We start from the raw sequence: 115,343 nt of genomic DNA, 5'->3' as shown, positions 1-115,343 counted from the left end.
TTTTTAATATAAAAATCAACGATATAGAAATTCCGTTTGAACGCACTGTAGTTTACAAATACAACGATGGCGTAAAAGGTGAAATGTACAATTTTGTTGATATTGTTCCTGATGTTACAACTTCGATTCTAGAAAGAGTTTTGATTTTTAGAGATACAAAAAGTAAAATGATTCCGGTAAAAGTTCGCGCAGGAAAAGATAATGTAAAAGGAAATGTACATTTAGAATTACCAAAAAGCTGGACAGTTTCTCCCAAAGAAATTCCGTTTGATTTGGATAAAAAAGGCAATGAACAAATCTTTTATTTTGAAGTAACACCGCCAGTGAATCCTGAAGAAGTGATAGCGAAAAGTATTGCAACTGTTGATGGTAAACGTTTTGATAAAGATCAAACTATTATCGATTTTAATCATATAACTAAACAAATGGTTTTAAAATCGGCTGAATCAAAATGTATTAGAATTGACTTAAAAACTTCTGGAGATGCCATCGCATATATTATGGGTGCTGGAGATGAAGTCCCAGAAAGTTTAGCACAAATGGGATACAAGGTTTCTATTTTAAAACCAGAAGAAATTACACCAGAAAAGTTAGATTCTTTTAGTACCGTTATTACCGGAATTCGCGCGTACAATACCGTAAATGCTTTAGCTAACAAACAAAATATTTTATTCAATTTTGTAAAAGGCGGAAAAAATATGATTGTGCAATACAATACTAACGGAAAACTGGTAACAGATAAAATTGCTCCATATCCGCTAAAATTATCAAACGATCGTGTTACAGAAGAAAATGCAAAAATCACTTTTTTAGCACCAAATCACCCCGTTTTGAATACTCCGAACAAAATTTCTGAAAAAGATTTTCAAGGATGGACACAAGAACAAGGATTGTATTATCCAAATGAATATGATGCTGCCTTCACTCCTATTATATCTTCTCATGATAAAGGAGAATCTGCAAAAGATGGTGCATTATTAGTAGCTCCATATGGAAAAGGATATTACATTTACACTGGATTAAGTTTCTTTAGAGAATTACCAGAAGGTGTTTCTGGCGCTTATCGATTACTATCGAATATTATTTCTTTGAAACAGCCAATTGAAGCTCCTAAACAAGATTTAAAGCAATAAAATATGGAAACGAAAAAAACAAAAAAATGGAAAAAAAGTTATACTTACGTTTTAGTATTTAATGCAATTTACATTGCTATTTTCGTTTTAATCATGCAATTATACTCATAACCTATGCAGCTATTTGACTGGATCGTACTTATTGTAACATTATTATTTATCGTTGGTTATGGCTCGTGGAAAACCCGAGGCAGTAAAAACGTTGAAGATTTCATTTTAGGAAACAACGAAACGCCTTGGTATACTGTCGGTCTTTCTGTAATGGCGACACAAGCCAGCGCTATTACGTTTTTATCTACTCCAGGTCAAGCTTATCATGACGGAATGGGATTTGTACAATTTTATTTTGGATTGCCAATTGCCATGATTGTAATTTGTGTGACTTTTATTCCGCTTTATCATAAAAGTAAAGTTTTTACGGCTTACGAATTTTTAGAAAGGAGATTTGATGTAAAAACGCGTTCTCTAGCGGCAATTTTATTTTTGGTGCAGCGAGGTTTAGGAACCGGTTTAACTATTTATGCACCAGCTATTATTCTATCTGCGCTTTTAGGATGGAACTTAACTGTTATGAATATTATTATCGGAGTTTTAGTAATTATTTATACTTTTTCTGGAGGAACAAAAGCGGTAAACGTAACTCAGAAACAGCAGATGTTTGTAATTATGTCTGGAATGTTTATCACTTTTTTCTTGATTCTACACTATCTTCCAAACGATATGACTTTTAATAGCGCGCTTCACATTGCAGGTGCAAATGATAAAATGGATATTGTAAATTTTTCTTTTGATCCAGAAGAGAAATATACGATTTGGAGCGGTATTACTGGAGGTTTTTTCTTAGCTCTTGCGTATTTCGGAACAGATCAATCGCAAGTTGGGCGTTATTTATCTGGAAAATCAGTTCGCGAAAGTCAAATGGGATTGATAATGAATGGGCTTTTAAAAGTTCCGATGCAGTTTTTTATTCTTTTGACGGGAGTTATGGTTTTTGTGTTTTTTCAATTCAATCCTGTTCCTTTAAATTTCAATCCAAACAATAAAATTGCAATTGAAAAATCGGTTTATAAAGAAGAATATCACGCTTTAGAGCAAAAATTAGTAAAACTATCCGAAGATAAAAAAGTAATTAACTTGCTATATATTGATCAGTTAAATCAAGATTATGACAATCCTATTTTGCGTAAAGAATTGGTAGCTTTATCGAATAAAGAAAAAGATTTACGAGACAAAGCCAAAGAAATAATTTTAAAAGCAGACAGTAATACAGAAACCAACGACAAAGATTATGTATTCTTTCACTTTATCCTGCATTATTTACCAAAAGGTTTAATAGGATTATTGTTGGCCGTTATTCTTTCGGCAGCCATGTCTTCAACCGCTTCAGGATTAACCGCTTTGGCTTCTACAACAGCAATTGATATTTATAAACGAAATCAGAAAACACCAAAATCAGAAAAACATTTTTTAAATGTAACGAAGTTTTTTACTCTTTTCTGGGGAATTGTAGCGATACTTTTCGCTTGCGTTGGAACGTTGTTTGAAAATTTAATTCAGTTGGTAAATATTATTGGATCTATTTTCTACGGAACCGTTTTAGGGATTTTTCTTGTTGGTTTTTATTTGAAACGCGTTCAGGCAAAGCCAATGTTTATCAGTGCGATTATTAGCCAGTTAACGATTTTCGTTATTTATTATTTCATGATTTATACACAGGAAAAACTAGGCTATTTATGGCTTAATTTTATTGGTGCAATTTTGACAATTGTATTGGCGCTACTGATTCAGTTTTTATTCTTCAGAGGAAAATCTGATGAAAATGAATTAATTTTGGAATAAGCTGATGTCAAAAAAAATCTTCATCATCATATTTTTTTTAGTATTCTTTCAGGCTGAAAGTCAAAATACTGATGAATCAATGGTTGTAGACAATTCCATTTCCGCTCAATTATACACAAAGTGTTTTGATAATTTGAATGAAGGAAATGAATTATTCGAAAAATATCCGACATTCCAAAAAACGACATTTTGTTCGTTGTTAAGTTGTTCTTATCTATTGGCTTATAAAGAAACTGACATACAAAAGTTCGCAGAACAAATGTTAATCGGAATTACAACTCAACTATTTAAAGAAGGAAATCCCGTATATTTAATAAATGGTTTAGAAAGTTCAACTGAAGCTGTAAGGAGAAATGAAAATTTGAACGATGATAATCATATTGTTTATATCAGTTATGCAGAATGCACAAGCCCAATATATTTAAGAAATGCAGCAGAAATTGTAAACAAACAAACTCGATTTTTAATTAATCAATCTTCAACTAAATAAATCCTGATGCCCTAACCGTGATGGAAGCGGCATCCTTTTTGTTTTTTCTTTAAAAACAAAAAGATACAGCGGACAGCAGGAATAAGCTCCTAATAAAACATCATTATAAAAACTAAATTTCTGCAAATAGATTCTCTCTTAAAATTGTAAGTAAAAAACACTATTTTAGTAATCGTAAAACTGATCAAAAAAGTTTTACATCCAAAAACTAAACTAATTTTTAACTGGAGAAATTATAAATGAAAATTTCGGACGATTTAGAAAAACTACTTCCATTTGGCTACCTTTTCCTAATTTTAATGGGAATATTGAAAGACAGCATTTTTTATTACCAATTAGGTATTAATATTTTAAAATATTCTACAATAACAGATGTTTTAATGAGCCCTATTTCTGAATTTACTTCAAATCCGGTAATATTGGCGACAATTATTTCACTGTTTATAATTCATATTAATTTACCAACCTTTCTGGCAAAACATTATAAAAAACGTTACGTTCAGAAAATGTTTGAGTTGAAACCTACAACAGATTTAACAACAAAGGAAACCCAAAGTTATTACAATCTAATTGCAATAAAATCTCTTGCTGTAATTTTATTATCGTTTTTTCTTGGTTACGGAATGGCGGGAGGATATTTTATAAAAAAGGATATTGCGAAAAATGCTATAAAATATGATTCAAAACTTTATTTTAATGAAGATAAACCCGAACAGGTATTTTTAATCAACTCTAATAGTTTATATTACTTTTATTTAAAACAAGGAAGTGATGCAATTCAAATTGCACCTTTAGGAAGTGTCAAGAATATTGAAATACCTCAATCAAAAGGATTTTTTCACAGGTAGTTTTCTTTTAATTTTTAAAAATCATCATTATGAAAGATCTTAAAAAGTACAGCAATAAAACCAAAGCCGCTTTTATTCTTTTGATCGTGATGCTTCTTATTTTATTGGGGAATTTTAATACGCTTTTGAATTCAAAAAATGTAAATGATAATATTAATGCAATTTACAAAGATCGTTTAGTTGTTGCGCATTACATTTTTCAGTATTCTAAACAGCTTCATTTTATAAAAGCTGAAGCAGAAAAACTTGATCTGAGTGATAATATCAAGAAAAACGAAATCATTCATACTCTAGATATTGTCCATAATATTGATGATTTGTACGCCAAAACTGTTTTAACGAATAAAGAAAAACAATATTTTGATGCTTTTTTAAGCTCGTGCAAAGAAATCAATAAACAGGTTGAAAATAAAGATTGGAATAAAATTGCTGTTTCAAGCGGGCAAGCTCTTAAAACTTTAGAATCTTTATCGCAAATTCAAATTGAAGAAGGAAAAGCAAAATTGGCTCTTGCCAATGCGATGTACAATAAAAATAATAGCATCGGGCAATTGCAGATTGCTTTACTTATTATTTTGGGCGGAATTACATTCTATCTCTTAATTAAAAAAATAAAGAAAACGGTTAAAATTCCTGAACCTCCAAGTATGAATTGATTTTAACCACAAACACGCAAGGAATTACGCAATCCCGATAGCTATCGGGAGCAAAGTTTTTTACACAAAGCTTTGCGAACTCTGCGTTTTCAAAAAATACTTTAATAAAAAACCTAGCGTGCTTTGCGGTTAAAAAACAGCAAAAAAAATTCCAAAACCCGAAAGCTTTGGAATTTGGAATTTTATAATTGAAAAATTAAAAACTTATCTGCTCCACTCAGCGATACTGTCTTTATTTAATTTTACGTAATCAGCATTGTTTGCTACTTCTGCAGCTGCTAAAGAAGCTTTTGCTGTTTCTACTGCACCTTTTTTATCTCCTTGTTTTGCTTGAATCAAAGATTTTAATCTTGTTACATAATAAGGTTTATCAGTACTCATATCCAATGCTTTATCAACATAAGTTCTAGATAATTCGATATTTCCGTTCGATTGAAATAAATATTGAGACGCTGCGTAATAATCATTCCATGATGGACCAGCTAACGTTTTATCAATACTTGCTATTGCAGTTTTTGCAGTTGGCACTTCAAATTTTAAAGCTACATGAGAATTTTCCCAAGCCATTTCTAAATAACCAAAATTCGGATCTAAACCGTTAATTCCGATTGTAAATGTTTCTACCGGAGTTGGCAGAGCATCTTCTTTTACAGTAGTTTTTAAAGCTACATAAGCTTCGCTCCAATTTTCTGGCAATCCCCAGTTATCTGTAGAAAGATAAAAAATAACATCCCAGCTTTCAATTCTTGGAACAGTATAAATTGCATATTTTCCTTTTTTCAATGTTTTACCGTCAATAATAACGTCATCACTGAAATTAATAATTGTATTTTCGTTTGCTCCAGTTCTCCACAATTTACCAAACGGAACCAAATTTCCGAAAACAGCTCTCCCTCTTGCTCCTGGTCTTGAGTAAGTAACTTCAACATCTGTTAAACCAACGGTTTGTTTTATATATCCTTTTGGACTTGCTTGCGGTGTTTTTACCTGTGCTTCTGATGCCAATGGTGCTAAAATTAAGGCAAATGCAATAAGTAGTTTTTTCATTTTCAGTGTTTTTTATTTTATTCAAATTTACAAATTCAAATAGCGAACAAATGTTAAATTTTATATAATTCAGGGCTTAAGTTGTGCTATTTTTTGAGCATTTAATTCGTTAAAATGATCTATAACTAAATCTGCCTCAGATAAATCTTGCAGGTTAGAATGTTCACTTTTATATCCTACACAATAGATTCCTGCTCCTTTTGCCGCTTTTATTCCGTTTGTACTATCTTCTATAATAATACATTCTTCTTTTGGAGCAATTGACAAAGAAGCAGCGTGAATAAATATAGCTGGATTTGGTTTTGATTGCGGAAAATCTTCACCGCTCACAATATGCGTAAAATATTGATGAAGATTAAATCTAGTGAAAACTCGATCTATAGTAACTTTTGAAGCTGAAGAAGCCAAAATCAACTGTATACCGTTGTGATACAAATCTTTAATTAAATCTTCAACTCCGTCTAAAAGATACAGATCTTCTTTGGTATCAAAAGCATCATTAAAAATCGTTCTTTTTCTTTGAATCAAATCTTCAACTTCTTGTTCTACAGATGGAAAATAATTCTTTAACGTCTGAAAAGTATTTCTAGTAGAAAAACCAGTAAATGAAGTATACATTTCTTCTGGCACTTCAATATTTAATTCTGAAAATTGTAAATAATAAGCGTAACGATGAACTGGCTCCGTGTCTACGATTACGCCGTCCATGTCAAAAATTACTGTTTTAATCATTTTTTTAAGGTTCTAAGGTTCTGAGGAACTGAGGTTCTAAGTATTTTATGTTTTGAGGTTTATTTTTCACAAAGATTCTAAGTACTCAAAGATAAACCTAAGTAACTTAGAATCTTAGAACCTTATTTTTCGTTCGAAATCAAATAACGAATTACAGTTTCTGCTGCATGAAGACCAAATAATCCTGGCATGTAACTATTTGTTCCATAGAAAGATTTTTTGTAATTTTTTCCATCAGTTAATTTTAGGCTTTTTTCATTTTGAATTTCTGATGAAAAAACTACTTTCAACTTATTGATTTTTACCGCTTTCAAACGCTTGCGAATTGTTTTAGAAAAATAACAATTAATTGTTTTAGAAATATCAGCAACTTTTACTTTTGATGCCAACATTTTTCCGCCAGCGCCCATACTGCTGATGATTTTTACTCTTTTGCGTTTTGCGGCAATAATCAAATTTAATTTTGGCGTAATACTATCAATACAGTCTAAAACATAGTCGAATTCAGGAGAAACTATTTCGAAAGCTCTTTCTGGAGAAAGAAATTCTTTAACTCGAGTAAGTTTTAATTCCGGATTAATATCCATTAAACGATCGCCAACAATCGTAATTTTTGGTTCTCCAACTGTTGAATGCAATGCCGGCAATTGACGGTTTATATTGGTAATATCCACAACATCTCCATCGACAATTGTCATATTTCCTACTCCTGCTCTCGCCAAAAATTCGGCTGCAAAAGATCCAACTCCTCCTAATCCTACAACTAAAACATTTGCTTTTTGTAAATTTTCTAATCCTTCTTTAGTAAACAAAAGCTCAGCTCTTTCTGTCCATTCTGCCATATTCTATATTTTGTTATTTTGTTCTTATTTTTTTTGTTTCAAGTTTCAGGTTTCAAGTTTCAAGTGTCAGGCTGAGCGAAGTCGAAGCCCGTTACTAATTGGAGCGCCCTTCGACTTCGATCAGGGTAACAAACTTTTAAATTAAATTTCTTTATTCAAACACACTTTTATAATTACTTGAAATAATACCTTTTAATTCTTTTATATCTAATTCTTTATATTCAGAAGCTAATTCATAAACTTGCTCAATTGTTTCTTCAATTGTGTCGGTTTCTAAGAAAAAACGATCATTTGGAATTACTTGAAAAACGGTTTTTAAATCTGGATTTTTCAATAAATATTTCCCAAATGAAAGATAAAAGCCGTCTTTAATTAATTGTTCTGCCAATTGTTTATTCTTCGAAAAACCATGAATAATCATCGGAACAGAAATTTTCATTTTTTTCTTAATAGCCGTAACTTCCTGAAAAGCGGCTACACAATGAATAACAACTGGTTTTTTGAATTTTTGTGCCAATTCTAATTGTCTTTCAAAAACAGAAATCTGCAATTCTAACGGAACTTCAATTCGTTTATCTAAACCACATTCGCCAATTGCCAAACAATTTTCAGTTTGTAATTTTTCTTCAATAATTTTCAAATCTTCATCAACTCGATTTTCATCAATATACCACGGATGAATTCCGATAGAATAAAACGAAATAGATCCATCAAAATCTTTTGGATATTGATTTACCAACTCTAAAACATCTGGCTGATTGGTAAAATGATGAGTATGAAAATTGAAAAATTCCATTAATGAAAATCTTTTACTCCTGCTTTAATTTCAATTTTCAAATCATTTTCTAGCGGTACAAGCGGACAAGAATATTCGTAATTATAAGCACAATACGGATTATACGCCTGATTAAAATCAATCGCAATTGTATTTCCTTTCGGAATTTGCAAATCTATATAACGACCTCCGATGTAACTTTGTTTTCCGCTTGTTAAATCGGAAAAAGGCAAAAACAGATAATTTTTATATTTTTCTTGTACTATAAGTTCTAAATTTTGATAAACGGCAAGCTTAAACGCTTTTCCATTAATTTTAAAATTTAAAGTACCGTATTTAACGTATTTTGAAGTATACTTTCCGCTCTCTTTCATTTCAAAAACTTTCCCGCCTTTTGCTTTTACTAAAGTTGCATTGACAAAATAAGTCTCAGAAATAGGATAAAATTCTAAGCTTTTAAAAGTTTTTAAATCTTTTGCCATTAACGGACTTGTCTTAGAATCAGCAAATTCTGAATTTATTTTCTTCTGAAATTTTAACACTTCATTTTTGCTAAACTTTTTTTGACCAAAGCCAAAACTAAAAACAAACAATAAAACTAGGGCGTAGATAGTTTTCATCTTAGAAATTTTATGCAAAAATAGTTCAAAAGTAACAAAACGACAACCACTTAAGCTGACAAAGTTTGCTAACTTTGTTGCGATAATCTATCACACAAAATGCTCAAAAACGCTTTTACCCACTACATTAATAATTTCAGAGGTTTTTCTAGAGAAATTTGGATTCTTGCCATTGTAACTTTTATCAATCGTGCCGGAACAATGGTATTGCCATTTTTATCCAAATATTTAAAAGAAGATCTTCATTTTTCATACAATCAAGTTGGATGGATTATGGTTGCCTTTGGTTTCGGTTCTATGTTGGGTTCATGGCTTGGCGGAAAACTTTCTGATAAAATCGGATTCTATAAAATAATGGTTTTCAGCTTATTCACTAGCGGCGTGTCACTTTTCTTTGTACAATATATAACACATTTCTGGTCGCTTTGTATTGCCATGTTTCTCTTAATGACTATTGCAGATATGTTCAGACCAGCCATGTTCGTGTCTTTGGGCGCTTATGCAAAACCCGAAAATAGAACTCGTGCTTTAACACTTGTTCGTTTGGCAGTAAATCTAGGTTTTGCAGCGGGTCCAGCTCTCGGCGGATTAATTATTATGGGAATGGGATATTCTGGTCTTTTCTGGGTTGATGGTTCTTCTTGTATTATTTCGATATTAATTTTCGCCTTTTTGGTAAAAGAAAAGAAAAAAGTAGTTTATGAAGATAAAGCAGAAAGTGCCGGAGATGTAAAATCAGTTTTTCATGACAAGATTTTCTGGGTTTTCTTATTTGTGAGTTTTATTACGGCTATGATTTTCTTTCAGCTTTTTACCACTTTACCTTTATATCATAATGAAAAATTTGGTTTAAGTGAATTCCAAACGGGATTATTAATGACGTTAAACGGACTTTTGATTTTTGCTTTAGAAATGCCAACAGTTGGCTTTTTAGAAAGAAAAGGTTTTGCTAAAATCAGAATTATTATTGTAGGCTCTTTTGTAATGGCTTCTAGTTTCTTTTTGCTTCTCATTAATTTTTGGGCAGGAATATTGGTTGTCAGCATGATTTGCATTTCTGTCGGCGAAGTTCTAACCTTTCCTTTTTCTAATGCTTTTGCCTTGAGCCGTGCACCACGCGGACAAGAAGGTCGCTACATGGCGCTTTATACCATGAGTTTTAGTTTAGCTCATATAATAAGTTCAAAAGTTGGTTTTGAAATTATTACCCGCTTGGGTTATCAGATCAACTGGTTATTTATGGCTTGCATTGGCGTAATTGCTACAGGATGTTGCATATGGATTAAAAATGCTTTAGTCACCGAAAAACCTCAATAGAAAAACTTTAACTTCTTAAAACGTTATAATTCAATTTATTACATTTAAATTTGAATGGCTTTTCTGTGACTTAAAATCAAATCAAACTTAATTTTTAGTTAAATAACTATTTTTATAGTTGTGTAACTAAAAAAATAGTTGTAGGTTTGAATTAAAATTAGAGAAGATGCAGAAGTTAACAAACAAAGAAGAAGAAATTATGATGATTTTATGGAAGCTTAAAAAAGCTTTTGTGAAAGAAATTCAAGCAGAAATTACTGAAGACCAACCACATTACAACACATTATCAACTATTGTTCGCAATTTGGAAGAAAAAGGATATGTTGGGCACAATGCTTTTGGAAACACACATCAATATTTTCCAATTGTTGCAATAGAAGATTACAGAAAAGGATTTATGAAAACTGCAATTGATAATTATTTCAACAGTTCTTATAAAAGCATGGTTTCTTTTTTTGCTAAAGAAGAGAAAATTTCAGCAGACGAATTGAGAGAAATTTTATCAATGATAGAAAATAAAAACGAAGAAAAATAATTTTGATTATGGAGGCAATTTTCATTTATATCGCTAAGTCGGGTTTCTTAATGCTTATGTTTTATTGCGCCTATTATTTTTTATTGCGTAAAGAAACTTTTTTCAATAGTAACAGATGGTTTTTATTATCTGGTTTAGTTGTATCTGCCGTATTACCTTTACTAACTTACACCAAAGTTGTATGGATTGAGTCGGCTCCAATTTTAAATAGCATTCAATCGAATGTAAATATTATAGAAAAAGAATCGCCCGAATTCAATTGGAATCAAATCATTTTGGGAATTTACGGAATCGGTTTTATTATTTTCATTATCAAATTGGCAATAGATTTTTATAGTCTAAATGCAATTATAAAAGGAAAAAAAATACAACAGCAAGCCGATTTTAAATTCATCGATATTAACGAAAACATTGCGCCTTTCTCCTATTTCGAATATATTGTTTACAATTCATCACTGTATACGGCTTCAGAATTAGAAAATATTATTGAACATGAAAAAGTTCATAGCGACCAGAATCATACCGTTGACGTTTTAGTTTCGAGATTTTTCAGTATTATTTTCTGGTTCAATCCTATTGTTTGGCTTTATAAAAAAGCAATCACACAAAATCTTGAATTTATTGCAGACAGCGAAGCTGCCAAAAAACTTTTAGATAAAAAAGCATATCAATACACGCTTCTAAAAATAACAACACACGAAAATTGTGTTGCAATCACCAATCATTTTTATCAATCATTAATCAAAAAACGAATCGTTATGTTAAACACAAATCAATCAAAAAAGAGAAATTCTTGGAAGTATTATGTTGTAATTCCAGCTCTTGCCGCTTTTGTTTTATTATTTCAAGTGGAAGTAGTTGCAAAAGAAAAATCGAAAATTGTAACTGACAAAGAGTCGAATATTGCATCTGTAGATGTTTTTAAAATCCGTAAAAATTCTACTGATTCAGAATTGAACGAAATAAAAAACAATTTGCAAAAAAATCATAACATTAAATTTGAAGTTTCTAATGTAAAAAGAAATTCTTCAAACCAGCTAACATCAATTTCAGTTGATGTAAAAAGAGGAAGCCAACAAGCAACATCTGTGCAATCTACTGACGGAGAAGCAATAAATGAATTTGGAGTTCTAGTAATCACGTATAAAAACGGAGATAAAAAAATCGGAATCCAAACAGAAGACAACTCTAAAAATAAAGAGCCTAAAAAAACAATTAGCAATAAACTGAAAACTAAAATAGAAAAAAATGCTAACACTAATTCTACTACTAGTACAAAAACTAACAGTGTTACTACTACAACTGTTAACACTGTTGTGATGACAAATACAGATGATAAGACATCTCCAAATGTAATTATTAGTTCTAAACCAACAATTGTCGTTTCTAATTCAGCTAAAGCGAAAATGAATCTGCAATTAATAGTTGTTGACGGAGTAGAAATGCCTTCTAATTTTGATGTTAATAGTATTAATCCAAAAAGTATTGAATCTATGAGTGTTTACAATGGAACTAATGCGACAGCAAAATATGGAGAAAAAGGTTCTCAAGGAGTAATTGAAATTGAGACTAAAGAATAATTCATTCATCAATCATTAATCAAAAAACGAATCATTATGTCAAACGCAAATCAATCAAAAAAGAAAAATTCTTGGGAGTATTATGCTGTAATTTCACTAATCGCAGCTTTTGTATTATTCTTATTTCAAATGGAAGTAATTGCAAAAGAAAGACCGCAATTTATAGCTGAAAACGACTCGAATATTGAATCTGTTGATGTTTTTAAAATCTGTAAAACTTCTACTGATGCGCAATTGAACGAAATCAAAAACAATTTACAGAAAAAACATAAAGTAAAATTTGAAGTTTCTGATGTAAAAAGAAATGCATCAAATGAGTTAACCTCAATTGTCGTTGATATTAAAAAAGGAAAACAGAACGCGAAATCTATTCAAAATTCTGAAAATCAAACTATAAACGAATTCGGTGTCGTTGTTATAACTTATAAAAATGGAGATTCAAAAATTGGAATTCAAACAATTGATGAATCTAAAGATAAAAACTCCACAAAAAACAAACTTGGAAATCAATTAATTGTTGTTGATGGAGAAGAAATGCCAAGCAATTTTAACTATGAAAGCATAGATGTAAAAATTATTGAGTCTGTCAATGTTTTAAAAGGAATTGAGGCAATTGGAAAATATGGAGATAAGGGTACAAATGGCGTAATTGAAATCGAAACTCGTAAATAAACGATTTAAATAAATAAAAAAATGCAAAAACTAACCAATAAAGAAGAAGAAATCATGCACATTTTATGGAAGCTAAAAAAGGCTTTTGTAAAAGAAATTCAAGCAGAGATTTTAGAAGATCAGCCACATTACAACACCTTGTCAACTATAGTGCGTAATTTGGAAGACAAAGGTTATGTTGCACACAATGCTTTTGGAAACACACATCAATATTATCCGGCTGTAAGTATCGAAGATTACCGAAAAGGTTTTATGAACACTGCAATTGATAATTATTTCAATAGTTCTTACAAAAGCATGGTTTCTTTTTTTGCTAAGGAAGAAAAAATTTCGGCTGACGAATTACGAGAAATCTTAGACATGATCGAAAATCCAAAAGAAAGTAAATAAGAATAGTATGGAAGCACTTTTTATTTTTATCTTAAAATCAAGCGGACTTTTAGCAACATTTTATTTTGCTTACATTTTTTTACTTCGTAAAGAGACATTTTTTAATAGCAGCCGTTGGTTTTTATTAGCGGGACTAATCACTTCTTTGGTTTTACCTTTTGTGGTTTACACTAAAGTAATTTTGGTTGAAGCACCGCCAGAACCAATTGCAATTCCAACAATTGAAAGAACTGAAGTAAAAAATATTCCAATCTCTAATCAAGATTTTGCAGTTTACACACCAAAGTATACTCAAAATGTGTCTACGGTTGAAAAAGAAAGTCTTGAAATAAATTGGAATTTAGTTCTGCTTGCTGTTTACGGAATTGGTTTCATCGCTTTTATGATAAAATTCGCTCTTGATTTTTATAGTTTGAATGCTGTTCTGAAAGGAAAAAAAATAGAACAGCAAGAAGATTTTAAAATTATCGACGTAAATGAAAACATCGCTCCTTTTTCCTATTTCGATTATATTGTGTACAATTCATCACTATATACGGCTGCCGAATTAGAAAATATTTTGGAGCATGAAAAAGTGCACAGCGACCAAAACCATACTATTGATGTTTTGATTTCGAGAATCTTTTGTATTCTGTTTTGGTTTAATCCAATTGTCTGGCTTTATAAAAAAGCCATTTTACAAAATCTTGAATTTATTGCAGATTATGAAGCTTCTAAAAAAATTACCGACAAAAAAGCATATCAATACACACTTTTAAAAATTACAACGCACGATACATGCGTTGCTATCACCAATCATTTTTATCAATCATTAATCAAAAAACGAATTGTCATGTTAAACAAGAATCAATCAAACAAAAGGAATTATTGGAAATATTATGCTGTAATTCCGGCATTGGGCGCATTTGTTCTTTTATTTCAAATTAAAACTATTGCACAAGAGAAAAAAGAGAATTTAGCAGTTGTTCAAAAAGACACTATTAAAGAAGAACAAGAAATTATTAAAATTACAAAAAACACTACGGATCAAGAATTGAAGGATCTTACTTCAAAATTAAAAACTAATCATAATCTTGATGTTGAAGTTTCTGATGTAAAAAGAAATTCTGATAAAGAATTGACAGCTATCCAAATTCAAACAAAATCTGAATCTGGAAAAAAACAAACCATTAAAATTGATGGAAACAAAGCAATAAAAGATTGCGAGATTGCAATTGGCACTGATGAAAACGGAACTAAAGCTATTGTAATTAATGCTGATAAAAATATGAAAGCGCCAATTATAATTAGAAATGAAAGGGTTGTTGTGCGTAACTATGGAGATTCAGACCTAACGCCTCCTACTCCACCAACGCCTCCAGCTTTTCCTTCTGGGCCAATGCCTACAGCTCCAGCTGTAGATATGTCAAAAATGCCGAAACCACCTGTTCCTCCAAAAAATCCAAAAGACAAAGTTGCTATGAGCAAATTTGAAAAAGAAATGGAAGAGTTTGAGAAAAAAATGGAAGCTTTTGAACCTGACATGTCTGCTTATGAAAAACAAGTTGAAGCTATTATGTCTCAAAGAGAAGCTATCTATGAGAAGGAAATGGCTAAATATGAGCTAGCAATGGAAAAGTTCAATGAAAAAATGGAGAAGTTCAATTACAATTATAATTACAAATTTAATTTTGGAGGTGATTCTGGCGAATACGAGAACAACATGAAGCAATACGAGCAAGACATGAAACAATATGAACTTGATATGAAGCAACATGCAAAAGATATGAAACAACATGCTAAAGACATGAAGCAGCATGAGAAAGATATGAAACAGCATGAAAAAGATATGAAGGAAATGGAAAGACAAAACAAAAAAGCTTAATTATACTTTATTCTATATTTTAAAAACCAGTGTTATGCGCTGGTTTTTTTCAGTTTTAAACTTTACTTGATTTTTAAAATTGCTCAAAAATGAAAACAAATCTTTCAATACTGCTTCTCTTTTTTACGCTTTCAATTCTGGCACAACAAAGCGCAATCGAAAAAAATATTCTTATATCGATGGACAAAACAGCGTCGATATTAATGCAAAATTCAAAAGCAAATTCAATTTCGATTGGTGTTGTCAAAAACGGAAAAACATATACAAGACATTATGGCGAAATTGATAAAGGAAAAGAAAACATTGCCAATAATAATACGGTATTTGAAGTAGCTTCGATAACTAAATTATTTACGGGATTACTGGCAGCTCAAGCGGTTTTAGAAGGAAAACTAAATCCTGATGAAGACATCAGAAAATATCTAAATGGCAATTATCCAAATTTAGAATATAATGGAACTCCAATTACGATTAAAGATTTAGTATCTTTTAGAACTGGTTTTGATAAAGATCTCCCTGATACAAGCGAATTAAGAAAAAATCGTAACGACAGCAGTTATCTTGCCTTTAAGAAAATCGACGAATCTTATACTCAAGAAAATTTCTTCGAAGATCTCAAAACAATTAAGTTAGATACTTTGCCTGGCACAAAATTTAAGTATAGCAATGGAAGTCTAAATTTGACTGCTCATATTCTAGAAAATGTCTATCAGAAAAGTTACGAAACGCTATTAAAAGAAAATATTTTTTCTAAACTTGGCATGACTTCGACAGGAATAAATTTAAGTTCAAATGTTGTAGTTGCAAATGGTTATAATTTAAAAGGAATTTTAATGCCAAGCATTTCTGATAATCTTTGGGGCGCAGCTGGTCGTTTAAAATCTACTTTAAGTGATCTTACCAAATTTATTGCTTATGAATTAAATACAAAGAACAAAATAGTTCAAGAATCACAGCGAAATCTCTTAAACAGTTCGACAACTTGGAACGGTTATTTCTGGGATTATATTCAAGTTGATGAAAATGGCAAAAATTGTTGGAAACACGGTGGTGCATTTGGCACTCAAAATATGCTGGTTATTTATCCCGAATGTCAATTAGGACTTTCTATAATTGTAAATATTAGTGACGAAAACACAGCAAATGCTTTAGGTGAAGCAATTGTAAAACTTTCTAATGATTTATTGAGCGAAAACAAAAAGCAATCTGGAATTTACGGTTATAAAATAATTGGCGATAAAGTAGTTTTTACTTACGAACATGATAAAACTTTAAGTTCAGATTTGATAAAAAGTGTTTCCATTGCGGGCTCATTTGACAATTGGAATCCAAATGATAAAGATTATCAAATGATTAGAAAAAACAAAAACACTTTCGAATTGTCAATTCCAAAATCACAATTTGAAAAAGACAAAACCCATCTTTTTAAATTCGTGATTAATAAAACCGGATGGATGGAAGCTCCGAAAAACGCCATCAACAGACAAACAGACGGAGATGAAAATTTGATTCTTAAATTTTAAAAGACCTTAATTGCACATAAAGACTTTGATTAAAACACAAGGTCTTTTTTTTATATCTTTGAATAAACAAATCTGCTATGTATAAATTTCTTGCTAAATTAAATAAATTACTATTGCCAAGTTTTACCAAACAAGGATTGGATATTTCGAAAGCTAAAAAATGGCAAATGGCTATTATTGGATATAGAGCTTATGTAACCAAAAGAGCATTAGACAATTAAAATGATTTTAATTAAAAACTTAACTAAAAATATGCAGTATTTTTTAACTGTCGTATTTTTCTTGATTTGCTCTAATTCTTTTTCTCAAAAAATTGAAGACCAAATAAAAGCTATTAATACTATTGAAGAAGCCACAAGTTTTATTGAAAGCAATGAAAATGTTATGGCTGAAGTTTGGACAATAGTTCCAAAAATAGATAAAGCGAACCTTATAGAATATTTCAGAATAAAATAAAAGGTGATATTTTTTCTGATGAAAATAATATTTATAAAGTTATTGATTTAAAAAATATAACCGCATTACGAGTGAGTTATATCTTTTTAGATGGAAATAAGATGTCTCTAAAATCAATAAACGAGCTTCGCAAAAAAATTTTAGGACAGTATAAAAAAGGCGCTTCATTTGCAGATTTAGCAAATAAATACAGCATGGATTCAAGTAAAGATGGAGATTTAAATTGGTTTACTGAAGGTACAATGGTAAAAAAATTTGAAACTGAAATCAAAAATCATAATCTAAATGATGTTTTTACAATTGACTTAGACAATGAAAAGTGGTACTATGTTACGCTGAAAACTTTTCAAGATCAAAAAGTTGAAGAATTAACCATCTTAAAAATAAAAATCTAGGTTTTTAATGAAAAACAAAGAAATTAACCTTCCTCCTGTTCCGGCAGTATTATTAGCAATTATTAGTGTACAATGTGGCGCAGCGATCGCCAAAACATTATTTCCTACAATTGGAGCAGCTGGAACGGCATCATTACGAATTGGTATTTCGGCATTAATTTTACTTTTAGCTTATAGACCAAATTTAAAAGAAGTAACTAAAGAACAATGGAAAATTGTAATTCCGTATGGATTGTCTTTAGGAGCGATGAATTTAATTTTTTATTTCGCTATAGAAAGAATTCCTATTGGTTTAGCCGTTACTTTAGAATTTGTTGGTCCGCTGTTATTAGCAATTGCAGGTTCAAAACGATTAGTAGATTATTGCTGGGTTTTGCTAGCAGCAATAGGAATTTTGCTTATTGCACCTTGGACAAACGGTCGATTAGATCCGATTGGTATATTATGTGCACTTTTAGCAGGAGCGTTTTGGACCGCTTATATTGTTTTAGGTGGGAAAATTTCAAAAATAATGAACGATGGCCAAGCCGTAACAATCGGAATGTTATTTGCTGCTAGTTTAGTTTTACCTTTCGGTCTTCTAGAAACAGGATTGTCACATCTAACTCCAAAGCTTTTCGGAATGGGTGTCGCCCTTGCGCTTTTATCTAGTGCAATTCCTTTTACTTTAGAAATGAAAGCTTTAGGACAACTTCCTCCTCGTACTTTTAGTATTTTAATGAGTTTAGAACCAGCTGCCGCTTCTATTTGTGCTTTTATATTTCTACAAGAAAATTTAAGCATTTATGAAATTTTAGCTGTTGTATGTGTTGTTGTGGCTTCTGCTGGCAGTACTTTAACAGCTAAAAAGTAAAAAGTCCTGCAATAATTGCAGAACTTTTTTCAATCGTAGGTTATGTTTTGGAGATAATTATTTCTTTGGTAACAATACCGCGTTCACAACATGAATAACACCATTTGATTGGTTAACATCTGCAATAGTTACTTTAGATTTATTACCATTTTCGTCAGTAATATATAAATCTTTTCCTTGCATCCAAGCTGTTAGAGTACCACCATTTACTGCTTTAATTGCTGCTTTACCTTTTCCGTCTTTTATTGCTTTTGCAATATCAGCAGAGCTCCACTTTCCAGAAACAACATGATAAGTCAAAATGTTTTGAAGCATTTTTTTGTTTTCAGGTTTAAGTAATGTTTCCACTGTTCCCTTTGGCAATTTGTCAAAAGCCGCATTAGTTGGAGCAAAAACAGTAAACGGTCCTTTTCCTTTTAAAGTTTCTACTAAATCTGCCGCTTTTACTGCTGCAACCAAAGTTGTGTGATCTTTTGAGTTAACAGCATTTTCAATAATATTTTTATTTGGATACATTGCAGCTCCGCCAACCATTACAGTTTTTTGAGCGAATGATGTAAATCCGAATGCTAAGACTAAAGTTACTGAGGCTAAAAATTTTCTAGTTTTCATAATTAATATTTTAAGTTATAAAGTCATTTACGCTGATATATTTGTTTTGGTTTTAATAAAAATGAAAATAATTATAAAGAATATTCAAAAATTCTCAATTTGTATTGAAGAACAAGACTTTAATGACAAAAAATATTTTTGATTATTTTTAATAGTGTGATGATTTTCGCTTTCTTTTTATTATTAAATTTAAATTCCAAAACCTATTTACTATGAAAAATCTACCTCAAAAAGTCAGAAGTAAAAAATTAAAATCAAGAGTTGATTTAACCGTAATGGTCAGTATTTCTTTTTTGCTGATTATATTTTTTATGGTTGTTGGTGAATTATCCAAGCCAAAAATTATGGATTTGAATTTGCCAGATTTAAACAGAGGATGTGGCGAACCTATAACAGGTTGTTATAAAACTGATCGTTTTTACACTGTATTATTGGGAGAAAACGACAAAATCATAACATATAGTGGTATTTTAAATTTTTCTGCAGAAAAAATAACAAAAACGAATTATAGTAAAAATGGGTTTCGAAAGGAGTTATCTGCTATCAACAAAAAAATCCTTGAATATTCGGCCGCTATCGGAAAGCCAAATCGAGGAGTAATTGTATTTATAAAACCATCCCGTAAAAGCAATTATGGAAATTTAGTAGCTATTTTAGAAGAATTGAGATTAGCAAATATTCAAACATATAACATTGATGATTATTTCATTCCCGAAGAAGAAAAACTGTTAGCTTTAAATTAAAACTATAAAATTTGAATGTATGAAAAATCTACCTCAAAAAGTCAGAAGTAAAAAACTCAGTTCACGAGTTGATTTAACAGCAATGGTTAGTGTTTCTTTTTTATTGATAATATTTTTTATGGTTGTTGGAGAATTATCAAAATCAAAGGTCATGGAGTTTGGAAGACCAGATTGTATTGATGAAGATCTATATCGAGGATGCTACTTGACAGATGAGAATCGAAACATGACAATAATTTTAGATGGCAATAACAGAATCATTACTTATACAGGATTATTATTTGTTCCCATTGATTCACCAAAAGAAGTAGGATATGGTCAAAACGGAATTAGAAAAAAAATATTCGAAAGAAATAAAAAAGTATTACAATATTCTGCTCAGTTAGGCAAACCAAAAAATGGACTTATAGTTGTTATCAAACCAAGTAAAAAATCTAACTACGGGAATTTAGTTGAAATTTTAGACGAAATGAAGATTGCTGGAATTAACTCTTATTCTGTTGTTGACGATTTTACTCCAGAAGAAACTAAATTATTAGCTTCTAAATAAATAGAAATCATTTCCAAAAAGGTCTGATTCTGCTCGAACTGACAAAAATAAGCAACTTGAAACTTTAAACCTGAAACAAAAACAAATAGAAACAAAAAAGTCCCACATTTCTGTGGGACTTTCTATTTATAAAAAGCTAAGAATTATTTTTTCTCAGTTTTTTCCATTTTAGCTTTTAAAGCAGCTAATACATCATTGTTATCACCTAAAGTCGCAGCTGGTGCGTTTGTAGATGCAGATGCAGTAGTTTCAGCGGCAGCTTTCACGTTTTTCTCTTCTTCTTCACGGAAGATAGCAGTGTGAGAAGCAACTACTCTTTTGAATTCTTTGTTGAATTCAATTACTTTGAAATCAGCTGTATCACCTTTTTTCAATTTCTTTCCGTCTTCTTTTTCAAGGTGACGAGTAGGAATGAAAGCAACGATATCATCTCCGAATTCTACAGTAGCTCCTTTGTCAACGATTTCAGAAATCTCACCGTTGTGGATAGTTCCTACAGCGAAAGAATCTTCGTACTGATCCCAAGGATTAGCAGTAGTTTGTTTGTGACCTAAAGATAATTTACGTCCTTCAACATCTAATTCTAATACAACAACATCAAGTTTTTCACCAACGTTTACAAACTCAGATGGGTGTTTAATTTTCTTAGTCCAAGATAAGTCAGAAATGTAGATTAATCCATCAATTCCTTCTTCTAATTCTACGAAAATACCAAAGTTTGTAAAGTTTCTAACGATACCTGTATGTTTAGAACCTACTGGGTATTTAGAAGTAATGTCAGTCCATGGATCTTGAGTTAATTGTTTGATACCTAATGACATCTTACGATCATCTCTGTCAAGAGTTAAGATAACTGCTTCAACAACATCTCCAACTTTCACGAAGTCCTGAGCAGAACGTAAGTGAGTTGACCATGACATTTCAGAAACGTGGATTAAACCTTCAACACCTTCTGCAACTTCGATAAATGCACCGTAATCAGCGATTACAACTACTTTACCTTTAACTTTGTCACCAACAGTTAAGTTAGCATCTAAAGCATCCCATGGGTGAGCGTTTAATTGTTTCAATCCTAATTGAATTCTTGTTTTCTCATCATCGAAATCAAGGATTACAACGTTTAATTTTTGGTCTAATTCAAGAACTTCACTTGGGTGGTTGATTCTACTCCAAGAAAGGTCAGTAATGTGAATTAATCCGTCAACACCACCTAAGTCAATGAACACACCATAAGAAGTAATGTTTTTAACAACACCTTCTAATACTTGTCCTTTTTGTAATTGACCGATGATTTCTTTTTTCTGTACTTCAATATCAGCCTCGATAAGCGCTTTATGAGATACAACAACGTTTTTGAATTCGTGGTTGATTTTTACCACTTTGAATTCCATCATTTTGTTTACATATACATCGTAGTCTCTAATTGGCTTAACGTCAATTTGAGATCCTGGTAAGAACGCTTCGATACCGAATACATCAACGATCATACCTCCTTTAGTTCTACATTTAACAAAACCGTTAACGATTTCTCCAGTTTCATTAGCTGCAATAACTCTATCCCAAGATTTGATAGTACGTGCTTTTCTGTGAGATAATACTAATTGACCTGTTTTGTCCTCACGGATGTCGATTAATACTTCTACTTTGTCACCTACTTTTAAGTTTGGGTTGTAACGGAATTCATTTAAAGAAATAACACCTTCAGATTTAGCATTGATATCAACGATAACGTCTCTATCTGTAATTCTAACAACAACTCCTTCAACTACTTCTTCTTGATCTGTAGCGATGAAAGTTTTAGATACTAGTTCTTCAAACTCTTGTAAGTTTTTTTCATCTACTGCATCGATTCCTTCTTGGAAGTTATGCCAGTTAAAATTTGCTAAAAACTCTTCTTGTGATTTTAATTGTTCAGACATGCTGATAAAAAAATTTGTATTCTGTTTTTCTCGAGTTTCTCAATGCGATAGAAAATACAGAAGTTGTTTTACATAAATGGTTGATACCTAAAGGAAACTCTTCTCTGCCAAAAGGTCTGCAAAATTACTACAAATATTTGGATTTACAAAATATTTCCAAATTGATTATCAGTTGATTATTAAGAAGCAGAAGATTTTAGGTTTTTCAAGACGTTTAGTCCCGCTATCCGCTGCAATCTTTTATGTCTCGTTAAAGAAATGAGACATAAAAGGATTTCCACTTCTATCGGGGCTAGATTAGAACTTTTTATTTCCATAAGATCTTAACAAATGAAAAACTGTAGGGTTTACAATGTATAGCTATCTTCGCCAAAGTTTTACGAAACCTGCAAATTCTGGTTTTCAATCTTTACGTTAAAACTAATTTCTGCTTTTAACGCTTTAAACGCCTTTATTATAGTATCAATTGTTGCACTATTTGTACTGCTTTCTAATTTTGAAATTTGGGCTTTTTTTACTCCAATCAGATTTCCTAATTGTTCCTGTGTAAGATTTCTTTCTTTTCTAGCAGTTTTAATCATTCTTCCTAATAACTCCATATTAAGTTCATATTCATATTTATCTCTTTCAGGAGTTCCAATTTTCCCAATAACTTCATCTTTCATTTCAGAAAGCGAATACATCTTTATTTCTTTCTTTGCCATAACTAATCTATTTTATTTTCAAAATATTTCATTCTAATTCTATTAGCTTTTTCAATTTCACTTCCAGCCACTTTATCAACCTTTTTTATAAAACCATGAGTTGCAATAACCAAAGTTTTCTTGTTATTGGTTTTATCCCAAAATGCTAAAAGTCGAATTTGAATTCTCGCATACCTAATTCTAAATTCCCAAATGTTATCATTAAGCTTCTTAAACAACCTAGGATCTTGCTTCTTTTCAGCTAAATCAATATTATATAAAATTTTCTCGCTAATCTTTATATCCAATTTTAATATAAATTCTCTTGCCTCTTCTAAAAATTTAGTTTCAAAATATTTCATTCAATTTATACATAACAAAAATACCACAAAGTTTCCATAAATAGAAACTTTGTGGTATTTTAAATTTTAGTTTATTTTACTTGTTCAACCTCCTAACGTCGAAAAAGATCAAATATTATTTTAATGACTCAAACTCTCAATTTCCTTCGGATCATGTTTATGTTTAAACAAGACAGCAAAAGCAATAGCAATTACCAAAGCATAAGCAGCAAAAGACAGCCAGATCGTATGCCAGTCTTTCATTAATATCGGATTAGTAAAAATTCCATCTGTAGAAACTGAATTTCCTTGACTTTTTACAAATTCTAACATTTTAGAATTTGTTGTGTCTGTTTGTAAAAATCCGGCTAACTCAGTTGTATTTGCAAAAGATTTTGTAAAGAAACGATCGATTGCCCATCCAGAAGTCAAACTTCCTAAAACCGCTCCTACTCCATTGGTCATCATCATAAATAAACCTTGCGCAGAAGAACGAATTTTAGAATCTGTATTGCTTTCTACGAATAAAGAACCGGAAATATTAAAGAAATCAAATGCCATTCCGTAAACAATACAAGACAAGATAATCATCCATAAACCATTTACTGGATCTCCAAAAGCAAATAATCCGAAACGAAGAACCCAAGCCAACATACTGATAAGCATAACTTGTTTGATTCCAAAACGTCTTAAGAAAAATGGAATTGCTAAAATAAATAAGGTTTCCGAAACCTGAGAAATCGACATAATAATTGTCGAATATTTTATTACAAACGAATCTGCATATTTTGGAAAATGTTTAAATTCATCTAAAAATACATCTCCATAAGCATTTGTCAATTGAAGTGCTCCTCCTAAAAACATAGAAAAAACAAAGAACAATGCCATTTTATAATTAGCAAATAATTTAAACGACTCTAAACCAAAAGTTTCAATCCAAGTTGCGTTTTCTTTAATTAAACGTTGTGGTTCACATTTTGGCAATGTAAATGCATAAATTCCAAGAATTAAAGCACCGATTCCAGCAATATAAAACTGATATTCAGTTGCTTTACTTCCGCTTAGATTGGTAATCCACATCGCCACAATAAAACCGATTGTTCCCCACACACGAATTGGCGGAAAATCTTTTACAATATTTTTATTGTTTAATTTAAGCGAAGTATAAGATATAGAATTACTTAAAGCAATTGTTGGCATATAACAGCACATCGCTAAAAGCATTACAATAATAAAAGTATCTGGCGTTGTAACTTGCGCAATTCCAAATAAAACTACTGCATATAAAATATGAAGAATTCCGTAAAGCTTTTCAGCATTTACCCATCTATCGGCAATAATACCAGTAAGTGTAGGCATAAAAAGAGAAGCGATTCCCATGGTTCCAAAAACAAGACCAAATTGAGTTCCTTCCCAATTTTTCGTCCCAAACCAATAATTTCCAATTGTTATAAGCCATGCTCCCCAAACAAAAAATTGAAGAAAGCTCATTAAAATCAATCTGTTTTTAATCCCCATAAGATAAAATTGTCTTTTTAGTAAAAATGAAGCGGTAAAACTAGCATTAAAAATAATATCTACAAAGAATTAATCCAATTTAACAATATCATTTACTAATTCTAAAACAGCGGCAAATTGCTCTTCTTTATTTAAGTAAGAATTATCTATTTCAATTGCATCATCGGCAATAACCAAAGGAGAATCTTCACGGTGTGTATCCATATGGTCACGATCCACTACATTTTTCAAAACTTCTTCATAGGTCACGTTATCACCCTTTTGTTGTAACTCATCAAAACGTCTTTGAGCGCGAGTTTCGGCACTTGCTGTCATAAAAATTTTAAGTTCAGCATTTGGAAAAACTACAGTTCCAATATCTCTTCCATCCATCACAATTGCTTTATTAGTTCCCATTTCCTGCTGTTGTTCTACTAATTTTGTTCGAACTTCAGAAACTGCTGCGACTTTGCTGACAAAATTAGAAACTTCGATAGTTCTTATTTGCTTCTCTACATTTTCACCATTTAAATACATTTCTGCAAAACCTAAAGCAGCATTATATCTAAACTCAAGTTTAATATCAACTAACGCCTCAATCAAAGCTTCTTTCTTAAAAAAGTCAGCACTTATCAAATTATGTTGCATAGCAAAATACGCTACTGCACGATACATAGCGCCTGTATCTACATAAACATACTCAAGTTCTTTTGCTAATTGTTTAGCCAATGTGCTTTTTCCTGTAGATGAAAATCCGTCGATGGCAATGGTAATTTTTCTCAATTTTTTTGTTTTTATTTTTATTCTCTTAAAACCGATTTAATCTCAATAATAGATATTCATTAAAATATCCGATTCAGAACTATCAATTATTTTTGCCATTCTCTGGAAATACTTTTTATTTACCATAGGACAACCATAACTATTGCAAATGTAACCATCTTTCTCTTTATATGGAACATCATAATAGTAATGAAAAACTATATCTCTTTTAAAAGCATTGCTGTTACTTTTATCTAAACCATACAATTTATAAGCTTTTCCAAATTTTCCGTTATAGTGGTTTCCGATGTAATATTTTCCAAGTGAAGTACTTAATGAATTGGGAACATTACTAAATTTTAGCCTCCCTTTTATTCCTGTTTCTGAACCAGAACCGTGAGCAACTAGCCCTTTGTCTATAATTTTATTTTCTTTTAAATCATAAACAAAAAATCTATTCTTTCCAGAAGGTATTTTCATATCGATAAAAAATACAACTCTATCATTGTACTTTGAATTGCTTTTCAAGAATTTTCTAACTTCAGAAACTTGATATTCAATTCTTTTGTCTGTTTCTGGTTCAGAAGCAGACGAAAAATCTTTTTTGTCAGATATAAAAAGATAAGCAGTAAATACCGCCGCAAGCAAAAAAACTATAAAAAGTATTTTCTTCATTTATAATTTTACTCAGAAAAGTTTTTGTTTAATTATTGAAAATTTAAAATCAAACCAAAAAGACTTGTATTTGCTGCCAAGGTATATCTAGAGTAGGAATAATTGAATTTCAGCTTATTTATTTTCAATCCAAAACCAAGCGAAACTCCAGAAAAGTTACGTTGTTCTTCAACTCTCAATTCTTCTCCTCTTCTAAAATTGTAACCAACGCGGAAATTAAAGGCTCTTTGAGGAAAAATCTCAACACCAAAAGCCACATGTCGCAATGCATTATTAAAAAAAGAAACTTTTTCAGGATTTGTTGATCCGTCGATATTCGTTTCTCCACGAACAGGATTCGAGAAAGAAATATTCCATTGTTGAAGATTTTCTAAAGAAAGATGCCAACGAATTGGAACATGCTCTAATTCTTGCGAAATTCCAGCAACAATCTCAAATGGTAAATTTTCTTTAATTCCTGAATAAGTCGTAAACTGTGTACCAATATTACGAACTACAAAACCTAAATTTAATTTACTTTCTTCGATTAAATACAAAAGGCCTAAATCAACGGCGCCACCTATAGAATTATAATTTTCTAAAGACGAAGTAATTAACTTTGCATTGGCACCAATATAAAGATCTGTATAAGGAACGTTGTACGCATATCCTACGGTTAGCGCTCCTTCACTTCCTGTAAAACTAGAAGTCGATTGCCCGTTTTCATCATAACCTTCAAACGAGCCATAGTTTACATAGCTAATGCCTGCATAAAAAGTCTGCACGTGTCTATCATAAGTATAAGCGTATGAAGCAGTTCCGTAAGAAGCTTCGCCATAGTAACTACCATAATTTAATGCTAAATGATTATCCATGTCAGGATTTATTAGCGCCGGATTAGACATAGCTTGATTAACATCTTCGTCGTATATCGTAATAATATCTCCTCCTAATGCCGCTTGTCTTGGTGAAGTAGTTAAATTTAGAAACTGGTATGTGTAGCGCCCTCCCACTTGTCCGAAGCAAACCGAACAAAGTAAAATCATAAAAAATAAAACGACTGGTTTTGGCATTTTTGGCTTTGGCGTTCCTATATGGGAATAACGCAACTACAAATATAAAATTATATAACTTAAAAATTAAATTTTATAGCTAAATGCAAACCGATAATAAAAATTTCAGAACAAAAAAATCCAAATTCCGATTAAATTGGAATTTGGATTTTCAAATAATTTATAAATTAAAAAGTTTATTTAAGTTCTTTGGCATTTTTTACATTTTGGTCTGTTAAAGCCAAAGCTAAGACTTCGCTCATTTCTTTCACATAGTGAAAAGTTAAACCTTCTAAATATTCTGCTTTTATTTCATCAATATCACTTTTATTTTCGTGACATAAAATAATTTCTTTAATGTTAGCTCTTTTTGCTGCTAAGATTTTTTCTTTAATTCCACCAACTGGCAATACTTTTCCACGAAGTGTAATCTCTCCTGTCATAGCAATACTTTTCTTAACTTTCTTCTGAGTTAAAAGAGAAACCAAAGAAGTCAACATTGCAATACCAGCACTTGGTCCATCTTTTGGAGTTGCTCCTTCTGGAACGTGCAAGTGAATATTATATTTTTGGAAAATCTCAGTTTTCAAACCTAATTTCTTAGCATTTGCTTTAATGTATTCTAAAGCAATTGTCGCCGACTCTTTCATTACAGTTCCAAGATTTCCTGTAATTGTCAAAGCGCCTTTTCCTTCAGAAATTAAAGATTCGATAAACAAGATATCTCCGCCAACGCTCGTCCAAGCTAAACCTGTAACAACACCTGCAACATCGTTGTTTTCATACTTATCACGCTCTAATCTTGGAACTCCTAAAATAGTTACGATATCATCATCGGTAACTTTTTTATTGTATTCTTCTTCCATTGCAACAGATTTTGCTGCATTTCTAATTACCTGAGCAATTTTAGTTTCTAAGTTACGAACTCCAGATTCTCTTGTATAACCTTCAACGATTTTTTCTAATTGTTTTTTACCAATTGTTAAATCTTTTGCTGTTAAACCGTGTGCTTCTAACTGTTTTGGAAACAAATGTCTTTTGGCAATTTCTACTTTTTCTTCAATTGTATAACCAGACATTTTAATCACTTCCATTCTATCGCGTAATGCTGGCTGAATTGCTGCCATATTGTTAGAAGTCGCAATAAACATTACTTTAGATAAGTCATATCCCATTTCAAGGAAATTATCATAAAAAGCATTGTTTTGTTCCGGATCTAAAACTTCCAATAAAGCAGAAGAAGGATCACCACTGTTTCCGCTTGATAATTTATCAATTTCGTCTAAAATGAAAACTGGATTTGAAGTTCCAGCTTTTTTCAAACTTTGAATAATTCTTCCTGGCATAGCTCCGATATATGTCTTTCTATGTCCGCGAATTTCTGCTTCGTCACGTAAACCACCAAGTGAAATACGTACATATTCACGTCCTAAAGCTTCTGCAACAGAGCGACCAATTGAAGTTTTTCCAACTCCTGGAGGTCCTGTTAAACATATAATTGGCGATTTCATGTCATTTCGCAATTTCAAAACTGCCAAATGCTCAATCATTCTTTTCTTAACTTCATCAAGACCAAAGTGATCTTTATCTAAAACTTTTTGTGCAAATTTTAAATCGAATTTATCTTTAGAATATTCGCCCCAAGGCAATTCTAAAAATAGCTCTAAATAGTTACGCTGAATTCCAAAATCGGGAGATTGCGGATTCATACGGCGCATTTTAGATAATTCTTTCTCGAAATGTTTCTGCGTTTTTTCGTCCCATTTTTTGGTTTTCGCTTTCAATCCCATTTCGTCCATTTCTTCTTCCTGCGAAACGCCACCCAATTCTTCTTGAATGGTTTTCATTTGCTGTTGAAGGAAATATTCTCTTTGCTGCTGATCTAAATCAAAACGTACTTTTGACTGAATATCATTCTTCAATTCTAACTTTTGAAGTTCAACATTCATGTAACGTAAAGTTTCTAAAGCGCGCTCTTTCAAACCATTTATCGATAAAAGACCTTGTTTTTCTTTTACAGATAAATTCATGTTTGAAGAAACAAAATTGATTAAAAACGATTGGCTTTCAATATTTTTAATTGCAAATGTAGCTTCAGAAGGAATATTTGGACTTTCTTTAATAATTTGAATTGCCAATTCTTTTACAGAATCTAATATCGCTGTAAATTCAGAATCATTTTCATCTGGACGTTCTTCTGCAACTTCTTTAATTGTTGCTGTCATGTATGGTTCTTCGGCAACAACTTCGTCAATTTCGAAACGTTTTTTTCCTTGAAGAATAACCGTAACATTTCCGTCAGGCATTTTCAAAACACGTAAAATACGTGCAACCGTCCCTATTTTATGTATGTCATCTTTTGACGGATCTTCGTCTTCTTCATTAATTTGAGAAACTACACCAATAATTTTCCCGCCAGCATTAGCATCATTAATCAATTTAATAGATTTATCTCTTCCCGCTGAAATCGGAATAACAACTCCTGGGAATAAAACTGTATTTCGTAAAGGTAAAATTGGAAGCGAAACAGGAAGTTCTTCATTGTTCATTTCCTCTTCGTCTTCTGGCGTTAATAATGGAATTAATTCTGCTTCTGAATCAAATTCTTGAAGTGACAGATTGTCAATAGTAAGTATTTTATGGTTTGACATAATAATATATAAGTCGTTTTGTCATTAAAAATTTTATGCTATCTGTAAAAACGATATTGCTTTCTGAAGTTTTGCTCGAAAATACATTCTACTGCTCCATTACAAGATAGGCCATAAAAATAGACAATCATTATGCCAAATGCAAAATAAGTCAGTTCGAATGTTAGATTTTCCGTCATTCATTTCATCATTTGAAAAAAAATAAAATTAATTTTATAAAAAGTGTAACAAACAAAAAAAAGCAAAGTCCTTTATAAAAACCAAAAGCCACTACTTGAATATAAATGACCAAAATATCGAAGAACTAATTACGCTTTGTAAAAATAAAAACCAAAAAGCGCAATTTGAAATTTACAATCGCTATTGCAAGGCGATGTATAATGTTGCTTATCGCATTGTAAAAGATGAACACTTTGCACAAGACGTCATGCAAGAAGGTTTCTTGAGGGCTTTTACAAAAATCGATGACTATAAACGAGAAGTGGCTTTTGGAGCATGGTTAAAAAAAATAATCATCAATTATAGCATCGATTTTTATAAGAAAAACAATTCTTTTCAGGTAGAAGATCTGAGCAAACAACTTTATAAAATTGAAGGAAATGATGGGATTATCTCTGAAAATATTGACTTAAACAATCTAAAAGTAAAACAGGTTTTAGATACTATTCTACAACTTAAAGATAATTACAGAATGGTGTTGACATTGTTTTACATTGAAGGTTACGATCAGGAAGAAATTTGCGAGATTTTAAATATTACTTATGCAAACTGCAGAACAACCTTGAGCAGAGCCAAAGATAGTTTACGAAAAAAATTAGAGGAAATATAAAATGAACAGGAATATGAAAAATGAAAAAGACAATTTAGACGAATTATTCAGCAAATTTGAAAATCAATGGGATGTTCAGAAATTAAATTCTGATCACCAAATGGATTTTCTACAGAAATTAAATAATAAACAGCCAAAGAAAAAATATTGGTTCATAACCGCTATTGCCGCTTCGATTGTTTTAATGCTTGGAGTTTCTATCTTTTATAAAAACGAAAAGCCAAAAGAATTCAAATTTGCTTCTAAAGAAACTAAACGGACTGACTCTATTTTCAACATTCTAATTGACAATGAACTGGTTAAATTGAAAGAAAAAAGTTCTCCAGAAAACGAGCAGATTATTAATGACGCATTAAAACAAATGAAAACTTTTGATGCCGATTACCAAAAAATCATAAATGAACTGCAAAAAAATGGAGAAAACAAACAGATTATTTACGCTATGATAAGCAATCTGCAAACGAGAATTTCTTTTTTACAAACGGTTTTACAAAGAATTGAAGAAAACGAAAAATTTAAAAAAACAACTGATGAAAAAACACTATAACCTACTAATTTTATTGCTTTTGATTCCTTTTTTAGGATTCTCTAACGATGACACTTACATCACCAAACAAAAAACAATTAAAAAAACTTATATCGTAAACTCGAATGCCGGAATTGATGTTAATAACAAATACGGAAATATTACAGTAACCACTTGGGATGAAGATAAAATTGATCTGGATATTACAATTAAAGTAAATGGGCCAAACGAAAACTGGGTAAACGAACGTCTTAATAGTATTGATGTTGATATTACCGCTTTGAAAGGAATGGTTTCTGCAGTCACTAATTTAGGAAGTTCAACTCTTAAAAGTAAAGGCAGCAACAATAGTTTTGAAATTAATTATGTAATTAAAATACCTAAAAACGGTTCTATAAAATTAATTAATAAATATGGCAACATTTCGGTTCCAAATGCAGCATCTTCGACAGATATAAATTGCAAATACGGAAAGGTTAATTTAGGAAGATTAAACGGTGCAAATAATCAAATTGAAATGGCTTATTGCCAAAGTTCAAGCATTGATTATATTAAAACTGGAAATATTAACGCTAGATATTCTGGCTTGAAAATAACCGATTCTGGAAATCTAAATCTTGATGCCAATTACACAGATGTAAATTTGAAAGAAGGACAAAATATTAAATACAGCTGCAATTATGGAACTTTTAAATTTCAAAAAATCAATTCTCTAAATGGTTCAGGAAATTATTTGACTGTAATTGTCGGCGAAGTTTCAAGCAATTTTACATTCGATACCAATTACAGTAAAATCAATATTGGCACAATGACTGATAAGGCAGGAAATGTTTCTATTTCTTCTGGATATACTGATATTTCTCTGGGTTACGCCACAAACTACGCCTTTGATTTTGATATTTCAGCAAGATATTCGAACATCAAACATGATAATTCTTTAGATATTTCTGTTTCTGAAGTTAAAAGCAACAGCAAGAGAATAAGCGGTTTCTACAAGAAAAAAGGACAAAATAAGGTCAATATCACCTCGAATTACGGAAATATTTCATTAATAAAAAATTAATCATTTTTAAAAATTAAAAGATAATGAAAAAAATTAATCAATTAGCAATTTTATTAGCGCTTCTAATTGGCTTTACTGTTACTGCACAACAAAAAATTAATGGAAATGGAAAGGTCGTATCTGAAACAAGAACAACATCTGCTTACGATGCAATAAAAATTTCTGGCTTTTTTGATGTGGATTTAGTTGCTGGAAAAGAAGGAAAAATTACAATTTCGGGCGAACAAAATATTATTTCAGCAATTGTAGTTGAAGTTGTAGAAAATACTTTGAAAATTTATGCAAAGAAAGGCATGAATTTACGACCTAGTACTGGAAATAAAGTAGAAATTGTTGTTCCATTTGAAAAAATATCAGAGCTTAGTCTTTCTGGTTCAGGGGATATCACTGCGGAGAGCCCTATTAAAAATGATAAGTTTACAGCAAAATTATCAGGTTCTGGCGATATTGACTTAAATGTGATTTCAAATTCTTTCGATCTTAGTTTAAGCGGTTCGGGAGATATTAAACTAAAAGGCAATTCAGATAACATTTCCATCAAACTTTCTGGCTCGGGTGATATTGAAGCATATAATTTGAAATCAAAAATTGCCAACATAAACGTTTCTGGTTCTGGAGATGTAGCTGTAAACTGTAGCGAAAGTTTGACTGCTAGAGTTTCTGGCTCAGGAGATGTAAAATACACTGGAAATCCTCAAAAACGCGATGCAAAGGTCACAGGTTCTGGATCTATCTCTAAAAGTTAATTATCTAAAATAAAAATATCACGAATTACAAAACTATCATCAATCAATAATTACTGCAATTCGTGATATTTGGTTGTTACTAAAGACGTTTCGATTAGTTTGAAACGTCTTTTTTATGTACTCTTCTTAATAGAAAGATTGCCGTAACGAAAAAGATTCCTAAAATTACAATCGCTGCGCGCGGACTTCCTGTAATCTGATCGATAATTCCGTAGACACACATTCCGATTACGATTCCGATTTTTTCGGCAACATCATAAAAACTAAAAAATGATGCGGTATCTTCTGTCTCAGGCAATAATTTTGAATAAGTTGATCTTGATAAAGCTTGAATTCCTCCCATCACAAAACCAGCAACAGTTGCCATAACATAAAAATGCATTGGTAATGTTATGAAAAATGCCAATGCACAGAATACTGCCCAAATAACATTGATAAAAATTAAAGTTGGAACGTTACCGAATTTTTCCGAAGCTCTAGAGGTTAAAACAGCGCCAATAACGGCAACCAATTGAATGATTAAAATACAAATGATTAAACCAATTGTGCTTTCTTCTTTTGATGACCACTGAATTTCCTGCGCTCCAAAATAAGTTGCCACTAACATAACAGTTTGCACTGCCATACTTGAAACAAAAAAACCTCCTAAATAGCGTTTTAATGGAATGTTTTCTTTCAATAAAGCCCAAACTTTCTTTAATTCTTTAAAACCATTAAAGACAACAGATTTCGTTAGTTTTTGACCTGTTTCTTTACTTCCTTTTGGTAAATAATAGTAAGTATATTGGCTAAAAAGAATCCACCAAACTCCTACCATTATAAAAGAATAACGCATGGCTTTCATTGCTGCTTCTCCATCTGTTCCAGAAATTCCGAACAATTTTGGCTTCATAATCATCGCTAAATTGATGATTAACAAAATAACGCTTCCAATATATCCTAATGAATATCCTTTTGCGCTAATTCTATCTTGTTGTTCTTCAAAAGCAATATCTGGGAGATATGAATTGTAGAAGACTAAACTTCCCCAATAACCCAATAATCCAAGGAAATAAAAAGCCAAGCCAACATAAATATTTTCAAGATCGAACCAATATAAACCCATGCATGATAAAGCTCCCAAATAACAGAAAAACTTCATGAAAGATTTCTTATTTCCAACATAATCAGCAATTCCTGACAATAAAGGAGAAATAAAAGAAACGACCATAAAAGCAAATGCCGTTATAAAACTAATTAACGCGGAGTTTTTAAGATGCATTCCGAAAACATCAATATAATGATCGCGATCACTAAATAATGCTTCGTAAAAAATTGGAAATACTGCTGATGCAATTGTAAGCGTATAAACTGAATTTGCCCAATCATAGAATGCCCAGGCATTTAATAATTTCTTATCTCCCTTTTGTAGGTTTTTCATCGATATTGGTTTTATTAATGAGGTACGAATGTATTTATTTTTTATGATAATTAAAGAAAAATTATTCAATTCGGACATTATTAAATTATAAAGTATTGTGAGCAAAAAAAATGTGCTATCTCAAAAACAGAGAAAGCACATTTTTAAATTTTATATTTTTTGTTCTGTAGGAACATCTCGTCGGTAGAAAAAATAGTATTACAATTGTTATTACGTTCCGTAGGAACGTTTGATTTTTAAACATTTTTTTAATCAATCTATCATGTCAAACGTTCCTACGGAACGTAAATATTGCTTATGATTATTTTTCTACCGACGAAACATTCCTATGGAATGATAAAAGCTTGATTAAAAAGAAAATCTTGTCTTTTTGTCACGGTTTTTTATATCTATTAATTACTTTATTGTTCCAACTTTTAACGCAATTGCTTTTGCCTCAGGAATTAAAGCTTTAATATTCGCAATTCTTGTTGCGTCAGAAGGGTGTGTGCTCATAAATTCTGGTGTTCCAGATCCGCCAGATTTAGCAGACATTCTGCTCCAAAAAGCAACGGCATCTTCTGGATTGTAACCTGCAATTGCCATTAGAGTTAAACCAATTTTATCAGCTTCGCTTTCGTTGCTTCTGCTAAATGGAAGCATTACACCAACTTCTGTTCCCATACCGTAAGCTTGGGAAAATATTTCTCTAGTTTGAGCAGATTTATTTGTCGTTGCAGCATCTAAAACTGCTCCTCCAATTTGCTGCAATTGTGCTGCACTCATTCTCTGAGCACCATGATTAGCTAACGCGTGAGAAACTTCGTGTCCCATAACGGTTGCTAAACCCGACTCATTTTGAGTTACAGGCAGAATTCCTGAGTAAACAACAATTTTCCCTCCTGGCAAACACCAAGCGTTAACTTCTTTATTATCAACCAATTTATACTCCCAACGGTAATCTTTAAGATATTGAGATTGTCCTAAATATGCCAAATATTTTTCGGCAGCCATCTTAATTTTATATCCAACATTCTCTACAAGTTTTGCATCTGATGTTCCTGTGATAACTTTATTTTCAGATAAAAACGTACTGTATTGCTGAAATGAAGTTGGAAAAAGTTCACTATTTGAAACAAAATTCAAATTCTGTTTTCCAGTAATTGGATTAGTAGCGCATGCAACTGCAAGCGCTCCAAAAATTCCTAAAAAGAAATATTTTTTCATATTTAAAGCTATTTTCTAACAAAAATACAATTATTGCAAAATATTATTTTATACAATAAGGCAAAAAAATATCACAATTTTAACTATTCTCCAACAATATGAAGTTCACTGAACTCTTTATCAACGATTAAGAATTTATTCTCTTCAAAATTTATTTTATCAAATTCAATTTTTTCATTATCGATTTCAATTTCTGTCACTTTAAACGGCAATCCGATTAAATTGATTTTATACTTAGTATATGGCGTTTCGTATTTACCTTCTTTATGAAGCTGAATAATTAATTCTTTTTCTTTTCCGATACTTCTTAACGATAAGAAACTATAACGTCCTTTTTTATAATCGTAACCATCTTGGGCATCTTCGTAAACAGCAGAATTTTCTTTTCCGTTTTTATAATAAATGTCAAGCGTTAATTCGTCAAATTCTAGTTCTCCAACATATTGCTGAACAGGATATTTCGGAATAATGGCGCCCGCTTTTACAAAAACCGGAATTTCATCAAATTTAGTATCAATCCAGATTTCTCTTCCACCAATAAAAAGTTCGTTTGTCCAGTAGTTATACCATTCTCCTCTAGGAATATACATACGTCTACCTACAGCATTAGGTTCAAGTATCGGACAAACTAATATTTGATTTCCAAAAATAAATTCATCGTTGCGATAATGCGTTTGTGTGTCGTCTTGATCGTAGTAAACCAAAGGTTTCAGCATCGGAACTCCTTCTTCAATATACTGCCAAAACATGGTATACAAATAAGGCAATAATTGATAACGAAGACTAACAAATTTTCTAGTTATATTAATTACTTCTTCATCAAAAGCCCAAGGTTCTTGATTTCCATGATCTCCAGATGAATGCGTTCTGCAAAACGGATGAAAAACACCTAATTGAATCCAGCGTGCGTATAATTCGCCCGTTGGCTGTTCGGCAAAACCTCCAATATCAGAACCTGTAAATCCCATTCCTGAAATTGACAATCTTTGCACTTGAATATTCGCCAACCACAAATGTTCCCAAGTAGCAACGTTATCTCCAGTCCAAGAAGACGTATATCGCTGTGCACCAGAATACGCTGATCTTGTAATTACAAAGGGACGTTTCGGGTAAACAAAACGTTTTACACCATGATAAGTCGCTCGCGCCATTTGCGTTCCATAAATATTATGCGCTTTTCTGTGACTGCAAGGATTTCCATCGTAAACGTGGCGAACATCCATCGGGAAAGTTTTATTTGGAACCTCCATAACTGCAGGTTCGTTCATGTCGTTCCAAACACCTTTCACTCCAATATCTGAAATTAATTCTTTAAATAATCCAGCCCACCACTCTCTAACTACAGGATTCGTATAATCTGGAAAATTACATTCTCCTGGCCAAACTTTCCCTTTCATGTAAGGTCCATCGGCTCTTTTACAGAAATAATCTTTTTCTAAACCTTCTTTATAAACCCAATAATCTTTATCAATTTTAATTCCTGGATCTATAATTACAATGGTTTTAAAACCATCTTCGGCTAATTCAGCAACCATCTTTTTCGGATCTGGAAAATAGTTTTTATTCCAAGTAAAACATCGAAATCCGTCCATATAATCAATATCCAAATAAATGGCGTCGCATGGAATTTGTAATTCTCTAAATTTTGAAGTGATTTCTTTGACTTTACTTTCAGGATAATAACTCCATTTACATTGGTGATATCCTAAAACCCAAAGTGGCGGTAATTCTGGTTTTCCAGTTAAATCTGTGTACGTGGTTACAACATCTTGCATTTGTGGTCCGTAAACGAAATAATAATTCATCTCGCCTCCTTCTGCCCAAAAGCTTGTAATATTTCTTCTTTCTTGACAAAAATCAAAAAAAGTTCTAAAAGTATTATCAAAGAAAATACCGTATGCTTGTTTATTATGCAAACCAATATAAAATGGAACAACTTTATATAGAGGCTCTTGATCTTTTTGATAAGCATATTGATCTGTAGCAAAATTCTCGACTCTTTTTCCTTTCAAGTTCATCTGAGTCGCTTTATCCCCAAGACCGTAATAACATTCACCGTCTTTAGAATATTTGCTCATTTTTACAATATTTCCGCCGTATTCATAACTTTCCTCCCAGTGAAAACCTAGTTCATCTTCAAGAATTAAAAAGTCATTTAAATCATATATTGAAAGTCTAAGATCTGCTTTCTGAATTTTACAGATTACTTTGCTTGTTCTAATTTGAAAATAAGTTTCTTCTTCTGTTACTTCTAAAAAATTATAACCGTGAAGCTGCGTTTTATCTATGGCATAGGAAAAATCATTACTGAAATAACCTTTTGTTGTAAAACGAAATCGGATTAAACTATCGCGAAGAATGGTAACTTTTAAGATTACTTTGTTGTCTGTGTTGAAAAAAACAGAATCTCCTTCATGTTCGTAAGAAACAATTTTTGATGGATATAAATCTCCTTTGTATTCTAATGATGTATTTGTAATCATATCTTCACTGAATTAATTTATAGCTTTTTGTCTTTCTTTCAAACATACAAAAAAAGAAGATAAAGCCCTATGAATAAAAGGTTTATTCACGAAAACGTTTTTTCTGAATGCCTTTCAATTTAGAAAACAAAAAATCAACAATTTGATAATTTTTAAAGGAAAAAATAACAAATTGTTAGCTTAAAATTGATTGTAAGATTTTTATTAAGTCAAAGAATAAACGGTAACACTTAAAGGAGGCAGAATTAATTCGACTGAAAAATCTCTTCCGTCATAAGATACAGACTCTACTTTTAAAGATTTAGTATTTGAAACTCCACTTCCACCGTAAGTTTCAGCATCACTATTAAAAATCTCTTTTAATTTTCCTTTTTTCGGAATACCAATTCTATAATTTTCTCTCACAACTTGAGTAAAGTTGCAAACCACAATTATATTTTCGTCAGGATTATTTCCTTTTCTAATATAAGACAAAACCGCATTTTGATGATCAGAATAATTAATCCATTCAAAACCTTCTCCTGAAAATTGTTTTTCGTATAATGCTGGCTGAGATTTATATAATTGATTCAAATCTGTAATTAATCTTTTTATTCCTGAATGAAAATCGTATTGCAGTAAATGCCAATCTAAACTTTGCTCAAAATTCCATTCTCCGGTTTGACCAAATTCAGCTCCTTGAAATAATAATTTTGTTCCTGGATGTGTGAACATATAACCATATAACAATCTCAAGTTTGCAAAACGTTGCCATTCGTCGCCTGGCATTTTATAAATAAGCGATTGCTTTCCGTAAACAACTTCATCATGAGAAAACGGAAGCATGAAGTTTTCGGTAAAAGCGTAAGTCATTGAAAAAGTCAAATCGTTTTGATGGTATTTTCTATAAACTGTATCTTTTTGAAAGTACTTCAAAGTATCGTGCATCCATCCCATCATCCATTTCATTCCGAAACCTAAACCGCCAAAAGAAGTTGGTCTTGAAACCATCGGAAAAGAAGTGCTTTCTTCTGCAATGGTTTGAACTCCATCAAAGTTAGCGTAGATTACTTCATTAAATTCTTTAAGAAAACTTATAGAATCTAGATTTTCTTTTCCACCATAAATATTAGCTTCCCATTCGCCATCTTTTCTAGAATAATCAAGATAAAGCATCGAAGCAACGGCATCAACTCTTAATCCGTCAACATGATAATTCTGAAGCCAAAATACAGCGTTGCTAATTAAAAAGGCGCGAACCTCATTTCTTCCGTAATTAAACACAAGACTTTTCCAATCTGGATGATATCCTTTTCTACGGTCCGGATGTTCATATAAATGTGAGCCGTCAAAATAACCTAAACCGTGTGCATCATCAGGAAAATGGGACGGAACCCAATCTAGAATTACACCAATTCCTTCTTGATGCAATTTATCTACAAGAAGCATAAAATCTTGTGGTTTTCCGAAACGGGAAGTTGGCGCAAAATAACCAGTTAATTGATAACCCCACGAAGGATCATAAGGATATTCCATCACTGGCATAAATTCTACATGAGTAAAACCCGTTTCTTTAACGTATTTTACTAAGTCATCTGCCAATTCTAAATAGCTTAAAAAACGATTATGTTCTGCTCGTTTCCAAGATCCTAAATGTACTTCGTAAACAGAGTAAGGTTTATCTAAACCGTTTTTATCTTTACGGTTTTGCATCCAGTTTTCGTCTTTCCATTTATAATCTAAATCCCAGACAACAGAAGCCGTATGCGGTGGTTTTTCGCAATATAAGGCAAAAGGATCTGCTTTTTCAGTTGTCACACCATAAATGCTAGATTCAATTTTATATTTATAAAGAGCACCTTTTGAAATTTCTGGAATAAATCCTTCCCAAATTCCAGATGAATCCCAACGAACATTCAAAACATGCTCTCCACCATTCCAATAATTAAAATCGCCAACAACAGAAACAGAATGTGCAGTTGGAGCCCAAACTGCAAAATAAACGCCTTTTACACCATTAACTTCAGTTAAATGCGCACCTAATTTTTCGTATAATTTAAAATGTTTCCCAGCTTTAAATAAATCTATATCAAAGTCGGTAAATAGAGAATGCGCGATTACTTTAGTCATATTGTTTTTTTAAGGCAATGAAATTTGAATTTGGAATTTTGTTTTTTAAAATTTTCTAAAATTTATTCAATTCTAAAATTATCAGATAATGTAACGCCTTTTTTGATAACAACAATTCCGTCTTTAATACTGTACAATTCGTTAGTAAAATTATCTAAATGTTTTCCTCCAGAAATATGTACATTATTTCCAATTCGTACATTTTTATCAATTAAGGCATTATTGATATAGCAATTTTCACCAATTCCAACATGAATTTTACTGATACTGCTTTCTTGATTTAATTCGTCTAAATCTTGATAAAAGTCGTTACCCATTACGTAACAATTTTCTAAAACAGTCCCTTCTCCAATTCTAGAACGAATTCCAATTACAGAACTTTTAATTTCTTTAGCATTAATAATACAACCTTCAGAAATTAAAGATTGATTGATAATCGAATTTCTGAATTTTGACGGAGGAAGTAATCTTGGTCTTGTAAAAATTTTATTTTCGTTATCAAATAAATTAAATTCTGGAATATCAGCTGTTAAACCAATATTTGCTTCAAAAAACGATTCAATATTTCCGATATCTGTCCAATATCCTTCGTACTGATAACTTAAAATTTTATGTTTTCCAACGGCTTGTGGAATGATTTCTTTACCAAAATCTTTCGTTTCCTGATTGCCCATTAATTCTTCCAATAATGGCTTATTGAAAATATAAATTCCCATTGAAGCAAGATACTTTTTCCCTTTTTCTTGCATATGTTCACTCACTTCAGATTCCCATTCAGGCAACAATGAAGCATCTGGTTTTTCGATAAAAGCATGAATATTATTCTCATGATCCGTTTTAAGAATACCAAATTCTGGAGCGTCTTTTGCATTTACAGGCAAAGTTGCTATAGAAATTTCAGCATCTGCAGCAATATGAGCTTCTAACATTTCATTAAAATCCATTTGATACAATTGATCACCAGAAAGAATTAAGGCATGATCAAAATCGTGTTTCAAGAAGTGTGACATACACTGTCTAACAGCATCTGCCGTTCCCTGAAACCAAGTCGGATTATCTGGAGTTTGTTCTGCCGCTAAAATATCAACAAAAGATTGGCTAAAAATGCTAAAATTGAACGTATTCTTTATATGTGCATTTAAAGAAGCCGAATTAAACTGCGTTAAAACAAATATTTTAAAAATATCAGAATTAATACAGTTCGAAATTGGAATATCAACCAAACGGTATTTTCCTCCAATCGGAACAGCAGGTTTTGATCTAGTTTCTGTTAATGGGAACAAACGCGATCCTTGTCCTCCTCCTAAAATAATGGCAACTACATTTTTCTTTTTAAATTTCATTTTGGCTGAATTATTAAGTTGTATATTTCGATATATTCTTGGCACACTCTTTCCCAGGAATGATCTGCTGACATTCCTCTTTTTAAAACTTTATTGAAATTTTCTTTATCATCGTACAACTTTACTGCACGATTTATAGAATAAGTAATATCTGCAACTGAAGCTTGATCGTGACAAATTCCGTTTCCATCGTCTCCATAATCTACAACTGTATCTCTCAAACCTCCAGTTCTTCGCACAATAGGAATAGTCCCGTAACGCATAGCGTACATTTGGTTTAAGCCACAAGGTTCTACTCTTGAAGGCATTAAAATATAATCTGAACCTGCGTAAATCAAATGAGCTAAATCTTCATTATAGCCTATAAAAACGTTATAATTTCCTTTATAATCATTTCTTAGTTGTGTTAATTGCGATTCAATCTCTGAATTTCCAGAACCTAAAATCAGAATATTAATTTCTTCAAAATTTTCAGACAAAGCTAAAGCTGAAGCATGTGGCAATAAATCTCCACCTTTTTCTTCAAACAATCGTCCAATAAAACTAAACAAGGGTTTTGAAGGATCTAAATCAAATTGCTCGCACAGTTTTTCTTTATTCTTCGCTTTTCCTACTTCAAAATTTTCTATAGAATAATTTTCAGCAATCATTTTATCTTTCAACGGATTCCATACTTCAATATCAATTCCATTTAAAATTCCTTTTGATTTATTTCGAACAGAATTAAACAAAGATTCCAAGCCATTAGCATACAGATTAATTTCATTCAGATAGCTTGGTGAAACCGTCGTTACAGCATTGGCACATTTTACCCCAACTGCCAGCGAATTAATTGAATTATTCCATTCTAAAAACCCAACATGTTTTAAATCAAATTCTGGCAAGTAATAAAGTTTATCAAAACCAAACCAACCTTGATATAGCCCATTATGAATTGTAATAACAGTTTTTACATCTTTCAGACTTTCATATTTAAAAGCAAATTGTAATAAAAACGGAACTAAACCTGTATGATGATCATGACAATTTATAACATCAGGAACTTTATTTCTGGCAATAATCCAATCTAAAGCAGCAATTTGAAAAGACAGAAATCGTTCAATATCATCTTCATATCCATAAACATTCGGTCTATCAAATAATTCATTAATTTCTATCAGATATAATTCATAACCTAATTTGTCGGTAGTTTCTTTTAAAACACTGAACGGAAAATCAAAATTCCCAAGTTTAATTGTACCCCAATGAACACATTCAAAATCATTTTCCTTTCGAAATTTTGTATCATAACAAGGAACAACTACTCTTACATCGTGACTAGCATTGCTTTGGTATTTAGGTAAAGCACCAACAACATCTGCAAGTCCGCCAACCTTTGCCATTGGATAACATTCTGCACTAATATGAAATATCTCCATTCAAAATTAATTTAGGATACTTTTTAAGAAGCGATTATTAAAATACTACTTTTATGTTTTTTAAATTTAGCAAAAAAACAAGCAGAGTTTAGCTTCAAAATCAGTTTTATCGAAATGGCAAAAAAGACAATCAATCCTACTAAATCATTAAAAATTCCCACGATAATTATACTATCTGCGAAATTATGCGCATTAATATCCAAAAAATTAGTTACTAAATTTGCTGCAAAAATCTTTACAACCCCTATAAAACATAAAGTTCCAAAGCGTGAATTTGAAATGGATTCTAAAAGCGTAAAGAAGACAATTTATGTTCCAAGCATTGATAAAAGTGTTATTACTTACTTATACGGTCAAAGTGATCGCAAAATATTATTAGTTCATGGATGGTCTGGAAGAGGAACTCAGTTATTTAAAATAGCAGATGAACTTTTACAAAAAGGATATTCAACAGTTAGTTTCGACGCTCCAGCTCATGGAAAATCTCAAGGAAAAACTACTATTATGTCTGAATTTATTGCTTCAATCTTAGAAATTGAAAGAGAATTTGGACCTTTTGAAATCGCAATCGGACATTCATTGGGAGGAATGTCTGTTCTAAACGCCATAAAAGACGGACTTAATTTAGATAAAGCTGTAATTATAGGAAGCGGAGATATTGTACAAGATATTTTGGATGAATTTGTTTTTAAATTAGGTTTAAAAAAAGAAATAAGTCAAAATCTGCGAGATTTCTTCGAAAATAAATATCAGGTTAAAATGGACGATTTTTCAGCATATCGTGCTGCAAAAAAAATAGAAATCCCTGTTTTAGTAATACATGATAATGATGATCCAGAAGTTCCAGTGAAAGCCGGAATTCATATAAATGAAAATCTTGAAAATGGAAGTCTATTTTTAACCAATGGACTGGGACATAGAAAAATTCTAGGAAATCATAATGTTATTAAAAGAATTCTTGATTTTATCAAAAATCACTAACTTTATATACGTAAAAAATTGATTTCCATAAATTTATAAGTAAATAAAAAATGGACTTATTTGGAGAAACGTTAGATTGGGAAACTAAATTAAAACCCATTTTAAAAAAATATAGAGGAAAGAAACATCCTCTGGAATACCATAGCACTTATCAATTGTTGGTTATGGTAATTTTATCTGCACAAGATTCTGATGCAAATATTAATAAAATTGCTCCAATACTATTTGAAAAATATCCTAGCTTAAATGCACTTTCAAAAGCTGACTTTGACAGTTTCGTTCCATTCATAAGCAATGTTCGCAATCACGCTACAAAAGCAAAATGGATTATAGAAATTGCTCAAACAATTAAACAAGACAAAGATATTCCTCTAACTATGAATGGATTAACAGCACTAAAAGGTATTGGAAGAAAATCTGCAAATGTTATTTTAAGAGAAACTAATAAACCTGCAGAAGGAATTATTGCCGATTTACATGTAATTCGTGTCGCGCCAAGAATAGGAATTATTAAAGAGAGCAAAGATGGAAATAAAGTAGAAAAAGATTTAATGCAGGTGCTTACTAAAAACATATGGTCAGAAATTGGAATGGCAATTTCTTTTTTAGGAAGAGAAACTTGTAGACCAAAACCAAAATGCTCAGAATGTCCTTTAACAGATATATGTTTATATTATGCAACCGAAGTAGCGTAATAATCTATTTTCTTCTAGTATCTATTAAATAAATTACTTTCCAAGTTTCCTTTTCTTTAAACAATGTAAAAGCATTAACTCCAGAATGACTTAGTTTATCGTTAATATAAAACTCATATGGTGTCCATACATGTGCCATTGAGCCATCAATTTGAATTGAATAACTCAATATTTTCTCTTGAAATTTTATACTTAGAGGAATAGAAGCTATTGATTTATAAAACTCTTTTTCTGATTCATCAGATAATTTATTCCCTTTAATGTTATTCTCACTAATCGATTGCAAAATCATCTTATCCGAACAAACTGATTTTATTATTGTTGAATCCTTTTTATGAAATCCCTCAAAAAATAGTTCAATAGTTTTTTGAACTTCTTTCTTTTGAGCATTAGAACTCAATCCTAAAAAAATAAAAAAGATTAATATATAAAATTTCATAGAAATATTTTTAAACATTAAACTGAGAAAGATGATGATCCAAATGTTTAGCAAACATATTATTCCATTCTTTTGAATTTAACTTTCCAAATGAAAGAGATTCTTTTCCTTCGAATTCTTTTTCTCCAAGTTGTTGTGTTCTATTTATATAACTAATAAGCCTATCTTTTTCAATTTCAAAATCACGATTGTTACTAATAATAAATTGAGGCGCAGTTCTAATATTTCTAGGGTATGGATTTTCACTCACTACCTTGTTCTTTATAAATGATTTCAAAATGAACCGTAAAAAGCTATTAGGTTTTGGATGAATACTATCATAAACCATCTCGTACATAATATTACAGTGAGCAAGCATTTGATTTACAGACATTTTACCCCAAACTGGCTGAGAATCATTCTTCAATTGATTAATACGATCAACAAACTCTTCAGAATCTTTTCTAGAAAAAATGTTTTGCATAGTTAAAAAATAACCGATTTATAAAAAGTAAAATTATAAAATTTAATGAGTTTGGTAGATTTTAGAGCAAAAAAAAAACTTCAATTAGCAAAAAGCCAATTGAAGTTTTAGTACTCAGAGCGGGACTTGAACCCGCACGAACATTGCTGTTCACTGGATTTTAAGTCCAGCGTGTCTACCAATTTCACCATCCGAGCATTATGTGGTACCTCCAGGGATCGAACCAGGGACACATGGATTTTCAGTCCATTGCTCTACCATCTGAGCTAAGGTACCTTATTACTTATATTACTATAAGTAAAATTTAGAATAAAAAACCCCGTTTTATAAACAGGGTTTTTGAAAAGAAAGGCGACGACATACTCTCCCACATAACTGCAGTACCATCTGCGCAGGCGGGCTTAACTTCTCTGTTCGGGATGGGAAGAGGTGAGCCCCGCCGCAATAACCACCTTAAGGTTTTTAGTTGTTGGTTTGCGGTTGTCGGTTGTTGGATTTTCCATCAACTATCAACTATTAACCATCAACTGCTCTGCGTCGAGCAAATATTTTAACATACTGAGATAAAGAAAAGAAGAATAGTTTAGAAAGTTTCCTCCCGATCCGCCTGGGCGGATCGGGAAAAGGGCGTACATAAGCTTACGGATTATTAGTACTACTCGACTGTGACATTACTGCCTTTACATCTGTAGCCTATCAACGTGGTCATCTTCCACGATCCTTAAAAGAAATCTCATCTTGTGGTGGGTTTCGCGCTTATATGCTTTCAGCGCTTATCCCTTCCAAACGTAGCTACTCTGCGGTGCCCCTGGCGGGACAACAGATACACTAGAGGTTTGTCCAATTCGGTCCTCTCGTACTAGAATCAGATCCACTCAAATTTCTAACGCCCGCAGTAGATAGAGACCGAACTGTCTCACGACGTTCTGAACCCAGCTCGCGTGCCACTTTAATGGGCGAACAGCCCAACCCTTGGGACCTTCTCCAGCCCCAGGATGTGACGAGCCGACATCGAGGTGCCAAACCCCCCCGTCGATATGAGCTCTTGGGGGAGATCAGCCTGTTATCCCCGGCGTACCTTTTATCCTTTGAGCGATGGCCCTTCCATGCGGAACCACCGGATCACTATGCTCTACTTTCGTACCTGATCGACCTGTATGTCTCTCAGTCAAGCTCCCTTATGCCATTGCACTCTACGCACGGTTACCAAGCGTACTGAGGGAACCTTTAGAAGCCTCCGTTACTCTTTTGGAGGCGACCACCCCAGTCAAACTACCCACCAAGCACTGTCCCCCACATCGCGGGGTTAGGCCTCAGATAAACAAAGGGTTGTATTTCAACAATGACTCCACAACGCCTGGCGACGCCGCTTCATAGTCTCCAACCTATCCTACACATCATTTATCCAAGGTCAATACTAAGCTATAGTAAAGGTGCACAGGGTCTTTTCGTCCCACTGCGGGTAAACGGCATCTTCACCGTTACTACAATTTCACCGAGCTCATGGCTGAGACAGTGTCCAGATCGTTACACCATTCGTGCAGGTCGGAACTTACCCGACAAGGAATTTCGCTACCTTAGGACCGTTATAGTTACGGCCGCCGTTTACTGGGGCTTCAATTCAATGCTTCTCCGAAGATAACATCTCCTCTTAACCTTCCAGCACCGGGCAGGTGTCAGGCCCTATACTTCATCTTACGATTTTGCAGAGCCCTGTGTTTTTGATAAACAGTCGCCTGGACCTCTTCACTGCGGCCCCGATTGCTCGGGGCGACCTTTCTCCCGAAGTTACAGGTCTATTTTGCCTAATTCCTTAGCCATGAATCTCTCGAGCACCTTAGGATTCTCTCCTCAACTACCTGTGTCGGTTTACGGTACTGGTTCTTATTGCCTGAAGTTTAGAGGTTTTTCTTGGAAGCCCTTAGGCGCACTATCTCTTTGTCCGAAGACTCCGAGTACTATCGCATTTCACCAAGATCTCCGGATTTGCCTAGAGACCCTATAGCTAGGTGCTTTAACGAACTATTCCGTCAGTTCGCGGCGCTTTCATCACTCCGTCACCCCATCACAGCAATAAGAAGTACGGGAATATTAACCCGTTGGCCATCGACTGTCCCTTTCGGGTTCGCCTTAGGACCAGACTAACCCACAGCTGATTAGCATAGCTGTGGAAACCTTAGTTTTTCGGTGTGCGGGTTTCTCGCCCGCATTATCGTTACTTATGCCTACATTTTCTTTTCTGACCGGTCCAGCATACCTTACGATACACCTTCTGCCCTGTCAGAATGCTCCCCTACCACTTGCAGCAAGCTGCAAATCCATAGCTTCGGTAATATGTTTATGCCCGATTATTATCCATGCTCGTCCGCTCGACTAGTGAGCTGTTACGCACTCTTTAAATGAATGGCTGCTTCCAAGCCAACATCCTAGCTGTCTGGGCAGACAAACCTCGTTCTTTCAACTTAACATATATTTGGGGACCTTAGCTGATGGTCTGGGTTCTTTCCCTCTCGGACTTGGACCTTAGCACCCAAGCCCTCACTGTTATCAACCATTATATAGCATTCGGAGTTTGTCAGGAATTGGTAGGCGGTGAAGCCCCCGCATCCAATCAGTAGCTCTACCTCTATATAACTAAAATAACGCTGCACCTAAATGCATTTCGGGGAGTACGAGCTATTTCCGAGTTTGATTGGCCTTTCACCCCTACCCACAGGTCATCCGAAGACTTTTCAACGTCAACCGGTTCGGTCCTCCACTGTGTGTTACCACAGCTTCAACCTGCCCATGGGTAGATCACACGGTTTCGCGTCTAACACTGCCGACTAAAGCGCCCTATTCAGACTCGCTTTCGCTGCGGATCCATGGCTTAACCACTTATCCTTGCCGGCAACGTTAACTCGTAGGCTCATTATGCAAAAGGCACGCCGTCACCCCACGAAAGGGCTCCGACCGCTTGTAAGCGCATGGTTTCAGGATCTATTTCACTCCGTTATTCACGGTTCTTTTCACCTTTCCCTCACGGTACTGGTTCACTATCGGTCTCTCAGGAGTATTTAGCCTTAGCGGATGGTCCCGCCAAATTCAGACAGGGTTTCACGTGCCCCGCCCTACTCAGGATACCGCTATCCATTACATTTGTTGCCCATACGGGGCTGTCACCCTCTATGGCGCTCCTTTCCAGAAGCTTCCGGTTCCTCATGCATGAAATATCGCGGTCCTACAACCCCGGCAATGCCGTAACAATGCCGGTTTGGGCTAATCCGCGTTCGCTCGCCACTACTTACGGAATCACTTTTGTTTTCTTCTCCTCCGCCTACTTAGATGTTTCAGTTCAGCGGGTTTGCCCACCTATCGGTGTGCTATGCCTTCAGCATAGCGGGTTGCCCCATTCGGATATCTGCGGATCGATCTGTGTGTGCCAGTCCCCGCAGCTTTTCGCAGCTTATCACGTCCTTCTTCGCCTCTGAGAGCCTAGGCATTCCCCATGCGCCCTTATTTTGCTTATTGTACTAGACAAGGCATGCCTTGTCTCTGCCGTCTTGCAATAAATCGCAAAACGTGTTCTTTCTACTTTCTTATTATTTTCTTATCTCAATATGTCAATGAACTTTTTTCCTTTCGGAACTGTGGAGAATAACGGAGTCGAACCGTTGACCTCCTGCGTGCAAGGCAGGCGCTCTAGCCAGCTGAGCTAATCCCCCATTTTTAAATCTTAGATTTTAGAATTCAGATTTTAGATTTCCCATTCTTCTCTAATTTCCTTTGGTGAATCACAGCTTCCAGAATTTCCTTCAAATCAAGTCAAATAGTAGTCCCGGGCAGACTCGAACTGCCGACCCCTACATTATCAGTGTAGTACTCTAACCAGCTGAGCTACGAGACTCTGTTTTACTTAATTTTTATCATTTTTTTAAATTAACAGCAAGAGTAATGCAATCACGATTCCAAACCAATGGTCCGGCATCTTATTTCCCAATCGTGCCTTGCGGCTAACTGATCGGGCTCTAGAAAGGAGGTGTTCCAGCCGCACCTTCCGGTACGGCTACCTTGTTACGACTTAGCCCTAGTTACCAGTTTTACCCTAGGCAGCTCCTTGCGGTCACCGACTTCAGGCACCCCCAGCTTCCATGGCTTGACGGGCGGTGTGTACAAGGCCCGGGAACGTATTCACCGGATCATGGCTGATATCCGATTACTAGCGATTCCAGCTTCACGGAGTCGAGTTGCAGACTCCGATCCGAACTGTGACCGGCTTTATAGATTCGCTCCTGGTCACCCAGTGGCTGCTCTCTGTACCGGCCATTGTAGCACGTGTGTAGCCCAAGGCGTAAGGGCCGTGATGATTTGACGTCATCCCCACCTTCCTCACAGTTTGCACTGGCAGTCTTGTTAGAGTTCCCGACACTACTCGCTGGCAACTAACAACAGGGGTTGCGCTCGTTATAGGACTTAACCTGACACCTCACGGCACGAGCTGACGACAACCATGCAGCACCTTGTAAACTGTCTTGCGAAAGATCTGTTTCCAAATCGGTCAGTCTGCATTTAAGCCTTGGTAAGGTTCCTCGCGTATCATCGAATTAAACCACATGCTCCACCGCTTGTGCGGGCCCCCGTCAATTCCTTTGAGTTTCAAACTTGCGTTCGTACTCCCCAGGTGGGATACTTATCACTTTCGCTTAGCCACTGAAGTTGCCCCCAACAGCTAGTATCCATCGTTTACGGCGTGGACTACCAGGGTATCTAATCCTGTTCGCTACCCACGCTTTCGTCCATCAGCGTCAATCAATTGGTAGTAACCTGCCTTCGCAATTGGTATTCCATGTAATCTCTAAGCATTTCACCGCTACACTACATATTCTAGTTACTTCCCAATAATTCAAGTCCTGCAGTATCAATGGCCGTTCCACCGTTGAGCGATGGGCTTTCACCACTGACTTACAAGACCGCCTACGGACCCTTTAAACCCAATGATTCCGGATAACGCTTGGATCCTCCGTATTACCGCGGCTGCTGGCACGGAGTTAGCCGATCCTTATTCTTACGGTACCGTCAAGCTCCTTCACGAAGGAGTGTTTCTTCCCGTACAAAAGCAGTTTACAATCCATAGGACCGTCATCCTGCACGCGGCATGGCTGGTTCAGGCTTGCGCCCATTGACCAATATTCCTCACTGCTGCCTCCCGTAGGAGTCTGGTCCGTGTCTCAGTACCAGTGTGGGGGATCTCCCTCTCAGGACCCCTACCCATCGTTGCCTTGGTAAGCCGTTACCTTACCAACTAGCTAATGGGACGCATGCTCATCTTTCACCGTTGTGACTTTAATAATGTGCTGATGCCAACTCATTATGCTATGAGGTATTAATCCAAATTTCTCTGGGCTATCCCTCTGTGAAAGGCAGATTGCATACGCGTTACGCACCCGTGCGCCGGTCTCAGATTCCGAAGAATCCTACCCCTCGACTTGCATGTGTTAAGCCTGCCGCTAGCGTTCATCCTGAGCCAGGATCAAACTCTTCATCGTATATTTTAATATTATTATGCGATGCTTTTCCAGTCGGTCTTATTCGAATCTTACGATTCCATTACTCTTATTTTTTCTGTTCCGATTTGCATCGGAACGGCTGTCAATTCAATATGTCTACGAACGTAATTTTTTTGTCTTTCGCTTATCTCTCAAAGCGGGTGCAAAACTAAAACTTCTTTTTGTTTCTCGCAAGAAAAAATTGAAAAATTTTGAAACTTTTTTTTCGTCTCCTTTTCCCGATTTCCCTTCCGATATTTCAATGAACTTTCCCTGTTTTGCGGGGTGCAAATGTAAAAACCTTTTTCTTTTCCTGCAAGCTTTTCCGAATCTTTTTTTCAGAAAATTTCTTCCCTTCCGATTCCTATTCTTCTGCAGTATTTCGATGAGCGTCTTGCTGATTGCGGGTGCAAAAGTAGAACCTTTATTCAGTTATGCAAGCTTTTTTGATGTGTTTTTTTCATCTTTTTTCGGATTATTTCTTAACTCCCTGATAACGGATTCTTTACAATTCATTTTTTTTTTGCCCGCCTGTAGCCTTTTTCTGAATTCAAATGCGTTTTTGATTGTTTTGCGGGTTTTACGAACAGAGATTCTGGGGATTTTCCAACCTTTAGGGCACTTTTATTGGGAAAATCTAAATCCTGAAATGCGCTTCTGCTCCCCTATCTGCTCCCGAAATGGATCTTCAAGCCTCTTTTTCCGCTGATGTTTCTCCAGAATACGGGATTTCCAGCCCCGACAGTCCCGAAGATTCGGGAGGAAATCCTTTTTATGGAGGGGTTAGCCCCAAAAAGATTGGAGCGGATAGCGGGAAAAAGCTCATGAAAATAATTAAAGCTGGCAGCTCTCCTATATTATAGCGTCCATGAATCTGTTTCCCTTTAAATATCCATTGGCATAAGACGCACTGCAGTGCGCCTCTACAGTAAATCGGAATCTATACTATATTATATATGTATGCTTATAAAAAAGAAACCCGACAGGTTTTCAAAATCTGTCGGGTTATATACTACTATATATAATGTAGAAACTTATTTTTATTTAATTGCTTTTATTCCTTCGTGAGTTGGAATTACTTGTATTATTGTTCCATCTGGATTGAACTCTAATTTGTCGATACAAACTTCGCGGTGAAAACCTCCCGCATTTCCCATCTTGATTCCTGTTGGGTAAGAAAAACGATGATATGTTAGATACCATTCGTCTTTGTTTGGAATTTGCAATACTGAATTATGTCCTGTTGCATAGATTCCTTCTTCTGGTCTTCCTTGAATTACTATATTATTTTCTGGAATTTCTAAAGGCCCTGTCGGAGAATTCGAAATTGCGTATCTAACTTTATATTTTGGACTTCTGGTATCGTCTTCACTCCAAAAGAAATAATATTTTCCGTTTCTGTAAATAACATAAGTTCCTTCACGGAAAGAATTATTAACGGCTATAATTTTTTGAGTATTTGGTTTTAAAGAAATCATATCTGAATTTAATTCGGCAACTGCCATATACATATTTCCCCAATACAAATAACTTTTTCCTGTTTTTGGATCGGTAAAAACATCTGGATCAATTTCTTGTCCGTCGTGTATTTCCTGAGGTCTTTCGGATATAAGTGCTTTTCCACTGTCTTTAAAAGGTCCGGTTGGATTATCTGAAACGACTACTCCTATTTTTTGTGCTGCCGTAAAGTAATAGAAATATTTGTATTTTCCTTTTATCTTCTTTTCTACAATACAAGGTGCCCAAGCATTTCTATTTCCCCAAGGAACATCTTTTTTAAGATCTAAAATGATTCCTTCATCTTTCCAATCTACTAAATTATCAGATGAAAATGTTTTAAAATAATATCCTGACCAATCATTAAATCCGTCACTAGTTGGATAGATGTAATATTTTTTGGTTTTGTTTGAATATAAAATTTCAGGATCGGCATAATAACCTTCGAGAACTGGATTATTCTTAATTTTTGGAAGTTGGCTTGGTAATCCCCATTTCTGAGTGATTCTTTTTAATTCAGAACGTGTTATTGGCAAAATAGTTCCATGACGTGGTTTGAAGTCCATTGAAATGTCCTCATCAATGACTGTGAAGTTTTCTAGGTCTTTTGTTTTGGTGAATTGATATTTTCCTTTCGAATACATATCATACATTAAAATGTAATCATCAGAATTATTAAGTTTGAAAATACTCGATCCTTCTACATTTTCTTTAGTTTGCTGTAGATAATTATCGTTTTCTTTCCAGTTTCCAGAAGTTAAATCGGTTGTAGTTGCAGTTTTGATACCAGCAGTTGCAGATTCTGTTTTATAAAAAAGATGATAAACTCCGTCTTTAAGAATTATATCTCCATCTATACAAGCTCCTTTAGATTTAGGAACAAACAATAACTTTGGAGCACTTTCTAAAGCTGTGAAATCTTCATTCGCGTAAGCGTAATAAATTTTATCAGGCTCAGAACCATGCTGCATGCTAAAATAAATCATGTATTTGCCTGCTTTTGCATCATAAATTGTTTGCGGCGCCCAAACTCTTTTCAAATTTTCATTTCCTGGAAATGCTGTCTGAATGTTTACAACCTTACTTTTCCAATTTACTAAATCTGTACTTTTAAGCAAGACCATTGCACGATTACTGTCCCAACCTTTTGAGGAAGTCATATCAGTTAAAACCATATAAAAGGTTTTGCCATCTTCGCCACGAAGAATATGAGGATCGCGAACTCCTCCTGTAGAACTAATTTCTTTACTTTCTAAAACAGGTTTGTTATTATTTAATGCATAATAATGGTATCCATCTGTGCTTACAGCAAAATTAACAGCTTCTTCTTCGATTTGATTTCCTATAAAGTACACGAACAAATATGCTGTTAAATCTTTCTCTGCAACTGCGGGCGGAACTCCTTTTGCTGAATTTTGCGCTTGTAAAAAAGTTGAAATTACTAACAACACTACAAGACTAAATTTTATTTTTTTCATTTTATAAAGTTTAATACCATTCTATTTTCTAAAATAATAGAACAGCTTATTTTTTGGTTTTAATACGAATCACGCTAAAAGAATAAGGCGGTAACTCTTTTGAAAAAGCTTCTTTTACTGAAATTATTTGGTTCACTGGTCTTGCTTCTGCTTTTTCTGGGTTTCCAGTTAATAAAGTATAACTAGCATTTTCAGCAATCATTAAATTAGATATTTCGATTGACGGCATAACTGCGACTGGAAGAACATTAACTAATTTTATAATCAAATCTCCCGAAGAACTTTCTTTTAAGGCAGATACTCCAATACGTTTATTTGCTTCGTTATTGTCTGAAACTTTTATACTTCTCTCGATATAAATATCTCCAGCATTCTGACCGTAAAGTTTCTGCACGAAATAATTGACAGTCGGTTTAACTTCAGTTCCGTTAAAATAAATTAGATCTGGATTCCATTGCGTATGTTTTTCTCTTGCTAATAAAGGCGCATAAGAAGCCATAGAAACTACATCTCCATTTCGTTCAACTCCTGTTAGGTACAATGCCTCAGCTAAAGCATTGTAAAATTTATTACCCCACGAAGCATATTCTCCAAGATATACTTTAGATTTTGAACGGTTATAACTATCATAAAAATCCTGATTATTGATAAACCATCCTGGAGATTGATAATAGTGTTCGTCTACAAGTGGCAGTTTCAAATCATCGGCTATTTTCCAGCCTTCTCTATAATCTGTTCCTTCAAAAAATGGTCCGACTGTACCAATAATCTTAATTTCTGGATATTTTTGTTGTACTGCTTTTACAATCATTCGATAGCGTTCTTCGAAAACATCGCTGATTAAATCCTCATTTCCAATTCCAACATATTTTAGATTGAAAGGTTTTGGATGCCCTGCTTCAGCGCGTTTTTTGCCCCAAACGGTATTAGCATTTCCATTCGCATACTCTATTAAATCTAAAACATCCTGAACGTAATCGTCCATTTCTTCCATCGGAATTCCGAATTGCTGTCCAGAACCTCCGTCAGAGGAATTTTGACAAGGAACGCCAGCAGCTAATACAGGAACAGCTTCGGCGCCTAAATCTTCGCAAAATTGAAAATATTCAAAATATCCCAATCCCATAGATTGGTGGTAACCCCAAATATTTCGCATCGAAACTCTACTTTCTAACGGACCAATTGTATTTTTCCATTTGTAAATATTATGCAATCCGTCTCCATGTGCCACACAACCGCCAGGAAAACGAACAAATTTTGGATGCATGTCTGCAATCATTTCTGCTAAATCTGCACGAAGTCCGTTTTTATGGTTTTTAAAAGTTTTCTGCGGAAAAAGCGAAACCATATCAACTGACGTTTCGCCATTTGTGCTGATTTCCAAATGAGCATCATTTGCAGTTTTAGAAGGTTTTAAAACGAGATTAAATTTCTTCCAAGAATTAGTTGGCGTAAATGTCGCTTCTGCTAAAGTTTCTCCGCTTGACGTTTTTAGACGAACAATTGCTTTTGTTCCTTTTGCAAAAACACTAAAATCATATTTTTCATTGATTTTAAGTGCGATTCCATCAAAACCTGAATTTGTAATATTTCCGTTTTTGATTACGGCATAATTTGGATTGTTAGAATGAATTGAATTTTCTTTTTCAATTGTAAAATTGCCATTCCAAGCCATTGAAGAATTCCATTTTTCATCGCTTCCTTTTTTATCGTGAAGTGAATATTCGAAATCACGATTCTGAATCAATTCTCCATATAAACCACCATCTGCCGCGTAATTAATATCTTCAAAAAAAACACCTGTAAGCATATTGCTGATTTTTTTTGATTCATGACCATTAATTCGAATTTCCGCTTTAACGGGTTTCAATCCTAAAAACATCAAACTATCGCTTTTTGGAGAAGTATTATTTTGTTTATCCCTAAACTTAACCGATTCCATGTTTTTGATCATAGTTTCGACCAAACTCCAATCTACTTGATGTATTGTTCCCTGAAAAACTTCTCCTTGAAGCTGAATTTCACTTCTTAAATTTTCTCCAGAAATATCCTTGTCAATTATTGTAGCAGAATAATTCTTGAAGTCTTTTGTTGCTGAAGAATAATTTTTACCGCTTTCGCTAAAGTGAACCAGATATTTTCCATCTTTCTGACTAACTTGAACATTTTGAATTACCGATTTATCTTGCCCTTTTCCAACAAAATTCTTCATTCCCTGAATATAATTTTGTCTTCCCCAATTTACTAAGTCTTTACTTTCTGAGTGCGCAAATACATTATCTCTTACACTCCAAAAGCAATGAAAAATTCCTGAATTATCTTTAATCAAAAAGGCCTCAGACATGCTTTTTCCCGTTGGGCCCCAGCTTCCAAAATCTGATTTTAGAAAACTAAATTCAGGTCCAATTGCAAACCAGTTTCTCTGATCTGTGCTCCATGCAAAATGAAGTCCGTTTTTTCCATTATTTTTTAAAGTAGAATAAGCAAATAAGTACACTTTATCTGGATTTTTTTCATTTGTTTTAATACTAAATCCAGATATACCAAAAGTAATCGCAAAAAGCAGCATCAGTTTTAAAGTGCTGCGAAGCAATAACCTTTTCATTATTTTTTGCCTTTTAATTGATACAGAACTGAACTATGCGGTTTTAAATCTGTTCCTATTTCTTTTGAAGTTGTTTTTGATTTTTCGCCTGTCCACATATTCAAAACTTCAGCCGAACCAGAAATTCCAAGTTCTGAAAGATTTACTGTTACTTTCTGAGTGTCCTTATCTGAAATATTAAACAAAGCAAGATATACACTTCCGTCTTTAGCATTTTTTGAAGTCACAGCAATTTTACCATCTTTCTGAAAAAGCTGTTTTACGTCTTTGCTTTCATTATGCATTTTTACAACATCTTTATTTGTTAGCAATGAAAGAGTAAAAGCATCATTACTTGGTAAATCTCCACCAAAGAATAATGGTGATTTGAAGATGTTGAAAAATGTAATTAAAGTATATTGTTCGTCTTTTGTTAAACGAGTCATACGGTCATTTCCACGTTCGCCTCTTATTGAAATACGTCCTAACGGAATCATATCGCAATCTGGCCATGTTCCTGGAGCAATATAAGGATACCATTTCTGAGCAACATCCATTAAATGAGTAATATGCGGCCAAGTATCCCAGACGTCATCCACCATACGCCACATATTTGCGTGTGTTGTTACATGAAAAGCAGCCGAAATCGGAGTTTCTCCAGGAGAAGTGCTTAAAACAATTTTACGTCCGCATTTGTCAATTGCGTTTCTGATTAAATTGATTTCACCTTCGTGATATGGTCTTGATAAATCGTCAATTTTTATAAAATCTACTCCCCATTGCGCGTACAATTCGAAAATAGAATTATAATATTCTTGTGCTCCTGGCTTGTCTGCCAAAATTGTATAATTATCTCTCAACCATTCGCATTGCAAAGCTGTTGTATAAATCTGATCTGCTGTAATTCCTTTAGTTCCTTTAATCGGCATTTTGTCTTCAACTGCTTTTTTAGGAATACCTCGCATAATATGAATTCCAAATTTTAATCCTTTTCCATGAATATAATCTGCTAATGGCTTAAAACCTTTGCCATCTTTTGCTGATGGAAATCTATTTACAGCAGGCAAATATCTACCGTATTGATCGATAACATAACGCGGATCTGTTTGGTTGTAACCTCCTGCTTTATCATTTTCAACAAACCAGCGAATATCAACTACAATATATTCCCAACCAAATTTCTTCAGCTCTTTTGCCATATAATCTGCATTGGCTTTTACTTCATGTTCTTCCACAGTTGGACCGTAACAATCCCAACTGTTCCAGCCCATTGGTGGTGTTTGCGCCCATTGTTTAAATTCTTCTTTTTGAAATGGTTTGGTTTGTGCGCTAGATAAGACAGATATAAAAAATGTGCCTATCGCGATAGTAAGTAAGTTTGTTTTTTTCATTGTGGTTAATTTTATGTGTAAAATTTACATTTAAAAATAATAAAAAAAATTACCCCCTTCTACATTTTTGTTTATTAATAATATTGAAGGGGGAATTTATCTAATTTCGTTTTTTTGCTTTAATCATTCTTGCATATTAATTTTCACAAAATGCATTCAGCTTTAAACTATGTTTTTTAGTCATTATAAGCTTCGATAATATAAGAAGTTCCTTTTTTGGTTTCAAATTCTGCAACATAACCAATTGACGATTTTTTACTTTGAATATTCAACTTTTGAATTCTAAATGGTTTTGCTGATCTTATATGGCAAATTCCTCCTGCATTAGATACAATTTTACTTTGACTCATTTTTCCGTTTTCCCACTTTATATCGACTGTAAAATTACCTTTTGCTGTAATGCCTTTAATTTCACCATCTGACCAAGCATCTGGAAGAGCAGGAAGCAAATGGATTTCTTTGTTCTGACTCTGCATCAGCATTTCGATGACTCCGGCAGTTCCCGCAAAATTTCCGTCAATTTGAAAAGGCGGATGCGCATCAAAAAGATTCGGATAACAACCTCCATGTCTACTATATTTAGGATCGTTATCTTTTGTTAATCTTAATTGATTTTTGAATAATTGATAAGCATGATTTCCGTCTAAAAGTCTCGCCCACATATTTACTTTCCAAGCCAAACTCCAGCCAGTTCCATCGTCGCCTCTTAATTCTAAAGTTCTTTTTGCTGCGTTAGCTAATTCTGGTGTTTTTAGTGGCGAAATTAAATTGGCTGGATGCAACGCATAAAGATGCGAAGTATGTCTATGATGCGGATCTTCTTCTTCAAAATCTTTATACCATTCTAATAATTGTCCTTTTTTACCAATTTGAAAAGGAAGTAATTCATTTGCAGCTTTGTCTACTTTTTGTCTGAATTCTGAATCAATATTTAAAACTTTTGAAGCTTCGACTGTATTTTCAAACAAATCTTTAATAATTCCGATATCCATTGTAGAAGCAGTCGTTACCGTGCCTTTCTTTTTGCCATCATAATAAAACATATTTTCTGGCGAAGTCGAAGGCATCGTTACCAAATGACCATTCTGATCTTTCTGAAGCCAGTCTAAACTAAACTCTGCCGCACCTTTGATAATTGGATATACTTTTTTCAAATACGCCACATCTCCCGTATATTGATAGTGTTCCCATAAATGTCTGCTTATCCAGTTGGCTCCCATATACCAGTTTGCCCACATTGGATCTCCTTTTCCGAAATCGCCAACAGGATTTGTCATAGCCCAGATGTCTGAATTATGGTGCAAAACCCATCCATTTGCGTGATAATAACTTTTGGCAGTTTCTGTTCCCGTTACAGAAGCATTTTTAATGTATTCATCAAGCGGAAAAAACAATTCAGACAAACTTGCCGATTCTACGGGCCAATAATTCATCTGTAAATTGATATTTGTCGTATAGTTACTGCTCCAAGGTGCGCGAAGTTTGTTATTCCAAATTCCTTGTAAATTGGCTGGAGCATTGTGTGTACGCGAAGAAGAAATCAACAAATAACGCCCGAACTGAAAAAATAAAGCTTCCAATCCAGCATCTTTTTCGCCTTTTGCATATTGTTCCAATCTTACATCTGTTGGCAGATTAGATTTATTAGTTTCTTTTTCATTTAATTTTAATGAAACTCTATTAAAGAATTTTTGAAAATCTGTAATATGTTCTTTTAATAAATTATCATATTTCTTCGTAACAGCTTTTTTAATTGGGGTTTCTGCGAATTTATGTTCGTCTTTTCCTTGACTATCCGGACATTTATCAAATCCGTTGAAACTTGTTGCTGCAGAAACGAAAATTAAAATTTCAGATGCATTTTTTATTACTAAATTATTTCCTTCAACGCTTATTTCGCCATCTTTTACTATTGGTTTAATAATCAATTCGAAACGCATTCCTCTACAGCCCGATGCATCTTCATAAACAATTGGTTCTTTATTGTAATCAATATAATTTGGATCTGAATGTGAAGGTGCTTTTCCTTTCAAAACCAAAGATTTATCTTTTATTGATTTTTGATTTTTTAAAAGACTAGAAGCGTCAATTGTAAAAGAAAGTTTTTTCAATTGATCTGCCGAAAGTTTAATTACAATACATTGTGCAGGTGCCGAAGCAAAGATTTCTCTTTTATAATTAACTCCGCCAATCTTAAAATTGGTTACTGCTAATCCAGTTTCAATATCAAGACTTCTATTATAAGATTCTGTTTTTTGTCCGCCAAAATCTTGTTTTAAAATAAGATCTCCCAAGGGCATGTAACTTTCGCTGTAAGGTCCCTGCATATTTTTAGTCAAATTATAGGCTTTTTCAAAATCTTCATTCTTCAAAGCTTCTCTAATTAAAGCAAGATTTTGAAAAGCATCAGGATTAACGTTTTTCTGCACAGGTCCGCCACTCCATAAAGTAGCCTCATTTAGCTGAATTAATTCTGAATCTACTCTTCCAAAAACCATTGCTCCAAGTGTACCATTTCCTATTGGCAGCGCTTCTGTCCATTCGACAGCAGGTTGCTTATATTGCAGTTTTAAATCTTGTTGTGCAAAAACAGAAAATCCTGTTAATGTTAACAATAATAAAAGCCTTTTTTTAAGAGAATGATATGGCATATATTTTATTTTTATAAGAATAAATGATTAGATTGTTTTCAGTTTTAAAACCGTAACAGAATAAGCAGGAAGACTCAATTGCTGTTTTCCTTTTGTCACTTTATATTCACTTTGTTTTGGAGTAATTTTTTTAGGTTCTGCAAAAGTATTTTCATCTTGTAAATTTGCACTTGCCAGTCTAATCATACTTCCTTTTGATCCTAATTTTGCTCCTTTTAAATCAATACTCACTTCTGAAGCTGTTGCTGCTGTATTTACCAGTTTTACTATAATTTCTTTACTGTTTGCATCTTTTACAGCCGAAGCATACAAATTATTCTGCCCAATTAAAGCTTTGCCATCTTGAGTAATGCTTAATAAATCTGTTCCTTTATTAGTTGAGAATAATTGCTGTACATAATAGTTTGCAGAACCATAAGATTGTAAGTTATTGAACCAAATCATATCTGGTGTCCATTGCCAAGCATCTTCATGTGCCATTAAAGGAGCATAAGAAGTAAGATGTACCACTTCTGCGTTTCTTTCTAAACCAGTCATAAAAGCAGCTTCAGAAAAAGCACATTCCCAATTATTTCTATTATTTGGATTTGCACCAGAAACACTTTGTGCAGCATATTCTCCAGCAAATATTTTTGGACCTTTTCTATCGTAATTATCATAACGCCCAGCATTTTCTCTAAACCATTTTGGGCTTTCATAATAATGTTCATCGACCAATTCTGCGTCCAGTTTTTTTAATTCTTGCATTGCAAAATCAAAATGTTCACCTGCTGGCGAAGGTCCGCTTCCTGATACAATAATGATATTTGGGTATTTTGCTTTAATTGCTTTTTCAAAAACTTTGAATCTATCAATATAATCTGGTCCCCATTGTTCGTTTCCAACTCCAATATATTTTAAATTGAATGGTTTTGGATGCCCCATATCCGAACGGATTTTTCCCCAAGTTGTCGTAACTGAACCATTTGCAAATTCAATTAAATCTAAAGCGTCTTGTACATAAGGATCTAATTCGTTCATCGGTGCCAATTCTCCTGTGTTGTATTGACAAGCCATTCCGCAACTTAAAATTGGAAGCGGTTCTGCACCAATATCTTCTGAAAGCTGGAAATATTCAAAAAAGCCTAATCCGAAACTCTGAAAATAATCTGGCGTTAATTTGTGGTTGAATTCAACATTCCAACGATTCATTTTTGTTTCTCTTTCGTCTACATTTCCAACAGACTTTTTCCATTGGTAACGATCAGACAATGTTCTGCCTTCAACAATACAACCGCCCGGAAAACGTAAAAAACCCGGTTTTACATCGTATAATAATTGTACAAGATCTTTTCTAAGTCCGTTATTTCTGTTTTTCCAAGTATCTTCTGGAAAAAGTGAAATCATATCTAAATCGATTGTTCCAGTTCCTTCAAAAGTAATTTTAAGCTTTGCTTTTGCTTCTGTTTGAGTTGCTGTAAATTGTGCTGTATAATTTGTCCATTGATCCGATTTTGGAACAACAGATGTTTCTCCAAGTACTTTTTGGTCTTTATCAATAAGCTGAAAAATAATTTTTTTGATTGCTCCATTGTGATTGGCCGCTTTTAATGAAAGATTGTATTTAGCATCTTTCTTCACTCCCATTCCACGGAATCCTTCATTAATTAAAACATAACCTTTATCATTATTGATTTCTACTCTGCAAAAATTAGTATTATTTGCCGCTACGTTGATCGGAAGCGCAATGCCTGATTCTTTGTTTAAAGACCTTCTTGTATTAGGTTGCTCCCATCCCATTAAAGGTTTATCAAATTCAAAAGATCTGTTTTTAATCATTTCGGCATATAATCCACCATCTGCAGCAAAATTGATGTCTTCAAAAAACAATCCGAACATTGTAGGTTCGATTTTAGTAATGGTTTTGGAAGCATCGACTTCTAAAGTATTTTTTTGAGCATTTCCATAAATACTACTAAGCAGTAAACCTCCTATGAATAATGTTGAAATTACGTTTCTTTTCATTGTACTTATTTTATATTGAGAATATACTTGCAATATATTAATTAATCTTTTTAAAGTTTATTTTGAAAGTTTGAAAAGCATCACATCACGAAGATTTATTGTGACTTTTACACTTATAACTTTTTACATAAAGAAATTACTTCTTTACGGCTTCATATTTATTTGGAAAAGCTGCTTCTCCATCTAAATTGATTACTTTCAAAATATCTACATTTTTACTTTCTACAGCATATTTAAAATAATCTGGTTTGTTTTTTCCCCATTGAACCGTGCAATTCTGAACTTTAATGCTTTCGGCAGTATCAAAATAAAATCCAGAAGTGCTTCCTTTTACAAAACCTTCCACATTTGCTGGGCGTCTGTCATATAATCCACCAGGAAAAGAAGTCGTTTTATCCATGTAAACACTCACATTTTCAAAAACAATATTCTTGATTTTATCTTTAGATTCGCCGCTTACAAACACACCGTTTTCACCTGTACATTGAATATTAGTAAAATAGATGTTTTTAATTTCACCGACTTTTCCTTCAGTCGCACCTTTTGGAAAACGCCAATTGGCATCTTTATGATTTCCTTTTGCTCTGCTAAAAGCGGTTACATAAATAGGTTCTGCTTTTCCCCACCAAGTATCGGTATTCAATTTGCTTTCGATAATTATGTTAGAGAAAATCACATCGCTCACCGTTCCTTCATCTCTATTCTGAATTCCTAAAGCACGATTACTGTTTTTAATAATACAATTATTGAATACTACTTGTCGGATTGCGTCCATGTTTTCTGAACCAATTTTAATCGCACAACTGCTACTCGTCATAGTGCAATTGGTAACGGTAATATTTTCGCAAGCACCAAATTCTTCAAATTCTCTTCTGTTTTTTAGGCATATACAATCGTCGCCGCTTTCAATGTAACAATCGCTAATTCTCACATTTTTAGAATGATCCAAATCGATTCCGTCACTGTTGCGAACTTTTAAACTATTTAGTAAAGTAATTCCACTGATTACAACATCGTTACAGCCAATTAAATGCACAGTCCAATAAGCCGAATTTCCGATATGAACATCTTTGATTCGAATATTCTTTCCTCCAATAATAGTCAATACATGAGGTCTTGGATCTAATACGTTAAAAGGTTTTAAAATATAAGCATCGTCTTCTTCTTCGCCCATAAATGAAATTCCGTTTCCATCTATTTTTCCGCTTCCGCTAATGGTAAAATCCTCAATATTTTCTCCTCCTATCCAAATTGTTCCCTCTCCCGGATTGGTTCTGAAAGCACTTTTCGTGTACAATTTTTCGTCTGGACTTGCCAATAGTTTCGCTCCAGCTTCGATATGTAAATCGACTTTTGATTTTACATCAATTGGTCCTGATAGAAAAGTAAAAGGTGCTGGAATTAAAACTCTTCCGCCTGTTTTACTGCAAGCGTCAATTGCTTTTTGAATGGCTGTTGCGTCATTCGTTTTCCCGTCTCCTTTTGCTCCGTACTTTTTAATATCGTAGATTTTTTGTGCTGTCGCAGTCAAGGAAATACAAAAAATTAGTATCGCAATTATAGATTTCTTTTTCATTTTATTTAATTTATGAATCTTATTTTTTTTTAACACATAGAGACATAGCTTTACTTTGGATAAAAAGGCGTTTCACTTGTATTAACAAACATAGCTATGTGTGAAAAACTAGTTTTTTTTAATACACTTTTTAAAATTTTACATCTATGTTTCTATGTGTTTATTTATTTAAGGGCAATACAAATTTATTTTGCTCTGGTTCTATTTTTCTTTTTAAAGATTCACTGTCCAAATTACTTGATGAAACATCTTTAAAAATAATCTGATTGATTTTATCCGAAGGAACATCAATAGCTTTCATAGTTAGATTTTTTACATCATCAAAAACAAAAGCGGGACGAAAATCTTCTTTGTCTAAAACCAATTTTATATTCTTCATTTCGATTCCGTTTACGTGACGCACATAAAATCCCCAAGAAGGTAGTTCACCAAACATGGTAAATTCAGGATATCCGTTAATGTTTTCTTTTACGTCTTTCAGTCTGCTTAACGGATGATATGCCATTCCTTTTGAAGCTCTTCCTGGATAAATGATTTCGATATTTTCTAAAGTCACATTTTCTATCAAATGCCCCGGAATTCCCGCAATTGAAGATGGAAATGGATTGTGGAAATAATCTACTTCTGGTCCGCGCATATCGTAATCAATATCTGGACGACCAAAGGGGACTTGCACTTTTACATTTTTAACTGATACATTTTTAATATAACCCGGTTTATCTCCATTTCTGTGACCTAAACGAATTAATACTGCGTTTCCTGTATTTACTGCGGTAATGTCAGAAACTTTAATGTTTTCAATTTCCGCTCCATCTACAGATTCAATTGCAACCGCAGATCTGAAAGTATCAAAAACTTTAATGTTTTCGATTGTTACATTTTTGAAACTTCCATAAGAACCTGTACCAAATTTCACCGCATTTGCACTCGATCTAATCGTACAATTTCCAATGTAAATATTGTTATTATGTAACCCCGGAATTTCAGATTTTAGACAAATTCCGTCGTCGGCAGCGTTAACGTTGCAATTTGTTATTCGGGCATTTTCGCAGCCATCAAGATCAATTCCGTCATTGTTCCAATACGCGCGGCTTTCCACTTTCATAAAATCAATTACAATGTTTTTACATTCTCTAAAACACATTGTCCAACCTGGACTATTTTTTAGAGTAATTTGAGTCATGGTAATCGAATCGCATTTTACAAACGAAATCAGTTTTCCTCTTCCATCTTCCGGACGCATTCTTCTGTAATTGTATTTTGGATCAATTCGAACTCCTGTATGATGAAGAGAATCAATTGCCAAAGCCAGTTCTCGTCCTTGTCCGTCAATAATTCCCTTTCCGTTTACGGCAATATTTTTTGATTGATAAGCAATTACAAAAGCTCTAATTCCTTCATATTTTGGATAATCATCTGGATTCGTGCTTCCTAATAAAGTAGCGCCTTCTTCAAAAAATAATTCCACATCATTTTTTAAAACTATGCTTCCAGACAGAAATGTTCCTTTAGAAAAAACAACTTTTCCTCCTTTACTTTTATTTGCAGCATCAATTGCTTTTTGAATTGCTTTTGTATTTAATGTTTTTCCATCTCCAACTGCACCGTATTTTTTAATATCAAATACTTTCTGCGCCGAAACGTTTAAGGAAACACAAAAAACAAACAATACGATTACAAAATTTCTTTTCATTTCTTATTTTTTTATGCCACAAAGACACTAAGCCACTAAGTGAAAGTGAACCATATAAGCAATATAAGGTCAATTAAGACAAAACTTAAATTATCTTATATTGCTTATATGGTTAAAAAACTTTGCGCTTTTGCGTCTTTGCGAGCAATTTTCTATTTAATCTTTTCAAATTTACTTTGAGCCTTAGCGTCTTTGTGGCAAAATAAAATTTACCAGAAAACGGTATACAAAGCCACTAATATTCCGCTGATAATAAACGAACCTACAATAAATTCAGAAGACACTTTAAACATTGATTTATCAACTTCTATTTTATGAACTTCAGCTTCTTCATCAGAAACTGGACTTGCCAGACTTATACCAATCATTATAAATACAATTATAAAGAAAACTATGGTCATTCTATCTAAGAAAGGATAATCTGGAAAAGCGCCTTCTGTCCACATTGGTAAAAATTTCAATATCGCAGCCAATGGCACTGTTAGTAATGCTCCAGCAAGTCCAGCCGCTGGAGTTGTTTTTTTCCAGAACATTCCCAACAAGAAAATCGCTAAAACTCCTGGCGAAAAGAAACCAACATATTCCTGAATAAACTGATACGCTTGATCTAATGATTTTAATGCTGGCGCTACAAAAGCTGCAATAATCATACAAACCACAACGCACCATCTTCCTGTACGAACCAGTTTTTTTTCTGATGCTTGAGAATTAAAATATTTTTTATAAATATCTAAAGAAAAAATAGTCGAAATACTATTAGCTTTTCCTGCTAAAGAAGCCACAATTGCTGCTGTTAAAGCCGCTAAAGCAACACCTTTTAATCCAGCTGGAAGTAAATTCATTAAAGTCGGATAGGCATGATCTGGTTTTAAAACTCCAGCTGTATCAACCATTTCTTGTTGAAACATTCCATTTTCATGCATGACAAACATGGCAATTCCAGGCAGAACAGCAATAATTGGAACTAATAATTTTAAGAAAGCAGCAAATAAAATTCCTTTTCGAGCTGTTTTCAAATCGGCTCCTAAAGCTCTTTGAACAATATATTGATTACAACCCCAATAAGCTAAATTATTGATCAACATTCCACCTACTAGAACTGACATTCCAGGCAATTCATTATAATGCGGATTAGATTCATCTAAAATCATGTGCAAATGTCCTGGTGCTTCTTGCGCAATTATAGAAAGTCCTTTCAAAATATCATTTCCAAATCCGAATTGATCAGATAATAAAGTTAATGCCAGATAAGTTGTTACTAATCCTCCTAAAATTAAAACAATAACTTGAAACATATCGGTGTATCCAATTACTTTCATTCCGCCCAAAGTAACGATTACAGAAAATAAACTCAAACCAATTACGCAGAATTGAAAACTGACTGGGGCTATTGAAGAAATTGCTAAAGCACCTAAATAAATAATTGAAGTAAGATTAACAAATACATAGATTAACAACCAGATAATAGCCATAATAGTACTTACGGTTCCGCTATATCTTTTGGCTAAAAACTGCGGCATTGTGAATATTTTATTCTTCAAATAAACTGGCAAAATAAACATTGCTACAATGATCAATGTTGCAGCAGACATCCATTCGTAAGAAGCAATTGCAAGGCCAATAGCAAAACCAGAACCGCTCATTCCGATAAAGTGTTCTGCTGAAATATTAGAAGCAATTAAAGAAGCTCCAATCGCCCACCAAGTAAGTGATCCTTCGGCTAAAAAATATTCGTTTGAACTTGTTGCGGCAGTTTTTTTGCTTCTGTAAATATACATCCCATAGCTCGTAACTATGATAAAGTAAATAAAGAAAACAATATAATCTGCGGTTTGTAATACATTCATAATGTGTGGTTATTGTGTGGTTAGATAGTAAAATGTATTTTAAAATGTAATGTTTCTTAAATTTTTAGAAACCATTTTCTTTTATATAAAAAGTACAGTAAAATAAGCTGTACAACGGTAACAGACATTGTTGCAAATACAGGCTGCCAAATGAGCGGAAGAAAATTTATAAGTCCGCCAAAAACATAATCTGCAGTATGTTTAAAATCGACTAAACCTTCAGCGGCTATATAAATCAGAATAGAATTTGAACCGATTAATATTAATGGAAATGCCCATTTATGAAAACCAAATAAATCGATTATTAAATAAAAAAAGACAAAAAATAAAATACTAAATCCGCCAACAAAACATACGAAAGAACTTGTCCATAAATGTTTGTTTATTGGAAAATTAATATCCCAAAGTAAACCTACAATAATCAAAACAGTAGCCGTTAAAGCCATCAAAAGCAATTTCACTTTTATAGAAAACGGACATTTAGCTTTTAAAAATGTTCCGATAAAAACTCCCAATAAAGCGGTTGCGATAGCAGGAATTGTTGAAAATATTCCTTCTGGATCGTAAACTGTGCTATGCAATCTTCCTGGCAAAAGCAAACGGTCAATATAGCCTTCTAATGAACCTTCTTTTGTTAAAACTCCTGCTCCAAATTCTGGAACTGGAATCCATTTCATGGCTACATAATAACCAATCAAAATTCCGAAAAACCAGATTAACTGTTTTTTAAAATCAAAATTTAAATAAATGATTCCAGCAAAAAACCAAGCCAATCCAATTCTACCTAAAACGCTTGCAAAACGAGTATGATCGAAACCATCAAATCGTAACAATCCATTTACCACAAATCCGAGAACTAGTAAAATGCAAGTTCTTCTCAGCATTGATAAATAGATTTTTCGCTTTTCGTATGAAGGTAATAGCTGTGGTGTTTTTACGCCTGCCAAACTCATTTTCTTTTCAAAAGAATAAGGCATAGAAACTCCCGCTACAAATAGAAAGACTGGAAAAATCATATCATAAAATGTAATACCGTTCCATTCTGCATGATGCAATTGCGATGACATCCAAATAAATACAGGAATTGGTGCCGCTTTGGCAAGAGCGTGAATAATATGTTCTCCGCTCATAATCCAAAACATCACAAATCCGCGCAAGGCATCTAAAGAAATTAATCTTCCATTTGTAGAGTTACTCATTTTTATAGTATTCAGTGGTCAGTTGATAGTTTTTTTAGTATTCTTTTCAGTATTCAGTCACAGTTGCAGTTTTCAGTTCTAACTGTGACTGAAAACCGAGACTGAAAACTGAAACTAAACTTATTTAAGCTAAAGTGGTTTTATAACAAATCCGTAGTTGTATTCGCTTTGCGTTAATATATACTGTTCATGTGGCGGTGCGCCCCAACTGTTGTCGCCTCCCACTCCTCTTTGGGTTAAGTCTACACAAACTACTACTTCTTCTCTTGGAGTAATATCGCTTGAATGGATATTCTTTTTAGAAATACCTCCGTCAAAATCACTCGGATAATTATTTAAAGTACTCATAGCTAAAGGTTGCAGACCTTTTATTTCCAAGCCATTTCCTGAATTGCTTGACAATTTAAACCAGCGTATATCAGTCTTGTATCCATTTTCTTGTGGGCGTGTATAAGGCACATACTGGCCTGCAACTTTACTATTATAAATTCCTTTAAATGATGCTGTTTTTCTATCCGGATAATTTTCTAATGGTCCTCTTCCGTAATAATCCAGATTTTCTAATGTGTTTTTTAAAGTGAAAATCATTCCAAAACGAGGCAACTCAGGTACAGCATTCGCTCCTTTTTTATAAGCGACCTGTATTTCTAAATCTCCATTATTTCCTAGCGAATATTTAATTGTATAATCTGAAGCAACATCGTTTAGTTTTAATTTCGAAACAATATATTTTTTTCCGTTTTCTTCTGTTTGCTGAATGCTTTCTAAAGAAGTATTTTTTCCAGCCGTTCTCCAAACATTCGTTCTAATTTGCATTTTATTTCCAATATCATTATCGGTTGGAGCTCTCCAGAAATTTGGTTCAGGATATTGTTTGAAATATTCTTCGCCTTTTAAACTGTAATAAGAAATCAATCCTGTCGATTTGCTGATTTTCACCACAACATTATCTGAAGTCAATACAAACTGATCTTTATCCTCTTGAATTTTAGCAGAATTTACTTTTTCAGATTTTTGGAAATAATTACCATCTTCAATTACAAATTGTTCTTTCGCATTTTCAAAATTTTGAGGAAATATTTCAGAACTCGTTCTTGTATAAGCAAAAACATTTAGCAAATATTCAACTCCATCTTTAGATTCTAATTTTGGTAAATCAAGCTTAAATTGTTTTTTTGTTTTTGGATCTAACGCAACATTAATTGTTCCTTCTTTAATTACTTTTCCATTTTCTAAAACTTCATATCTAAAGCCGTATTTATTCAAATTTGTAAATCCGAAGTCATTATTAATTTCGATTAAACCATTTTTGACATCAACTGCTTTGAATAAAATATTCTGATAAACTTTTTTTACTTCGAATGCTCCAACGTGTGGCGTTCTATCTGCATAAACTAATCCGTTGTGGCAGAAATTTTCATCGTTTAGATAATTCTGGCTTCCCATATCGCCTCCGTAAGCCCAGTATTTTCTTCCAGCTTCATCGGTTCTTTCAAATCCTTGATCTACCCAATCCCAGATAAAACCTCCTTGCATATTTTTGCTTCCGCGAATGATGTCCCAATATTCCTGAAAATTTCCGCTGCTGTTTCCCATAGCATGCGAATACTCACACATAATATATGGACGAGTAACTTCTTTTCTCGCCGCATATTCTTTCATATATTCTATCGTTGGATACATCGGGCAAACGATATCTGTATTTTCGTTTTCTTTTGCCTGCTCAAACTGAACTAAACGAGAATTATCTCTTTTTTTAATCCATTTATAAGCTTCGTGAAAAACAGGTCCATTCGCACTTTCATTACCTAAAGACCAAATAATTACAGATGGCATATTTTTATCTCTTTCAACAAGACTATAAATTCTGTCTAAATGTGCTTCTCTCCATTCTGGAAGATAACCTGGATTCGTTTTTGGATTCATCCATTTTAAAGGCTGACCTTCTACTCCCATTCCATGACTTTCGATATTAGCTTCATCGACCAAAAACAAACCATATTTGTTACAAAGTTTAACCCATAAAATATTGTTTGGATAATGACTGCAACGAACTGAATTAATATTCAATTGCTTCATCATTTTGATGTCTTTCATCATCGTCGCTTCATCCTGATAATGTCCCGTTTCTGGATTATGTTCATGAATATTTACGCCATGAACCATTAATCGAACTCCGTTTACCAATAATTCTCCGCCTTTTAATTCAACTTTTCTAAAACCAATTTGTGTTGAAACGGTTTCTATAACTTCGTCTTTTGCATTCTTTAAAGTCAGAACCAAGTTGTATAAATTCGGCGTTTCACTGCTCCATAATTTCGGACTTGAAACATTTTGAGAAAAATTAAGATTCTGAATTTTTGAAGCTTCAAAATTGACATTAAACTCTTTACTAAATACATTTTTTCCAGAAGCGTCAACTAATCTCGCAACCAACTTTTGATTATTTACAACTTTCGAAGTCAGATTTTTTAAACTCACATCAACACTTAAACTTCCGTTTTTGTATTTCGCATCTAAATCTGGTTTTGCAAAGAAATCTGAAATACGAACATCACTTGTACTATACAAATACACATTTCTGTCAATTCCAGAAAGTCGCCACATGTCCTGATCTTCTAGATACGAACCGTCACTCCATCTGTACACTTCTACAGCCAGATTATTTTTTCCAGGTTTTAAATATTTAGAAATATCAAATTCTGCTGGACTTTTAGTATTTTCAGTATAACCAACTTTTTCGCCATTTACCCAAATATACATAGCTGCAGTTCCTGCTTCAAAATGAAGAAAAACATGTCGGTTTTTCCAATTTTGAGGTATTACAAAATCTTTTTTATAAGAACCAACAGGATTATCCCCATGATTAATGAAAGGTGGATTTTTCTCAAAAGGATATGTAATATTGGTATAAATTGGCACTCCATATCCGTTTAACTCCCAATTTGATGGAACTTGAAGATCTTTCCAATGTAAAGTGCTAAAATCTGTTTTATAAAAATCTTTCGGGCGCTGATCTGGAGTTGGCGACCAAGAAAATTTCCATTTTCCATTTAAAGAAAAATACCAAGGTGAATTTTCATATTTATCGATTATCGCCGAATTTTCATCTGCATAAGGAAGAAAAGCAGCTCGTGCTGGCTCTCTATTAATCTGAAATACAAGTGGATTTTCCCAATCGTTACGCTCTTTTTCTTGAGCAGTAACAATAGTTCCACAAAGTAAAAGCAGGCTTAATAAAAGTATTTTGGTTTTGATTATATGCATTATTTTGGTTTTTGATAGCTGGCAATTATTTTTTTTCAACACATAGAAACATAGTTTATTTTTTTCTTAAAAAAGATTAATGAAAGAAACCAGTTTCTAACACATAGCCCCAAAGTTTGTCATTCCGAGGAACGAGACCCGAGCGATAGCGAACTGGCGAAGCAAATCTTCGTAAGCAGCTCTACAAAGATTGTGGATTCTGATTGAGGAGTTTCTCGCGAAGATTCCTCGTTCCTCGGAATGACAAGATTGTGTGGACTATCTTTGTTTAAACAAATGAAGCCTTTTTAAAACTTCAATTTCTCTGGCAAATATTTAGCGACTAATTCTTTATAATAAGGAAGTAATGCTTTTACATCTGGTTTAACTGGTGCTTTTGTGTATAAATCATAAGGATTGAACTTTCTAACCCAATCAAACATTTCGATGTCTTTCTCATTCATTAGGTGAGAATAAGCATTTTCTTTGTGTTGAGAATAGAACGAATGATAACGTATCATATACAAAGCTGGATCTGGAAGATAATCTTTCATAATCTGATACAGATATTCGTCATGTCCCCAGCTCATCTTTACGTTTTCTAATCCGCAGTTTTCTGTATAAACGCCAAATTTAGTGTTGAATCTTTCGTCTGTATAATCTGGATTTTCCTTAAAAAATTCTGGATAAACTATTTTATCCGAATACGCGCATCCAACTGGAAATGTATCACCAACAACTGCCCACTGCGGTTCTCCAAACAAACATAAAACCTTACCCAAATCGTGAATAAAACCAGTCAATACAAACCAATCAGGATGACCGTCTGCACGAATGGCTTCTGAAGTCTGCAAAAGATGCTGTGTTTGGTCTAAGTCAATATCTGGGTCACTGTCGTCTACAAGCGTGTTTAAAAACTCAACAGCTTCCCAGATTGACATTTCTTTTCTATTAAATTGCAGAAAATCTTGTTCTTTACTGCATACAAAGTCATAAGTTTGATACGTGTGGTTTATTCTGTAAAACTCTTTAACTGTTTCTACTCTTTCCGAATCGACATAATTTCTGAATTCTTCTTTCTGCTTTTCTTTTACATCTTCATTTTCTTCAGAAGGATCAGGATATCGCATTAACAAATCATCTTCCCACTCATCTAAATTATTCAACGGATTATCTGTGTCTATATGCTTTTTCATAATGTTAAATAGTTAAAAGTTACAAGACAAAAATAGAATTACATATATGTTTCAAAATGGATTAATACATCAAAAACATGGATAATTTCGAACATTGTAAGATTTTTACCTATTATTTAGTTAAAAAACATACATTTCAGCGCAGATTTGTCATTTCGACGAAAGGAGAAATCACACGCGGAAATCAACAAAGATTGGTAATTAATATTGTAGAAATTCTAGTGCGATTTCTCCCTTCGGTCGAAATGTGAAGATTGGAATTTGGAATTTAAACATAGCCCGTGGTTTCAATCACGGGAACATGGCGAAGAGAAATTATATTGCGTTCCCGTGGTTGAAACCACGGGTTATGTTTAAATTAGATGATTGATTAAATTATAAATTAGTGGAAATTCGTACAATTCGTGGCAAAAGAATAAATCCTTTTTAATCCATTTAATCTGTGGCAAAAACCTAATTAATCAGTTTACTTGGCGGGAAACCAAACTGCTTTTTAAAGCATCTGCTAAAATATAACGGATCATTAAAACCAACCAAATTAGTTACTTCAGAAACATTATATTTTTTAGTTTTAAGCAATTCTGCTGATTTTTTTAATCGAATAGTTCTAATAAATTCATTTGGCGCTAAATCAGTCAATTCCTTGATTTTTCTATATAATTTAGAAGAACTTACACCCAATTTATCACAAAGAAAATCTGTAGAAAGATCTACTTCGCTCAAATTATCATTAATCAAATTGGTGATTTTCTCCATAAATTCTTCATCAATTGGAGAATGCGTTAGCATACTTACTTTACTTTCTACTTCTCCAGAGAATTTTTGCTTGAGTTCTAATCTCGATTTTACAATATTTTCGATAACCGTTTTAAGCAATAAAGGCTCAAAAGGCTTCGCTAAATAACCGTCAGCACCCATTTCATAACCTTTTACTTTGTCATTATTTTCGCCAAGCGCGGTTAACATCACAACCGGAATATGACTGATAAATTCATCGTTTTTAAGTTCGCGAACAAACTCTAAACCGTCCATAACCGGCATCATCACATCGGCAACACATAAAATTGGTTTTATTTGGCGGCAGAGTCTCAAACCTTCTTCACCGTTTTCTGCATCGTAAACTTTATAATAATCAGAAAGATAATCTACCAAATATTTTCTAAGCTCGCTATTGTCTTCAATAACCAATATTTTTTCTTTCATATCGGTATTCTGAATAATCTTTTTTGCCGCTTTCTCTGGAATAAGCATGCTTAGATTATCATTTTTCAATGCATATTCAAACACTTCTTTATGTTCGTAAGCAGAACGATCAATCGGAATTTCGACTCTAAACGTACTTCCTTTTCCTGCTGTACTTTCTACAGAAATAATTCCTTTATGAATCGCAACCAATGATTTTACTAAAGACAACCCAATTCCAGATCCCGTATTATTGTCTTTACTGTTTGAAGCTTGATAAAAACGCTTGAAGATTTTATCCATACTTTTTAACGGAATCCCGATTCCGTCGTCTGCAACTTCAATAACCAAAACATCTTCAACCGTATCTTTTAGTCTGATATACAAGTCAACATTTCCATTTTTATTGGTAAATTTCAAAGCATTCGATAAAAGATTATATAGAATCTTATCGTATTTATCATTATCAATCCAACCGTTTATTTCCTCATCTTCAACTATAAAATTGAGCTTAATTTTTTTGTTATAAGCCATTTCTTTAAACGAATCGAAAATATTCTTCGAGTACGATAAAATATCCGTTTTAGTCACTTTCAGTTTCAATTCTCCCGATTGTGCTTTTCTAAAATCTAAAACCTGATTTACAAGATTTAATAATCTGCTAGCATTTTGATAAATCAAGTTATATCTGCTTTTTTCGTAATCTGTTGCATTGCTGTTTTCGTCTAATAATTGTTTTGCCGGACCTAAAATCAGCGTTAAAGGCGTTCTTAATTCGTGCGAAATATTAGTAAAGAAACGTAGTTTTTCATTGTTTAATTTAACATCGTGTTCTCTATTCACTTTCTCTGTAAGAAGCTCTTGTTTAAGACGAATTCGGTTTTTAATCTCTTTTCTAATGAAATAGAAAATACCAAATAAAAGTGCAAAAAACAATAAAAACGAAGTCGGTGTTAACCAAAACGGAGGCAGGATTTTTATTTTATAAGAAACCGTTTTACTCCAATATCCGTCGCTGTTGCTTGATCTGATTTTAAAAGTATAATTTCCTGGATAAAGGTTGGTATATTGTACAGTTCTCGATGTACTATTTGCTGTAATCCAATGTTTATCAAAACCCTCCAACATATATTGAAACTTATTCAGTTTTTCATTTGCGAAAGATGGAGCCGAAAACTGAAGTGAAAAGTTGCGGTTTTTATGACTCAATTCTATTTCTTTTCCATAATTTAAATCTTTAGAAAGCGGAATTTCTCCATTGATTTCCATTTCTGGAAAAACTTCTTCGTTCTGAATTTTAAATTCGGAAATAACCGGCAATGGTGACCAATTATTTCTTTTCATCGCAGGCGGCGAAAAAGAAATAATTCCGTTTTTTCCTCCAAGAAAAATATTAGAATTATTAAAATAAAAGAATCCGCTCGAACTAAAAACGTCCAATCTATTTCCACTATTTACATGATAAATACTGATGTCTTTTAAATTTGACTTAACAAAAGCGATATTATTGTTATTGATGTTAAGCCAAAGATTTCCGCTTGCATCAGATAAAATATCTGTAATCCATTTTCCAGAAAGTTCTTTTAGATTTTTAACAGGCTCAAATTCATTCTTTTTCGGATTGTACAAACACAAACCAAATCGAGTTGAAGCCCAGATTTTTCCTTTAACATCAACTAAAACATCACTTACATTTTCGTCATGCGGAACGCCTTTTTCTTTAATAAAAAGCGACGAATACGTTTCAATTTTTCCTGAAGTAATATTGTATTTTACAACTCCCGTTTCTGTTGCAAACCAAACATTGTTTTTTGCATCTCTTTCGATAGCATTGATTTGAAAACCAGGCAAAAGTTCGCTAGAACTCTGCACTTGCAATGTTTTTGTATTCAAAATAACGGCACCTTCGCCAAAAGAACCAACAAGCATTAAATCATTTCCAATTTTAGTGAAGGCAAAAACTGGCGATTTTTCGAATCCAACTTTAATTTCTCTCGACGAGTTTGTGCTGTAATTGTACACCAAAACATTTCCATCCCAAAGACCGCAATAAAAAATCTTTCCGTCATCAGAATAAATGCTGGCAATATCTTTTCCTGTATTGTGCAATGGAGTTGAACCTTTTGTGTTGGAAATAAAAAGTCCGTTGTGGTAAGTCGCAACAATTATTTTTTCGTCATAAGTCTTTGCAAATCCTCTAATTCTAGGCGCTTGATTACCAATCGAACGCGAAATATCTTTGTTTAAAGTAAATTGATTTTCGTAAGGATCATATTTGTCCAAACCATCTTCAGTTCCGATCCACAAAACTCCCGATTTATCAAAATAAAGTGCTGAAATTAAATTATCTACAAGCGAAGTATCATCAGACAAAATAGAATAATACCATTTGTAATTTCCTTTTTGAATATCTTCTAATTGATCGCAGACCAATAATCCGCCTAGAGTTCCAACCCAATATTTGCCGTCTGGCGCGCGTGCAACAGATAAAAAATACGGACCTAAAGCACCTCTAACCTGTTTATTTTCAATATATAAATTTACAAATTGATTAGTTGCTTTATTTAATTTATACAAACCTTCACGAGTTCCAACAAAAATATCTTGTTTAGCGTCTTCGTAAATAAAATTGATGTACGGATTTTTTATGTTTGAATTCGGAACCGAAAGTGTATAATTGTTAATTCTAACAATCGCTCCTTTCGCATCCATCGTAATTTTTGCTACACCCGATTTCTCATAACTTCCTACCCAAATATTGCCATTTTTGTCTTCAAAAATTTCTTTTACGTATTCAAAACCTTTCAGTTTAATTTTTTCGAATCGGTTTTCTTTCAAGAAAAACAAATAAATTCCTTTTGTTTTGGTTCCAACCCAAACCCTTTTAAACTTATCTACATAAACCGCTCGAACTTCATCGTCTGGCAAACTGTTTGGATCATCTTTTTTATGAAAAAAAGTGGTAAAGACATGCGTATCCATTTTAAAAAGAGTCAGACCTTTTCGGGTTCCAATCCATAAATGGTTAGAATTTTCATCTAATTCTAAAGCAGTAATATCGTCGTTATATAATTTGTTTTTCCCCGGCGTAGAACTCATGTAGTTTTTGAACTGATAACCGTCAAAACGATTCAATCCAGAAAATGTACCAAACCACATGAAACCTTTTTTATCCTGAACAATATGTCGCACAGAATTATGAGACAATCCGTTATTATCATTATAATGCGCAAATTTTATATTCTGTGAATAAGAAGAATAAAAAACAGCAAACAACAAGAATAGTAAAAGGAATTTTGGTCTCATGGAAATAAATTATAAATGCAATTTAAACTTTTTGACTTAATAAATAACGAAATTATTTAACAGATAAATTATCAATTTTGTTATTTTTCAAATCAATTTTAAAATGATCGGAAGGCTGACCATTCATGGTTTTCCAAAATATTTCTGCCCATAAAACCAATTGCGGATCATTTGATTTTTTTAACTGCTTGCAGATCAAATCGTATTGTTTTAATCTCTGCTTTCCTATTTCTTTAAAAGCGAGTTCATCGGCACTTTTTAAGCGATAAAAATCGAAAATCATATCAAAGCCATTCCAAAGTTCAAAATCAGAAATTGTCAAAGAATTTGCCTTTAAATCTTTATTTATTTCAGATTGGTTTTTATTCAATTCTAATAAATCTCTACCAGAAAGCTTTTCAATCGATTTTAATAAATCTGCTGGAAAATCTTCGGGCAAGAATCGTAAACGAACTAATTCTTTTAAATGCCAATTTGTAAATGCAGCATAATCTTTGGCTTTAAGAATTTCTTTATTCCAAATATCATTATTTTTAATTCCCTCTAGATGAGCATATTCTTCTTCGTAAAAAGGAAATAAACTATTGAAATTAGGCACTTTCCCAATTACAATGGTTTCGACTTCAAATTCTGTTTCCGAATGAATTTTCAATATTTTATAAGCCGGCATATAAGCGGCAAGTGACGGAGTTTGAATATTAAATAAAGTATTTCCCTTTGCCGATGTTCGCACGCCCGTATCATTAATATGCATGTGTCCACCAAAATGAATCTGAATACCCGCATCTGCAAATTGCTGCGCTACTTCTTCATTAGGAACACGCTGCAACTGCATTTTATTTGCTCCAAAAAGCTGTTTTAACTCTGGCGAAGCATCATCATTAAATTCAACCATTGGATAATGACTGAAAGCAATCAAAATTTTTCCTTTTTGTTTCGCTTCCGCGGAAACTTTTTTAACCCAATTTATTAGATGACTTTTATAAATCAAGACGTTATTATAACCTGTATTTGCTCCCGAAAAATCATTTGGATTATTAGGCAAACCTGATAATTTTTCGTTCGGAACATAAGCATTGGCATCTATTGCTAAAAGCCAAATTCCTTTTACAGGTTCAACCAGATAACTGGCATCAGGCAGAAACAAATTGGTGTTTTTAATTAGATACGTTCTTTTTTCTAAAGCAGATTCTTTTTGCCCTTTTTCAAAATTATATTGTTCGTAAGTGTAGTTTGAAAATGGTGTTTCCCAATACAAATCGTTCTTTTTTGGAAAAAAACCAAAATCGCGCATTTCATTAATGGTTTCTTTGTAACCCCAGTTTTTTATATCCTCTGTTATAACTGGTTCTAGCTCACTTTTATTTTTGTTGAAATTGTTTTTAGAACTGGTAATAATTTGCTCTTTTCCACCTTTTCCTAAAAAATCAGTTTTAGCGGCATCTTGAGAAAATGGCCTTACGACATCATGATTTCCTGTCGTAACAAAAAAGGAGATTGCGTATTTTTTTGAATATTCGTTGAGTATTTTTCTCAGTCCGCGAACATGAACGGGTTGTCCGTCGTCACTGAAATCGCCAGGAAGTACAACTTGTTTGATGTTTCTTTTTACAATGTCGTTTAAGGCTTCAAAAAAGGCGAAGTAATTTTCATTGAAGATTCTCGTAGAATGCAATTGCGCATTCATAGTTCTGATATTGGCATATTCGCCCGTTTTCGGATTTTTGATTCCTTTATAATCATTATCCTCGAATTTGGCAAAAATATCCTGTAAATGAACATCGGCTATAAAAGCAATCTGAACTTCTTTTTTGACATTCTGCTGTGATTTGCAGGAATTTAAAGAAAGTAATAGTACTAATATAGCCGATATTCTAAACATTTATTTTTTATACTTTATTTTATATTAATATTTATAAAACCCATTAAAATTAGACACGGATTAAACAGATTCGCTAACGCGAAGACGCGGATAAAAACGGATTTTTTATTAATCTCTTAAAAAATATAAATAGATTATCCGTTTTTATCCGCGTCTTTACGAAGTAAATCCGTTAAATCCGCGTCCTTACTTTAAGGATAATTCTATTACTTTTTAATATATGCTTCTAATTTATCCAAAGTGTTTAGTTCTGTTTCTCTTGCACTTGAAGATATAATTGAAGTTTCTAAGTTTTTTGCTGGTTTTGAGATCAATAAATATTGCGTTCCGTCGTCTGTAGTTTTCTCATAATCTTTTTGATTATACATAATTGCTGCACCAACTTCTACAATTTCTGCCGCAACGTCTTCAGGATGTTTTCCCCAAACTGCGATATAATTTGTTCCTTTTTTTGTTGCACAATCTTTAAAGTAATTTACTCCAGTTGCAAATTGTACTTTTTCTCCAGTTAAAGAAACAGCTTCTACTTTTGCTTCTCTTTTACCTGAGAATACCGTAACGCGAACTAAAATATCTACTTTTTTTCCTTTGTAAGGCACTCCTCTAGAAATCATTTCCATCCAAGAAGTATTTTCTGTTTTACCTACACGAGCTAAACGGTTCGTAACAGGATTTAAAGGCACAACTTTCTCTCCATCCCAAAGTTTTACACCGCCTAAGCCTACAGTTGATGCTACTTTATAGTAATCTGCTCCCCAACCTTCTTTTTGCTGTTGCGGCGTTGGGTACCAGTTTGCTTTTCTTAATTCTAAACCTGGTTTTGCTTTAGAATAAACATCAATCGCTACTTTATCGCTGAAGTAGATTCTCAAAGCCATCCATTCGTTTTCTACAGCTGGACCATGATGCCCAATTGTTTTGTATAAATCTCCTGATTCTGAGCCGATATCTGTTAGATACGTAATTTTATCAGACTTCATATACAAACTGTTGTCTGTATTATTTTGTCCGAAACAAATGCAGCAAAAAAGTAAAGAGGTTACGATAGATAATTTCATAATTTAAATATTATAGTTTAAGTGTAATTCCTGTAAATTTAAAAACAACTTTCTACAATTTACCAAGAATTCTGCCTAATGTTCAGAAATTATCAATTTATATTTAAAATGTGAAAAAATTAAACTTTGAAATCTCTTTATTTTCTCTTTCTGATTATCTGAAAATCAATACTTATTTTTTTGCCACATATTAAAAAGATTAAAATGATTTTTTTTATACAATTAATTAATCTGTGTTAATCATTTTAATCTGTGGCTTAAAAAAAATTAATCGATAACTTTTACCAATGTTGGATTAATGCCTAACGGATTCTTAATTACTTTACAGATTAAAGGAAATTCAGGATTTTTTACAATCCACATTTCGGTTTCATCTATTTGCGCAATAACGTGCAAAGTCTCAACAGTTTTTCCGTCAATTGAAATACTGTTTTTGTCATTGTTTTTATCTAAAACGTATGTCGTATTGTTGTAAACAAATGAACTATTTTTTACTAAAGCTTGATACGCTGATCTGGAAATCATAAAAAAAGTTTCTGTCGGTTTCAAGTTCAAAATTGGCGCATATTCTCCTTGATTAAAACTTAATGCTGTTCCGTTTTTTACAGCTTCTGGAAGCATCACGATACTGCTTTTTACGCCTCTGGTTTCTAATTTAAAAGTTAAACCATTTCCATCTGTTTGTGCTTTAAGCGATAGCGTTCTAGTTTGACCATGAAGCTTACAAACGTAATTTAACTCTGTATTATTTTTTATTGTCGGAATGTAGTTCTGTGCTGTTCCTTTCTGATAAACAATGCAGAAAAGAATCATTAAAAATATATTTTTCATCTTGCTTATCATTTTATTTTGCTGGCGGTAAAATTGTTGTTCCCCATTTTGAAGGCTTAGAATCCATTTCTAGAACAAGTTCTCCACCGTTATTAATATCTTCATGTAAAATCCAAGCTTGATTAAAAGGTTTTCCATTCAAAAAAGCTCCTTTTATATATTTGTTTTTATCGCTCATTTTTTTAGTTACGATTTTGAAACTTTTGCCGTTTTCTAATTTCATAACTGTTTCCTTAATCAGCGGTGTATTAATCAAGTAATAAGGCTGTCCAGCATTCGGATATAATCCCATCATGTGGAAAGCCAGCCAAGAAGACATTGCGCCAGAATCATCATTTCCTGGTAAACCTTCGCGCGAAGTGTTGAAACTGTTTTTTATAATCGTTCTGATTCTATCGCTGCTTAAATATGGTTTTCCAATCCAATGATATAAACATGGCGTTAAGAATGAAGGTTCATTAGCAACATTAAATAAATCATTGTCGAAGAAAGTATTCAATCTGTTTTCAAATGCTTTTTCTCCACCTGATTTTTTTACCAATTCTGGAATATCATGCGGAAGACTAAATGAATATTCCCAAGAAGTTCCTTCGTAGAAAAACACGCACCAATGGCAAACATACCAAGGCGATTCGATAATTACGGGCGTATATTTAAAAGTTGGTTTCTGGATCTTAGACTCACCAAAAACAACATCATCTAGCCAATTTCCACCTTTGTCTTTTGGCATGATAAAACCTTTAGCTCCATTATTTTCATAATCTGCACGCCATAAATTCTGCCAGTTTTCAGCTTGTTTCATGTATTGATTATACAAATCTGTCTTTCCTAATCCTTTGGCAACAACGGCAATATTATAATCATTGTATGAATAATCGATAGTGCGGTTTCCAGCGCGATCTGTACCGTACGGAACATAACCTAATTTCAGATAATCTAAAAGTCCGCCTCTTCCTTCTTTCTCTTCATTACCGCCAGGAGGAACTGTTGCGTCTTTAAGCATTGCTTGAAGCGCCAATTCATAATCTATTCCTTTTAAGTTTTTTACGAATGCATCAGCTAAAACTACTTCGGCATTTGAACCGCCTTGCGTTCTTCCATTATCGTTTCCGCTTCTTCCTTCTGGCAAGTAGCCTTCGCGCTTGTAGATATTCAGCATAGCATTGATAATATCCACTTTTCGTTTAGAATCTATCAGAGTAATTAATGGACTCGAAGTTCGAAATGTGTCCCAAATCGTGTAAAAATCATCGTAATATGGCTCGTCATTTGTCCATAACGGGTTTTCTCCAGTTCGGTCAACAGGCATAATCATAGTGTGATACAAACCTGTGTAGAACATTTTTTTATATTCTTCTGAAGTGTCAGCAGAAAGCTGAATTCTATTTAATAGATTTTCCCATTTATTTTCTAATGCTACTAAAACATTATCAAAATTCCAGTGCGGAATTTCTACCTCAATATTGTTTTTCGCTTTCAATTCACTTAAAAAAGAAATTCCGATTTTTACATTTAATTCCTCTTTTTCAGAATTTCCAAAAGAAAGTAAAGCCGCTGTTTTTTTTCCAGAATCAAACTGAGCTTTTTGATTGCTATAAAATTTTCCATCTTTAAACGTTACATATTTTGCAATTGGCTGGTCGAAAGTTGCCCAGAAATAAACGGTGTAAGCGCGGCCGTTATTCCATCCGCCTCTAATTCTGCTATAACCTCTCACTTCGGTATCAGAAACAATTTCGATTTGCGAACCCACAAATTGCTGTGCTTCTCTAGCGTCTGGAATTTTCTCTTCACCAAGAAAAAAACCTGGATCTATTTTTAATTCTTTAGAAGTATTTTTTGGAAAAGTAAAACGATAAAACGACACTTTTTCTCCTGTCGTTATTTCGGTTTTAATTTTATTCTCCTTAAAAACAGTTTCATAATATCCAAGTTTAACATTTTCTTCTGCTCTAAACGAAGTCTGATCCATTTTATCCAAAGCTCCAGAAAAAGGCATAATCTGAATATTTCCATATTTTGGTCCTCCTCCTGTTCCGCTTACGTGCACTTGGCTAAAACCTGTAACTTCTTTAGGAATTGGCAACCAACCGCTGTTTGGACTCGATGTACAATCTGGACTTGGTTTTACCATTCCGTATGGGCAAGACGGACCAATAAAAACTCTCCCAACTCCTTCTGAACCAATCATCGGATCAACATATTGATGAACTTTTGACTGTGCATAATTTTCGATTGCAAAAAGAAAGCTTATCGCTAAGAAAATGATAGACTTTGGATTTTTCATTTAATGTTATTTTCTTTAATATTAGGGGTTTGATGTATTCGACATTTCTAAAACTAATTCTCCACCATTTGTAATTTCTTGATGTGAAAGAGTAAAATTCTGAACTGCTTTATTGTTGAATTTTATATCTTTTATATAAACATTTTCTGCGCTATTATTCTTTGCATTAATAACAAATGCTTTCCCTGAATAATATTTCGGATTCAAATCAATAGTTATTTTATTAAATATTGGACTTCCGATTTGATAAACTGCATTACTGTCTGTTCCGCCATTCATCTGAAATAAACCAAGCTTCAATAAAACGTTTAAACTTCCCATTAATCCTTGATCTTCGTCTCCGTTGTAACCCGTTGCAGGCGATAATCCGCTGAAGGTTTCTTTGACAACATTTCTTGTCCAATATTGCGTTAAATCTGGTCTTCCTAAAACCGTAAAAATATTAGAAGTTTGCATTGAAGGCTGATTTCCAAAATTTACCGGAATTCTGCTAAACTCTGGGTGTAATTCTGCATCGTGAGATGTTCCAGAAGTATATTTTTGATTTTTAGCCGTTTCAAATTGTGCATTTAATTTTAAAACAGCTTTTTCTTTTCCACCCATTAACTCTGCCAAACCAAGAATATCATGCGGCACAAACCATGTTGATTGCGCTCCGTTTGATTCAATAAATCCATTTTCGTATTGATACGGATCGTAATTTTCTCTCCATTTTCCTGTTACATCTTTTGGACGCATCCAGCCAATTGTTGCATCAAAAACATTTTGATAGTTTTTTGATCTTTTGATGAAATAATCATAATCTTCTTCATGATTCAGTTTTTTAGCCAATTGCGCCAAAGTCCAATCTTGATACGCATATTCTAAAGTCTGGCTTGCCCCGTCTTCATGACTTCCAAAATTTCCATCAGGAAGCGGATACGGCACATAACCTTTTTCTAAATAATATTTTAGCCCACCACCAATACTTGTGTTGTGCTCATAACCCGCTTTTGCCATAATTCCGCCTTCCATATGACCTTTTTTTAGTGCCACATAAATAGCTTCTAAATCTTCTTTTACAATTCCTTTTTGAATCGCGCTCACAATGAATGGTGTTGCAGAAGCTCCCGTCATTACGTAAGTATCATTTCCTCCCGAAGGACCACGCGGAATTGAACCTCCGTCTTTATAATATTGCATTAAAGAATACACAAATTCTTCCATAATCTCAGGATATACCAATCCCCATAGATTATTAATTGTCCATTGCGCTCCCCAAAATGCATCCGAATTGTAGTGATTGAATTTCGGTTTTCTGTTGGCGTTTAAAGGTAAATGCCCTATCCTGAACGTGTCCCCCGTATTATCAGGATAGGATCCATTTGCATCACTGATCTTTTTTCTCCCTTGCAGAGCATGCCATAAATCAGTGTAAAATCTTCTTTTATCGGTTTCTGTTCCGCCTTCAATTTTTATTCTTCCTAATAAATTGCTCCATTCGTTTCTGGAATCAGCAACAGTTTTATCAAAATCCCAATGGGTTAATTCGGTTTCAATATTGTTATTGGCGTTTTCAATCGAAGTATAAGAAATACCGACTTTCATCAATACTTTTTCTTTTGTTTTAGCAAAATGAATCAAATAATTTCCCGTAACATTATCTCTTTCTAAAGAAGTAATAGGCTGATTCGTTTTAACTTTAAAAAATACGGTTAATGGTTTTGGGCGTCTAAAATTTGTACTTAAAACTAAAGATCCAGAAAGTTCAAAATCATTGTTTTTTTCTAATTTTCCATCCGTATTGTCGCATGGCCCTAAAACAGTATTCAAATTAAAAAGTACCGCCTTTTGAGCATTTGCAGGAAAAGTATATTTATGAAAACCAACTCTTGCCGTACTTGTTAATTCTGCTGTTATTTGATATCTATTTAGTTTTAAAGAATGATATCCAGGTGTAATAATTTCACTTTGATGATTGAATTTGGAATAAAAATCTTTGAAAATAATTGCCTTGTTTTCATTTGAAACGGTGACAGGCATTACAGATACACCAGACATTTGCCATTCGTGAACGTGACTAAAACCTTTAACTGTATCGGTTGTATATTTATAACCGCCTCCCCAATCGCCTTTAATTTCTGTATCTGGATTCAAAGTTACCATTCCAAACGGACGGCTCGCAGATGAAAAGTAAAACCATCTTGAGTTTTCAGTGTCCAACAACGGGTAAACCATATCTGAGATTTGTTTCTTTTTTAGAGAAACTGATTTTTGAGCGTTGCATGACATTAAAAAAATAAGAGTTAAACTTATTACGATACGTGCTATTTTAAAGATTTTATTGAATTCCATGTATGTGAGGCAATATTAGTTTAAAAAGTTTTTTTCAATGTTTACTTATCATTAAATCGAAAACAAAAGGCAGTAGAAATGCTAGAGAATTATTGATGTTAACATAATCTCTAAATAATTTAACAGAATGTTACAAAGCTTAATTTTTCAATCAATTTCCGAAACGGCATTCCATTAAGCTTTGTTTCATTCAAAAAAAATAAACTGAACTGATTCTCACGAGCAACTGAAAAAACCAGTTTTCTTTTGTAAAAAAAGGAGAAGATTTTTGACTCTCCTCTCCTTTTAAAATTAAATTACAAATGTGTACTTAACTAAATTCTTATTTTTAATATCCAGTATTTTGAGTAAGAGCTGGATTTAATACCATTGCATTTGTTGGAATTGGGAAAACACGACGGTAAACATCTGTATTTGTTTTGTAACCCCATTGTCCTTCATATTTTCCAAAACGGATCATATCATTTCTATGCCATGCTTCCCAAGTAAATTCACGGCTTCTTTCTTTGTAAAGATCTTCTAAAGTTACACCGCTCAAAGCTGCAGAAGTAGTACGGTTAGAGCGAACCATATTAACTAAAATATCTGCAGTTTGTCCTAATGTTGCACCTCCTCCACGAAGGATTGATTCTGCTTTCATTAAAAGAATATCTGAATAACGTAAGAAAGGAACGTCGTTCTTTTGGTTACGGTTTGTAGAAGTCGCATCTGGATAGAATTTAATATTTCTATAACCCATATTCCAAGCAATTTCATCGTTTCCAAGATCCATTAAAGCAACGCTTTGACGAAGTATAATATCTGGTGTTAAATTTACTTGATATGTGTAAGTAGCACCACCATCAGCACCTGTATAAAACTGATCGTATCCTTTTTTAGTTGTGGTAACCATTACTGGCGTAACACCATCATTCATGTACTGAAGACCTGTAAGCCATTGTCTGTTACGAATATCATTTACATCATTAAAGTAAGCGTAAAATTCTGGAAGGGTACTTCTTGGTGCACTAGGCGTATACGGAAGACCGAATTTAGCTCTTTCTGAACGAGGCACATCATAACGTGCGTGATACATCTGGCCATTGAAACCAACTGTTACCGCCGCTGGATCGTAAGGAACAGCAAAAATAAACTCTTTCATTGCTGGTCCGTTTGTTGGATAAAACATCTGTAGATAAGTCGCTCTTGGTTCAACAGCATATAAACCAGAATTAATAACTTCATCACAAGCTGCAATACATTCGTTGTAACGTGCACTTCCTGTATAAATGTTTGCATTCAAATACAATTTAGCCAACATTGCATTAGCTGTTTGTTTGTTTGGTCTTCCGTAAGTGGTAACACCAGATGCTGGATTTAAATTAGGAACTGCGCTTTTTAATTCTTTTTCAATAAAATTGAAAACTTCTGCTCTTGGTGTTTTAGCGTGAGAAGTAAAATCTCCGTACAAAGTATCCAAAGGCACATCACCGTAACTATCCATTAACATGAAGTAAGAAATGGCACGCATTGTCTTCAATTCTGAAATCAACGTTTTTTTGTCTGCACCTTCTGGCATTGTTTGTCTTAAAATAGAAATTGCTTGATTGCTTGTTCCAATTACTTTAGATGACCAATCCCAAAGACTTCCGATGATTCCGTTATCTGCATTCCAGTCATGATAATGCATGGAAATATAGTTTCTGTTATCAAACCAGTTTCCTCCTCTTGCAGGCAAAATAGCTTCGTCTGTAGACAAAGACTGCGACCACCACCAAGCAAATGAGAACTCACCACGAAAGGCTGCGTAAACTGGACCTGTTGTCTGAATATATTGTGTCGAATTCTGAGGAAATACTTCTGGTGTTAATTGCGTTGTAATAGGCACTTCAAGATCGTCGCAAGACCATACTAAACCAGCCAAAAGCACTGGAAGACCTAAATATTTTAATATCTTTTTCATAATTTTTGAATTTAATTTTTAGAAGCTAACGTTTAAACCGAACATATAAGTTCTAGTTTTTGGATAGAAGTTATTAGAATCTACACCTGGAGCTGTTCCTCCTTGTTCAACCTCTGGATCAATACCTGTGTACTTCGTAATAACAAACACATTGTTAATCGTTTGGTAAATACGTACACTGCTGATATACCTTCCAACTTTACCAAAATTATATCCTAAAGTCATGTTGTCTAATCTTAAATAACTACCGTCTTCAATAAAACGATCAGAGTATTTATAAGAGTTAAGGTCGTTTGGTGACTCGTTTCCTGCGTCAACTAAAATATTATTGGTCATTGCTGTACTTGGTCTGAACAAATCAGCACGAGTGGCATTGAAAATTTTGTTTCCAAATACTCCTCTGAAGAAAATGCTTAAATCAAATTTTTTGTATTGAAAGTTATTTCCCCATCCAAGCAATAATTTTGGCTGTGCACTTCCTGCATAATGATAATCTACTCCGATTTGAGGTGTAGTTGTCAAATTACCGTTTTTGTCATAATACTGAGAAACTCCATCAGCATTTTTTCCCGCATATTTCAAAGTAAAGAATTGTCCTAAAGGTTTTCCTTCTTTAAAAATCTGAAGTGTGCTTCCTGTTTGTCCCCCTCCATCAGGCTGAACTCTACGAATAGAATCTCCACCAACAAAGAATGGGCTTGTTAATTTTACAATTTCGTTTTTGTTATGAGCTAAGTTTAAATTTGTTGTCCAGCTGAAATCTGCGGTTTTAACTGGAGTTGTGCTCAAGCTAAGTTCGATACCTTTGTTAGACATTGTTCCACCGTTTGCTACAATTGTTCCAACTGGTACAAGTACTGGGTTAACATTGTAGTTGAAGATCATATCTGTTGTTTTCTTGTCGTACACGTCAACAGAACCTGTTACTTTTCCTTTTAAGATTGAGAAATCAAGTCCAATGTTTGCAGTAGCTGTTTTTTCCCATTTCAAATCCGGATTCGCTGCCTGATTTGGTCCGTAAGCACCAATTTGTTGTCCGTTGTAATAGAAAGTTCCTAAACTACCAGAAATAAATTGCGCTGTGTAAGCATTAAATCCAGAAGAGTTTCCTGTAACTCCCCAGCTTCCTCTCAATTTCAAGTCACTAAAAAATTCTTGATTTTGCATGAAGCTTTCTTTGTCAATTCTCCAAGCACCACCCACAGATGGGAAATATCCCCATTGGTTGTTAGCTCCAAACATTGATCCACCATCTCGTCTGATAGATCCTTGTAAAAGATATTTATCTTTATAATTGTAGTTTAAACGTGCGAAGTAAGCAATTAAACGTGTTTTTTGATATGCTTTACTATCACCAAAATTCACTACATAACCATTAACAGAAGTATAGTTACTTAAAGCAAGGTTATTATAACCTACATTATCTACAGGGAAATTTGTTGTAGTTGCTTGAAACCCGTCTCCTAATGTATTTTCTTGCCAAGAATAACCTAAAACAGCTTTTACTTTATGAGATCCAAAAGTTCTATCCCAAGTAAAGAAACTCTCGATAATGTTATTTCTAGTTTCGTAAGAATTTCTTAAAGCAGAACCATTTACACCAAAGTTAACCAACGATTTTGTCAAAGGTGGATCTGGGTTGTTGTAAAAGTTCGCACTATTATATTGTGAATAATAGCTGTCATAAAATTCTCCGTGAGAAGATGTTAATCTTTGGTGAGCTAAATTTAAATTGTAAGTAATTCCAAATGGAAGTTTTACTTCAGCAGTAAGATTACCAACAAGGTTATTTGTAGTTGTTTCATCTGTTCCATGTTCAATCAAAGCAACTGGATTAAAATATCCTGGGCTAATAAAGTTTTCGTAAAAACTTCCGTCTGCATTTCTAACTGGAGAAACTGGTAAATAACTTGCTGCTTGCAGAAGTACCGTATTACGCTGTGGTACGTTTTGGTAATCTGTTTTTGAATTGGTAACGTTTAATCCGAATTTCACTTTATCATCAAAAGCAAATTGTTCTACAGACAAACGAGCAATGATACGAGAAAAATCACTTTTCTGCATTACCCCTTCTCTATTAAGAGATGTAATACTTGCCGTATAACTTCCGTGATCTCCACCTCCGCTCATAGATAAATTATGACTTGTAGATACTGCACGATTTGGTCTCATAATTTCTTTTAACCAGTTTGTGTTTGCTCCTTTGTCATTTTCTGGAGTAAAGTTCAAATTGTTTTTAGTTGTAAAAGCTCTCAACTGATCTGCATTCATCATATCCAGATTATTAGAAACTTCTTCAAAACCAACATATCCATTGTAAGCAACTTGTGTTCTTCCTTTACTACCTTTTTTAGTAGTTACCATGATAACTCCATTTGCAGCACGGTTACCGTAAATTGCCGTTGCAGCAGCATCTTTTAAGACGTCAATTGAAGCGATATCGTCTGGTGAAATTACCGAAATATCAACTCCAGGAATACCATCGATTACATAAAATGGTCCTTGAGAACTATTTAATGTCGAAACTCCACGCATCACTACAGAAGCTGTTTTTGTTGGATCACCGCTTGAAGAAATATTCAAACCAGAAACTTTACCTTGTAAAAGCTGTCCAACATCACTAATTGCTCCTTTGTTCAGTTCTTCTGCTTTTATGGAAGTTACAGAAGTGGTAAGGTTTTTACGATTTCCTTTTCCGTATCCAACTACAACAACTTGTTCTAGATTGTTTGTAGTAGATTGTAATTTAATTGAATAATTGGATTTTGTTCCGTCTAATTTTAAAGTTTGATCATCAAATCCAATAAAAGAAATGACTAATACTGCATTTTTGTTTGAAACTGAAAATCTAAATTTTCCATCAAAATCTGTTGTTACAGTATTTGTTGTACCCTTTTCGAGTATGTTCGCGGCTGGCAGAGGAATACCTTTGTCATCTAAAACTACACCGGACACTTCTGTTTTTTGTGCCCAAGTATTAATTGAGAAGCCAAAGAAAAAGGCTAATAATAAAAGTTTAAGTTTTTCCATTTTGATATTGGTTAATTGGTTAATTGGTTAAATAGTATTGACGAAATTACTGTTAAAGAAATGTTAGCAAATGGACAAGTTATTCATAAACATGGATAATTTCAATAAAGTCAATGACAGCAAGGCTTTTCAAAGTTATTTTTATAATTTTCTATAATTAAATACCTATTAATTAATCGATTTCGTAGTTTTTCATTTCATATTTTTGGTGTAGTTTAAGGTTATGGTTTAAGTATTAAGTTAAATTTTGTTTATATACGGATTAATTATCAAGAAAGTCTTTTTTTAATTATTTTCTATCCAATTAATTTCCCAATTTTTAATTAATTCTCTTTCTTTTGTTTCATCAAATGGAGTATTATTTTCTGCTGATTTTTTTAAAGCTTCTAAAAACATTTTCCATCTTGGCCAGTAAAAACCTTTATACATTCCGTGCCAAGATCTAGACGCATAATCATTCAAATGACCTTCTCCGCCCCAAAGTGTAATTAATGTTTTAGCATTTTTTGCATACAATTTAGAAACTGCTGGTAAACTTCCATAATCTGAAGCAGATTTTACCCATTGATCTAAACTATTTAATGGCTGTGCCGACATTATATTATCAATATCCAAAGCTTGTTTTTCTATTTTTTTAAATAATTGATTTCCTTTTGCAATATCTTTTTTCTGATAAGATGCTACACATTCCATCAATTCTTCATCAATAATTAAAGAGTAATAATGTCTCGAAACATCGATTAAATCGTATTGAATAAAATTGTTCTGATTGTATTTCTTCGCTTCTTTAGTTAAAATATCCAAAGCTTCTTTGAGTTTTTTCTTGTCTCCAGGATTTACTTTAAATTCTGTAATAGTTGCGGTTGGACGTTTAAAAAACAAGTACGCTCCAGCTCTATCATTCCACCAACGCGTTTCCCAATATTTGACATTATAAACAGATTCTAATAATAATTGCCAAGCTTGAAAAATTGGTTTAGAAACGGTATGCTGTTCATATCTAGCATTTAAATATTTTGTTAGCCAATCTTTTACAGGCTGTTCTCCTTTGCTCCACGGAAGATCATAAATATATTCGTAAACAATAGAATTATTATTCAAGCCTTCTGGCATTGCGCCGTAACCGACAACATTTCCTTTATTCGGATTTTTCAATAAACTCGTTAATTCGTTTTTATAGAAATTCAAATCTCCATAAACTGGATTAGATCCTCCATAATTATGTACATACCCGTAAGTCCATTGCTTTCCGTAAAAAGCTTCCTGATTTTCCCATACTTTGTAACGGTCATTTGCATAATCCTGAACCATTAAGCGGTCGTTTGGCACTTTGCTAAGAAATGCACTTGTCGCTTCTTTTGTCCAAAATTCTTTATTATCGCCAAAAAGCCAACCTTGCATTACCCAAACTGCACCGGGAGCTGCTTCATTAATGGTTTCATAAATAGCGCTTCCGTAATTTGCCAGTTCTTCATATTTATTATGTTCAGAAACTGGAGGTTCAATTTCATTAAAAGAATCTGCCAAGTAGAAATTAGATTTTCCATACATTTTAGTGTAAATTTCAATAAAGCGTTTTCCGATTTTTTTAAATAACGGATCTTTTGAATCTACCAGAAAAGTACTTGCAAAACCTCCGCCTGACCAAGATTTTAATTCTGTTATTTTGGCTTCAGGATGTTTTTCGGCGAAAGCCTTAGGAACATAACCGCTAAAAGCAGGCACAACCGGATGCATGTCTAAAGCTCGCATTCTTTCTAAAATTTTCTTTTGAAGTTCCTGTTTTTTAGTAAACCATTCTTTTGGCAAAGGTCCTTCTAAACTATTAATATTTCCCATACGCTGCCAAGGCAAATAAGCTGGCCCAGCAAAATGTGCTTCTAACTGGCTATCTGTTAAGCCGTATTCTTTCCATAATTCCTGCCATGCTGCTTCCTGACCTTCCATAGCTGTTGGAAGATTGATACCGTGCATGGCCATCCAATCGATTTCTTGTTCCCAACGATTCCAATCCCACCAAGGAGTTGTGTAGCCAAAAGTACAAGCATTTAAATATTCTCTATATTCAAAAGGCGTATTTCCTTTTTTGGAATATTTTGGCCAAGTTTTAGGCAAATTGACTTTGTTTCCTTCCCAGCTTACTAACACAGCTCCAATATCTCGAAGAAAATTATAAGCCGCATAACAGATTGCCGTGTTGTTTGAACCTTTAATTTTTACAAGATTTGCGGTTGTTTCTACTTCAAACCAATCTTTATGTTCTGATTTATTTTCAACAATAGTCAATTCAAATTCATTAACACGATTACCAATAAGTCTTTCTAATACAGCAGCCGCATTTTTTGTTTTTTCGTCATTCTTAGAGTATCCTTTTAAGGAACCGAAAAATAACAACGACAGAAAAAGCATAGCCAATCTGAGGCAATTATAGTTTTTGATTTTAAAATTCATTCTTTTCATATTCTCGGATTTAATAAATTATAACATTGCATTTGTAAACAAAAAAATAAGGGAGATTAAATGATGAATTAATCTCCCGAACTAATAAAAACTAACAAAATATTTACTAATCAACAACCTTTTACTTTTTGTTTTTATTACCTACTTTCAAAAAATATCTCTCCATATTTAATTAGAGCAAAATGCAATAAAAGTAAACCGTGTTTGGATCGAAAATAAAATTACTGCTAATGCATATTTTAAAGATGGACAGATTAATCAAAAAAATAGACATATTAAACATGATGGCTCAACTTCAGATTTATCTGGACTTTATTTGTTTTTATTTATTATTTGAAGCTTACTTTTGCACAAAAACAAAAAAAAGAGCCTGAAAAAATCAGGCTCTTTGCTATTAAAATCTATTATTTAAAGATCAATTAAATAGAATAGAATGATCTTTTTGAATTAATTCGGATGAATTAAGTTTTTTGGCAGTAAAATTTTTGCCTTCGGATTTTTTTACATCCCCATAATATTGCATGCTGAAAGCAACATCATTTTGAGTTGAAGCAAGAACTCCGTCTTTATAAATACTTGCTGTACCTTTTCCTGTAAAACTAACTTTATACTTCTGACCATTTTCTGCAACTTTAAAAGTGCCGCTCAAAGGTCTTATGCTTACTCCATTTGAAACAGACAAATCTCCTTTTCCTGGATTAATATTTTTACCCAGAATGGATTGTCCCCATTTTGTAAAAGTATACGCAGTTGCTTCCGAATATCCTGCAAAACTATAATCGCCTTTTGCTAAATTATTTTGAAGCGAAGAAAACAATTCAAAATATACAACTGCTCCATCTTCTTTTTCAGAAATTGATTTAGATCGTAACGAAAAATCAATATTGTAAGCATTTCCTCGAATACCATAATTTTCAAGATATCCTTGCGATAATTCTACCGTCTGATTGCCAATTTTTAAAAATCCTTTATTTGAATTAGTATCTTGATTACTTTCATCATCACTTGAACAAGATGACAATAAAGTAATGAAAAAAAGCACTAATAATTTTATACTATTATTCATATCTATGATGATTTAATTTTTAAACTGATCAATTTTTAAAATTCGGAACGAATAAAAACTCCTTCCGAATTTTGAATTTATTTTACAATTATTCTTGTTGAATTTCCTGTTTTTAAGCTTTTAATGAAATAGCTTCCAGAAGCCAAATCAGAAACAGAAATTTCCATTTCAGAACCAATAAGTTCCACTTGTTTTACCAAGAGCCCGCTCATGCTGAAAATAGCCAGACGATCAAATTCTGTACTTGATTGCAATGTTAGTTTTCCTGTTGTAATAGTTGGAAATGCTAAAAATTCGCCCAATTTCTTCCAACGTCCGTAAAGTGTAAAATTCTCTGTCTGCTTATTTGTAAAACCTGTTATTTCTTTTGCGTATAAGGAATCAGCATACCAACCTAGAAAACGATAACCTGTACATTGCGCCATTTCTAATGTAAAAGCAGTTCCGGTCTGCACGCTTGTTTTATTTGGATTGGTCGCTCCAGATGGCATATTTAAATACGAAATGGTATAAAAAGTCGGCTGAATTACCTCATCAGGTTTATTATTACCGCCAACGCCCCAGAAAGCATAAAATGTTTGATTTCCTGTTGAAGAAGCAGCAATTTCTTTAATTGTATTTGGTGTTGTTGAAGAAGCAGACCATCCGTAGAAAGTATAATCCTTTAAGGTTGGAGTTGGCAATGCCAATACCGTTCCTTCTGTATATTCTACAGGATTTAATCCTGAAATAACTTTTCCATCAATAGAATTTAAATATGAAACACCTGATTTTACAATAGGTTTTGGATCAGGTTTATTATTTCCGCCTTCTCCCCAAAAAGCATAAAAAGTTTGATCTCCCGTTGCTGTTGCAGCAATTGTTTTAATTAATCCTGGAGTTGTTGCAGAAGCAGACCAACCAAAGAAGGTATAACTTTCTAATTTTGGCGATTTTAAATTTGTCAAAGCTCCTTCCATATATTCTGCTGGAGAAAGTGTTATGGCTTTTCCGTCAATAGCATTGATATAACTTATTTTAGAAAACTTCGCATCTGCTTTTAACCATCTTGGATCTCCTAAAGCATTTCCCTCTGAAGAAGCTTTGGCTAATGGAGAATCTTTAGAGAAACTAAAATTTCCTTGCGCTGGGTTTGGAAACACAAGTACTGTCATTCCTAAACCATTTAATGTCTTAGCATTTGTTTCTGTAACTGTAACCGTTCCTTTAACTATTTGAGAAGAAACACCAACTAGAAGATTATTCTCTAAAACTAATTTTCCTGCTCCGTTTACATTATTAGAATTGAACAGATAAATCGGTTTAGGATTATCACGTTCATCTTGCATAATGATATTTTTGAAAGAATACGTCGAAGCACTATTATATTGATTATCTACAAACACAAAACCATTTCCAGCCTGATTGCCTGAATTATAAATCGTATTACTTTCAAAAGTTATATTTATAGTTTCGTTTGCTGTATTTTTATTTTGCAGCGTTATAAAATTATTTCCCTTTTCATAATTAAAAATAGTGGATTTCTTAACCGAAACTGAATTGACAATTCGAGAATCTGCTAGAATAAAACTGCTGCCTGTAGCTGCACTTCCGTCAATAATACAGTTTTCTAAAACAACTTTTGAAATAGGTTTTTCGCTAGTTCCTTCTGTCAGCAATAAACTTTGTTTGATTCCTTTGATAGAAGCATTTTTGATTTCGAAACCAGCTATTGAAGCACCTTTTTTCAGTTGCAATACATTTGCTCCAGCATTTGTCAAATCAAAATCAACACCGTCAAAACTGAAGCTTCCTGAGAAGATTTCAGGATTTTCTGAGTAGAAAGATCCAGCAAAAATGGGTTTTGCTCCAGCATCAGGAACAAAAGTATATTTATGATTTTTAACCGCTAAATCGGTTGTTGCAGTATAAGTTCCGCTTGCCATAATAAATTTTGAACCATTTTCAGCAGCATTATATTTTTCTACAAAGTTTTGCGGATTTACATATACATCTAAACTTCCATTTTGGTTTGAAACAAGATTATCTACAATACTATTAATATATACCTCAACATTTGTATACTTTCCATCAATTGTTTTTAAATTACCGTCGGCAGAACTTGCGGGGTTTAATCCCTTTTCTGTTTCCCATTTATCAGGCATACCATCACCATCTGTATCAACAGGAGCTTCTCCAGAAGGTAATACTGGCCATCCGCCTGTTGCTGAAGGTGTGTCTATATAACCATTAGTACTTCCGTTACCGCCATTCATAATACTAGCTGTACCAGAACGAGTATCGTCTACGGCTCTTTTGTCTACAGCATCTCGGTATAAATTTGAACCCGCATTTTCTAAAACTAATTCGTAGGCTTTTGTAGCGCTGTGCGTTGTAATTTCACCAAATGCATGTGGCGCGCTAATTTTTAATGCAGCTTTATCAGCATCACTTACAGGAAGCTGGCTTCCATGAAACTGACTATAAACTCCATACGTCCAGTTGTCTTGAGTTGCTCTTTCTGATCCTACAACATAATTTCCATCAACGAAATATTTACCCCAAATTCCATACAATGGCGAAGTCGTATCTAAACTTCTTCCTGTTGATAAAATACGTTCTTTTGTCGAATTAGATGTCCCAGGTCCTGGTTTCCAATAATTATTTACCAGATTTACATTCATGGCATCTCCGCCGTAACAGCTATTTCCTCCCCAATTGTAAATTACGTTGTTACGAATATCAACTAAATCTGTTTTAGCAAAAATATCATTTGCGTATTCTCCTAATCTCGGATTACGGCTATCATGATGCGCTAATAAATTATGATGGAATGAAGCATTTTTACCTCCCCAAACACCTCCATATCCGTGCGCACCTTTTGCATGAACCGAATTTCTAAGACTTTCAGAAATAATACACCATTGCATAGTGAAATTTTCATTTTGATAGAAAGAAACGCATTCATCCGTTGACCAGCTCATAGAACAGTGATCTACAATGATATTCTTTTGAAAACGTCCGCCTAAAGCATCATTTTCAACATCATGAGTATCTCCCATTCTAAAACGCAAATAACGAAGAATGACGTTATTCCCTCTTACTTTTACATTGTAATCTTTCAAGGTAATTCCACCACCTGGCGCTGTTTGTCCAGCAATTGTGATATTATCTGTTATGTTTAACTCACTTTTCAATTCAATATTTCCAGACACTTTAAAAACAACAATTCTTGGACCAGCCTGACCGATTGCATCACGAAGCGATCCTGCACCAGAATCATTTAAATTAGTAACATAAATCAACTTTCCGCCGCGTCCGCCTGTAACATATTTACCGTAGCCTTCTGCACCTGGAAATGCAGGAACTGGATCATTATTACCATTAGTAGCTTCTTTCTTCACTTCGATTTTTCCTTCGCCATTAAAGAATTCATTGATCCGGGCGGTGCGGATTTTCTTTTCTTCAAATGTGAAATTTTCAGGAAAAATTAAACCAATCATCTCCCTGGAATCAGCTAAAGTCCCATTTTCAAAGGTCTCCCCGAGTTTTATAAGGTTTTCCAGTCCTGAGTTCGTTAACTGCTCTATATTAGCCCTATCATCTTCTACATTTCCAATCTCTTTTTCCAGCTTGCTTATAACAGCATTGTACTCCGCTTTCATGAGATTATAATCTTCAGGATCTATTTTCTCTGTAACCAGCAAATTTCTGGCAACTGATAATTTCTTTTCATAAACTGCAATCTGCTCAAGGGATTTCTTCTTTTCATTGGCGACCACACCTGTATGCTCTCTGTAAGCTTCAAGCAGAACTGCCGTGTATAATTTCTTTACTTCCGCTAAAGGTTTTAATTTATTTAAATGTTCTTTAAATATTTTATTAACTACCTCTGAATTTATTCTCCATCTGCAATCTTTATCGCAGTGATAATAGTAATAATATTTGCTTCTTCCTTTGCATTTACTTCCAGTTAACTTCTGGCCGCACTTTGGGCAAAGAAAAAAGCCCCGCAATGGAAAATTCTCAATAGTCTTAATTTTCGGCCTGTATGTCCGCGCTTTACTGTCAAGAACATCCTGCACCCGATAAAACAATCCCTCGCTGATAATTGCCTCATGCTGTCCACTGACCCGGACTTTATGGTCATTCCTTCGGAGGATATGAGGCTAATTTCATTATTTCGCAGACAGGGCTATTTTCCGCAGCGGCATCCGGTGCCGGGATCAGCAACATTATAGGGTACTATTTCAACATCAGCAGAAATGGAATTGCACAGTCAGAGATGTGGCGATTTGAAAGCCAGCAGTATCGAATAGGAAACTCACTTTTTGAAAAAAAGGAAAACTATCTAAAAAATAATCCGCTTTTAAATGCCGATAAAATAAATACTCCTCTACTTCTTTGGTCAGGGAAGGAAGACCGCGTTGTCCCCTACACCCAAAGTGTGGCTTACTACCTCGCGCTTAGAAAGCTTAAAAAGCCAAGTGTAATGCTGATCTACCCTACAGAAGACCATAACCTTAAAAAAGCTTCAAATCAGGAAGACCTTAGCAGGAGGATTATGGAGTGGTTTGACTATTTTTTAAAAGGTAAAAAAACGGCCGAATGGATTTCTTACGGAACTTCCAATGACTAGCCGGAAAAAAAATGCAGTTTCAATTTGAAACTGCATTATCTTTTGTTAATAATTTGATTCATCTAAAGGCGGCGCAATTGGACATTACAATCACTGTTTTCATTATCTTTTCCATAGGCCTCAAAAGAACCGCTGGTACATAATTGCCCGTTTCCTGGCTCACAATTTACAGTTACAGGCTCACAATCATCCTCTGCAGGATTGTGGATGTAAGCTTGAATCACTGCAGATGTTTTACTTTTTTCCGCATCAGCAGTGCTGGCTGCGCCAGCGCTTGCTAGAGCAAATGCTGCCAATGGCAGAGCAAATGCTTTTAAAATTGTTGATTTCATAATATCTAAAATTTAATTATTTATTAGAGACCTACTCTTTTCTACAGGTTTTCGGTCAAGATCCTGCTACCGGCCGGTATATTCTTTATATTTTCTTACTAATAGATTATTGAATTGATTCTTTTGCCATATTCATACTTAAGCAGATAATGTCCTGAAATGGCATATAGCGCAGAGTCTGCCGCAAAAAAGCTTCCCATTTTGATATTCTGCGTCTGATCATAGACATAAAAACTAAGCACGTAAGTCTGTTTCGCAATATCGTAGACATCAATTACGGTTGCATTTTTCCATACCTTCTCATCTTCGTATCTTCCTCTAAGCATTGAATTGACAAAAAGCAATTTTCCGATTACAGAAGTGTTTCTGTTGACGGTATAGGGAGGCGCGCTTAATTTTATATCTCCAGACTTTTCTAATTTTACCACTTTTAACTTTGCGTGGACAGTAGTGTCTATGGTGCGCGGTCTAGCCTTAACTTTGAGATTATTCTCAGCAATGATATACTGGTTCCTGTAATAATAGGTGAATATTATATTCTGCATTTTATCGCTGTACTGCAGTGTTCCGTCTGTGTCAAAAATTCCATCCTTTTGCTTTTGAAATACCTCATCACTATACTGAATATGTGGTGCTGGATAACCTATGCCATAACCCATGATATTCTCGCCTGATGGAGGCTTTTGAGTGCGGAAGGCAAACTGATTTGGATCAAGGAAAACAATACTGGAAAAATGGAACTTTCCCTCTGTAAGTACCGATGCCTTCCAGTTTGAAACCAGTCCTCTATAAATGACTGGCACGGTACCATCCATAACATAAAAATAAGGATAATGGATTCTAACCTCCACGGCTTTATAGCTATAGTTTTCCCTATTCAAGATAATGGTATGCTTAACGGTATATTTGAAATTCGAGTCTGTTTCAAGTATCTCAAGAGGAGCTTTCCAATTGCCAAGATAAATTTTATTACCATGAGCACCTGCAATATAATACGAATAATTTCGAAGATCAAGCATATTGGTCTTTGCAGCAGAAGCTTTGGGAAAACGTCTTATAAAGGGATTTTCCCTTTCCATTATATCCTCAGAAAAAACAAATAAAATAACCACCATGCCCGCACTGGCGATTGCAACTCCACAAAGTTTTAATAAAACTCCATTGTCTTTAGTGCTCAACTTAACAGCTGCCATTGCCATAAAAAGGAATGCGATATTAAAAACAAGATGCTGTCCCCATCCCATCTTCTCCAAAATACCCCCACATGAGCAAGGTATGAATGAACTGAAATTAAGTATGATGATGATGTATGCCGTAAACATTGCCATTAATGCGGCAGCTAGCCAGAGTGCAAGATATTTGGCTTTTGGGACAGCCAGCAGAATTGAAATCATTACTTCGGCCACGATAACGCCCACTGATATAAAATTTGCAAATGGGCTTAAGAGCGGAGACTGTCCTATTTGGGCGCGGAAATTCTCAAAGTCCATCGCTTTGCTTACTGCGGCATATATAAAAAGCAGAATAAATAAAAAGCAGACTAGCTCTACAAAATACTTTTTAAAAGTTGTCCCTAAACTAAGCTTCATAATTTTTTTAATTAAATTCAGATTGTAAAATTCTGAATTAAAACCTTATATCACTTGTAGTATCGGGAGCGATAATTACTTAAGAGGGATTAATGTCCCTTTCATAAAAAAGATTCCCAGTATTGTTTCGGCTTACCTCGTTAGGAGAGGTTCCAAATCGTTTTTTGAATGATTTGGAAAAGTTGGGATAGCTGTTAAAGCCATTCATAAAAGAAATATTCTTCAAGGGAATATCGGTCTGCTCAATCATTAGGTGTGCTCTTTTGAGCCTTTCCTCTGTATAAAACTTATAAATGCTTGTATGGAAAAAATACCTGAACCCGTCTTTAAGCTTAAAATCATTTGTTCCAAAAAGTCTTGCAAGTTCCTTTACTGACGGCAGTGGCTCTGCCAAATTATCCAATACATAATCATAAACACGCTGGATCAGGCGCGCATCGGCTTTTCTAAAATTATGATGCCTCTGCTCTGCTATTTCGTGGACCTCCGTAACATCTTCATCAAGCTGGAGAAAAGGCGTTATGAAACTGAGAACCGTAAATTTACCGTCCGATAATCTAGATACCGAACACTCGGCACTTACTATCAGCTTTTTGTATGTTAAAAAATTCAGTGTAATTATTTCGCCAGATAAAAGCATTTCTTCGAGCTCTCTTTTCTCGATATCTGACATATCCGAGAAATCATCCAGAAGGAATTCCTTAATTGGCCTGTTGAGCATTTCTGCCGAATCATATCCCAAAATTTTCAATGCTCCTTGATTCACATCTTTTATCGAATGATTTTCGTCTAAAATAAAAGTAGCGGGCGTCACCATTCTATGAGTAATGTAGGGGTTGACAAAACCCGAGTGGAAGGCAGACTCTTTGAGTTCTTCCGCAACCATATTGACCAGGACAACCAATGTTTCAATTTCGTCATCGAAGCTGCTCAAAGGAATCTGGTTATTGAAATTGCCTCTTGCCATTTCAAACAACATCTTGTGCATCGATACCATCCGTTGGCGGTTGTGAGGATTTTTCATTTGTAATGATTTTATATTCTTTGACTGAATCTTTGCGTCTGTCCTAAGCGAAGTCCATTAGATAGTCCAGTGCCTCCTGCTCCACAGTAAAAATTCGGGTAGGCACGGACGGCTTGTTGATTTCTACATAAAAAGTGCTCATGGTCATGGAAACATTCTCACTGCCTATCAGAGCTACTGCTTTTGCAAGAAGTGATCCAGACTTGGCTAGATAGTCTCGGGCCGCCTTGTCAATAGAAGCGATTCCTCTAGTATCGCAAAATATGGGAAGCTCCCTTTCATTTTGAAACGCAATCCGGTCCGCAACCACACGCATGGCTACCTGCAGATCTACTGCTGAATTGGGTTTGTATTCAAAAAAGAGGATTCCTTTTTCAATCCAGAACCTTGCATTTTGATTCTCAAAAGATTCATGTGTGGGGATCATGACCTATAATTTAAAAACTGAAATTTAACAAAAATATAAAGATTTAGAAACATTTTAATTGTCAAATGTGGATTATTTCTTGCAAAACATGGTTAGTTGTTGTCAAATCGGGAATTACCGTTGCTATATTGGGAGTAAAATATATACAAACAAAAATACTTTCAATTTTTATAATGAATTTTAACTATCAGTTCACTCAGTGTTAAAAAAATCAAGTAAAAAAATCCAAAATAATCTTATAAAAAAATGGCAAAAATCAAGCATAACAATTTTATCGATACAGTCGATACTGTTTTTTCAAGCGCAAAAGACGAGGGCATTTTACACCTGCGCGCAGAAGGCGAATATCTTAATGGCAGAACTATAAAGATACACGGCAGTGAAATGCTGCATTTCGGCACAACAGGCTATCTAGGCCTTGAACAGGACAAAAGGCTGAAAAAAGCTGCAGTTTCCGCAATAAGAAATTATGGAACTCAGTTTCCACTTTCTAAAACTTATCTATCCCATCCTTTATATGCCGAGCTTGAAAGCAAGATATGCAAAATGTATGGCATAGAGCCGATTATAACTAAGAACAGCACTTTAGGCCATATGGCGATCATCCCTACACTTATACGTGATGAAGATGCAGTTATTATTGACCATCAGGCACATTGGAGCGTCCAGAATGCCTGCCAGGTGCTAAAACTAAGGGGAATACCGGTGGAGATGATACGCCACAATAACCTGGAGATGCTTGAAGACAAGATACGTGCACTGAGCAGCAGACCCGGCAAAATATGGTACATGGCCGACGGCGTCTATTCGATGTACGGCGACTATGCACCAGTACAGGACCTTATCCGCCTTACCCATAAGTATCAGCAGCTCCACCTCTATTTTGATGATGTGCACGGTATGAGCTGGAAAGGAAAAAACGGCACGGGCTTTATCTTTGATTCTATTGGAACGCTTCAAGACAATATTGTTGTGGTCAGTACGCTCAGCAAAACTTTTGGCGCAAGCGGTGCCACATTTTTCTGCACCGATGATAAATTACGTGAAAAGATCAAAACTTTTGGCGGCCCTCTCACATTTTCTGCACAGCTTGAACCAGCGTCCGTAGGAGCCGCGATCGCATCTTGTGACATACACCTCTCCGATGAAATCAAGAAGCATCAGTCTGAGCTTGCTAAAAAAACAGCTTATTTCGGAAATCTGCTTTCAAATACAAGTCTGCCCCTAGTCTCTGATAACGACTCTCCTGTTTTCTATATTGGAATGGGAACACCAGCAACAGCTTATAATTTTACCAAACGCCTCTTTAACGAAGGATTTTACCTGAATCTAGGAATCTATCCGGCCGTACCAATAAAAAATACTGGCATCCGCATCACGATATCTGCGCATAATCAGATCAAAGACATATCTGAACTGGTCCATGCAATGGATCATCATTTCCAGAAAGCCCTAGAAGGAACCGGAAGCAGCGAAGAAAAGATACGCCAGGCATTCAGAATGGACATAAGCAAAAGACTGCCGGCAAAAAAACAGCAGACAGAATTGCTTCAAATTGAAGAGCGAACTACTATAGCGGACATCAGCAGGCAGGAATGGAACAAATATCTAGGCATCCATAATATCCTAGATTGGGATGGCGTGCGGTATCTTGAGCTTACTTTTGCAGATAGCAAGCAAGCGGGCAATAAGTGGGACTTCTTCTATTACATTATCCGTGACCAGAACAAGCAGGTGGTTTTAATGACATTCTGCACCTGCGGCATCTGGAAAGATGATATGCTCGCCACGGAATCAGTATCAAGACATCTTGAAGATCTCCGAAAAACTAACCATATGCATATGACATCCAAAGTACTGAGTACCGGATCATTGTTTACCGAAGGTCTACATTGCTATATTGACGAGACCCATCCACTGGCAGAGCATTCATTACGAATGCTCTTGAACAGACTGGAAGAAAAATACAATTACCTTGATGCCGATATGCTAGTTCTGCGCGATTTTGATCACGGATTCCAATGGGATGAAATAGTGAGAAATCAAGGCTATTTTAGGATTGATATGCCAGAATCATGTGTTCTCGAAAGTAAGCATTTGGATGCATTTAATAGTTATGGCGATTTGCTATCACCGCGTTCCCGCAGACATTTCAGTAAAGAAATACTTCCTTTTGAAAAATACTATGATGTGGAGATAAAAAACACTCTAAATGAAGAAGAGCTAAAGTGGGCCTACGAACTATACTGCAATGTCAAGGAGCGAAATTTGGCTATAAATAATTTCACCTATAGCAGAGAAGTATTTCAAAACATGAACAGCTGCTCAAACTGGGAATTCATAATCCTCTCCCTTAGAGATTCGGTCCAACGGAATTTCTGTGGAATAATGTTCTGCTACAAAAATTCATCAGCGGTCTATGTGCCCGAACTTATCGGAATGGACTATGTCGCCTCAGAAGGACTCAATCTCTACAGACAGCTTTTATACCAAACCATCAAAAGAGCGCGAGAGCTTAAAATTGAAAGGATCGACTTTGGCATATCGGCAACCTTTGAGAAGAAGAAACTTGGCGCTTCCGTCATACCTAAAGTAGCGTACGTGCAGGCAAGGGACAATTATGCGATGGAACTCATGCAGACCCTGCAGAACGAAACCATTACCGCGCGCTGATCCAGCCAAAATATATTTCCACAAAAAAAAACAATAAATTTCTGGGCAGTGATGCCCATAGCTTTTCCTTGTTCAAATAAATCTAAAATCTGTTGTCATGATAAGATCTACATGTGAGAACGCACTTCAGGTTATTCGAAAAGCAGAACAGCAATTCAGCTTAGATCCTGAAGATATAATTGAAAAATCCTACCAGATGACCACCGTACTTCGAAATTTGCTTTGTACGGTAAAGAAAAATGTTTTAGAAAAAGGATTCTCTGATGAAAATGAAGAGATTAATTTTTTTAAAAGCGTTAAACCCCAGATACTGGGGAAGCTGATATTCTACAATAAAGTTTTCCGCATTGAGGCAGCCTGTCCGGTGATAAGCGGCAAAATGCACTACAAATATTTTTCCAATGAGCTCAATCTCCTCAAGCAGGAATATAAAGAGCATTTTTACAACAATGATTTTTACCGATACTATCGCACAGGAAGAACTGAATGGGACCACCATTTTTTTTGTCTTGGAAAAATAGACCTGCATGAGGGAGTAAATAGTTTTGTTTTTGAAATTGATCCGGAATTTTCTACCTACTATGATTATAAAGTGGCGCGCATCATAGCAAACGAACTGCTATACAGCTACCTGAGCTCCAAAATTGAACCCGAAACCGAACAAATCAGCATATTATCGGAAAACAATTCGGCAAACAGGGATTTTTTCTGGACAGATTCAAAAAATGCCCTGATCGAATTAATTTATGCCCTACATGCCTCTGGCAGCATTTCTCATGGAAAAGCCGGAATCCGTAAAATAAGCACGGTATTCCAGCTTCTGTTCAGAGTGCAGCTCGGCGATGTCCATCATGCCTTCCATCGAATGAAAGACAGGACCGACAGTAAAAGCATATTTCTGGATCAGCTGAAGACTTCCCTTAAACAGCATATGGAAAAAGAACTGTAGGCTCTTATACTTTCCTCTTGCCAATATGATGCAATTGGCATCTAAATACCGACTGCATACAGCATCATTATTTCCACGGCCCTGCCCTATCAAATCAAGCATTCAGGACAATTTATATAATCGTTAAAATTTTCCCAAAACAGCATTCTACATTGGCATGCATTGGCAGTGAAAGGCTTATGCTTTTGGCAATTTTGCACCATTAATGCAAAACAAAACGCCATGAACATAGACAGAATGGAATTCATCTCTTGGATGGAAAGGATAATGGAACGTTTCGATCTTATGGGAGCGCACATCAGAGAACTTGAAAAAAAACGCGGCAGCATCGATGGTGAAGAGCTTTTGGACAATCAGGATATATTGCAGATGCTCAAAATAAGCTCAAGGTCTCTGCAGCGCTACCGCTCTTCACGAAGGCTTCCCTATTATACTATCAGCGGAAAAATATATTATAAGCTCTCTGATGTGCACCAGTTCATCAGAGAAAGCTTTAATGTCCGAATGCCAAAATCTCATGCCAACGGATGAAAAAGGATGCCAGAACACTCCAGCTTTTTATAGGCACATTCACCGTTTTTAATTTCGCATATGAATATAAAATTTAAAATTATGGACGAAAAAATTAATGATAAACCCAAAATCACAGAAGAGCTCTCGGATATTCTGCTGGTCTTCGATAAAGAAAAAAAGAAAATCCTGGCGGTAAAAGGCATTGACCAGAATGGCAATCTGCAGACCACTGAACCCATCCGGAAAAATCAGAATCAGTTTATGCGGGTAGATAAGCAGGGAGATTTATTCTCGAATTTTTTTTCCAATTTTTTCAGCCAGCTGAAGAACCCAACTAATTTTTCGTTCTTCAAAATCCCCGCACTGCTGGCTGTCGATATTTCTAAAGACATGCAGAAACAGATAGATTGCCCGACTCCTGAAGGCGACCAATTAATGAAACAGCACGAAGTAAAAGAATATGAACAAAAAACTAATATTAATATGGAAACAGCACAGACAAATCCGGAAACAAGCGAATACAAATACAAACCGGAACAGATTGATTGGGAAACATTAAACCATCTTGGTTTAAGCAAAGAAAAACTGGAAAAAATGAACCTTCTGGACCCGCTTCTAAAAGGATACAAAACAAATGAACTCGTACCTGTAAGCCTCAACCTAGGCACAGCCGTTACCAGAATGGATGCCCGTTTATCATTGAAACAAAACGATGAAGGACAGGTTGTGGTGGCCATCCATGGCATCCGAAAAGAACCTAATCTGAATTTCTCTTTTTTCGGCCACGAGTTCAGTAAGGAAGACAAAGAGAATCTTCTCGGGACAGGCAATATGGGCCGAGTAGTTAATCTTACCAATCCGAAAAACAATGAAATATTGCCCTCGATAATTAGCATAGACAGGCTTACCAATGAAGTGGTGGCTTTGCGTACTGACTTCATTAAAATTCCAGATGAAATTAAAGGAATAAAGCTGAGTGAAGAGCAAAAGCAGACTCTCTTGGAAGGAAAACCGCTTCCTTTGGAAGGTATGGTTTCCAAAAAAGGAACCGCCTTTGACGCAACTGTCCAGTTCAATGCCGACAAACGTTTTGTAGAATTTCTCTTTGACAGAAATGACCCAAATAAGCAGGCACAAGGCAACCAGCAGAACCAGACTCAGGGCGCACAAAAGACTTTTAGGGACAAAGAACTCAACAATGAGCAGCATCAAAAGCTCCAAGATGGCCAGACGGTCTACATCAGCGGTCTCGTGGATAAGAAAGGAAAAGAATATAACGGATACATCACCTACAATAAGGAGACCGATAGAACAGATTTTTCATTCCAAAATCCAGACAAGATCAAAGAACAGATAAAACCATCAGAAGCGCATAAAACCCAGACAGCCGTAAATTCAGAAGGAAAAACTAATGAAGCTACTAAAAACATAAATGAGCCCTTAAAATCAGGGCAGACAAATCCTCATGACAGAAAACAGCAGGAACTGCAAGAAGATTCTCAATCTCCTGCCAAATCAAAAGGGCGTAAAATGTAATGATATGATCACAGTTATTGCAGAAAAACCGAGCGTAGCAAGAGAAATAGCCGTTATAATCAAAGCCACAGAAAAAAAGGATGGCTATCTGACAGGTAACGGCTATTTTGTTACATGGGCACTAGGCCATCTTGTAGGATTAGGAATGCCTGAAGATTACGGAATCACGGGATTTGAAAAAGCATCACTGCCGATCCTCCCAAACCCTTTTTTACTGACTGTCAGAAAGGTCAAAAAAGATAAAGGCTGCACTGCTGATACAGGCGCAATAAAACAGCTTAAAATCATTGAAGACCTATTTAATCAAAGCGAGAGCATTATCGCGGCAACAGATGCAGGACGCGAAGGCGAACTTATTTTCAGGTACATTTACCAATACCTGAAATGCAGCAAACCCTTTAACAGACTCTGGATAAGCTCGCTTACCGAAAAAGCCATCAAACATGGTTTTGATAACCTGAAAGACGGAAAAGAATTTGACGGATTATATCAGGCTGCGCAAGGCAGAAGCCGTGCCGACTGGCTGGTGGGCATTAATGCTTCACAGGCCCTTTCCATAGCTGCCGATAATGGAGTATATTCACTTGGAAGAGTTCAGACTCCTACACTGGCATTAATATGCAGACGCTATCTGGCAAACAGGGATTTCCCAGTAAAAAATTATTCGCAGATACAGTTATCCCATAGCAAAGATCTGATAAATTTTAAAAGCATCTCAAAAATCAAATGGGACGACAGAAAACTAGCCGGCAATGTACTGAAAGCTATTGAGCGAAGCCCAATGGCAATGGTCACATCGGCAGACGGCAAAATTGAAACAGAGCAGCCTCCTTTACTGTTCGACCTTACCGGCCTTCAGAAAGAAGCCAATAAAAAACTGAACCTTTCTGCCGAGGAAACCCTCAACATTTCTCAGAGCCTTTACGAAAAGAAGTTCATCACATATCCTCGGACAGGAAGCAAATACATTCCTGAAGATCTTTGGTCCGAAATTCCCAGCCTTGTAAGAGTTTTACAAAAGGGGGAAAATTTCAAGCAAACAATTTCCCAAACAAAATGGGGCAGATTCAATAAGCGCATCGTGAACGATCTTCGAGTAACGGACCATCATGGATTATTGATTACCGATAAGATTCCGTCAGCCCTTAATGCAAAGGAAAATGCGGTTTATAATATGATTGCGTTTCGATTGCTTGAAGCCATTTCCGAGCCCTGCATCAAAGAATTGACCGATGTAGGCCTACAAATACTGCATTATGATTTTACTGCAAAAGGCTCTAGGATTATTGAGCCAGGATGGCGTGCCATTAAAGGCAGTTTCTCTGATGATACTGAACCGTTACAGGACCTGCCTGAGTTGAAAACAGGCGATTATATTAAATTAAAAGAGGCTTGCGTTTTGGATAAGAAAACAAAACCGCCTTTGCTTTACACGGAGGCAGGCCTTTTGTCTGCTATGGAAAGTGCCGGAAATGATATCGAAAATGAAGACGAACGGAAGGCTTTACAGCATATCGGCATCGGTACCCCGGCAACTAGAGCGGCCGTCATCGAAACTCTATTTACCCGCAATTATATCCAACGCGAAATGAAATCCTTAATCCCAACTGGAAAAGGGCTGCAGGTTTATGAATTTGTAAAAGACAAAAAGATTGCAGATGTGGCAATGACTGCCCAATGGGAGCTTGCCTTGCAGAAAATCGAAACCAACAAAGCAGATGCTGCAGGGTTCCTAAAAGAAATGGAAACTTACACTTCAAGTATCACAGATGAATTGTTCCAGACTGCAATTGCCCAAAACAAAATGCCGGAACTCTTATGCCCAAAGTGCAAAACCCAGCATCTTATTATTAGTGATAAAATTGTAAAATGCAGAGATGAAATATGCTGTTGGATACAGTTCCGTAATATTTGCGGTATACATTTAAGTTTATCTGACATCGAAAATCTTGTCAGTGATGGAAGAACTTCATTGATCAAAGGAATGAAAAGCAAATCAGGAAAGACGTTCAATGCCTTCATTGCATTAAACGAACAAGCAGGAAGCTATTTTGAATTCTGTGAAGGAAAACATTCAAAATGATTCTGCTTAAAACATGAACAGTAAAGCAAGAATGGCCATTAATCATTGATGGTCATTTTTTTTGCTCTTTTTGCACTAAATGCTGCAAGTCCGGATCGTTTTTAATACGTTTCAGTTCCAGTTCAATAACCCGAATTATATCTCTTTTTATCTTCCTATAATTGGCATCAATCTCTGTTTTCATATTATCGTCTCCATTTTCAGCTGCAAAAGATAAGATCTGCGGTATCTTTTGATAGGTTCTGGATTCAGCAGCAATCTTTGCATTATCAACAACAATTTCAGCATGGAAAATTTTCTGCTCTATTCGCTCCTCAAAATTATCCGATACGGCACCAACAAAAAAACCTTGCGTTAATGTAGATATTTTTGATGCCGGTATCAGGCTGTCCAATTGCGTGGATATTGAAGTCGATGTATCATTGCGGTTGATGCTCATGCTCTGCCTTTTCTGCAATACTTTACCGAATCGCTCCGAAAGGCTTTTTGCCGTTTCTCCGACCACCTGCCCGCTGAAAATATTGCCCACAGTATTCTGAATAACCTTGCTCTCTTTGTCTCCGTAATCACGGTTCAATTGCGAAAAATCCTGAAAGCCTAGACACACAGCCACTTTATTGCTTCGGGCAGTGGCAATCAGATTATCAAGTCCGCGAAAATAAATGGTAGGCAGCTCGTCTATAATGACCGAGCTTTTCAATTGACCCTTTTTATTGATCAGCTTTACAATGCGTGAATTGTATAATCCCAGTGCAGCCGAATAAATATTCTGGCGGTCGGGATTGTTTCCAACACATAGTATCTTAGGTTCTTTCGGATTGTTGATGTCCAAGGAAAAATCATCGCCTGTCATAACCCAGTAAAGGCTTGGAGAAATCATACGGGATAGAGGAATTTTCGCCGACGCAATCTGCCCCTGCAGCTGGTCTTGGGCCCCCCCCTGCCATGCATCCATAAACGGTGACAAGTAGTTTTCCAGCTCTGGATAAGAGGTAAGGATAGTAAACACGTCGGCATATTTTTTATTCAACAGCTCAATGGCATGCGGAAAAGTGCAGTACCTTCCATTTTCATAGATTTTCAGAAACCATATAATGGCCGCCAATAGAATAATAGGGCTTTCTACAAAGAAATCGCCCTGCTTCTGTATCCAGCTCCTATTCAGATTAAGCATTATGGTATATGCCGCTTCGTAGGCATCCGAAATATCCGTCATAAAATCAGGATTAAGCGGATTGCAGCGGTGGCTTTTCCTTGGATCGTCGAAGTTGATCACGTAGAATTTCGGTTTGACTATGTAATTGTTATGATGCTTCAATAGATGATTGTAGGCAACTGTGGAAAGGTCGTCGAACTTGAAATCATAGATATACATCGAAAAGCCTTTTTCGATCTGCTGCTTGATGTAATTGTTGACTATTGCATATGATTTGCCAGATCCGGGAGTACCTAGAACAATTGTCGCCCTAAATGGATTTACGATATTAATCCAGCCCTTGTTCCATTTGTTTTTATAATAAAATCTAGTAGGAAGATTGACAGAAAACTCATTTTGCATGAGTCTGGTCTCCTGATGAAAACTCTCATTCTCGTTATTGAATACATCTGACATCAGATTAGTCCGTAAAAGGCGGCTGCTCCACACCCCTGTCATCATCAAGGCAGTATAACCCAGTCCCAATGTTAGAATATAGAAGAACGCGGCTGTTTGCTTTGGCAGAGCTAATAATGGCGTATTTAAAAAGTAAAGAACAAAACCGGCGCCAAAAGAGCTAAAGATTTTAGTCCAGGTAATTTTCTGGTTCTTTACTCCCTTTGTTCCAAGACAGCTTAAAGCCAATAGCAGTAATGCAAAAATTTTCGTGTAAAGCGTGTTGGAAAACAATCCTGCCGTGCGGTCAAATCCCCTTAATATTTTATTGACGGCTTGTAATGTCCAACCCCTGTCCACAAAGAAGCCATAGCAGTACCAGTACAAATGCATCAGTACTATCAATACGCTTACTGCCCTCATAAATGCCATTATCTTGGCAAGCCCTCTTAAATCATCATCTCCCTGCATTTTAAAAATGTTTATGTCCGAGCGTTAATTTAAATGCTGTACATGCCGACTATTAGAATATATCGGAATTTGGCAGCAGCTCGCCGTCTTTGGCTCGATAATCGGATTTTGTTTTTTAACTTTTTTTTCTCAATATAGTGCTGGCGTATATTTATAGCGTGACGATCCTTCGCTCCACAATAAAAAAACCTTCAAAATCAAATGAATTTGAAGGCTTAAACATTATTGCAGACACTTGCTAAATCGATTATTCCTGTCCGGCATTATCTAATTTGTCAATATTTTCCTTTACAAACTGCTCCAATTGATAAGTGGCGACTCCTAAAGGCTTATCTAGACCGCGCATTGCATATTCGACTTTAATGTTGCTTTTCGATGCGCAAAGCAGCAGGCCGATAGTGCGCTCATCTGCCGAAGTTTTGAGTGAATCGTCTATAGCGCTAATGTAAAAGTTAAGCTTGGAAACGTACTCGGGCATAAATTCACCTGCCTTGAGCTCTATTACGACATATGCGTGCAGGATGGTATGGTAAAAAAGTAAATCAATTTTGTAGCTGGTATTATCAACCTCGATTGCGTATTGCCTTCCCACAAATGCAAATCCTTTTCCAAGCTCCAATAAAAAGTCTGCGATCTTTTCTATCAAAAGTTTTTCAATTTCAAGTTCCTTGACTTTTGCGGAAAGCATTAAAAAATCAAAATTATAAGGGTCTTTAAAAATGCTTTTCGCCAAATCCGATTGATATTCGGGCAGTGTCTGCTCAAAATTATGCAATGCTTTTCCGCTTCTGGAATACAGATTGCTTTGCACCTGTAAAAGCATTACGTCCCTGCTCCATTCATTTTTAGACGTTTCAGCTATATAAAATGCCCGTTCCGCCACATCTTTTACTTTTGCCAAAAGGCTTATATGGTGATACCAGGTAATTTGTGCAAGTGGGACTTGCACAAATTGGTTTTCCGATTGTGCAAGCGGAACTTGCACGATTGGAAAATCAGGGTATGCCTCGGAAAAAGCCCTCATATACTTAAGGTTGCGCACAGAAAAACCTCTGCTGTCAGGGAAATTGCGGACTAAATCAGCTGCCAAAAGGTCAATTACCTTGCTGCCCCAGCTATTCTGCTGTTGTTTCTCAATTATGGAACTTCCAATTTCCCAATATAGTGCAAGCATTTCGGCATTGACTTTAAGAGCAGCCTGGGTTTGGGCATGCTTTATTTTATTGAAAATAAAGGCCGACCAGTTTATGTAGTCACTGCTTTTTATAATTTCATCATTCATAGCAAAGGAACAGTTAGGATATGGACAAATATAGCAAAAAGGGCCTAGTGGCGGAACAAGGTTTTTAATCATATAATACAGGATTGGTATTGGTTTGTTAAATCCGACTAGAAAACATAAGTAAACAAAGCAACGCTATTTATATTTTTTAGCCCTTCTTCTCTTCTTCATTTTGAAATTCAATGCAAGTTCGTCAAAATCATCGCCTAGGGCATCAGGCAAAATTCCTGCCCATGCCTCAAACATCTCACCCTGCTGTTTGTCAATATTTGGGAAATCGAATAATCGATGCGGCTTTTCGGCAAATAAATCTTCCATTTCATCGAATCTCGGCACAGTGGATTTTGGCTGCCTAGAGGTTGCTAATTCTGCTTTCATACAATTAGCCCATCTGTCGTTAAAGCCGTTGGCAGAAAATTCTTTGCCAAGACGCGAACCGTTCCAAACGGTTCTGGAATTGTGGTCTATAAAAGTGATTCCGTAAATACGGCCGGCGTCATTTGCCCTCACAACTGTATTGATTCCATTTTTGGCCAGCTGCATTTTAAAATCTTTTTGATCAACTGCTGACTGGAGGACAAGGATAACAGCTTCCTTGAGTGCCGATTTTGCATCACTATGCTTTAAGGCCTCTTTGCATGTTGCAAAATGCAGATCCAAAGCAGGCAGGCAGGCTCCCCTGCCAAATAAAGACGCCTTCAAAGGATGTCCCGCCCTTTGTCCATTTTCATCTAAAGGAATATACAGCAATCCCTGCCTGGTTTTTCCATGCAGATGGCTTTCTGTTTTTTCAGCAGTAATATTAAACAGGGAAAGAAGGGCATTATATTCGCCTAAGGTCTGGAATTGGTAATAGTGTGGCAGACTGCGCACAACAGAAGCAATCTGGCTTTTGATATCAGCTTTCCTAAAATCAACCGGAGTGCAAATTTTATTATCCCGATTATGCCCTTTTTCTGTTGCAGGAACTAAGACGTACTTTCTTTCAAGCTCACGGCAGACAGCCATCGATTTTCTCTTCTCAAACTTGTCCGAAATCTTCCTGCCTGCTTCATCCACGCAGACTGTCACTATATGGACATGGGTACGGTCAATATCGGTGTGTTTAAATACTGCAAAAGGCTGCTCTGCATATCCCATCCCCTGCATATACTGCTGTGCCATTGCTATAAATTTATCATCGCTTACATTATCATGTGGGTCAGGATTAAGTGAAATATGCAGTGCGGGCTTTTCCG

Annotated in this window: 81 protein-coding genes, 4 tRNA genes and 3 rRNA genes (2 of these 88 running past the window's edge); 30 read left to right on the top strand and 58 right to left on the bottom strand. The window is 34.4% G+C overall.

Translation table 11 applies throughout. The annotated features are described in order from the left end of the window. The 5 genes from P0R33_RS23220 to P0R33_RS23200 form a co-directional block, all read left to right on the top strand. Nucleotides 1–1,133, top strand: partial view of a PIG-L family deacetylase gene (locus P0R33_RS23220; RefSeq protein WP_276173468.1) — the end only. The gene continues 1,399 nt to the left of window position 1, outside the view; only the last 1,133 of its 2,532 coding nucleotides appear in the window; its start codon lies off the left edge, out of view; it ends in the stop codon at nucleotides 1,131–1,133. A 114-nt stretch (nucleotides 1,134–1,247) separates the two neighbouring features. Then, nucleotides 1,248–2,972 (top strand): sodium:solute symporter, encoded by a 1,725-nt coding sequence (locus P0R33_RS23215; RefSeq protein ID WP_276173467.1) that lies wholly within the window; start codon nucleotides 1,248–1,250, stop codon nucleotides 2,970–2,972. Between the two features lie 4 nt (nucleotides 2,973–2,976). Beyond that, nucleotides 2,977–3,462, top strand: a complete 486-nt coding sequence (locus P0R33_RS23210) for a hypothetical protein (RefSeq protein WP_276173466.1) — start codon at nucleotides 2,977–2,979, stop codon at nucleotides 3,460–3,462. Nucleotides 3,463–3,701: 239 nt separating this feature from the next. Next, the gene (locus P0R33_RS23205) at nucleotides 3,702–4,310 is read left to right on the top strand and encodes a hypothetical protein (protein ID WP_276173464.1); all 609 of its coding nucleotides are present in this window, start codon (nucleotides 3,702–3,704) and stop codon (nucleotides 4,308–4,310) included. Between the two features lie 29 nt (nucleotides 4,311–4,339). Continuing rightward, nucleotides 4,340–4,966, top strand: coding sequence for an MCP four helix bundle domain-containing protein (locus P0R33_RS23200; RefSeq protein WP_276173463.1), 627 nt, complete (start codon nucleotides 4,340–4,342; stop codon nucleotides 4,964–4,966). A 204-nt stretch (nucleotides 4,967–5,170) separates the two neighbouring features. Here the strand turns inward: P0R33_RS23200 and P0R33_RS23195 are convergent, their stop codons facing one another. The 5 genes from P0R33_RS23195 to P0R33_RS23175 all read right to left on the bottom strand — a co-directional run bounded on the left by P0R33_RS23195 (nucleotide 5,171) and on the right by P0R33_RS23175 (nucleotide 8,982). Then, nucleotides 5,171–6,013, bottom strand: coding sequence for a DUF2911 domain-containing protein (locus tag P0R33_RS23195; protein WP_276173462.1), 843 nt, complete (start codon nucleotides 6,011–6,013; stop codon nucleotides 5,171–5,173). A 69-nt stretch (nucleotides 6,014–6,082) separates the two neighbouring features. Further along, a complete protein-coding gene (locus tag P0R33_RS23190; RefSeq protein ID WP_276173461.1) occupies nucleotides 6,083–6,745 on the bottom strand; it encodes an HAD family hydrolase in 663 nt (220 codons plus the stop codon). Between the two features lie 122 nt (nucleotides 6,746–6,867). Then, a complete protein-coding gene (locus P0R33_RS23185; protein WP_276173460.1) occupies nucleotides 6,868–7,587 on the bottom strand; it encodes a tRNA threonylcarbamoyladenosine dehydratase in 720 nt (239 codons plus the stop codon). 151 nt (nucleotides 7,588–7,738) lie between these two features. Continuing rightward, nucleotides 7,739–8,383 carry a TatD family hydrolase gene (locus P0R33_RS23180; RefSeq protein WP_276173459.1) on the bottom strand — a complete coding sequence of 215 codons (645 nt, stop codon included), beginning with the start codon at nucleotides 8,381–8,383 and terminating at the stop codon, nucleotides 7,739–7,741. Then, nucleotides 8,383–8,982, bottom strand: coding sequence for a DUF1684 domain-containing protein (locus P0R33_RS23175; protein ID WP_276173458.1), 600 nt, complete (start codon nucleotides 8,980–8,982; stop codon nucleotides 8,383–8,385). Before P0R33_RS23175 ends, P0R33_RS23180 begins: the two co-directional genes overlap by 1 nt. Before the next feature lie 99 nt (nucleotides 8,983–9,081). On the opposite strand from P0R33_RS23175, the gene P0R33_RS23170 reads away from it, so the two are divergent. The 11 genes from P0R33_RS23170 to P0R33_RS23120 all read left to right on the top strand — a co-directional run bounded on the left by P0R33_RS23170 (nucleotide 9,082) and on the right by P0R33_RS23120 (nucleotide 18,567). Beyond that, the gene (locus P0R33_RS23170; RefSeq protein ID WP_276173457.1) at nucleotides 9,082–10,299 is read left to right on the top strand and encodes an MFS transporter; all 1,218 of its coding nucleotides are present in this window, start codon (nucleotides 9,082–9,084) and stop codon (nucleotides 10,297–10,299) included. Between the two features lie 166 nt (nucleotides 10,300–10,465). Next, nucleotides 10,466–10,834, top strand: a complete 369-nt coding sequence (locus P0R33_RS23165) for a BlaI/MecI/CopY family transcriptional regulator (protein ID WP_057119772.1) — start codon at nucleotides 10,466–10,468, stop codon at nucleotides 10,832–10,834. A gap of 8 nt (nucleotides 10,835–10,842) precedes the next feature. Continuing rightward, a complete protein-coding gene (locus P0R33_RS23160) occupies nucleotides 10,843–12,414 on the top strand; it encodes a M56 family metallopeptidase (protein ID WP_276173456.1) in 1,572 nt (523 codons plus the stop codon). 36 nt (nucleotides 12,415–12,450) lie between these two features. Next, nucleotides 12,451–13,086 carry a TonB-dependent receptor plug domain-containing protein gene (locus tag P0R33_RS23155; protein WP_276173455.1) on the top strand — a complete coding sequence of 212 codons (636 nt, stop codon included), beginning with the start codon at nucleotides 12,451–12,453 and terminating at the stop codon, nucleotides 13,084–13,086. Between the two features lie 21 nt (nucleotides 13,087–13,107). After that, nucleotides 13,108–13,476: a BlaI/MecI/CopY family transcriptional regulator gene (locus tag P0R33_RS23150; RefSeq protein WP_276173454.1), complete on the top strand. Its 369-nt coding sequence runs from the start codon at nucleotides 13,108–13,110 to the stop codon at nucleotides 13,474–13,476. A 7-nt stretch (nucleotides 13,477–13,483) separates the two neighbouring features. Continuing rightward, complete coding sequence (locus tag P0R33_RS23145) at nucleotides 13,484–15,340, top strand: M56 family metallopeptidase (protein WP_276173453.1); 1,857 nt, start codon at nucleotides 13,484–13,486, stop codon at nucleotides 15,338–15,340. A gap of 89 nt (nucleotides 15,341–15,429) precedes the next feature. Continuing rightward, nucleotides 15,430–16,863, top strand: coding sequence for a serine hydrolase (locus P0R33_RS23140; RefSeq protein WP_276173452.1), 1,434 nt, complete (start codon nucleotides 15,430–15,432; stop codon nucleotides 16,861–16,863). A 77-nt stretch (nucleotides 16,864–16,940) separates the two neighbouring features. Next, nucleotides 16,941–17,084 carry an SsrA-binding protein gene (locus P0R33_RS23135; protein WP_276173451.1) on the top strand — a complete coding sequence of 48 codons (144 nt, stop codon included), beginning with the start codon at nucleotides 16,941–16,943 and terminating at the stop codon, nucleotides 17,082–17,084. Nucleotide 17,085: 1 nt separating this feature from the next. Next, nucleotides 17,086–17,319, top strand: a complete 234-nt coding sequence (locus P0R33_RS23130; protein ID WP_276173450.1) for a hypothetical protein — start codon at nucleotides 17,086–17,088, stop codon at nucleotides 17,317–17,319. A gap of 71 nt (nucleotides 17,320–17,390) precedes the next feature. Beyond that, nucleotides 17,391–17,714: a peptidylprolyl isomerase gene (locus P0R33_RS23125; RefSeq protein ID WP_276173449.1), complete on the top strand. Its 324-nt coding sequence runs from the start codon at nucleotides 17,391–17,393 to the stop codon at nucleotides 17,712–17,714. 7 nt (nucleotides 17,715–17,721) lie between these two features. Next, on the top strand, nucleotides 17,722–18,567 hold the full coding sequence (locus P0R33_RS23120; RefSeq protein ID WP_276173448.1) for a DMT family transporter: 846 nt from the start codon (nucleotides 17,722–17,724) through the stop codon (nucleotides 18,565–18,567). A 57-nt stretch (nucleotides 18,568–18,624) separates the two neighbouring features. On the opposite strand, the gene P0R33_RS23115 is transcribed toward P0R33_RS23120, so the two are convergent. After that, entirely contained in the window at nucleotides 18,625–19,179 is a 555-nt protein-coding gene (locus P0R33_RS23115; RefSeq protein ID WP_276173447.1) for a fasciclin domain-containing protein, read from the bottom strand. 212 nt (nucleotides 19,180–19,391) lie between these two features. On the opposite strand from P0R33_RS23115, the gene P0R33_RS23110 reads away from it, so the two are divergent. After that, complete coding sequence (locus P0R33_RS23110; protein WP_276173446.1) at nucleotides 19,392–19,922, top strand: biopolymer transporter ExbD; 531 nt, start codon at nucleotides 19,392–19,394, stop codon at nucleotides 19,920–19,922. 19 nt (nucleotides 19,923–19,941) lie between these two features. Then, a complete protein-coding gene (locus tag P0R33_RS23105; RefSeq protein ID WP_276173445.1) occupies nucleotides 19,942–20,472 on the top strand; it encodes a biopolymer transporter ExbD in 531 nt (176 codons plus the stop codon). 143 nt (nucleotides 20,473–20,615) lie between these two features. Here the strand turns inward: P0R33_RS23105 and rpsA are convergent, their stop codons facing one another. From rpsA to lon, 8 genes are all read right to left on the bottom strand, one after another. Continuing rightward, a complete protein-coding gene (gene rpsA / locus P0R33_RS23100; protein ID WP_276173444.1) occupies nucleotides 20,616–22,391 on the bottom strand; it encodes a 30S ribosomal protein S1 in 1,776 nt (591 codons plus the stop codon). A gap of 377 nt (nucleotides 22,392–22,768) precedes the next feature. Then, a complete protein-coding gene (locus P0R33_RS23095; protein ID WP_276173443.1) occupies nucleotides 22,769–23,095 on the bottom strand; it encodes a helix-turn-helix transcriptional regulator in 327 nt (108 codons plus the stop codon). Nucleotides 23,096–23,097: 2 nt separating this feature from the next. Further along, nucleotides 23,098–23,436, bottom strand: a complete 339-nt coding sequence (locus P0R33_RS23090; protein ID WP_276173442.1) for a type II toxin-antitoxin system RelE/ParE family toxin — start codon at nucleotides 23,434–23,436, stop codon at nucleotides 23,098–23,100. A 120-nt stretch (nucleotides 23,437–23,556) separates the two neighbouring features. Further along, nucleotides 23,557–24,933, bottom strand: coding sequence for a nucleoside permease (locus tag P0R33_RS23085; protein ID WP_276173441.1), 1,377 nt, complete (start codon nucleotides 24,931–24,933; stop codon nucleotides 23,557–23,559). Between the two features lie 69 nt (nucleotides 24,934–25,002). Continuing rightward, complete coding sequence (cmk, locus tag P0R33_RS23080) at nucleotides 25,003–25,695, bottom strand: (d)CMP kinase (RefSeq protein WP_276173440.1); 693 nt, start codon at nucleotides 25,693–25,695, stop codon at nucleotides 25,003–25,005. A gap of 42 nt (nucleotides 25,696–25,737) precedes the next feature. Then, on the bottom strand, nucleotides 25,738–26,349 hold the full coding sequence (locus tag P0R33_RS23075) for a murein L,D-transpeptidase catalytic domain-containing protein (RefSeq protein ID WP_276173439.1): 612 nt from the start codon (nucleotides 26,347–26,349) through the stop codon (nucleotides 25,738–25,740). Between the two features lie 32 nt (nucleotides 26,350–26,381). After that, nucleotides 26,382–27,401 carry a type IX secretion system protein PorQ gene (gene porQ, locus P0R33_RS23070; RefSeq protein WP_276173438.1) on the bottom strand — a complete coding sequence of 340 codons (1,020 nt, stop codon included), beginning with the start codon at nucleotides 27,399–27,401 and terminating at the stop codon, nucleotides 26,382–26,384. A 176-nt stretch (nucleotides 27,402–27,577) separates the two neighbouring features. After that, nucleotides 27,578–30,031, bottom strand: coding sequence for an endopeptidase La (lon, locus tag P0R33_RS23065; RefSeq protein WP_276173437.1), 2,454 nt, complete (start codon nucleotides 30,029–30,031; stop codon nucleotides 27,578–27,580). A 274-nt stretch (nucleotides 30,032–30,305) separates the two neighbouring features. Between lon and P0R33_RS23060 the strand changes: the two genes are divergently transcribed. From P0R33_RS23060 to P0R33_RS23045, 4 genes are read left to right on the top strand one after another with little or no spacing between them, the layout of a single operon-like run. Next, nucleotides 30,306–30,860, top strand: coding sequence for an RNA polymerase sigma factor (locus P0R33_RS23060; protein WP_276173436.1), 555 nt, complete (start codon nucleotides 30,306–30,308; stop codon nucleotides 30,858–30,860). 13 nt (nucleotides 30,861–30,873) lie between these two features. Beyond that, nucleotides 30,874–31,407 carry an anti-sigma factor gene (locus tag P0R33_RS23055; RefSeq protein ID WP_276173435.1) on the top strand — a complete coding sequence of 178 codons (534 nt, stop codon included), beginning with the start codon at nucleotides 30,874–30,876 and terminating at the stop codon, nucleotides 31,405–31,407. After that, entirely contained in the window at nucleotides 31,391–32,449 is a 1,059-nt protein-coding gene (locus tag P0R33_RS23050) for a hypothetical protein (protein ID WP_276173434.1), read from the top strand. The genes P0R33_RS23055 and P0R33_RS23050 overlap by 17 nt, the downstream gene beginning before the upstream one ends. Nucleotides 32,450–32,472: 23 nt before the next feature. After that, nucleotides 32,473–33,195: a head GIN domain-containing protein gene (locus tag P0R33_RS23045; RefSeq protein ID WP_276173433.1), complete on the top strand. Its 723-nt coding sequence runs from the start codon at nucleotides 32,473–32,475 to the stop codon at nucleotides 33,193–33,195. Between the two features lie 94 nt (nucleotides 33,196–33,289). Here P0R33_RS23045 and P0R33_RS23040 read toward each other — a convergent pair whose 3' ends face one another. The 6 genes from P0R33_RS23040 to P0R33_RS23015 all read right to left on the bottom strand — a co-directional run bounded on the left by P0R33_RS23040 (nucleotide 33,290) and on the right by P0R33_RS23015 (nucleotide 43,174). Next, nucleotides 33,290–34,615, bottom strand: coding sequence for an MFS transporter (locus P0R33_RS23040; protein ID WP_276173432.1), 1,326 nt, complete (start codon nucleotides 34,613–34,615; stop codon nucleotides 33,290–33,292). Nucleotides 34,616–35,011: 396 nt separating this feature from the next. Next, nucleotides 35,012–35,821, bottom strand: coding sequence for a M48 family metallopeptidase (locus P0R33_RS23035; RefSeq protein ID WP_276173431.1), 810 nt, complete (start codon nucleotides 35,819–35,821; stop codon nucleotides 35,012–35,014). Nucleotides 35,822–35,904: 83 nt separating this feature from the next. Further along, entirely contained in the window at nucleotides 35,905–38,304 is a 2,400-nt protein-coding gene (locus P0R33_RS23030) for a glycoside hydrolase family 31 protein (RefSeq protein ID WP_276173430.1), read from the bottom strand. Between the two features lie 204 nt (nucleotides 38,305–38,508). Beyond that, nucleotides 38,509–40,413: a 1,4-alpha-glucan branching protein GlgB gene (gene glgB / locus P0R33_RS23025; protein ID WP_276173429.1), complete on the bottom strand. Its 1,905-nt coding sequence runs from the start codon at nucleotides 40,411–40,413 to the stop codon at nucleotides 38,509–38,511. 62 nt (nucleotides 40,414–40,475) lie between these two features. Continuing rightward, nucleotides 40,476–41,756, bottom strand: coding sequence for a glucose-1-phosphate adenylyltransferase (locus P0R33_RS23020; RefSeq protein WP_276173428.1), 1,281 nt, complete (start codon nucleotides 41,754–41,756; stop codon nucleotides 40,476–40,478). Further along, nucleotides 41,753–43,174 carry a glycogen synthase gene (locus P0R33_RS23015; RefSeq protein WP_276173427.1) on the bottom strand — a complete coding sequence of 474 codons (1,422 nt, stop codon included), beginning with the start codon at nucleotides 43,172–43,174 and terminating at the stop codon, nucleotides 41,753–41,755. The genes P0R33_RS23020 and P0R33_RS23015 overlap by 4 nt, the downstream gene beginning before the upstream one ends. 114 nt (nucleotides 43,175–43,288) lie before the next feature. Between P0R33_RS23015 and P0R33_RS23010 the strand changes: the two genes are divergently transcribed. After that, nucleotides 43,289–44,155: an alpha/beta hydrolase gene (locus tag P0R33_RS23010; protein WP_276173426.1), complete on the top strand. Its 867-nt coding sequence runs from the start codon at nucleotides 43,289–43,291 to the stop codon at nucleotides 44,153–44,155. A gap of 50 nt (nucleotides 44,156–44,205) precedes the next feature. Further along, nucleotides 44,206–44,850, top strand: a complete 645-nt coding sequence (locus P0R33_RS23005) for an endonuclease III (RefSeq protein WP_276173425.1) — start codon at nucleotides 44,206–44,208, stop codon at nucleotides 44,848–44,850. A 4-nt stretch (nucleotides 44,851–44,854) separates the two neighbouring features. Here P0R33_RS23005 and P0R33_RS23000 read toward each other — a convergent pair whose 3' ends face one another. From P0R33_RS23000 to P0R33_RS22850, 31 genes are all read right to left on the bottom strand, one after another. Next, nucleotides 44,855–45,289 carry a nuclear transport factor 2 family protein gene (locus P0R33_RS23000; RefSeq protein WP_276173424.1) on the bottom strand — a complete coding sequence of 145 codons (435 nt, stop codon included), beginning with the start codon at nucleotides 45,287–45,289 and terminating at the stop codon, nucleotides 44,855–44,857. A gap of 10 nt (nucleotides 45,290–45,299) precedes the next feature. Then, entirely contained in the window at nucleotides 45,300–45,752 is a 453-nt protein-coding gene (locus P0R33_RS22995) for a DUF1569 domain-containing protein (RefSeq protein WP_276173423.1), read from the bottom strand. A 111-nt stretch (nucleotides 45,753–45,863) separates the two neighbouring features. Beyond that, nucleotides 45,864–45,949 (bottom strand) — tRNA-Leu (locus tag P0R33_RS22990). Nucleotides 45,950–45,955: 6 nt separating this feature from the next. Continuing rightward, nucleotides 45,956–46,028, bottom strand: a tRNA-Phe gene (locus P0R33_RS22985). A 70-nt stretch (nucleotides 46,029–46,098) separates the two neighbouring features. Beyond that, a 5S ribosomal RNA gene (rrf, locus tag P0R33_RS22980) occupies nucleotides 46,099–46,208 on the bottom strand. Nucleotides 46,209–46,381: 173 nt separating this feature from the next. After that, nucleotides 46,382–49,262 (bottom strand): 23S ribosomal RNA (locus P0R33_RS22975). Between the two features lie 120 nt (nucleotides 49,263–49,382). Beyond that, nucleotides 49,383–49,456 (bottom strand) — tRNA-Ala (locus P0R33_RS22970). Between the two features lie 108 nt (nucleotides 49,457–49,564). Further along, nucleotides 49,565–49,638: transfer RNA gene (locus P0R33_RS22965), tRNA-Ile, on the bottom strand. A 125-nt stretch (nucleotides 49,639–49,763) separates the two neighbouring features. Continuing rightward, a 16S ribosomal RNA gene (locus P0R33_RS22960) occupies nucleotides 49,764–51,277 on the bottom strand. The 16S, 23S and 5S rRNA genes sit together here with 4 tRNA genes alongside, the layout of an rRNA operon. A 1,040-nt stretch (nucleotides 51,278–52,317) precedes the next feature. Beyond that, nucleotides 52,318–54,252, bottom strand: coding sequence for a family 43 glycosylhydrolase (locus P0R33_RS22955; RefSeq protein WP_276173422.1), 1,935 nt, complete (start codon nucleotides 54,250–54,252; stop codon nucleotides 52,318–52,320). Nucleotides 54,253–54,298: 46 nt separating this feature from the next. After that, the gene (locus tag P0R33_RS22950) at nucleotides 54,299–56,857 is read right to left on the bottom strand and encodes an alpha-L-arabinofuranosidase C-terminal domain-containing protein (protein ID WP_276173421.1); all 2,559 of its coding nucleotides are present in this window, start codon (nucleotides 56,855–56,857) and stop codon (nucleotides 54,299–54,301) included. Beyond that, the gene (locus P0R33_RS22945) at nucleotides 56,857–58,227 is read right to left on the bottom strand and encodes a glycoside hydrolase family 27 protein (protein ID WP_276173420.1); all 1,371 of its coding nucleotides are present in this window, start codon (nucleotides 58,225–58,227) and stop codon (nucleotides 56,857–56,859) included. Before P0R33_RS22945 ends, P0R33_RS22950 begins: the two co-directional genes overlap by 1 nt. Before the next feature lie 176 nt (nucleotides 58,228–58,403). Further along, the gene (locus tag P0R33_RS22940; protein ID WP_276173419.1) at nucleotides 58,404–60,878 is read right to left on the bottom strand and encodes a glycoside hydrolase family 95 protein; all 2,475 of its coding nucleotides are present in this window, start codon (nucleotides 60,876–60,878) and stop codon (nucleotides 58,404–58,406) included. Between the two features lie 27 nt (nucleotides 60,879–60,905). Continuing rightward, on the bottom strand, nucleotides 60,906–62,882 hold the full coding sequence (locus tag P0R33_RS22935; protein WP_276173418.1) for an alpha-L-arabinofuranosidase C-terminal domain-containing protein: 1,977 nt from the start codon (nucleotides 62,880–62,882) through the stop codon (nucleotides 60,906–60,908). Between the two features lie 136 nt (nucleotides 62,883–63,018). Next, entirely contained in the window at nucleotides 63,019–64,458 is a 1,440-nt protein-coding gene (locus P0R33_RS22930) for a glycosyl hydrolase family 28 protein (RefSeq protein ID WP_276173417.1), read from the bottom strand. Between the two features lie 160 nt (nucleotides 64,459–64,618). Next, on the bottom strand, nucleotides 64,619–66,151 hold the full coding sequence (locus tag P0R33_RS22925; protein WP_276173416.1) for a glycosyl hydrolase family 28 protein: 1,533 nt from the start codon (nucleotides 66,149–66,151) through the stop codon (nucleotides 64,619–64,621). Between the two features lie 209 nt (nucleotides 66,152–66,360). Beyond that, nucleotides 66,361–67,998, bottom strand: a complete 1,638-nt coding sequence (locus P0R33_RS22920; protein WP_276173415.1) for a sodium/sugar symporter — start codon at nucleotides 67,996–67,998, stop codon at nucleotides 66,361–66,363. Nucleotides 67,999–68,054: 56 nt separating this feature from the next. Next, a complete protein-coding gene (locus tag P0R33_RS22915) occupies nucleotides 68,055–69,197 on the bottom strand; it encodes a DUF5009 domain-containing protein (RefSeq protein WP_276173414.1) in 1,143 nt (380 codons plus the stop codon). 129 nt (nucleotides 69,198–69,326) lie between these two features. Then, entirely contained in the window at nucleotides 69,327–72,464 is a 3,138-nt protein-coding gene (locus P0R33_RS22910) for a glycoside hydrolase family 2 TIM barrel-domain containing protein (protein ID WP_276173413.1), read from the bottom strand. Nucleotides 72,465–72,751: 287 nt separating this feature from the next. Further along, on the bottom strand, nucleotides 72,752–73,639 hold the full coding sequence (locus tag P0R33_RS22905; protein WP_276173412.1) for an inositol oxygenase family protein: 888 nt from the start codon (nucleotides 73,637–73,639) through the stop codon (nucleotides 72,752–72,754). Between the two features lie 453 nt (nucleotides 73,640–74,092). Next, complete coding sequence (locus P0R33_RS22900; protein ID WP_276173411.1) at nucleotides 74,093–78,127, bottom strand: two-component regulator propeller domain-containing protein; 4,035 nt, start codon at nucleotides 78,125–78,127, stop codon at nucleotides 74,093–74,095. Nucleotides 78,128–78,179: 52 nt separating this feature from the next. Next, nucleotides 78,180–80,009, bottom strand: coding sequence for a metallophosphoesterase (locus P0R33_RS22895; RefSeq protein WP_276173410.1), 1,830 nt, complete (start codon nucleotides 80,007–80,009; stop codon nucleotides 78,180–78,182). A gap of 206 nt (nucleotides 80,010–80,215) precedes the next feature. Beyond that, the gene (locus tag P0R33_RS22890) at nucleotides 80,216–81,067 is read right to left on the bottom strand and encodes a DUF4861 family protein (RefSeq protein ID WP_276173409.1); all 852 of its coding nucleotides are present in this window, start codon (nucleotides 81,065–81,067) and stop codon (nucleotides 80,216–80,218) included. Between the two features lie 267 nt (nucleotides 81,068–81,334). Next, a complete protein-coding gene (locus tag P0R33_RS22885) occupies nucleotides 81,335–81,898 on the bottom strand; it encodes a hypothetical protein (protein ID WP_276173408.1) in 564 nt (187 codons plus the stop codon). A 13-nt stretch (nucleotides 81,899–81,911) separates the two neighbouring features. Continuing rightward, nucleotides 81,912–84,185, bottom strand: a complete 2,274-nt coding sequence (locus P0R33_RS22880) for a GH92 family glycosyl hydrolase (protein ID WP_276173407.1) — start codon at nucleotides 84,183–84,185, stop codon at nucleotides 81,912–81,914. Nucleotides 84,186–84,206: 21 nt separating this feature from the next. Further along, a complete protein-coding gene (locus P0R33_RS22875) occupies nucleotides 84,207–86,519 on the bottom strand; it encodes a GH92 family glycosyl hydrolase (protein WP_276173406.1) in 2,313 nt (770 codons plus the stop codon). A 328-nt stretch (nucleotides 86,520–86,847) separates the two neighbouring features. After that, nucleotides 86,848–88,461, bottom strand: coding sequence for a RagB/SusD family nutrient uptake outer membrane protein (locus P0R33_RS22870; protein WP_276173405.1), 1,614 nt, complete (start codon nucleotides 88,459–88,461; stop codon nucleotides 86,848–86,850). Nucleotides 88,462–88,479: 18 nt separating this feature from the next. Then, entirely contained in the window at nucleotides 88,480–91,491 is a 3,012-nt protein-coding gene (locus P0R33_RS22865) for a TonB-dependent receptor (protein ID WP_276173404.1), read from the bottom strand. Between the two features lie 285 nt (nucleotides 91,492–91,776). Next, nucleotides 91,777–93,951: an alpha-N-acetylglucosaminidase gene (locus P0R33_RS22860; protein ID WP_276173403.1), complete on the bottom strand. Its 2,175-nt coding sequence runs from the start codon at nucleotides 93,949–93,951 to the stop codon at nucleotides 91,777–91,779. Between the two features lie 415 nt (nucleotides 93,952–94,366). Next, entirely contained in the window at nucleotides 94,367–95,017 is a 651-nt protein-coding gene (locus P0R33_RS22855; RefSeq protein WP_276173402.1) for a hypothetical protein, read from the bottom strand. Between the two features lie 77 nt (nucleotides 95,018–95,094). Beyond that, nucleotides 95,095–99,012 (bottom strand): InlB B-repeat-containing protein, encoded by a 3,918-nt coding sequence (locus P0R33_RS22850; RefSeq protein WP_276173401.1) that lies wholly within the window; start codon nucleotides 99,010–99,012, stop codon nucleotides 95,095–95,097. Between the two features lie 161 nt (nucleotides 99,013–99,173). On the opposite strand from P0R33_RS22850, the gene P0R33_RS22845 reads away from it, so the two are divergent. After that, entirely contained in the window at nucleotides 99,174–99,635 is a 462-nt protein-coding gene (locus P0R33_RS22845; RefSeq protein WP_346429615.1) for a prolyl oligopeptidase family serine peptidase, read from the top strand. Nucleotides 99,636–99,697: 62 nt separating this feature from the next. Here P0R33_RS22845 and P0R33_RS22840 read toward each other — a convergent pair whose 3' ends face one another. From P0R33_RS22840 to P0R33_RS22825, 4 genes are all read right to left on the bottom strand, one after another. Beyond that, nucleotides 99,698–99,967 carry a hypothetical protein gene (locus P0R33_RS22840; RefSeq protein WP_276173400.1) on the bottom strand — a complete coding sequence of 90 codons (270 nt, stop codon included), beginning with the start codon at nucleotides 99,965–99,967 and terminating at the stop codon, nucleotides 99,698–99,700. A 98-nt stretch (nucleotides 99,968–100,065) separates the two neighbouring features. Then, nucleotides 100,066–101,556 (bottom strand): MauE/DoxX family redox-associated membrane protein, encoded by a 1,491-nt coding sequence (locus tag P0R33_RS22835; protein WP_276173399.1) that lies wholly within the window; start codon nucleotides 101,554–101,556, stop codon nucleotides 100,066–100,068. 79 nt (nucleotides 101,557–101,635) lie between these two features. After that, a complete protein-coding gene (locus P0R33_RS22830) occupies nucleotides 101,636–102,580 on the bottom strand; it encodes a helix-turn-helix domain-containing protein (RefSeq protein WP_276173398.1) in 945 nt (314 codons plus the stop codon). 43 nt (nucleotides 102,581–102,623) lie between these two features. After that, nucleotides 102,624–103,007 (bottom strand): hypothetical protein, encoded by a 384-nt coding sequence (locus tag P0R33_RS22825; protein WP_276173397.1) that lies wholly within the window; start codon nucleotides 103,005–103,007, stop codon nucleotides 102,624–102,626. A 246-nt stretch (nucleotides 103,008–103,253) separates the two neighbouring features. Here P0R33_RS22825 and P0R33_RS22820 point away from each other — a divergent pair, with 246 nt between their 5' ends. The 5 genes from P0R33_RS22820 to P0R33_RS22800 all read left to right on the top strand — a co-directional run bounded on the left by P0R33_RS22820 (nucleotide 103,254) and on the right by P0R33_RS22800 (nucleotide 110,761). Beyond that, a complete protein-coding gene (locus P0R33_RS22820) occupies nucleotides 103,254–105,680 on the top strand; it encodes an aminotransferase class I/II-fold pyridoxal phosphate-dependent enzyme (protein ID WP_276173396.1) in 2,427 nt (808 codons plus the stop codon). A gap of 97 nt (nucleotides 105,681–105,777) precedes the next feature. Then, a complete protein-coding gene (locus tag P0R33_RS22815) occupies nucleotides 105,778–106,629 on the top strand; it encodes an RteC domain-containing protein (RefSeq protein WP_276173395.1) in 852 nt (283 codons plus the stop codon). Nucleotides 106,630–106,851: 222 nt separating this feature from the next. Next, nucleotides 106,852–107,160: a helix-turn-helix domain-containing protein gene (locus P0R33_RS22810; protein WP_276173394.1), complete on the top strand. Its 309-nt coding sequence runs from the start codon at nucleotides 106,852–106,854 to the stop codon at nucleotides 107,158–107,160. Nucleotides 107,161–107,241: 81 nt separating this feature from the next. Next, complete coding sequence (locus P0R33_RS22805) at nucleotides 107,242–108,678, top strand: DUF3945 domain-containing protein (RefSeq protein WP_276173393.1); 1,437 nt, start codon at nucleotides 107,242–107,244, stop codon at nucleotides 108,676–108,678. Nucleotides 108,679–108,682: 4 nt separating this feature from the next. After that, nucleotides 108,683–110,761, top strand: a complete 2,079-nt coding sequence (locus P0R33_RS22800; protein WP_276173392.1) for a type IA DNA topoisomerase — start codon at nucleotides 108,683–108,685, stop codon at nucleotides 110,759–110,761. Between the two features lie 52 nt (nucleotides 110,762–110,813). Here P0R33_RS22800 and mobC read toward each other — a convergent pair whose 3' ends face one another. The 3 genes from mobC to mobB all read right to left on the bottom strand — a co-directional run. Beyond that, a complete protein-coding gene (gene mobC, locus P0R33_RS22795) occupies nucleotides 110,814–112,823 on the bottom strand; it encodes a conjugal transfer protein MobC (RefSeq protein WP_276173391.1) in 2,010 nt (669 codons plus the stop codon). Nucleotides 112,824–113,070: 247 nt separating this feature from the next. After that, nucleotides 113,071–114,105 carry a PDDEXK nuclease domain-containing protein gene (locus P0R33_RS22790; RefSeq protein ID WP_276173390.1) on the bottom strand — a complete coding sequence of 345 codons (1,035 nt, stop codon included), beginning with the start codon at nucleotides 114,103–114,105 and terminating at the stop codon, nucleotides 113,071–113,073. A 135-nt stretch (nucleotides 114,106–114,240) separates the two neighbouring features. Continuing rightward, nucleotides 114,241–115,343, bottom strand: the 3' portion of a protein-coding gene (mobB, locus tag P0R33_RS22785) for a conjugal transfer protein MobB (RefSeq protein ID WP_276173389.1). Its footprint extends 184 nt past the window's final position; the window shows 1,103 of its 1,287 coding nt (coding positions 185–1,287); its start codon lies beyond the right edge, outside the window; the stop codon is at nucleotides 114,241–114,243.

The sequence above is a fragment of the Flavobacterium sp. YJ01 genome (genome assembly GCF_029320955.1).
Lineage (GTDB): Bacteria > Bacteroidota > Bacteroidia > Flavobacteriales > Flavobacteriaceae > Flavobacterium.
Note: the sequence above shows the minus strand (reverse complement) of the source record. Positions and strands in the feature narration are given on the sequence as shown.

What these genes read in the sequence shown, in the direction of transcription:
- P0R33_RS23055 (WP_276173435.1), top strand. Translation starts at nt 30,874, where the DNA reads ATGAAAAATGAAAAAGACAATTTAGACGAATTATTCAGCAAATTTGAA.
- P0R33_RS22855 (WP_276173402.1), bottom strand. Translation starts at nt 95,017, where the DNA reads ATGAATAATAGTATAAAATTATTAGTGCTTTTTTTCATTACTTTATTG.
- glgB (WP_276173429.1), bottom strand. Translation starts at nt 40,413, where the DNA reads ATGACTAAAGTAATCGCGCATTCTCTATTTACCGACTTTGATATAGAT.
- P0R33_RS23165 (WP_057119772.1), top strand. Translation starts at nt 10,466, where the DNA reads ATGCAGAAGTTAACAAACAAAGAAGAAGAAATTATGATGATTTTATGG.
- P0R33_RS22800 (WP_276173392.1), top strand. Translation starts at nt 108,683, where the DNA reads ATGATCACAGTTATTGCAGAAAAACCGAGCGTAGCAAGAGAAATAGCC.
- P0R33_RS23050 (WP_276173434.1), top strand. Translation starts at nt 31,391, where the DNA reads ATGAAAAAACACTATAACCTACTAATTTTATTGCTTTTGATTCCTTTT.
- P0R33_RS23130 (WP_276173450.1), top strand. Translation starts at nt 17,086, where the DNA reads ATGATTTTAATTAAAAACTTAACTAAAAATATGCAGTATTTTTTAACT.
- P0R33_RS22810 (WP_276173394.1), top strand. Translation starts at nt 106,852, where the DNA reads ATGAACATAGACAGAATGGAATTCATCTCTTGGATGGAAAGGATAATG.
- P0R33_RS22940 (WP_276173419.1), bottom strand. Translation starts at nt 60,878, where the DNA reads ATGCCATATCATTCTCTTAAAAAAAGGCTTTTATTATTGTTAACATTA.
- P0R33_RS22860 (WP_276173403.1), bottom strand. Translation starts at nt 93,951, where the DNA reads ATGAAAAGAATGAATTTTAAAATCAAAAACTATAATTGCCTCAGATTG.
- P0R33_RS23160 (WP_276173456.1), top strand. Translation starts at nt 10,843, where the DNA reads ATGGAGGCAATTTTCATTTATATCGCTAAGTCGGGTTTCTTAATGCTT.
- P0R33_RS22920 (WP_276173415.1), bottom strand. Translation starts at nt 67,998, where the DNA reads ATGAATGTATTACAAACCGCAGATTATATTGTTTTCTTTATTTACTTT.
- P0R33_RS23090 (WP_276173442.1), bottom strand. Translation starts at nt 23,436, where the DNA reads ATGAAATATTTTGAAACTAAATTTTTAGAAGAGGCAAGAGAATTTATA.
- P0R33_RS22820 (WP_276173396.1), top strand. Translation starts at nt 103,254, where the DNA reads ATGGCAAAAATCAAGCATAACAATTTTATCGATACAGTCGATACTGTT.
- P0R33_RS23210 (WP_276173466.1), top strand. Translation starts at nt 2,977, where the DNA reads ATGTCAAAAAAAATCTTCATCATCATATTTTTTTTAGTATTCTTTCAG.
- P0R33_RS22840 (WP_276173400.1), bottom strand. Translation starts at nt 99,967, where the DNA reads ATGAAATCAACAATTTTAAAAGCATTTGCTCTGCCATTGGCAGCATTT.
- P0R33_RS22805 (WP_276173393.1), top strand. Translation starts at nt 107,242, where the DNA reads ATGGACGAAAAAATTAATGATAAACCCAAAATCACAGAAGAGCTCTCG.
- P0R33_RS23150 (WP_276173454.1), top strand. Translation starts at nt 13,108, where the DNA reads ATGCAAAAACTAACCAATAAAGAAGAAGAAATCATGCACATTTTATGG.
- P0R33_RS23040 (WP_276173432.1), bottom strand. Translation starts at nt 34,615, where the DNA reads ATGAAAAACCTACAAAAGGGAGATAAGAAATTATTAAATGCCTGGGCA.
- P0R33_RS22815 (WP_276173395.1), top strand. Translation starts at nt 105,778, where the DNA reads ATGATAAGATCTACATGTGAGAACGCACTTCAGGTTATTCGAAAAGCA.
- P0R33_RS23145 (WP_276173453.1), top strand. Translation starts at nt 13,484, where the DNA reads ATGGAAGCACTTTTTATTTTTATCTTAAAATCAAGCGGACTTTTAGCA.
- P0R33_RS22895 (WP_276173410.1), bottom strand. Translation starts at nt 80,009, where the DNA reads ATGTTTAGAATATCGGCTATATTAGTACTATTACTTTCTTTAAATTCC.
- lon (WP_276173437.1), bottom strand. Translation starts at nt 30,031, where the DNA reads ATGTCAAACCATAAAATACTTACTATTGACAATCTGTCACTTCAAGAA.
- P0R33_RS23095 (WP_276173443.1), bottom strand. Translation starts at nt 23,095, where the DNA reads ATGGCAAAGAAAGAAATAAAGATGTATTCGCTTTCTGAAATGAAAGAT.
- P0R33_RS23085 (WP_276173441.1), bottom strand. Translation starts at nt 24,933, where the DNA reads ATGGGGATTAAAAACAGATTGATTTTAATGAGCTTTCTTCAATTTTTT.
- mobC (WP_276173391.1), bottom strand. Translation starts at nt 112,823, where the DNA reads ATGCAGGGAGATGATGATTTAAGAGGGCTTGCCAAGATAATGGCATTT.
- P0R33_RS23135 (WP_276173451.1), top strand. Translation starts at nt 16,941, where the DNA reads ATGTATAAATTTCTTGCTAAATTAAATAAATTACTATTGCCAAGTTTT.
- porQ (WP_276173438.1), bottom strand. Translation starts at nt 27,401, where the DNA reads ATGCCAAAACCAGTCGTTTTATTTTTTATGATTTTACTTTGTTCGGTT.
- P0R33_RS22825 (WP_276173397.1), bottom strand. Translation starts at nt 103,007, where the DNA reads ATGATCCCCACACATGAATCTTTTGAGAATCAAAATGCAAGGTTCTGG.
- P0R33_RS23175 (WP_276173458.1), bottom strand. Translation starts at nt 8,982, where the DNA reads ATGAAAACTATCTACGCCCTAGTTTTATTGTTTGTTTTTAGTTTTGGC.
- P0R33_RS23215 (WP_276173467.1), top strand. Translation starts at nt 1,248, where the DNA reads ATGCAGCTATTTGACTGGATCGTACTTATTGTAACATTATTATTTATC.
- P0R33_RS23035 (WP_276173431.1), bottom strand. Translation starts at nt 35,821, where the DNA reads ATGAAAAAATATTTCTTTTTAGGAATTTTTGGAGCGCTTGCAGTTGCA.
- P0R33_RS23115 (WP_276173447.1), bottom strand. Translation starts at nt 19,179, where the DNA reads ATGAAAACTAGAAAATTTTTAGCCTCAGTAACTTTAGTCTTAGCATTC.
- P0R33_RS23045 (WP_276173433.1), top strand. Translation starts at nt 32,473, where the DNA reads ATGAAAAAAATTAATCAATTAGCAATTTTATTAGCGCTTCTAATTGGC.
- P0R33_RS22880 (WP_276173407.1), bottom strand. Translation starts at nt 84,185, where the DNA reads ATGAAAAATCCAAAGTCTATCATTTTCTTAGCGATAAGCTTTCTTTTT.
- P0R33_RS22865 (WP_276173404.1), bottom strand. Translation starts at nt 91,491, where the DNA reads ATGGAAAAACTTAAACTTTTATTATTAGCCTTTTTCTTTGGCTTCTCA.
- P0R33_RS23195 (WP_276173462.1), bottom strand. Translation starts at nt 6,013, where the DNA reads ATGAAAAAACTACTTATTGCATTTGCCTTAATTTTAGCACCATTGGCA.
- P0R33_RS23075 (WP_276173439.1), bottom strand. Translation starts at nt 26,349, where the DNA reads ATGAAGAAAATACTTTTTATAGTTTTTTTGCTTGCGGCGGTATTTACT.
- P0R33_RS22900 (WP_276173411.1), bottom strand. Translation starts at nt 78,127, where the DNA reads ATGAGACCAAAATTCCTTTTACTATTCTTGTTGTTTGCTGTTTTTTAT.
- P0R33_RS22870 (WP_276173405.1), bottom strand. Translation starts at nt 88,461, where the DNA reads ATGAAAAAGATATTAAAATATTTAGGTCTTCCAGTGCTTTTGGCTGGT.
- P0R33_RS22790 (WP_276173390.1), bottom strand. Translation starts at nt 114,105, where the DNA reads ATGAATGATGAAATTATAAAAAGCAGTGACTACATAAACTGGTCGGCC.
- P0R33_RS23205 (WP_276173464.1), top strand. Translation starts at nt 3,702, where the DNA reads ATGAAAATTTCGGACGATTTAGAAAAACTACTTCCATTTGGCTACCTT.
- P0R33_RS22915 (WP_276173414.1), bottom strand. Translation starts at nt 69,197, where the DNA reads ATGAGTAACTCTACAAATGGAAGATTAATTTCTTTAGATGCCTTGCGC.
- P0R33_RS22935 (WP_276173418.1), bottom strand. Translation starts at nt 62,882, where the DNA reads ATGAAAAGAAACGTAATTTCAACATTATTCATAGGAGGTTTACTGCTT.
- P0R33_RS23030 (WP_276173430.1), bottom strand. Translation starts at nt 38,304, where the DNA reads ATGATTACAAATACATCATTAGAATACAAAGGAGATTTATATCCATCA.
- P0R33_RS23180 (WP_276173459.1), bottom strand. Translation starts at nt 8,383, where the DNA reads ATGGAATTTTTCAATTTTCATACTCATCATTTTACCAATCAGCCAGAT.
- P0R33_RS23200 (WP_276173463.1), top strand. Translation starts at nt 4,340, where the DNA reads ATGAAAGATCTTAAAAAGTACAGCAATAAAACCAAAGCCGCTTTTATT.
- P0R33_RS23185 (WP_276173460.1), bottom strand. Translation starts at nt 7,587, where the DNA reads ATGGCAGAATGGACAGAAAGAGCTGAGCTTTTGTTTACTAAAGAAGGA.
- P0R33_RS23020 (WP_276173428.1), bottom strand. Translation starts at nt 41,756, where the DNA reads ATGAAATTTAAAAAGAAAAATGTAGTTGCCATTATTTTAGGAGGAGGA.
- P0R33_RS22905 (WP_276173412.1), bottom strand. Translation starts at nt 73,639, where the DNA reads ATGAAAAAGCATATAGACACAGATAATCCGTTGAATAATTTAGATGAG.
- P0R33_RS23000 (WP_276173424.1), bottom strand. Translation starts at nt 45,289, where the DNA reads ATGAAATTTTATATATTAATCTTTTTTATTTTTTTAGGATTGAGTTCT.
- P0R33_RS22995 (WP_276173423.1), bottom strand. Translation starts at nt 45,752, where the DNA reads ATGCAAAACATTTTTTCTAGAAAAGATTCTGAAGAGTTTGTTGATCGT.
- P0R33_RS22945 (WP_276173420.1), bottom strand. Translation starts at nt 58,227, where the DNA reads ATGAAAAAAACAAACTTACTTACTATCGCGATAGGCACATTTTTTATA.
- P0R33_RS23155 (WP_276173455.1), top strand. Translation starts at nt 12,451, where the DNA reads ATGTCAAACGCAAATCAATCAAAAAAGAAAAATTCTTGGGAGTATTAT.
- P0R33_RS22830 (WP_276173398.1), bottom strand. Translation starts at nt 102,580, where the DNA reads ATGAAAAATCCTCACAACCGCCAACGGATGGTATCGATGCACAAGATG.
- P0R33_RS22925 (WP_276173416.1), bottom strand. Translation starts at nt 66,151, where the DNA reads ATGAAAAGAAATTTTGTAATCGTATTGTTTGTTTTTTGTGTTTCCTTA.
- P0R33_RS22950 (WP_276173421.1), bottom strand. Translation starts at nt 56,857, where the DNA reads ATGAAAAGGTTATTGCTTCGCAGCACTTTAAAACTGATGCTGCTTTTT.
- P0R33_RS23010 (WP_276173426.1), top strand. Translation starts at nt 43,289, where the DNA reads ATGGCAAAAAAGACAATCAATCCTACTAAATCATTAAAAATTCCCACG.
- P0R33_RS22910 (WP_276173413.1), bottom strand. Translation starts at nt 72,464, where the DNA reads ATGCATATAATCAAAACCAAAATACTTTTATTAAGCCTGCTTTTACTT.
- P0R33_RS23110 (WP_276173446.1), top strand. Translation starts at nt 19,392, where the DNA reads ATGAAAAATCTACCTCAAAAAGTCAGAAGTAAAAAATTAAAATCAAGA.
- P0R33_RS23105 (WP_276173445.1), top strand. Translation starts at nt 19,942, where the DNA reads ATGAAAAATCTACCTCAAAAAGTCAGAAGTAAAAAACTCAGTTCACGA.
- P0R33_RS22835 (WP_276173399.1), bottom strand. Translation starts at nt 101,556, where the DNA reads ATGAAGCTTAGTTTAGGGACAACTTTTAAAAAGTATTTTGTAGAGCTA.
- P0R33_RS23005 (WP_276173425.1), top strand. Translation starts at nt 44,206, where the DNA reads ATGGACTTATTTGGAGAAACGTTAGATTGGGAAACTAAATTAAAACCC.
- P0R33_RS22875 (WP_276173406.1), bottom strand. Translation starts at nt 86,519, where the DNA reads ATGGAATTCAATAAAATCTTTAAAATAGCACGTATCGTAATAAGTTTA.
- P0R33_RS23170 (WP_276173457.1), top strand. Translation starts at nt 9,082, where the DNA reads ATGCTCAAAAACGCTTTTACCCACTACATTAATAATTTCAGAGGTTTT.
- P0R33_RS22885 (WP_276173408.1), bottom strand. Translation starts at nt 81,898, where the DNA reads ATGAAAAATATATTTTTAATGATTCTTTTCTGCATTGTTTATCAGAAA.
- P0R33_RS22890 (WP_276173409.1), bottom strand. Translation starts at nt 81,067, where the DNA reads ATGAAATTATCTATCGTAACCTCTTTACTTTTTTGCTGCATTTGTTTC.
- P0R33_RS23015 (WP_276173427.1), bottom strand. Translation starts at nt 43,174, where the DNA reads ATGGAGATATTTCATATTAGTGCAGAATGTTATCCAATGGCAAAGGTT.
- P0R33_RS22955 (WP_276173422.1), bottom strand. Translation starts at nt 54,252, where the DNA reads ATGAAAAAAATAAAATTTAGTCTTGTAGTGTTGTTAGTAATTTCAACT.
- P0R33_RS23140 (WP_276173452.1), top strand. Translation starts at nt 15,430, where the DNA reads ATGAAAACAAATCTTTCAATACTGCTTCTCTTTTTTACGCTTTCAATT.
- P0R33_RS22930 (WP_276173417.1), bottom strand. Translation starts at nt 64,458, where the DNA reads ATGAAAAAGAAATCTATAATTGCGATACTAATTTTTTGTATTTCCTTG.
- rpsA (WP_276173444.1), bottom strand. Translation starts at nt 22,391, where the DNA reads ATGTCTGAACAATTAAAATCACAAGAAGAGTTTTTAGCAAATTTTAAC.
- P0R33_RS23120 (WP_276173448.1), top strand. Translation starts at nt 17,722, where the DNA reads ATGAAAAACAAAGAAATTAACCTTCCTCCTGTTCCGGCAGTATTATTA.
- P0R33_RS23190 (WP_276173461.1), bottom strand. Translation starts at nt 6,745, where the DNA reads ATGATTAAAACAGTAATTTTTGACATGGACGGCGTAATCGTAGACACG.